This is a genomic window from Microbacterium sp. 22296, assembly GCF_052045385.1.
Lineage (GTDB): Bacteria > Actinomycetota > Actinomycetes > Actinomycetales > Microbacteriaceae > Microbacterium.
This window is the reverse complement of sequence record NZ_JBQEOS010000004.1, coordinates 339,361-438,073: the sequence shown is the minus strand read 5'-3', so window position 1 is coordinate 438,073 and position 98,713 is coordinate 339,361. Positions and strand designations below refer to the sequence as shown.

General features: G+C 70.1%; 102 protein-coding genes and 2 pseudogenes (1 of these 104 cut by a window edge). 67 read left to right on the top strand and 37 right to left on the bottom strand.

Going from position 1 to position 98,713, the window contains the following annotated elements:
- Positions 1-73 precede the first annotated feature (73 nt).
- Positions 74-481 carry an NUDIX hydrolase gene (locus ACTJJP_RS11240; protein WP_440775084.1) on the bottom strand — a complete coding sequence of 136 codons (408 nt, stop codon included), beginning with the start codon at positions 479-481 and terminating at the stop codon, positions 74-76.
- Between the two features lie 238 nt (positions 482-719).
- On the opposite strand from ACTJJP_RS11240, the gene ACTJJP_RS11235 reads away from it, so the two are divergent.
- The 3 genes from ACTJJP_RS11235 to ACTJJP_RS11225 all read left to right on the top strand — a co-directional run bounded on the left by ACTJJP_RS11235 (position 720) and on the right by ACTJJP_RS11225 (position 2,246).
- The gene (locus tag ACTJJP_RS11235; RefSeq protein WP_440775098.1) at positions 720-1,094 is read left to right on the top strand and encodes an LPXTG cell wall anchor domain-containing protein; all 375 of its coding nucleotides are present in this window, start codon (positions 720-722) and stop codon (positions 1,092-1,094) included.
- Positions 1,095-1,200: 106 nt separating this feature from the next.
- Complete coding sequence (locus ACTJJP_RS11230; protein ID WP_440775083.1) at positions 1,201-1,833, top strand: acyl-CoA synthetase; 633 nt, start codon at positions 1,201-1,203, stop codon at positions 1,831-1,833.
- Complete coding sequence (locus ACTJJP_RS11225) at positions 1,830-2,246, top strand: amino acid transporter (RefSeq protein WP_440775082.1); 417 nt, start codon at positions 1,830-1,832, stop codon at positions 2,244-2,246. Before ACTJJP_RS11230 ends, ACTJJP_RS11225 begins: the two co-directional genes overlap by 4 nt.
- A gap of 94 nt (positions 2,247-2,340) precedes the next feature.
- Here the strand turns inward: ACTJJP_RS11225 and ACTJJP_RS11220 are convergent, their stop codons facing one another.
- The 5 genes from ACTJJP_RS11220 to ACTJJP_RS11200 all read right to left on the bottom strand — a co-directional run bounded on the left by ACTJJP_RS11220 (position 2,341) and on the right by ACTJJP_RS11200 (position 9,427).
- Positions 2,341-3,381 carry a zinc-dependent alcohol dehydrogenase family protein gene (locus ACTJJP_RS11220; RefSeq protein WP_440775097.1) on the bottom strand — a complete coding sequence of 347 codons (1,041 nt, stop codon included), beginning with the start codon at positions 3,379-3,381 and terminating at the stop codon, positions 2,341-2,343.
- Positions 3,382-3,666: 285 nt separating this feature from the next.
- A complete protein-coding gene (locus ACTJJP_RS11215) occupies positions 3,667-6,516 on the bottom strand; it encodes a discoidin domain-containing protein (RefSeq protein WP_440775081.1) in 2,850 nt (949 codons plus the stop codon).
- 383 nt (positions 6,517-6,899) lie between these two features.
- Positions 6,900-8,279, bottom strand: a complete 1,380-nt coding sequence (purB, locus tag ACTJJP_RS11210; RefSeq protein WP_440775080.1) for an adenylosuccinate lyase — start codon at positions 8,277-8,279, stop codon at positions 6,900-6,902.
- Positions 8,280-8,306: 27 nt separating this feature from the next.
- A complete protein-coding gene (locus tag ACTJJP_RS11205) occupies positions 8,307-8,813 on the bottom strand; it encodes a low molecular weight protein-tyrosine-phosphatase (RefSeq protein ID WP_285136595.1) in 507 nt (168 codons plus the stop codon).
- Between the two features lie 209 nt (positions 8,814-9,022).
- On the bottom strand, positions 9,023-9,427 hold the full coding sequence (locus ACTJJP_RS11200) for a phage holin family protein (protein WP_440775079.1): 405 nt from the start codon (positions 9,425-9,427) through the stop codon (positions 9,023-9,025).
- A 108-nt stretch (positions 9,428-9,535) separates the two neighbouring features.
- Here ACTJJP_RS11200 and ACTJJP_RS11195 point away from each other — a divergent pair, with 108 nt between their 5' ends.
- The 4 genes from ACTJJP_RS11195 (at position 9,536) to ACTJJP_RS11180 (ending at position 14,358) form a co-directional block, all read left to right on the top strand.
- Positions 9,536-10,606 (top strand): histidinol-phosphate transaminase, encoded by a 1,071-nt coding sequence (locus ACTJJP_RS11195; RefSeq protein WP_440775078.1) that lies wholly within the window; start codon positions 9,536-9,538, stop codon positions 10,604-10,606.
- 215 nt (positions 10,607-10,821) lie between these two features.
- Positions 10,822-11,952, top strand: coding sequence for a thiamine pyrophosphate-dependent enzyme (locus tag ACTJJP_RS11190; RefSeq protein WP_440775077.1), 1,131 nt, complete (start codon positions 10,822-10,824; stop codon positions 11,950-11,952).
- On the top strand, positions 11,949-12,926 hold the full coding sequence (locus ACTJJP_RS11185; RefSeq protein ID WP_285136591.1) for an alpha-ketoacid dehydrogenase subunit beta: 978 nt from the start codon (positions 11,949-11,951) through the stop codon (positions 12,924-12,926). Before ACTJJP_RS11190 ends, ACTJJP_RS11185 begins: the two co-directional genes overlap by 4 nt.
- Positions 12,927-13,005: 79 nt before the next feature.
- Positions 13,006-14,358: a dihydrolipoamide acetyltransferase family protein gene (locus ACTJJP_RS11180; protein ID WP_440775076.1), complete on the top strand. Its 1,353-nt coding sequence runs from the start codon at positions 13,006-13,008 to the stop codon at positions 14,356-14,358.
- Positions 14,359-14,461: 103 nt separating this feature from the next.
- Here the strand turns inward: ACTJJP_RS11180 and ACTJJP_RS11175 are convergent, their stop codons facing one another.
- Together ACTJJP_RS11175 and ACTJJP_RS11170 are read right to left on the bottom strand one after the other, a co-directional pair.
- On the bottom strand, positions 14,462-15,163 hold the full coding sequence (locus tag ACTJJP_RS11175) for a gamma-glutamyl-gamma-aminobutyrate hydrolase family protein (RefSeq protein ID WP_440775075.1): 702 nt from the start codon (positions 15,161-15,163) through the stop codon (positions 14,462-14,464).
- A 167-nt stretch (positions 15,164-15,330) separates the two neighbouring features.
- Complete coding sequence (locus tag ACTJJP_RS11170) at positions 15,331-15,717, bottom strand: hypothetical protein (RefSeq protein WP_440775074.1); 387 nt, start codon at positions 15,715-15,717, stop codon at positions 15,331-15,333.
- A gap of 126 nt (positions 15,718-15,843) precedes the next feature.
- Here ACTJJP_RS11170 and ACTJJP_RS11165 point away from each other — a divergent pair, with 126 nt between their 5' ends.
- Together ACTJJP_RS11165 and ACTJJP_RS11160 are read left to right on the top strand one after the other, a co-directional pair.
- Positions 15,844-17,367 carry an ATP-binding protein gene (locus ACTJJP_RS11165; protein WP_440775073.1) on the top strand — a complete coding sequence of 508 codons (1,524 nt, stop codon included), beginning with the start codon at positions 15,844-15,846 and terminating at the stop codon, positions 17,365-17,367.
- 1 nt (position 17,368) lies between these two features.
- The gene (locus ACTJJP_RS11160; RefSeq protein ID WP_440775072.1) at positions 17,369-18,025 is read left to right on the top strand and encodes a response regulator transcription factor; all 657 of its coding nucleotides are present in this window, start codon (positions 17,369-17,371) and stop codon (positions 18,023-18,025) included.
- Between the two features lie 115 nt (positions 18,026-18,140).
- Here ACTJJP_RS11160 and ACTJJP_RS11155 read toward each other — a convergent pair whose 3' ends face one another.
- The 7 genes and pseudogenes from ACTJJP_RS11155 to ACTJJP_RS11125 all read right to left on the bottom strand — a co-directional run bounded on the left by ACTJJP_RS11155 (position 18,141) and on the right by ACTJJP_RS11125 (position 25,588).
- A complete protein-coding gene (locus ACTJJP_RS11155) occupies positions 18,141-19,160 on the bottom strand; it encodes a hypothetical protein (RefSeq protein ID WP_440775071.1) in 1,020 nt (339 codons plus the stop codon).
- The gene (locus ACTJJP_RS11150) at positions 19,160-20,245 is read right to left on the bottom strand and encodes a phosphotransferase (protein WP_440775070.1); all 1,086 of its coding nucleotides are present in this window, start codon (positions 20,243-20,245) and stop codon (positions 19,160-19,162) included. Before ACTJJP_RS11150 ends, ACTJJP_RS11155 begins: the two co-directional genes overlap by 1 nt.
- Positions 20,242-21,375 carry an ABC transporter ATP-binding protein gene (locus ACTJJP_RS11145; protein WP_440775069.1) on the bottom strand — a complete coding sequence of 378 codons (1,134 nt, stop codon included), beginning with the start codon at positions 21,373-21,375 and terminating at the stop codon, positions 20,242-20,244. Before ACTJJP_RS11145 ends, ACTJJP_RS11150 begins: the two co-directional genes overlap by 4 nt.
- A 110-nt stretch (positions 21,376-21,485) precedes the next feature.
- A pseudogene (locus ACTJJP_RS11140) lies at positions 21,486-21,962 on the bottom strand (ABC transporter transmembrane domain-containing protein); the annotation flags it as partial.
- Positions 21,963-22,057: 95 nt separating this feature from the next.
- The gene (locus ACTJJP_RS11135; protein ID WP_440775096.1) at positions 22,058-23,194 is read right to left on the bottom strand and encodes a glycosyltransferase family 4 protein; all 1,137 of its coding nucleotides are present in this window, start codon (positions 23,192-23,194) and stop codon (positions 22,058-22,060) included.
- Entirely contained in the window at positions 23,194-24,423 is a 1,230-nt protein-coding gene (locus ACTJJP_RS11130) for a glycosyltransferase (protein WP_440775068.1), read from the bottom strand. The genes ACTJJP_RS11135 and ACTJJP_RS11130 overlap by 1 nt, the downstream gene beginning before the upstream one ends.
- Positions 24,413-25,588 carry a glycosyltransferase family protein gene (locus tag ACTJJP_RS11125; protein WP_440775067.1) on the bottom strand — a complete coding sequence of 392 codons (1,176 nt, stop codon included), beginning with the start codon at positions 25,586-25,588 and terminating at the stop codon, positions 24,413-24,415. Before ACTJJP_RS11125 ends, ACTJJP_RS11130 begins: the two co-directional genes overlap by 11 nt.
- 466 nt (positions 25,589-26,054) lie before the next feature.
- On the opposite strand from ACTJJP_RS11125, the gene ACTJJP_RS11120 reads away from it, so the two are divergent.
- The 6 genes from ACTJJP_RS11120 (at position 26,055) to ACTJJP_RS11095 (ending at position 31,662) form a co-directional block, all read left to right on the top strand.
- Complete coding sequence (locus tag ACTJJP_RS11120) at positions 26,055-26,705, top strand: hypothetical protein (protein WP_440775066.1); 651 nt, start codon at positions 26,055-26,057, stop codon at positions 26,703-26,705.
- 19 nt (positions 26,706-26,724) lie between these two features.
- A complete protein-coding gene (locus ACTJJP_RS11115) occupies positions 26,725-28,425 on the top strand; it encodes a signal peptidase I (RefSeq protein WP_440775065.1) in 1,701 nt (566 codons plus the stop codon).
- 105 nt (positions 28,426-28,530) lie between these two features.
- Positions 28,531-29,430 carry a MetQ/NlpA family ABC transporter substrate-binding protein gene (locus ACTJJP_RS11110; RefSeq protein WP_440775064.1) on the top strand — a complete coding sequence of 300 codons (900 nt, stop codon included), beginning with the start codon at positions 28,531-28,533 and terminating at the stop codon, positions 29,428-29,430.
- Positions 29,427-30,452, top strand: coding sequence for a methionine ABC transporter ATP-binding protein (locus tag ACTJJP_RS11105; RefSeq protein ID WP_440775063.1), 1,026 nt, complete (start codon positions 29,427-29,429; stop codon positions 30,450-30,452). The genes ACTJJP_RS11110 and ACTJJP_RS11105 overlap by 4 nt, the downstream gene beginning before the upstream one ends.
- On the top strand, positions 30,449-31,108 hold the full coding sequence (locus ACTJJP_RS11100; protein WP_440775062.1) for a methionine ABC transporter permease: 660 nt from the start codon (positions 30,449-30,451) through the stop codon (positions 31,106-31,108). The genes ACTJJP_RS11105 and ACTJJP_RS11100 overlap by 4 nt, the downstream gene beginning before the upstream one ends.
- Before the next feature lie 134 nt (positions 31,109-31,242).
- A complete protein-coding gene (locus ACTJJP_RS11095; protein WP_440775061.1) occupies positions 31,243-31,662 on the top strand; it encodes a DoxX family protein in 420 nt (139 codons plus the stop codon).
- A 47-nt stretch (positions 31,663-31,709) separates the two neighbouring features.
- Here ACTJJP_RS11095 and ACTJJP_RS11090 read toward each other — a convergent pair whose 3' ends face one another.
- Positions 31,710-33,035: an aspartate aminotransferase family protein gene (locus tag ACTJJP_RS11090; RefSeq protein ID WP_440775060.1), complete on the bottom strand. Its 1,326-nt coding sequence runs from the start codon at positions 33,033-33,035 to the stop codon at positions 31,710-31,712.
- A gap of 85 nt (positions 33,036-33,120) precedes the next feature.
- Between ACTJJP_RS11090 and ACTJJP_RS11085 the strand changes: the two genes are divergently transcribed.
- The gene (locus tag ACTJJP_RS11085; RefSeq protein WP_440775059.1) at positions 33,121-34,635 is read left to right on the top strand and encodes a PucR family transcriptional regulator; all 1,515 of its coding nucleotides are present in this window, start codon (positions 33,121-33,123) and stop codon (positions 34,633-34,635) included.
- 210 nt (positions 34,636-34,845) lie between these two features.
- On the opposite strand, the gene ACTJJP_RS11080 is transcribed toward ACTJJP_RS11085, so the two are convergent.
- Together ACTJJP_RS11080 and ACTJJP_RS11075 are read right to left on the bottom strand one after the other, a co-directional pair.
- Positions 34,846-36,360 (bottom strand): CoA-acylating methylmalonate-semialdehyde dehydrogenase, encoded by a 1,515-nt coding sequence (locus tag ACTJJP_RS11080; protein ID WP_440775058.1) that lies wholly within the window; start codon positions 36,358-36,360, stop codon positions 34,846-34,848.
- A gap of 115 nt (positions 36,361-36,475) precedes the next feature.
- Positions 36,476-36,583: a LuxR C-terminal-related transcriptional regulator gene (locus tag ACTJJP_RS11075; protein WP_440775095.1), complete on the bottom strand. Its 108-nt coding sequence runs from the start codon at positions 36,581-36,583 to the stop codon at positions 36,476-36,478.
- 75 nt (positions 36,584-36,658) lie between these two features.
- Here ACTJJP_RS11075 and ACTJJP_RS11070 point away from each other — a divergent pair, with 75 nt between their 5' ends.
- On the top strand, positions 36,659-37,441 hold the full coding sequence (locus ACTJJP_RS11070; protein WP_440775057.1) for an alpha/beta fold hydrolase: 783 nt from the start codon (positions 36,659-36,661) through the stop codon (positions 37,439-37,441).
- A gap of 108 nt (positions 37,442-37,549) precedes the next feature.
- On the opposite strand, the gene ACTJJP_RS11065 is transcribed toward ACTJJP_RS11070, so the two are convergent.
- Positions 37,550-37,717 carry a substrate-binding domain-containing protein gene (locus ACTJJP_RS11065; protein WP_440775094.1) on the bottom strand — a complete coding sequence of 56 codons (168 nt, stop codon included), beginning with the start codon at positions 37,715-37,717 and terminating at the stop codon, positions 37,550-37,552.
- Positions 37,718-37,740: 23 nt separating this feature from the next.
- Between ACTJJP_RS11065 and ACTJJP_RS11060 the strand changes: the two genes are divergently transcribed.
- From ACTJJP_RS11060 to ACTJJP_RS11045, 4 genes are all read left to right on the top strand, one after another.
- Entirely contained in the window at positions 37,741-37,881 is a 141-nt protein-coding gene (locus ACTJJP_RS11060; protein ID WP_440775056.1) for a hypothetical protein, read from the top strand.
- 749 nt (positions 37,882-38,630) lie between these two features.
- Positions 38,631-38,762 carry a hypothetical protein gene (locus ACTJJP_RS11055; RefSeq protein ID WP_440775055.1) on the top strand — a complete coding sequence of 44 codons (132 nt, stop codon included), beginning with the start codon at positions 38,631-38,633 and terminating at the stop codon, positions 38,760-38,762.
- Between the two features lie 92 nt (positions 38,763-38,854).
- Positions 38,855-39,061: a type II toxin-antitoxin system HicA family toxin gene (locus tag ACTJJP_RS11050; RefSeq protein WP_349893886.1), complete on the top strand. Its 207-nt coding sequence runs from the start codon at positions 38,855-38,857 to the stop codon at positions 39,059-39,061.
- A complete protein-coding gene (locus tag ACTJJP_RS11045; protein WP_440775054.1) occupies positions 39,058-39,453 on the top strand; it encodes an antitoxin HicB in 396 nt (131 codons plus the stop codon). The genes ACTJJP_RS11050 and ACTJJP_RS11045 overlap by 4 nt, the downstream gene beginning before the upstream one ends.
- Before the next feature lie 100 nt (positions 39,454-39,553).
- Here ACTJJP_RS11045 and ACTJJP_RS11040 read toward each other — a convergent pair whose 3' ends face one another.
- A complete protein-coding gene (locus ACTJJP_RS11040) occupies positions 39,554-39,802 on the bottom strand; it encodes a hypothetical protein (RefSeq protein ID WP_440775053.1) in 249 nt (82 codons plus the stop codon).
- A gap of 293 nt (positions 39,803-40,095) precedes the next feature.
- Between ACTJJP_RS11040 and ACTJJP_RS11035 the strand changes: the two genes are divergently transcribed.
- The 8 genes from ACTJJP_RS11035 (at position 40,096) to ACTJJP_RS11000 (ending at position 46,953) form a co-directional block, all read left to right on the top strand.
- On the top strand, positions 40,096-42,213 hold the full coding sequence (locus tag ACTJJP_RS11035; protein WP_440775052.1) for a heavy metal translocating P-type ATPase: 2,118 nt from the start codon (positions 40,096-40,098) through the stop codon (positions 42,211-42,213).
- 49 nt (positions 42,214-42,262) lie between these two features.
- Positions 42,263-42,721: a DUF6153 family protein gene (locus ACTJJP_RS11030; RefSeq protein ID WP_440775051.1), complete on the top strand. Its 459-nt coding sequence runs from the start codon at positions 42,263-42,265 to the stop codon at positions 42,719-42,721.
- A gap of 88 nt (positions 42,722-42,809) precedes the next feature.
- On the top strand, positions 42,810-43,418 hold the full coding sequence (locus ACTJJP_RS11025; RefSeq protein ID WP_440775050.1) for a DUF305 domain-containing protein: 609 nt from the start codon (positions 42,810-42,812) through the stop codon (positions 43,416-43,418).
- A 36-nt stretch (positions 43,419-43,454) separates the two neighbouring features.
- Complete coding sequence (locus ACTJJP_RS11020; protein WP_440775049.1) at positions 43,455-44,336, top strand: F510_1955 family glycosylhydrolase; 882 nt, start codon at positions 43,455-43,457, stop codon at positions 44,334-44,336.
- A 590-nt stretch (positions 44,337-44,926) separates the two neighbouring features.
- The gene (locus tag ACTJJP_RS11015; RefSeq protein WP_440775048.1) at positions 44,927-45,103 is read left to right on the top strand and encodes a M23 family metallopeptidase; all 177 of its coding nucleotides are present in this window, start codon (positions 44,927-44,929) and stop codon (positions 45,101-45,103) included.
- A 181-nt stretch (positions 45,104-45,284) separates the two neighbouring features.
- A complete protein-coding gene (locus tag ACTJJP_RS11010; protein ID WP_026095589.1) occupies positions 45,285-45,629 on the top strand; it encodes an ArsR/SmtB family transcription factor in 345 nt (114 codons plus the stop codon).
- The gene (locus ACTJJP_RS11005; protein ID WP_022877617.1) at positions 45,626-46,306 is read left to right on the top strand and encodes a cation diffusion facilitator family transporter; all 681 of its coding nucleotides are present in this window, start codon (positions 45,626-45,628) and stop codon (positions 46,304-46,306) included. The genes ACTJJP_RS11010 and ACTJJP_RS11005 overlap by 4 nt, the downstream gene beginning before the upstream one ends.
- 2 nt (positions 46,307-46,308) lie before the next feature.
- Positions 46,309-46,953 carry a DsbA family protein gene (locus ACTJJP_RS11000; RefSeq protein WP_440775047.1) on the top strand — a complete coding sequence of 215 codons (645 nt, stop codon included), beginning with the start codon at positions 46,309-46,311 and terminating at the stop codon, positions 46,951-46,953.
- A 128-nt stretch (positions 46,954-47,081) separates the two neighbouring features.
- Here ACTJJP_RS11000 and ACTJJP_RS10995 read toward each other — a convergent pair whose 3' ends face one another.
- The 6 genes from ACTJJP_RS10995 to ACTJJP_RS10970 form a co-directional block, all read right to left on the bottom strand.
- The gene (locus tag ACTJJP_RS10995; protein WP_440775046.1) at positions 47,082-47,579 is read right to left on the bottom strand and encodes a DUF4411 family protein; all 498 of its coding nucleotides are present in this window, start codon (positions 47,577-47,579) and stop codon (positions 47,082-47,084) included.
- Positions 47,579-48,733 (bottom strand): ImmA/IrrE family metallo-endopeptidase, encoded by a 1,155-nt coding sequence (locus ACTJJP_RS10990; RefSeq protein WP_440775045.1) that lies wholly within the window; start codon positions 48,731-48,733, stop codon positions 47,579-47,581. Before ACTJJP_RS10990 ends, ACTJJP_RS10995 begins: the two co-directional genes overlap by 1 nt.
- A 229-nt stretch (positions 48,734-48,962) precedes the next feature.
- Positions 48,963-49,772, bottom strand: a complete 810-nt coding sequence (locus tag ACTJJP_RS10985; RefSeq protein WP_440775044.1) for an AAA family ATPase — start codon at positions 49,770-49,772, stop codon at positions 48,963-48,965.
- Positions 49,772-51,154 carry a Mu transposase C-terminal domain-containing protein gene (locus ACTJJP_RS10980; protein ID WP_440775043.1) on the bottom strand — a complete coding sequence of 461 codons (1,383 nt, stop codon included), beginning with the start codon at positions 51,152-51,154 and terminating at the stop codon, positions 49,772-49,774. The genes ACTJJP_RS10985 and ACTJJP_RS10980 overlap by 1 nt, the downstream gene beginning before the upstream one ends.
- A 6-nt stretch (positions 51,155-51,160) precedes the next feature.
- Complete coding sequence (locus ACTJJP_RS10975; protein ID WP_440775042.1) at positions 51,161-51,757, bottom strand: recombinase family protein; 597 nt, start codon at positions 51,755-51,757, stop codon at positions 51,161-51,163.
- 234 nt (positions 51,758-51,991) lie between these two features.
- On the bottom strand, positions 51,992-52,207 hold the full coding sequence (locus ACTJJP_RS10970; RefSeq protein ID WP_295791463.1) for a fluoride efflux transporter FluC: 216 nt from the start codon (positions 52,205-52,207) through the stop codon (positions 51,992-51,994).
- On the opposite strand from ACTJJP_RS10970, the gene ACTJJP_RS10965 reads away from it, so the two are divergent.
- From ACTJJP_RS10965 to ACTJJP_RS10950, 4 genes are all read left to right on the top strand, one after another.
- Positions 52,206-52,385: a hypothetical protein gene (locus tag ACTJJP_RS10965; RefSeq protein WP_295791448.1), complete on the top strand. Its 180-nt coding sequence runs from the start codon at positions 52,206-52,208 to the stop codon at positions 52,383-52,385. The two genes, ACTJJP_RS10970 and ACTJJP_RS10965, sit on opposite strands and share 2 nt — an antisense overlap.
- A 67-nt stretch (positions 52,386-52,452) precedes the next feature.
- Complete coding sequence (locus tag ACTJJP_RS10960; RefSeq protein WP_295791450.1) at positions 52,453-52,968, top strand: COG4315 family predicted lipoprotein; 516 nt, start codon at positions 52,453-52,455, stop codon at positions 52,966-52,968.
- A gap of 139 nt (positions 52,969-53,107) precedes the next feature.
- Positions 53,108-53,623, top strand: coding sequence for a sigma-70 family RNA polymerase sigma factor (locus ACTJJP_RS10955; RefSeq protein WP_295791452.1), 516 nt, complete (start codon positions 53,108-53,110; stop codon positions 53,621-53,623).
- Positions 53,620-54,336 carry an anti-sigma factor family protein gene (locus ACTJJP_RS10950; RefSeq protein ID WP_295791453.1) on the top strand — a complete coding sequence of 239 codons (717 nt, stop codon included), beginning with the start codon at positions 53,620-53,622 and terminating at the stop codon, positions 54,334-54,336. The genes ACTJJP_RS10955 and ACTJJP_RS10950 overlap by 4 nt, the downstream gene beginning before the upstream one ends.
- Positions 54,337-54,407: 71 nt before the next feature.
- Here the strand turns inward: ACTJJP_RS10950 and ACTJJP_RS10945 are convergent, their stop codons facing one another.
- Positions 54,408-55,304: a LysR family transcriptional regulator gene (locus ACTJJP_RS10945; protein ID WP_440775041.1), complete on the bottom strand. Its 897-nt coding sequence runs from the start codon at positions 55,302-55,304 to the stop codon at positions 54,408-54,410.
- Between the two features lie 99 nt (positions 55,305-55,403).
- Between ACTJJP_RS10945 and ACTJJP_RS10940 the strand changes: the two genes are divergently transcribed.
- From ACTJJP_RS10940 to rpsN, 13 genes are all read left to right on the top strand, one after another.
- Positions 55,404-56,567, top strand: coding sequence for a TDT family transporter (locus tag ACTJJP_RS10940; RefSeq protein ID WP_267626607.1), 1,164 nt, complete (start codon positions 55,404-55,406; stop codon positions 56,565-56,567).
- A gap of 11 nt (positions 56,568-56,578) precedes the next feature.
- Complete coding sequence (locus tag ACTJJP_RS10935) at positions 56,579-57,136, top strand: uracil-DNA glycosylase family protein (protein ID WP_267626608.1); 558 nt, start codon at positions 56,579-56,581, stop codon at positions 57,134-57,136.
- A 309-nt stretch (positions 57,137-57,445) separates the two neighbouring features.
- Positions 57,446-58,477: a metal ABC transporter solute-binding protein, Zn/Mn family gene (locus tag ACTJJP_RS10930; RefSeq protein ID WP_440775040.1), complete on the top strand. Its 1,032-nt coding sequence runs from the start codon at positions 57,446-57,448 to the stop codon at positions 58,475-58,477.
- Positions 58,474-59,289 (top strand): metal ABC transporter ATP-binding protein, encoded by an 816-nt coding sequence (locus tag ACTJJP_RS10925; protein WP_440775039.1) that lies wholly within the window; start codon positions 58,474-58,476, stop codon positions 59,287-59,289. The genes ACTJJP_RS10930 and ACTJJP_RS10925 overlap by 4 nt, the downstream gene beginning before the upstream one ends.
- Positions 59,286-60,146 (top strand): metal ABC transporter permease, encoded by an 861-nt coding sequence (locus tag ACTJJP_RS10920; protein ID WP_440775038.1) that lies wholly within the window; start codon positions 59,286-59,288, stop codon positions 60,144-60,146. The genes ACTJJP_RS10925 and ACTJJP_RS10920 overlap by 4 nt, the downstream gene beginning before the upstream one ends.
- A 96-nt stretch (positions 60,147-60,242) precedes the next feature.
- On the top strand, positions 60,243-60,656 hold the full coding sequence (locus ACTJJP_RS10915) for a Fur family transcriptional regulator (protein ID WP_440775037.1): 414 nt from the start codon (positions 60,243-60,245) through the stop codon (positions 60,654-60,656).
- Entirely contained in the window at positions 60,643-61,686 is a 1,044-nt protein-coding gene (locus ACTJJP_RS10910) for a permease (protein ID WP_440775036.1), read from the top strand. Before ACTJJP_RS10915 ends, ACTJJP_RS10910 begins: the two co-directional genes overlap by 14 nt.
- Positions 61,679-62,536, top strand: a complete 858-nt coding sequence (locus ACTJJP_RS10905; protein ID WP_440775035.1) for a TIGR03943 family putative permease subunit — start codon at positions 61,679-61,681, stop codon at positions 62,534-62,536. Before ACTJJP_RS10910 ends, ACTJJP_RS10905 begins: the two co-directional genes overlap by 8 nt.
- Entirely contained in the window at positions 62,526-63,932 is a 1,407-nt protein-coding gene (locus ACTJJP_RS10900) for a hypothetical protein (protein WP_440775034.1), read from the top strand. The genes ACTJJP_RS10905 and ACTJJP_RS10900 overlap by 11 nt, the downstream gene beginning before the upstream one ends.
- Positions 63,929-64,609 carry a DNA-3-methyladenine glycosylase gene (locus ACTJJP_RS10895; RefSeq protein WP_440775033.1) on the top strand — a complete coding sequence of 227 codons (681 nt, stop codon included), beginning with the start codon at positions 63,929-63,931 and terminating at the stop codon, positions 64,607-64,609. Before ACTJJP_RS10900 ends, ACTJJP_RS10895 begins: the two co-directional genes overlap by 4 nt.
- 380 nt (positions 64,610-64,989) lie before the next feature.
- A complete protein-coding gene (gene rpmB / locus ACTJJP_RS10890; RefSeq protein WP_055832508.1) occupies positions 64,990-65,226 on the top strand; it encodes a 50S ribosomal protein L28 in 237 nt (78 codons plus the stop codon).
- The gene (gene rpmG / locus ACTJJP_RS10885) at positions 65,226-65,396 is read left to right on the top strand and encodes a 50S ribosomal protein L33 (RefSeq protein WP_013584775.1); all 171 of its coding nucleotides are present in this window, start codon (positions 65,226-65,228) and stop codon (positions 65,394-65,396) included. Before rpmB ends, rpmG begins: the two co-directional genes overlap by 1 nt.
- 4 nt (positions 65,397-65,400) lie before the next feature.
- Positions 65,401-65,706: a 30S ribosomal protein S14 gene (gene rpsN / locus ACTJJP_RS10880; protein ID WP_022878196.1), complete on the top strand. Its 306-nt coding sequence runs from the start codon at positions 65,401-65,403 to the stop codon at positions 65,704-65,706.
- A gap of 71 nt (positions 65,707-65,777) precedes the next feature.
- Here the strand turns inward: rpsN and ACTJJP_RS10875 are convergent, their stop codons facing one another.
- Positions 65,778-67,229 (bottom strand): LuxR C-terminal-related transcriptional regulator, encoded by a 1,452-nt coding sequence (locus tag ACTJJP_RS10875; protein ID WP_440775032.1) that lies wholly within the window; start codon positions 67,227-67,229, stop codon positions 65,778-65,780.
- A gap of 426 nt (positions 67,230-67,655) precedes the next feature.
- Here ACTJJP_RS10875 and ACTJJP_RS10870 point away from each other — a divergent pair, with 426 nt between their 5' ends.
- Both ACTJJP_RS10870 and ACTJJP_RS10865 read left to right on the top strand, forming a co-directional pair.
- Positions 67,656-67,943: an HU family DNA-binding protein gene (locus ACTJJP_RS10870; RefSeq protein ID WP_013584778.1), complete on the top strand. Its 288-nt coding sequence runs from the start codon at positions 67,656-67,658 to the stop codon at positions 67,941-67,943.
- Positions 67,944-68,019: 76 nt separating this feature from the next.
- Complete coding sequence (locus ACTJJP_RS10865; RefSeq protein WP_440775031.1) at positions 68,020-70,005, top strand: cytochrome c oxidase assembly protein; 1,986 nt, start codon at positions 68,020-68,022, stop codon at positions 70,003-70,005.
- A gap of 218 nt (positions 70,006-70,223) precedes the next feature.
- Here the strand turns inward: ACTJJP_RS10865 and ACTJJP_RS10860 are convergent, their stop codons facing one another.
- Both ACTJJP_RS10860 and ACTJJP_RS10855 read right to left on the bottom strand, forming a co-directional pair.
- A complete protein-coding gene (locus ACTJJP_RS10860; protein ID WP_440775030.1) occupies positions 70,224-71,303 on the bottom strand; it encodes a hypothetical protein in 1,080 nt (359 codons plus the stop codon).
- A gap of 91 nt (positions 71,304-71,394) precedes the next feature.
- Positions 71,395-72,228 carry an NAD(P)/FAD-dependent oxidoreductase gene (locus tag ACTJJP_RS10855; protein WP_440775029.1) on the bottom strand — a complete coding sequence of 278 codons (834 nt, stop codon included), beginning with the start codon at positions 72,226-72,228 and terminating at the stop codon, positions 71,395-71,397.
- 51 nt (positions 72,229-72,279) lie between these two features.
- On the opposite strand from ACTJJP_RS10855, the gene ACTJJP_RS10850 reads away from it, so the two are divergent.
- Positions 72,280-72,753, top strand: a complete 474-nt coding sequence (locus ACTJJP_RS10850; protein WP_440775028.1) for a MerR family transcriptional regulator — start codon at positions 72,280-72,282, stop codon at positions 72,751-72,753.
- Positions 72,754-72,762: 9 nt separating this feature from the next.
- Positions 72,763-74,145 (top strand): ATP-dependent DNA helicase, encoded by a 1,383-nt coding sequence (locus tag ACTJJP_RS10845; RefSeq protein WP_440775027.1) that lies wholly within the window; start codon positions 72,763-72,765, stop codon positions 74,143-74,145.
- A 179-nt stretch (positions 74,146-74,324) separates the two neighbouring features.
- Here the strand turns inward: ACTJJP_RS10845 and ACTJJP_RS10840 are convergent, their stop codons facing one another.
- Positions 74,325-74,978 (bottom strand): heme oxygenase (biliverdin-producing), encoded by a 654-nt coding sequence (locus ACTJJP_RS10840; RefSeq protein ID WP_440775026.1) that lies wholly within the window; start codon positions 74,976-74,978, stop codon positions 74,325-74,327.
- A gap of 183 nt (positions 74,979-75,161) precedes the next feature.
- Between ACTJJP_RS10840 and ACTJJP_RS10835 the strand changes: the two genes are divergently transcribed.
- The 5 genes from ACTJJP_RS10835 (at position 75,162) to ACTJJP_RS10815 (ending at position 80,368) form a co-directional block, all read left to right on the top strand.
- Positions 75,162-76,433 (top strand): serine hydrolase domain-containing protein, encoded by a 1,272-nt coding sequence (locus ACTJJP_RS10835; protein WP_440775025.1) that lies wholly within the window; start codon positions 75,162-75,164, stop codon positions 76,431-76,433.
- On the top strand, positions 76,430-77,338 hold the full coding sequence (locus ACTJJP_RS10830; RefSeq protein ID WP_440775024.1) for an EamA family transporter: 909 nt from the start codon (positions 76,430-76,432) through the stop codon (positions 77,336-77,338). Before ACTJJP_RS10835 ends, ACTJJP_RS10830 begins: the two co-directional genes overlap by 4 nt.
- A gap of 70 nt (positions 77,339-77,408) precedes the next feature.
- Positions 77,409-77,741 (top strand): DUF3140 domain-containing protein, encoded by a 333-nt coding sequence (locus ACTJJP_RS10825; protein ID WP_440775023.1) that lies wholly within the window; start codon positions 77,409-77,411, stop codon positions 77,739-77,741.
- A 46-nt stretch (positions 77,742-77,787) separates the two neighbouring features.
- Complete coding sequence (corA, locus tag ACTJJP_RS10820) at positions 77,788-78,786, top strand: magnesium/cobalt transporter CorA (RefSeq protein ID WP_440775022.1); 999 nt, start codon at positions 77,788-77,790, stop codon at positions 78,784-78,786.
- A 73-nt stretch (positions 78,787-78,859) separates the two neighbouring features.
- Positions 78,860-80,368, top strand: a complete 1,509-nt coding sequence (locus tag ACTJJP_RS10815; protein ID WP_440775021.1) for an amino acid permease — start codon at positions 78,860-78,862, stop codon at positions 80,366-80,368.
- A 132-nt stretch (positions 80,369-80,500) separates the two neighbouring features.
- Here the strand turns inward: ACTJJP_RS10815 and ACTJJP_RS10810 are convergent, their stop codons facing one another.
- Together ACTJJP_RS10810 and ACTJJP_RS10805 are read right to left on the bottom strand one after the other, a co-directional pair.
- Positions 80,501-81,676: a 4-hydroxybenzoate 3-monooxygenase gene (locus ACTJJP_RS10810; RefSeq protein ID WP_440775020.1), complete on the bottom strand. Its 1,176-nt coding sequence runs from the start codon at positions 81,674-81,676 to the stop codon at positions 80,501-80,503.
- Between the two features lie 202 nt (positions 81,677-81,878).
- Positions 81,879-82,631, bottom strand: coding sequence for an IclR family transcriptional regulator (locus tag ACTJJP_RS10805; RefSeq protein ID WP_440775019.1), 753 nt, complete (start codon positions 82,629-82,631; stop codon positions 81,879-81,881).
- Between the two features lie 90 nt (positions 82,632-82,721).
- Here ACTJJP_RS10805 and pcaH point away from each other — a divergent pair, with 90 nt between their 5' ends.
- The 6 genes and pseudogenes from pcaH (at position 82,722) to ACTJJP_RS10775 (ending at position 87,580) form a co-directional block, all read left to right on the top strand.
- On the top strand, positions 82,722-83,528 hold the full coding sequence (gene pcaH, locus ACTJJP_RS10800; protein ID WP_440775018.1) for a protocatechuate 3,4-dioxygenase subunit beta: 807 nt from the start codon (positions 82,722-82,724) through the stop codon (positions 83,526-83,528).
- Between the two features lies 1 nt (position 83,529).
- Positions 83,530-84,138: a protocatechuate 3,4-dioxygenase subunit alpha gene (gene pcaG, locus ACTJJP_RS10795; protein WP_440775017.1), complete on the top strand. Its 609-nt coding sequence runs from the start codon at positions 83,530-83,532 to the stop codon at positions 84,136-84,138.
- A 52-nt stretch (positions 84,139-84,190) separates the two neighbouring features.
- A complete protein-coding gene (locus ACTJJP_RS10790) occupies positions 84,191-85,528 on the top strand; it encodes a lyase family protein (RefSeq protein ID WP_440775016.1) in 1,338 nt (445 codons plus the stop codon).
- Positions 85,525-86,307 (top strand): alpha/beta fold hydrolase, encoded by a 783-nt coding sequence (locus tag ACTJJP_RS10785; protein WP_440775015.1) that lies wholly within the window; start codon positions 85,525-85,527, stop codon positions 86,305-86,307. The genes ACTJJP_RS10790 and ACTJJP_RS10785 overlap by 4 nt, the downstream gene beginning before the upstream one ends.
- Positions 86,307-86,681: pseudogene (pcaC, locus tag ACTJJP_RS10780) on the top strand (4-carboxymuconolactone decarboxylase); the annotation flags it as partial. The gene ACTJJP_RS10785 and the pseudogene pcaC, both read left to right, overlap by 1 nt.
- A 131-nt stretch (positions 86,682-86,812) precedes the next feature.
- Positions 86,813-87,580 (top strand): IclR family transcriptional regulator domain-containing protein, encoded by a 768-nt coding sequence (locus tag ACTJJP_RS10775; protein WP_440775014.1) that lies wholly within the window; start codon positions 86,813-86,815, stop codon positions 87,578-87,580.
- An 8-nt stretch (positions 87,581-87,588) separates the two neighbouring features.
- On the opposite strand, the gene ACTJJP_RS10770 is transcribed toward ACTJJP_RS10775, so the two are convergent.
- Positions 87,589-88,116, bottom strand: a complete 528-nt coding sequence (locus ACTJJP_RS10770) for a MarR family winged helix-turn-helix transcriptional regulator (protein ID WP_440775013.1) — start codon at positions 88,114-88,116, stop codon at positions 87,589-87,591.
- A 60-nt stretch (positions 88,117-88,176) separates the two neighbouring features.
- On the opposite strand from ACTJJP_RS10770, the gene ACTJJP_RS10765 reads away from it, so the two are divergent.
- The 6 genes from ACTJJP_RS10765 (at position 88,177) to ACTJJP_RS10740 (ending at position 95,545) form a co-directional block, all read left to right on the top strand.
- On the top strand, positions 88,177-89,385 hold the full coding sequence (locus ACTJJP_RS10765; RefSeq protein WP_440775012.1) for an FAD-dependent monooxygenase: 1,209 nt from the start codon (positions 88,177-88,179) through the stop codon (positions 89,383-89,385).
- A gap of 85 nt (positions 89,386-89,470) precedes the next feature.
- Positions 89,471-90,214, top strand: coding sequence for a 3-oxoacid CoA-transferase subunit A (locus tag ACTJJP_RS10760; protein WP_440775011.1), 744 nt, complete (start codon positions 89,471-89,473; stop codon positions 90,212-90,214).
- A gap of 76 nt (positions 90,215-90,290) precedes the next feature.
- On the top strand, positions 90,291-90,929 hold the full coding sequence (locus tag ACTJJP_RS10755; protein WP_440775010.1) for a 3-oxoacid CoA-transferase subunit B: 639 nt from the start codon (positions 90,291-90,293) through the stop codon (positions 90,927-90,929).
- 3 nt (positions 90,930-90,932) lie between these two features.
- The gene (locus ACTJJP_RS10750; RefSeq protein ID WP_440775009.1) at positions 90,933-92,099 is read left to right on the top strand and encodes a thiolase family protein; all 1,167 of its coding nucleotides are present in this window, start codon (positions 90,933-90,935) and stop codon (positions 92,097-92,099) included.
- A gap of 659 nt (positions 92,100-92,758) precedes the next feature.
- The gene (locus ACTJJP_RS10745) at positions 92,759-94,060 is read left to right on the top strand and encodes a C-glycoside deglycosidase beta subunit domain-containing protein (protein WP_440775008.1); all 1,302 of its coding nucleotides are present in this window, start codon (positions 92,759-92,761) and stop codon (positions 94,058-94,060) included.
- 9 nt (positions 94,061-94,069) lie between these two features.
- Positions 94,070-95,545, top strand: a complete 1,476-nt coding sequence (locus ACTJJP_RS10740) for a C-glycoside deglycosidase beta subunit domain-containing protein (RefSeq protein ID WP_440775007.1) — start codon at positions 94,070-94,072, stop codon at positions 95,543-95,545.
- A 75-nt stretch (positions 95,546-95,620) separates the two neighbouring features.
- Here ACTJJP_RS10740 and ACTJJP_RS10735 read toward each other — a convergent pair whose 3' ends face one another.
- The 3 genes in view from ACTJJP_RS10735 to ACTJJP_RS10725 are tightly spaced (at most 49 nt apart) and all read right to left on the bottom strand, a layout consistent with a single transcriptional unit that may run on beyond the window.
- The gene (locus ACTJJP_RS10735) at positions 95,621-96,253 is read right to left on the bottom strand and encodes a TetR/AcrR family transcriptional regulator (protein ID WP_440775006.1); all 633 of its coding nucleotides are present in this window, start codon (positions 96,251-96,253) and stop codon (positions 95,621-95,623) included.
- Positions 96,254-96,302: 49 nt separating this feature from the next.
- A complete protein-coding gene (locus ACTJJP_RS10730; protein WP_440775005.1) occupies positions 96,303-97,742 on the bottom strand; it encodes a GH39 family glycosyl hydrolase in 1,440 nt (479 codons plus the stop codon).
- 17 nt (positions 97,743-97,759) lie between these two features.
- On the bottom strand, positions 97,760-98,713 hold the 3' portion of the coding sequence (locus tag ACTJJP_RS10725; protein WP_440775004.1) for an FAD-dependent monooxygenase. 210 nt of this gene lie beyond the right edge of the window; only the last 954 of its 1,164 coding nucleotides appear in the window; its start codon lies beyond the right edge, outside the window; it ends in the stop codon at positions 97,760-97,762.

Genomic DNA, 98,713 nt, shown 5'->3' with positions numbered 1-98,713 from the left:
CCCTGGGGCGTGAGGTCCCTGAGCTCGTCGAAGGGGCCGGGGGCGAATCCCTGCGGCGTCGCGGCGAGCCGCGTCAGGCCGGCAGGAAGTACTCCCGCGCCAGCGGGGCGATCTCGATCGCGGATGCCGTCGCGGCGGTGACCCAGCGGAGCTCCGCGATCTCGGCATCCGGGATCGGCTGCTGCTCGCCGATGTCGACGCGGAACACGTCGGCGACCACCTCGAAGCCGGGCTCGTTCGCGGCGTTCGCGGTGAAGCGTCCGAGCGGCTCGAGGTGCTCGGGTGCGACGCGCAGGCCGACCTCCTCGGCGAGTTCGCGCGCGAGGGTCTCGGCGGGCGTCTCGTCGGGCTCGGGTTTGCCGCCGGGCTGCATGAACGCCGTCGTCCCGGCCTTCCGGACCACCAGCAGCCTGCCCTCGGCGTCCATGATCACCGCGGCCGAGACGTGGATGCGGCGCGGGGGGATGGCATCCGGGGTCACACCCGCACGGTAGCACTCGCGCCCGCCGCGCCGAGGAGGGACAGGACTGCCGCGTCGACGGTCAGCACGCACTCGGGACGTTCGTCGATCTCGCCTCACGGCGGGTGGCGTGACCCCCGGCGGGGCGAGAAATGCCGCGAAAGAGGTGCTGCCGTGCGCAATTCATCGTGCATCGTCGTCGTTTCCTTGCGTTTCACGGGCGTTTCACGGCATCCTCGACAAGGAGGTTGATCGCGTGATGACGAAGACGTTGGCGGCGGTAGCGGTGGTACTCGCCCTGGGGGCGCCCCTGGCCGCGCAGGGTGCGCCGGCGGGGGAGTCGACGGGTGACTCGCTGCTCATCACGGTGGACATCCCCGCCCGCACGGGCGCCCCGACGCCCCCGCCGACCGCGACCCCGTCACCCACGGTGGTCCCCACGCCCTCGACGTCGCCCGCTCCGACGTCGACCGGGAGCCCCGCGCCGGCAGCCCCGGGATCGGATGCCGCGAACCCCCGACCGGGCGCACTTCCGGCCACGGGCGGCGAGATCGCCGTGGGAGGTGCCGCGCTCGCACTCCTGGCGCTCGCCGCCGGACTCGCGATCCGCGCCCGTCGTCGCCGAAGCGTCTGACTCGGGCGCGGCGAACCCACTGATTCGCCGTCGAGGTTCCGCGGGGGCCGCACAGGTGCCGAGGAATACACTGGGTCCCATCCATTCCGCTCTTCCGGGACCCTCCGTGACCTCTTCCTCCGCACCGCGCGCCTTCGACGTTCGCCACCTTCAGCTGGCGCGCGCCGCCTTCGCGGCGCTCGCGGCCATCATGGTCACCTTCTCGTCCGACCACTCCGCCCCTCTCGGGCTCGGGGTGTTCAGCGGATTCGCCCTGGCCACGGGGCTCGTGTTCGCGCTCGCCGCGTGGTTGGTGTTCCGCCGCGAAGAGCGCATGGTCCCGGTACTCCTGGCATCCGTCTCGATCCTCGCCGGCCTCGTGTCCAGCGTCGGGGCGTGGCGCACGACGGGCGTCTTCTTCGGCGTCGTCATCGCGTGGGCGCTCGTATCGGGCCTCATCGAACTGCTGGGAGCCCTCCGCGACCGCAAGGCGGGGCGCACCGCGGGCGTGCGCGACGGCGTGCTCATCGGCATCCTGAGCATCGTGCTAGCGGTTGTGCTGCTGCTCACCCCGATGCAGTACGCGCTCGACTACGACATCACCGGCGCGGGATCGTTCACGCTGACCGGCATCACCATCGCCGTGGGACTCTTCGGCGGATACGCGGCGGTCGTCGCCGTGTTCCTCGCGATCGCCGGCTTCTCGCCGCGCCGCCCCGAGCCCGTTGCGGCCGTATCCCCTGAGGAGGCCGCGTCATGACCGACAAGCCCACCACGCGCAAAGACCTGATGAAGCCCGTCCAGCTGCTGGGGCTGGCGTTCGTCGCCGCCCTGTTCGCCGGCTTCGTCACCCTGATGTCGATGGGGTTCTTCCAGTCGCGCCCCGCCGACCAGATCCAGAACGCCCTGATCGTGGCGCTCGTCGCCGCTGGGGCGACCTTCATCGTGGTCCTCGTCAGCGTCGCGCTCATGCTGCTCGCCGTCGACCCCGCCAAGGTCACCGCGACCGTCGATCGTCCGCTGCTCCTGCCCAAGGACGCTCCGGATGCCACGACCCCCGGCGCTTCCGCGGCCGGCCCCGCTGCAGGGGCTGCGGCCACCGCGGCGTCGGAGCGGCCCGTGCGGCCGTCGGCCGAGGCGCCGGACGACGACGCGGCCACTCCGAAGGCCTGACGCGCGCTGCTCGCCGCTTGCCGCGCTCGCGCTGCTTGCCGCGCTCGCGCCGCTTGCCGCGCTCGCGCCGCACCTCGCCCCGCGGGTTCCGCGCTCAGTCCTGCCGCGGGTCGATCATGGTCATGCCGGCGGGTGAGGCGGTATCCATCGTCGGCAGCAGCCGGGCCGCTTCGCCGAGGCCCACGACCCGCTCGATGAGCTCCTGCGGGCGCAGGGCGCCGCTCTCGATGAGCGAGAGCATCTCGGGGTAGTCCACTGCAGCCATGCCGTGGCTGCCGAGGAGGTCGAGCTCCCACGCGATCACCCGGGCCATGGGCATCGCGCTCATGCCGTCGGGCGTGGGCAGCAGCCCGATCTGCACGTGCCGTCCCCGCCGACGCAGGCTCAGCACGGCGTCGCGCGCCGTCTGCGCGCTACCCACCGCGTCGACCGACACGTGGCTCCCGCCGCCGGTGATGTCGCTCACCCCGGCGGGGATGTCGGTGCCGTCGGCGATGAGCGTGTGCTCCGCGCCCAGCCGGCGCGCCGCGTCGAGGGCGGCGGGGGTGCGATCGACCGCGATGACCCGCGCGCCGAGGGCCGCGCCGATCATCACGGCGCTGAGACCCACGCCCCCGGCCCCCACCACCGTGACCCACTCGCCGGCCTGCACGCGCGCACGGCCGGTGAGAGCGCGATATGCCGTGGCGAAGCGGCATCCGAGGGCCGCGGCCGCCTCGAACGAGACGCCGTCGGGAATTCGGACCACGTTGGTGTCGGCGGCGCGCAGCACCACCCGCTCGGCGAACGACCCCCACTGCGTGAACCCGGGCTGCTGCTGGTCGGGGCACACCTGCGCGTTGCCGTCGCGGCACCACTCGCACACGCCGCAGCCCATCACGAACGGCACCGTGACGCGGTCGCCGGCCCGCCAGCGCTGCACTCCCGCGCCGACCTCGACGATGACGCCGGCCAACTCGTGGCCCGGCACGTGGGGGAGGGCGACGTCGTCATGCCCGACCCAGGCGTGCCAGTCGCTCTTGCACAGGCCAGTCGCGTGCACTTCGACGACGACGCCGCCGGCCGGCGCGCTCGGAACCTCGACGTCGCGCACCTCGAGGGGTTTCGCCAGGGTGTCCATGATCATCGCGCGCATGGCATCCATTGTCCCGCTCCGAGCATGACTCACCGTCGCCGCCCTCACGCGAGGAACCCGGATGCCGCCTGTGGAGGAGCCTGCGCGATCGGTCTTCGTGCCGCAGTCGTTTCGGGCAGCGGCTCGGTCGCATCGTGCTCACCGGCACCGGCACCGGCACCGGCACCGGCACCGGCACCGGCACCGGCACCCTTCGCCGCACGGCAACCCGCCCCGACCGTCGAGGGACGGCCGGGGCGGGTTGAGAGGGCGGGAACGAGGCGTTCGGGTCGCCTCGCCCGCCGGTCAGCTGCAGCTACGCGCCGTGAACGGCACGCTCTGCTCTCCCTGGGCACCGTCGGCCGACGTCGTCACCGTGACCGTGCCGGCCGTGATGGACGCCGCCCGCGTCGACTGCGCGACGGAAGCGGTCGCGCCGGGAGCCATCGCCGTCAGCGTCTTCCGACCCCACGGCGAGGCGAGCTCGACGGTCGCGGCCGTCTTCTCGTCGTTGCGCACCGTGGTGAACAGCGTCACCTTCCCGGCGACGCAGCGGGAAGTCACCGTGGTGGTGGCCTTCGGCAGGGCGATGCCCTCGGGAACGACGATCTCGGGGATCTTCAGGTACGAACCCGGAGTGGCGAACGTCAGTCGCAGGCCGGTCGCCATCACCTGCGTGAACGACAGGGTCGTCTCACGGCCGTTCGTCACCGTCGGCGCGGCGCCGGTGAGGGTGACCGGCTTCCACTCGTTGGCGCTCGTGCGGTACTCGGCCGACACACCCGTGACCGAACCCTCGATGTTGGTGAACTTCACCGTGTCGAGACGGTGGGTCCCGGTCGTCTCGAGGGTGAAGGTGGAGGAGTCCTTGAATCCGGCGTCGGTCCACGTCGACCACTGCGTGTTCTGTCGGCCGTCGCAGGCGTTGCCCGCGGGCATGGTCGCCCACTTCGTCTGCGAGAAGGATGCCGACACGGTGGCGTCGGTGCCGCGGCACACGTTGGGTGCCAGGGCATTGCCCCAGATCTCCACCTCGGAGATCGACTGCCACGTGTTGGCGTCGCTCGTGAGGCGCAGGCGGAGGGCGCTGGACGTCGGGAGCCCCTTCCCGTCGAGCATGGCGACGGGGGCTGCCGCGGCGGCATCCTGAGCCAGGGTCACCGCGACCGTGGAGTCCTGCCAGGTGCCGGCCGCGTCGCGGTACTGCACCTGGATACGCGACGGCCAGGTCGCGGTGGCCCCGTCCTTGTACGTGTAGACGGCGAGCGAGTCGAACGTGCGGTTCGTCCCCCAGTCGAACTGGAGCCAGCTGTTGCGCGGGTAACCGTTGCCGGTCCAGTCGTCCCAGCCCTTGCCGGTGCGGTTGCCGTCGGTGATCGTGCCGACGAGGTCGGTGCGGCTCGAGGCCGTGACCGTCGCCTCGGGGGCGATGTTCGCGATGCCCGGCGTCGTCACGGTGATCGTGCGCTGGAAGGAGCGCCCGACCGTGAAGTTCGCGTCGGCGGCGAGGGTGCCGGTCAGCTGCTGCGGTCCCAGCACGCTGGTGTCGATGGCGCTCCAGGTCACCGCGACGGCGGAGGCGGTGCCGTCGACGTCGACCGACACGGTGCTGGGCAGCTGCGGCGCCTGACCGCGGAGGACCGTCGTCGGCAGTGCCGTGGTGACCTTCCACGTGCCGTGGCCGAAGCCCTTGTCATCCCAGTACGACGCGTCCCACCCGGTGCCGTAGCGCGCGGGGTTCTCGGCCGCCGGGTTGTGCATCTCGAGGCGACCGTTCTCGCCCACCGTCAGCGGCAGCCAGACGTAGGTCGAGTCGGACTTGCCCTCGTTCCAGCGGTCGCCCATGTAGACGAACTTGCCGGGTTCGAGTTCGAAGACGTTCGTGGTCTGGGAACCGAAGGTGGAGCGGCGGACGTCGCCGATCGACAGCAGGCCGTCGCCACCGTCGGGGATGCTGCTGTAGTACGTGTTCTCATGCGCGTCGCCGGCCTGGACGCCGCGGATCCACGTGCCCATCAGGTTCTTCGTCGTGTAGTACGTCTGCGGGTTGGGGGCCCATCCGGTGGCGCCGGAGGTGACGACACTGTAGGTGCCGTCGCGCTCGAAGATCGCGGGGGCCTCGAGGTGGCCGCACTCCTTCACGATCTGGAAGTCCTCACCCCGCACGGGCGCCTCCGGGGTGCCGTCGGCGAAGATGTAGGGGTACCGACCGTCCTCGGAGTACTGGTTCACGTCGAGAGTGTCCGTGCCGGTGGTGTGGGTGACGTTCGTGTACGAGTCGTCGAGCTCGGCGACGTAGAGGCTGTAGTTCTCCTCCGACGAGTAAGAGATGTACGCCTTGCCGTCGTCGTCCTTGAACACGGTCATGTCGCGCGCCTGGCCGGGCACCGCGTACTGCGTGCACGCCTGGTAGTTCGTGCGGTTCGGCATGCGGAAGGCGCCCGTCATGCGGAAAGGTCCGACGGGGGAGTCCGACACGGCCACGGCGGCCATGGAGCGCGCGTAGGTGCTGCCGCCGGGCTCGATGCGCCCATCGGCGTGCCACCACATGACCCACTGGCCGGTCTTCTCGTTCTGCAGCACCTTGGGCCGCTCGAAGATCGCGGTGTAGTCGGAGTTGCGCGTGGAGTTCAGGTGGTAGGCGAGGGCGTCGATCTTCTCGGTACGCGGCTGGCCGTTCTCGTCGACCGTGTCGTACAGCTCCTCGAAGTAGGGGGTGAGCAGGTCGTCGCGCGTCGAGATGCTGCGCAGCGCGTCGCCCATGTTGGTCCAGTTCATGGCATCCGTCGACCGGTACACGGCGACGCCGGGGCTGTCCCAGTAGCCCTTCGTGCGGTCTTCGCCGTACCAGTAGTAGACGGTCTGGCCGTCCTCCTCGGTCGTGACGACCTGACCGCCGTGCGCCTGGATGTGACGTCCGTCGGTGTCGTACCACTTCGGCTGGAAGTAGTCGGGAGCGCTCGAGCCGGGGTCGGCGAGGGGCTGGAACGCGTCGTAGGTCACCGGTGGATCGATCCGCGTCACACCGTCGTTGGGGTCCGTCGGCACGCCCGTGGCGGCCGAAGCCGCGAGCGGGGATGCCAGGGCGGCGGCCAGGACGGCAGCCGTCGTGGCCGCGAGGATGCGGCGTGCGGTCAGGGGGCGTCGATGCGTCATCGCGTCTTTTCCGATCTGCGCCGCGACGATGCGGCACACGGGTGACCCGGAGGTCGGGAGATGTTGACGTCAACACACTACGACGCAGATCGCTCCGGCGTCCAGGCTTTTCTGCTGCGCGCTCGGCGGCGGCGGCTCGTGCGGGTCCGGGATGGGGGCGGCCGAAGAGCGGGTCCGGGGTGGTTCGGGGTGGGGGTGCCTGCCCGGTGTGGGCGCCCGCCCGGTGGGGTGTGCACAGTGGCGGATGCCGTGGGCGACACGCCGTGTCAGCCTCCGGCGTGCGGCGTGTCCAGGGAGCGGCCCGCCGTTGGGCACCCCGGCACCCTCGGACGCCCGCACCCCCGCGGCCCGGGCCCCCGGCCCCCGCCCTCTTCGGTCGGGCGCTACAGCGCGTCGACCACCCGCGACGCCAACCCGGCGTACGCCGCGGGGGTGAGCGCGAGCAGGCGCTCCTTCGCGGCGTCGCCGATGTCGAGGCCGCGGACGAACTCGGCCAGCTCGGGAGCGCCCACGCGGCGACCGCGCGTGAGGTCTTTCAGCAGCGCGTAAGGGTCGGTGATCTGCGAGCGACCGGCGGCGATCTCGGCGCGCACCACGGTCTGGATGGCCTCGGCGAGCACCTCCCAGTTCACGTCGAGGTCGGCCAGCAGCACGTCTTCGGCGAGCGAGATCTCGGTGAGACCGCGCTGCAGGTTGTCGAGGGCGAGCAGCGAGTGTCCGAACGCGACGCCGATGTTGCGCTGCGTCGTGGAGTCGGTGAGGTCGCGCTGCAGGCGGCTGGTGACGAGGGTGGAGGCCAGCGTGCTGAACAGCCCGCCGGCGATCTCGAGGTTCGCCTCGGCGTTCTCGAAGCGGATCGGGTTGATCTTGTGGGGCATCGTCGACGAGCCGGTCGCACCCTCGACGGGGATCTGCGTGAAGTACCCGAGCGAGATGTAGGTCCAGATGTCGGTGGCGAGGTTGTGCAGGATGCCGCCCGCGTGGCGCGCGCGGTCGTACAGCTCGACCTGCCAGTCGTGCGACTCGATCTGCGTCGTGACCGGGTTGAAGCCCAGCCCGAGCGACTCGATGAACGCCCGCGTCAGCTCGGGCCAGTCGACGTCGGGCTCGGCGGCGACGTGCGCCGACCAGGTACCCGTCGCGCCGGAGAACTTCGCGAGGTACTCCCCGGCATCCAGTTGACGGATGACGCGGTCGAGGCGCCACGCGAAGACGCCGATCTCTTTGCCCATCGTGGTGGGCGTGGCGGGCTGGCCGTGCGTGCGGGAGAGCATCGCGGCGTCGCGGTGCTGCACCGCCAGCTCGGACAGGGCGGCGGTGACCGCGCGGAGCTTGGGCAGCCAGACGCGCTCGACGGCGCGCTGCACCGTGAGGGCGTAGGCGGTGGAGTTGATGTCTTCGCTCGTGCACGCGAAGTGCGTCAGTTCGGCGAGGCCGGTCAGACCGAGGGTGTCGAGACGGTCGCGCACGAGGTACTCGACGGCCTTCACGTCGTGACGGGTCACGGCCTCTTTGGCGGAGAGCCAGGCGATCTCGTCGGCGCCGAAGTCCTCGTACAGGGCGCGCAGCTTCGCGCGGTCGGCCTCGGACACCGGCGAGGTGCCGAAGAGCGAGCGGTCGGTCAGAGCGAGCAACCATTCGACCTCGACCTCGACGCGGGCGCGGTTCAGGCCCGCCTCCGACAGGTAGTCGCCGATCGCGGACACGGTGGCGAAGTACCGACCGTCGAGCGGACTGAGGGGCTGCGGAGGCAGAGAGGACACGGGTCTCCCGAAGGTCGCGCGGAAAGGTCAGCCCGCGGAGCGGATGGCGGGCTCGAGCTGCCGGAACAGAGCGCGGCTGGCCCGTTCGATCATACCGAGCACCTCATCGAACATCGGGGCCCCCGCGTAGTAGGGGTCGGGCACGTCGAGGGTCTCGGCGTCGGGCAGGAACGACTGCAGCAGGGCGATCTTGTCGGCGTCGTCGTCGCTCTGCGCCCACCCGCGCAGCACGCGTTCGTGGCTGCGATCGAGAGCGACGACGAGGTCGTTGCGGGTGAAGTCGACGTACTGGAACTGCCGCGCGCGGTGCGCCGCCCCGTCGTAGCCCAGGCGGTCGAGGGCGGCGATCGTGCGGTGGTCGGCGCGCTCGCCGACGTGCCAGTCACCCGTCCCGGCGGACGTCGATGAGACGTGGGCGCCGAGGCCCGCGGTCTCGGCGAGACGTCGGAACACCACCTCGGCCATGGGGGACCGGCAGATGTTGCCGCTGCACACGAACACGACGCGGAAGGGCGCGTCGGCACTCGCGGTCATCCCTCCATCATGGCGGGGACGCGTCGCGTCCGCACCCGTCGATTCCGGGCGGGGCGGGCGGAGCTGGTCCGGAGCCTCGGGGCTTCTACGGGCTCCTCCCCTCCGACGGACTCAGCGACCTGGCTCGGGCTGGAGCTCGGCGGTCACTTCGCTACGCTCGGCGACAGGAGCGACCCGCCAGGCACCGGGGCTGCGACGCGATGGCGGGCTCAGCGCCGCTCGCGCTCCTCGCGTCGCGGGCGCAGGATGCCGCCGAGCACCGCGTTGATCACGCCGATGAGGAGTGCGGCGACCACCGTCAGCCAGAACTCGCCGGTGCGCAGCCCCCAGTCCCCGTTCTCGGTGATCACCGCCGTGAGCCACAGCAGGAACCCGTTGATGATCAGCGAGATCAACCCGAGGGTGAGGATGTAGAGCGGTATCGCCACGATCTTCACCACCGTGCCCACGATGGTGTTCACGAGCGCGAAGACCAGGCCCACCAGCAGCAGGGTGAGGAGCACCTGCAGCCACTCACCGGGCGGGAAGGGGATGAGGCGCACCTGCAGCGCGGGTAGCAGCGTGACGATCCAGATGGCGAAGGCGTTGACGGCAACGCGGACGACGAAGCGCATGACCACCACCCTGGCACGCGCGGCGAACCGTCATCAGGGTGTTGCGATCGCACCGGGGCTGTGGAGGAGGTCTGACGAAACCGGCAGGCCCGCGATTAGGCTCGCGGTGTGAGCGAACAGCCGGTCCTGCCCCGTATCCGCCCCGAGATCGCCGCTCTGCCGGCGTATCGACAGGGTCGTCAGGCCAGCCCCGACGCCTTCAAGCTCTCGAGCAACGAGAACCCCTTCGAGCCCCTCCCCGGCGTGCTCGAGGCGGTGGCCGCCGCGGGCGCCTTCAACAGGTACCCGGATGCCACGGCCGCGCGCCTGCGCGAGCGACTCGCGGCGCGCTACGGCGTCTCGCCCGACGAGGTGCACGTCGGCGCCGGCAGCGTCTCGTTGCTCGCTCAGCTGCTGCTGGCGACCTCGGGCCCGGGTGACGAGGTCGTGTACGCCTGGCGTTCGTTCGAGGCCTACCCGTCGCTGGTCGCGGTGACGGGGGCGGCGAGCGTGCAGGTGCCCCTCACCGCCGAGGCGCGGCACGACCTGCCGGCCATGGCCGCCGCCGTCACCGAGCGCACGCGCATGGTGATCGTCTGCAGCCCCAACAACCCCACGGGGACGACCGTCGGCTACGACGAGTTCGCGGCATTCATCGACGAGGTGCCGCGCGACGTGCTCGTCGTGCTCGACGAGGCTTACGCCGAGTTCGTCACCGACCCGGCCTCGGTCGAGGGCGGTCGCGTGCGCGCGGTGCTGGACCGCCCGAACATCGTCGTGCTCCGCACGTTCTCGAAGGCCTACGGCCTGGCGGGCCTGCGCATCGGGTACGCCATCGGCAACGAGTCCGTTCTCGACGCCGCCCGGAGCACCGCGATCCCGCTGTCGGTCACCGCTGCCGGCGAAGCGGCGGCCCTGTCGAGCCTGGATGCCGAGAGCGAGCTCCTGCACCGCGTGAAAGTCATCGCCGAGCGGCGCGACCGCCTGGTCGACCGACTCCGCGAGACCGGGTGGGACGTCCCCGACGCGCAGGGGAACTTCGTCTGGCTCGCAGCGGGGGAGCGCACGCTCGAGGTCGCGGCGGCGTTCGAGGAGGCGGGTCTCATCGTGCGCCCGTTCGCGGGCGACGGCATCCGCATCTCCATCGGCGAAGAGGAGTCGCTGGACCGCGTCGTCGAGGTCGCCGCGGCACAACGCTGACGCGCGGTCGTTGCCGGTGCGGCGCCCCGGTGGCTTCGACACGCTCAGCCACCTCGGGTGCGACGAGGGAGAGGTCCCGGAGCTCGTCGAAGGGACCGGGCACCGATTCGGCGCCGCGAGCGCGGCATCCGTTTGTCCGACGTCAACCGCGGATTCCGTCATCCGTTGTGCACCTCATGCGGTCGTGAGCATGGGTCGGGCGTTAGCGTGGGGGAATGACCCCGCTCGACGATCCCGCTCTCGTGCGCGTTCTGGCAGCCGACGGCACGCTGGCGCCCACGCCTGCGGCCGAGCGCTACCTGCCGCTCATCGACGCCCTGACCGACGCCGAACTCGAGACGTTCTATCGCGACATGGTCTCGATCCGCGCGTTCGATGTGCAGGCGACCAATCTGCAGCGGCAGGGCCAGCTCGCCCTGTGGCCGCCGTCGTTCGGGCAGGAGGCCGCCCAGGTGGGCTCCGCGCGCGCCGCCCGCGCGCAGGACCACATCTTCCCGTCGTACCGCGAGCACGTGGTCACCCGCATCCGCGGCGTCGACCCGATCGACATCATCCGGCTCATGCGCGGGCTCACCCACGGCGGGTGGGACCCGACCGACCCGAAGAACGGCAACACGCACATCTACACTCTCGTGCTCGGCGCGCAGACGCTTCACGCCACGGGCCTCGGCATGGGTCTGGTGTTCGACGGCAAGGCGGGATCGGGCGACCCCGAGCGCGACGAGGCCGTGATGGTCTACTACGGCGACGGGGCGTCCAGCCAGGGAGACGTCCACGAGGCGATGGTCTTCGCCGCGAGTTTCCAGACCCCCCAGGTGTTCTTCCTGCAGAACAACCAGTGGGCCATCTCCGTGCCGGTCGCGACGCAGTCGCGCTCGCCGCTGTACAAGCGCGGTGAGGGCTACGGCATCCCGAGCCTCCAGGTCGACGGCAACGACGTTCTCGCCAGCTACGCCGTGACGAAGACCGCCCTCGACGAGGCACGTGCCGGAGGCGGCCCCCGTGCGATCGAGGCGATGACGTACCGCATGGGTGCGCACACCACGAGCGACGACCCTACGAAGTACCGCACCTCCGATGAAGAGACGGCGTGGGCCGGGCGCGATCCCATCGCCCGCATGCGCACCTACCTCGAGGGGCGTGGCGCGCCGCAGCAGTTCTTCGACGACGCGGATGCCGAGGGTGCCGCCCTCGCCGACGACGTGCGCGTCCGCACGAACGCGCTCGGCACCATCCCGCGCGGCCTCATGTTCGAGAGCGTCTACTCCGAGGCGCACGCTCTCATCCAGGAGGAGCAGCGCTGGCTCGACGACTACGAGACGTCGATGGACGGAGGCGCCCAGTGACCGAGAACCTTCCGATCAGTCGCGCGCTGAACGCCGGCCTCCGCCGCGCGCTCGAGACGAACGACCGCGTCCTGCTCATGGGCGAGGACATCGGCCCGCTCGGCGGTGTGTTCCGTGTCACCGAGGGTCTGCAGAAGGACTTCGGGCCGCGCCGTGTCATCGACTCCCCGCTGGCGGAGTCGGGCATCGTCGGCACCGCGATCGGTCTCGCGATGGGCGGATTCCGTCCCGTGCTCGAGATCCAGTTCGACGGGTTCGTCTTCCCCGCGTTCGATCAGATCACTTCGCAGTTGGCGAAACTCACGAACCGCCATGAGGGCGCTCTGCAGATGCCCGTCGTCATCCGCATCCCTTACGGGGGGCACATCGGCGCGGTCGAGCACCACCAGGAGAGCCCCGAGGCGTACTTCACGCACACCCCGGGCCTGCGAGTGGTCAGCCCCTCGAACGCGAACGACGCGTACTGGATGATCCAGCAGGCGATCGACTCGCCCGACCCGGTCGTCTTCTTCGAGCCCAAGGCGAAGTACTGGCAGAAGGGTGAGGTCGACACCGAGGCCCCCGCGCTGCCGCTGCACGCCAGCCGCATCGTGCGCCGCGGTACCGACGTGACGCTCGTCGGGCACGGGGCCATGGTGACGACGCTGCTGCAGGCGGCCGCGCTCGCCGAGAGCGAGGGCACGAGCTGCGAGGTCATCGACCTGCGGTCGTTGTCCCCGGTCGACTACGGCCCGCTGCTCGACTCGGTGCGCCGCACCGGCCGCATGGTCTACGCGCAGGAGGCGCCGGGCTTCACCTCGCTCGGCTCCGAGATCGCCGCGACCGTCATGGAGAAGGCCTTCTTCGCGCTCGAGGCGCCCGTGCTGCGCGTCTCGGGTTTCGACGTGCCCTTCCCGCCCGCGAAGCTCGAAGGCACCTACCTGCCCGACGCCGACCGCATCCTCGAGGCCGTCGACCGGTCTCTGGCCTACTGACCCGCTGCCCTCCCGCCCACCGGAGCATTCCGTTGCGGCGACGCCGGTGCAATGCTGGCTCCCGAGCAAAGGACACACCGTGACCGATCAGACCTTCGTTCTCCCCGATGTCGGAGAAGGCCTCACCGAGGCCGAGATCGTGCAGTGGCGCGTCGCGCCGGGTGACACCGTCGCCGTCAACGACGTGATCGTCGAGATCGAGACCGCCAAGTCGCTCGTCGAGCTGCCCTCGCCCTACTCGGGCACGGTCGGCGAGCTGCTGGCGACCGAGGGGGCCACCGTCGAGGTCGGCGCCCCGATCATCACGATCGGCTCCGCGGATGCCGCATCCCCGGCGCCCTCGGCTCCGACCACGGTCCCCGAGCCCAGTGACCCGGGCGGTGCCGTGCTCGTCGGTTACGGCACGGGAGGCGCGGTGTCGTCGCGGCGCCGCACCCTTCGACAGGCTCAGGGACCGTCCATCGAGCGTCCGGTCGCGGCATCCGTCGGCGTCGTCGCCAAGCCCCCGATCCGCAAGCTCGCGCGCGACCTCGGCGTCGACCTGTCGGCGGTGACACCGAGTGGCACGGCCGGCGAGGTCACCCGCGACGACGTCGTCAAGCACGCCGAGCAGGCCAGTGTCTTCCGCAACATCGAGACGCCCGCGTGGGGCGACGTGCGCGAGGAGACGATCTCCGTTCCCGCCGCTGCTGCGCCGGCTCCCGTCGCGACGGCCGCACCCGTCGCCGACGCGCGCGAGGAGTCGATCCCGGTGCGCGGTGTGCGCAAGGCCACCGCCAACGCGATGACCTCGAGCGCGTATTCGGCCCCGCACGTGTCGGTGTGGGTCGACGTCGACGCGTCGCGCACCATGGAGCTCGTCAAGCGGCTCAAGGCCTCGGCCGACTTCGCCGACGTGAAGATCTCGCCGCTGCTGATCATGGCCCGCGCCGTGATCTGGGCCCTGCGCCGCACGCCCATGATCAACGCCGCCTGGGTCGACACCGAAGACGGAGCGCAGATCAGCGTGCGTCACTACGTCAACCTCGGCATCGCCGCCGCGACCCCGCGGGGTCTGCTCGTGCCGAACATCAAGGACGCGCAGGGCATGAACACGCGCGAGCTGGCCAAGGCGCTCGAGCACCTCACGCTCACCGCCCGCGAGGGCAAGACGAGCCTCGCCGACCAGTCCGGCGGCACGTTCACGATCACCAACATCGGCGTGTTCGGAGTGGATGCCGGTACCCCCATCATCAACCCCGGCGAGGCCGGCATCATCGCCCTCGGTGCGATCCGTCAGAAGCCCTGGGTCGTCGACGGCGAGGTGCGCCCCCGCTGGGTGACCACGGTGTCGGGTTCGTTCGATCACCGCGTGGTCGACGGCGACGGGATCTCGCGGTTCATCGCCGATGTGGCATCCGTGCTGGAGGAGCCGGCGCTGCTGCTCGACTGAGGCGAGGCGCCACGCGATTGCGTGGCCGGACTCGCGGGCGGGGGCCGGACGGGCCCCTTCGACGGCCATCATGACGCTGTGACGGGCTGTCTGTCGTGATGCTTCAGGCCGTGCGTGCCGCTCCGCTCGCGGCGAGAAGCGCCGCCATCACCGGCGCGAGCTGACGGCTCGCAGACCGCGGGTGCTCGAGGTGCCACTGGTACGCCCAGATCGGCAGCGAGCGGTGGCGCACGGCCTCGACGGTGCCGTCGACGGCGCGAGCCGTGGCATCCAGGCCCTCTCCCAGGCGATCCAGCGACTGGTGGTGGCTGCACAGGAGGTCGCCGGCCGCGGAGATCGGGTCGGGGCGGTCGAAGCGGACGGTGGTGGCGACGAACGGATCGCCCGTGCTGCTGCGGTGGCCCGGGATGTCCTGGTGCAGGGTGCCGCCGAGGGCGACGTTGACCAGCTGCATCCCGCGGCAGATGCCGAGCAGGGGGCGCCGGGCGGCGACGGTGTCGCGAATGACGGCCAGCTGGGCCTCGTCGGCGGCGACGTGGTAGGGCGTCTCGTGCGGACGCTGATCGGTCGACCCGTACGCCCGCGGATCGATGTCCTCCCCGCCGAGGATGACGACGACATCGGCGCGGCGGGCGGCGTCGAGCAGCGTGTCGAGGGGCTGCTCGGCCGCGGGGCGGAGATCGACGTCCCATCCGGCCGCGCGCAGGGCCGTCACGGCTCCGCCGTTCAGGGCGTCGAGGAGGTCCTGGTACTGCGGGGCGTGGGGACGCGAGTCGCGGATGTGGACGAGAGCGGCTGACGGCATCGGGTTCCTCGAGGAGAGCGGGATCGAGCTCCAGGATGCCAGGACGCGCCGGCCGACGACGCCCGTCCCGGTTGACGCGCTGCGGGGGGCGTATTCGCGCGACGGACTCGACGAGCGGACGGACCGGCGTTCTCGGTCGTGTTCTGCGGCGCCAGCGACGAGGAGTGTCAGTCGTCGTCGCCGTCGTCCCCGTCATCGTCGAAGTCGTCATCCGGGCCGTCGTCGTCATCGTCGTCATCGGTGGGCGAGACCGGCACTGGAGCCGGGGGGTCGACCGGCTGCGGGGCCGCCGGGGCTGCAGGTTGCTCAGGGGCTGCAGGTTGCTCGGGAGCTGCGGGCGCCTGCTCGGTGGGGACCACCGACGGGTCGACGACGGGCGTCGGCGACGGCGATGGCGTCGCCGGAGCGGGACCGCCGGTGAGGGTGCCTCCGGGGAGGACACGCTCGGTCACGGTGCGCGGCTCGAACGCGGCGGCGACGGCGGCGGTCGCACCGATCGCCCCGAGAGCGGAGACGGCGATGAGGGCGGTGCCGATCCACGCGCGACGAGACATTCGAGGACTCCATCCGTAGTGAGGTGATTCGAGCCTGTCGCTCGCCGGTAAGGGCGAGGGAAGCTGATCGTGAGAGCCTTCTTATTTCGGCGGGTCGGGCGGCATCCCCCCGGCATACTGAAGCGCATGGGAACGGCGCCCGCCTCTGCACCAGGTGGCGGGTGGACCGTTCGGACGCGCATCGTCGTGGTCATCACCGTCGTCGCCGCGATCGGCCTGATGTCGGTGGGCGCCGCCGTCTACCTGGTCGAGCGCACGCGGATCCTGGCGGCCGTGGACACGCGCCTGGAGGCGGCCCTGGAGTCGGCCCGAGCGCTGGTCGCCGCCGGGAACGGAGAAGCGGCCTGGCCGTCGTCGACCGAGGCGCTCGAGGCCACGGTCACGCGCATCAGCCCCGACGACAACACCGGTGCCCTCGGCGTCATCGACGGCGTCGCTGCCTTGATCCCGGGGGTGCCGCTCGACGTCGACCTGCAATCCGCGCCCGGCTTCGTACCCCACGTGACCTCGGTAACCCAGGGCGACCCCGTCATCGGCACGTACGCCGAGGAGGGGGTCGCGTGGCGCTACCTCGCCGCTCCGATCGCCGTCGAGGGATCACCGCCGCCCTCTGCGGTGATGTTCATCACGGCCTACGACCTCGAGGGCGAACTCGCCGAGATCGACGATGCCGCCCGCGTGTACCTCTTGGCCGCCGCGATCGCCCTCATCGTCATCGCGGCGAGCGCCGGGCTCGTCGCCGCGCGGTTGCTCCAGCCCCTGCGGCGTATGCGCGAGACGGCTGCCCGGGTGTCGGCGCGCTCGCTCGCCGAACGGCTGCCGGTCGAGGGAAACGACGACGTGAGCGCGCTCGCCGCCACGATGAACGACATGCTCGATCGCCTCGACAGCGCGCTCGGCGCGCAACGCACGCTCCTCAGCGACGTCGGGCACGAGCTGAAGACCCCGGTGACCATCGTCAGCGGCCACCTCGACGTGATGGACGTGGAAGACCCTTCCGACGTGCGATCCACCCGCGACCTCGCTCTGGACGAGCTGGCGCGGATGGGGCGTCTCGTCCAGGACCTCACCCAGGAAGCGGCCCTGCGCGGACCCAGCCCGCTCCGCCTGGAGTCGACCGACATGGCGGCCCTCGTCGAGCAGGTCGCCGTGAAGGTGCGCGGCATCGAGGGAGCGACGGTGCGGCTGGGACCGGTCGCCCCGGTTCACGCGCTGATCGACCGGGCGCGCATCACGCAGGCCCTGCTGCAACTGGCACAGAACGGCGTGAACCACGGCGGCGGCGATCTCGTCCTGGGTGTGCGGCGGCGGGGCGAGATGCTCGAACTCTTCGTCCGGGACCACGGGCCGGGCGTTCCCGTCGATCAACGCGAACGCGTCTTCGAACGCTTCCACCGGGGAGCGGCCGACGAGGGACGCGGCGGGACCGGTCTCGGTCTGAACATCGTGGCGGCCATCGCCGACAATCACGGCGGGACCGCCACCGTGGGAAGCCCGGCGAACGGCCCGGGGGCTGAGTTCGTCCTGACCGTGCCGCTCGTCTCCGACACCTCGCCCGTCACCGCGAGCGCCCCGACCGCATCGATCCCGATCCCCCCGCGCCCGCCGCTGCCCCGGCGCACCCCCGCACACGATCGCCCGGAGGACTGACGTGGCATCCATCCTCATCGTCGACGACGAAACCCGCATCTCGTCCTTCATCGACAAGGGCCTGCGATCGGCGGGCTACGCGACCCGCGTGACCGGCGACGGCCGCGAGGCGCTCGCGCTCGCCCTGTCGGGGGAGTTCGACCTCATCGTGCTCGACGTCAACCTGCCCGGGATGACGGGATTCGAGGTGCTGGAGGAGCTTCGCGGTTCGGGCTCCGCCGTCCCCGTCATCATGCTGACCGCCCGGGTCGAACTCGAGGACACCGTGGCGGGCCTGGAGGGGGGAGCCGACGACTACCTCGGGAAGCCGTTCCGGTTCGATGAGCTGGTGGCCCGCATCCGGCTGCGCATCCGACGGGAACCGGCGGCGAAGGGGATGGAACTGCAGCACCGCGACATCGTGCTGGACGTGCGCCAACGCACCGCCTCCGTCGCGGGTCGGGAGGTCGTGCTGTCTGCGCGCGAATTCGCGCTCGCGGAGGAACTCGTGCGTCACCCGGGGCAGGTGCTCAGCCGGGAGCAGCTTCTCAGCCGGGTCTGGGGCTTCGATTTCGACCCCGGATCCAACGTCGCCGACGTCTACATCGGCTACCTGCGCCAGAAGCTGGGTGCGGATCGGATCGAGACCGTGCGCGGGGCCGGCTACCGGCTGGTGTGAGCGCGGGGCGCGACCGCCGCGCAGCGGGGCCGGCTTCCGGCTGATGTGAGCAGCGCGGGGCGCGACCGCCGCGCGGCGGGGCCGGCGGCTCGCACGGGTGACGCGGTCGGCGCGCCTACCGGCTCGTCTGGGCGGCGCAGCGGGTCAGCCACCGTGCGGCGCGATCGTGCCACGCGGGCCGGAAGAGGTAGACCGCTCCCAGACGCAGTCGCGTGGATGCCTCGTAGGCGGCGATCCGCTCGGAGTCGACGTGCGCGCGGGTGGCGACCCCGTCGATCGCGCTCAGCGCCGCGAGCGCGCGCGGGGCGGACAGGCGCCCCTGCCCCTGCCGCCAGGCGACGTGGGCGCGCAGGTTCGCGAGGTCGAGGGCGGGCTCGGCGCAAGCGGCGGTGTCGAGGTCGATCAGGCCGGCCCGGCGCCCGTCCCACAGCACCTGTTTGTCGTGCAGGTCGCGGTGGGCGGGAGTCGACGCGTCGCCGACACCGGTGACGAGCGCGTCGGCCGCACGATCGAACGCCACCGCGACCGCCGACGCGACTCCGGCGCGGAGGGCGTGATCGCGCCACCGGAGCAGGACCTCCGCCTCGTCGGCCGCCGTATGGGGGGCGGCGTCGGCCGCGACCGGAGCGGCCAGCACGCGTTCCCAGCCCCGGGCCCAGCCGGCCCAGGCCGCGTGCACCACGGCATTCGGAGTACCGGGGTCGGCGCCCAGGTCGTGCAGGGTCCTGCCCGCCACGCGGGAGAGGTGCACGCAGCCGGCCGGATCCGCGAGGGTGACGTCGGGGGTCACGAACCCTCCGCGGAAGGCCTCCGCGCGGACGTGCGCCCGGGAGATCGCGGCGATCGACTCGCTGCGGACGACTTTCAGGTAGCCCGAGCCATCGTGGGCGCGCAGCACGACCCGGCGTCCGCGACGCCACGAGACGGTCGTCCCGCTCGCCCAGGCACGCGAGAGCGCGGGGAGGTGCTTGTCGCGCCCGCCGGGGAGCAGCTCCACCTCCCCGTTCCGCAGACGCCCGGCGCGCAGGCGCCCGTCGGCGTGCACGACCTCGAGGTCGCAGCCGCTCGACGACGGCCATGCCCGCCGAACCCTCCAGGGGCCGTGCTCATCGCGCACCTCGCGCGGAGGGAGCATCACCGCAGGTCCTCCGCCCGCTCCAGGCGTGCCGCCACGGCCGCGGGCCAGTCGGGTTCGCACCGACGGAAGGGTTCGATCGCCCGCTCCAGCGCGCACAGGGGGGTCCAGGCGCGCCAGTCGCCCTCGGTCGCGACGCCTCCCTCCGCCCGGTACGCGGCGAAGAGCGCGGTCGTCGTCGCGAGGTCGCCCGTGCGGAAGAACTCCTCGACGGCGAACCCGGCCAGATCCCGCGCCGGGTCGCCCGACCCGAGACGGTCGAGGTCGATCAGGCGGATCCGCCCACCGGGGCCGAGCAGCACCTGATCGGCACTGAAGTCGCCGTGCACGATCGCCCGGCGACGTGTGAAGGGGAGGCGTCGCACGAGGTCGTCGGCGCGTCGGGCGGTCGAAGGAAGCGCCGTGCGCAGGGCACGGGCGGCGTCGTGACCGCGGGCGGCGGGCGTGTCGACGACCCCGGCGTCGTCGAGGGTCACCGCGTGCAGGCGGGCCAACGCCGCACCCGCGGCCGCGGCGTGCGCCGACGACGGCGACGAGGCGAGATCTCCGTCGCCCCAGGATGCCGTCGCCCAAGCGTGCTCGGTCACGAGACGAGGCACGAGGGTGGGTACGCCCGCCCGCCCGAGCAGCTCGGCGGCGTGCAGGGCGCTCGACGCCCGTCCGGGGGCCGTCTTGGCGTACTCCGAACCGGTGCGGACGACGAGTCGACGCCCGGGGTTGTGGCGCACGATCTCGGCGCGTCGCCAAGACGGCTCATGCTTCTCGGCATCCCTCACGGCCCGGGCGAGGACGCGATCGCTGCGCGCGGGTCCCCCGACCGACCAGGGGATGCCCGGAAGGGCACGCACTGCGGCGTCGCGCCGCTCGGCCGAAGCCGGTTTGTCCGGCCCCGCCCAGGCACCCGCCCAGTGCGCACCCGCGGGCGTGGAGTAGGCGACGAGCACGCTCGTCCCCGGCTTGTACCGCAGATGACGCACGTGCACGGTCGTCCCGACGACGTCGGACAGGGATGCGGGATCCAGCAGCGTCCTCAGCCCGGGAAGGCTCGGGTCGCGGTCGGCGAGCTCGCGGACAGCCGTGTTCATGGTCGTCCCCCCGTCGTCGCGACGGCGCCCTCGTCGGAGGCTTGCCGTATCCAGGCGTGCACCCGTGAGTCGGCGCGATCGACGAGCTCGGCCGGGGTCCCGTCCTCGACGATGCGGCCGTCCTCCAGCCACAGCACGCGATCGGCCGACAGGGCCTGCGTCACGTCGTGCGTGATCGACAGGGTGGTGCGCTCCTTCGTCAGCGCGCGCAACGACTCGCCGACCTGGGCGCGCGCCTGCGGGTCGAGCCCGGTCGTCGCTTCGTCGAGCACGATGATCGGGCTGTCGCGCAGCAGCGCGCGGGCGATCGCGATCCGCTGGCGCTGGCCGCCGGACAGCGTGCCGCCCCGCGCCCCGAGCACGGTGTCGTAACCGTCGGGGAGGGCGGCGACGAAGTCGTGCGCGAAGGCGCGGCGCGCCGCATCCTCCACCTCGGCATCGGTCGCGTCCAGGCGGCCGTACCGGATGTTCTCTCGGACGGACGTCGCGAACAGCACCGACTCCTGCAGCAGCAGCGATACCGAAGCGCGGACGCTCGCGATCGTGGCGCGGGAGAGGTCGATACCGTCCAGGCGCACCCGCCCGGAGCGGGGGTCGGCCGCGCGCACGAGCAGCCCGGCGAGGGTCGATTTGCCCGCTCCGGACGGACCGAGGAGACACACGTGCTGGCCCGCGGGGATGCGGAGGGTCAGGTCCCGGAAGACGGCGCTGCCGCGACCGTCGTCGACCGAGACGGCCTCGAAGGCGACATCGCCGCGGAGCGCGGGAAGGGGGGCCGCGTCGGGGCCGTCGGCGATCTCGACGGGTTCCGCGAGCAGGTCGGCGACGCGCTCGCCGGATGCCGCGGCGCGGGCGATGCGGCCGGTGTACTTCGCGAGATCCTTCAGCGGGCGCATGGCGAGCTTGAGGTAGGCGACGAAGACGACGAGGTCGCCGGGGGTCATGCTGCCCGACAGCACCTGCCACCCCCCACCGAGGAGCACGGCCGCGGTGGCGAAACCGACGATGACGTCGGTGCGTCGCTCCAACCCGGCCGCGAGGCGGCGCGCGCGCACGCCCTGCGTGAGGGCCCGGTCGTTCCCGTCGGCGAAGGCGCCGGCCAGGCGCCGCTCCAGGCCGTAGGCCTGCACGACGCGGATGGCACCGAGGGCCTCGGACGCCGTGTCGGNTCGCCCTTTCGCGTCGTGCGCGACGCGTCGGTGATGCGGGTGGAGCTGCGCCTCGACGACACCGCGTACAGCGCCGCGGCGATCACCACGACGAGGGTGAGGAGGGGATCCATGAACGACATGACGACGACGAGGACGACGAGGGTGAGGACGTTGCCCACTAGGGGCAGCCCGGCGGTGACGGCGACCTCTTGCAGGCGGCCGATGTCGCTCACCAGTCGTTGCACGACATCGCCCGACGATGCGGTCGAGTGGTACCGGGCCGAGAGCGACTGCACGTGAGCGAACGCGCGGGCACGCAGCTCGGTGGCGACCCGCGAGCCGACCAGGGCGAAGGCGACCGTGCTCGCGTACGCGGCCACCGCCCGCAGGGCGATGAGTCCCAGCAGCAGCGTCGCGCAGGCGACGAGCAGTCCGAGGCTCGCCTGCGGGATCCCCGCCGCCGCCCCGGTCGAGGCGCCCAGGCTCACCGACACCGAGTCGACGACGAACTTCAGCGGCCACGGCTCGAGGACGCGGAAGACGACATCCGCCAGCAGGGCGACCATGCCCAGCACGATCAGCGACGCCTTGCCGCGGAGGTGCGGCCTCACGATCGCCAGGCTGCGCCGGAGGGCGCGGGGGGAGGCGGTCTTCTGACGCTTCACGACGCCACCGCCGTTCGCGCGCCGTCCACGATGCGCGCGAGGACCCCACCCCACCCGTGCTCGGCCACCGCCTGCTGGCGGGCCTGATCGGCCATCCGCCGACAGAGCGCGGTGTCGTCCACGAGCAGCTGCAGGGCGTCGGCCAGAGCGCGGGGGTCGCCGGGCGCGGTCAGCAGCCCCGAGCGCCCGTGCCGGACGAGCAAGGGCACCTGACCCACTTGGCTGCCCACGACGGGCAGGCCCGCGGCGAGGTACTCCGAGACCTTCAACGGTGAGAAGTAGTCGTCGGCGGCGCGGTACGGCGCGACGCCGACGTCGAGGCGTTGCAGCACCGCCGGTACGTCCTCCGGGGCCACGGCGCCGGTGAACTCGGCATCCACTCCGAGGCGTCGGGCGTGCGCCTCCAGCTCGGCGCGTTGGGGACCGTCTCCGACGACGAGCAGTCGCGCTCGGCGACCCCGCCGCGCGAGCTCGGCCATGGCATCCACGAGCACGTCCACTCCGTGCCACGGCTTGAGCGTGCCGACGAACCCGATGGTCGGTGGCACGTCGTCGCCCCGCCGCACGAGAGGCGGACGCACGCGGTCTGTGTTGACGCCGTTCGGGGCCACCAGCGGGCGCGAGGCTCCGTGCTCCCGCGCCCAGGCGGCCACCGGCTCGGAGACGCACGCCGCGACGTCCGCCCGCTGCAGCGCACGCCGGGCGATGGCGACCGCCGCCTCCTCGTCGATCAGCTCGCGGTGGCGGCGCTGCTCCTCCACCAGTGGTGCGTTGACCTCGACGACGACCGGAACGCCGAGGGCGTCGGCGACGTCGGCCCCACCCGCCGAGAAGAGCGAGAACCGTTCGTAGACGAGGTCGCACCCCTCGGCCACGATGGCGGTGGTCAGGGCGTCGACGGCGTCGCGGATGCCCTGCTCCCGCTGCTCTGCTCCCACCCCGCGCACGCGCTGCACGACGACCCGTAGGTCGGCGAGGTCGGAGGGGACGTGATCGCCCCGGCGGGTGGCGTACACCGTCACCTTGTCGCCGCGGGCGCGGAACGCCCGCACGATCTCCTGCACGTGGACGCTCGCGCCCTTCGTTCCGAAGACGGGGACGCCGGGGTCGGCGACGAGATAGGCCACGCGCATCACGCCGCCTCCTTCCGGTCGGTCGCGGCGTCGGCCGCGGTGAGCTCGGCGAGCCGCTCAGCCTGCGCCGCGGCGTCGAAGTGCTGCTCGACGAGCCGCCGCGCGCGGCGCGTGGTCGCCGCGACGGGGTAGTCGGGTCGGCTGACGCGGCGCAACCCCTCGGCCAGCGCGTCCACGTCGCCGGGGGCGCACAGCACGCCGGTGCGGCCGTCGTGGATGATCTCCGGGATGCCGGTGACCGCCGTCGACACGCACGGGATGCCGCTCGCCATCGCCTCCAGGAGCACCGTGGGCAGTCCGTCGGCGTTGCCGTCGTCGCCGACGAGGCACGGGGCGACGAACACGTCGGCCTCGCGGAGGCGAGCCGAGACCTCCCCCTGCGGCAGCGGACCCAGGAAGCGGATCGCCGGCGCGGCGGCCGCCTGCCGCCGCAGCGACGCGGAGAGCTCGCCGTCGCCGACGATGTCGAGCGTGGCATCCAGTCCCTCGACGCGCAGGCGCCCGACGGCCTCGATCAGCACGCCGAACCCCTTCTTCTCCACGAGCCGCCCCACGGCGAGCAGTCGGAGCGGTCCCCGTCGCGGCCCGCGCTCGACGAACGGGAAGCGCTCGAGATCGAGCCCGTTGTAGACGCGCACGAGGCGCTCCGCCGCGGGGAAGGATTCGCGGAGGTGGCGGAGGTTGAAGTCGCTCACGGTCACCGTGAACGCGGCATCCGACAGCTTCCGCCCGAGGTCGACCGGGTCGACGGAGGCGTGGAAGATGTCCTTCGCGTGGGCGGTGAAGGAGTACGGGATGCCGGCGAGCAACGCCGCCAATCGGGTCACGGTCGTCGCTGTCGACGCGAAATGCGCGTGGAGGTGGGTGATGCGTCGATCGAGGGCCTGACGTGCGACCTCGACGGCCTGCAGCGCGTCGTCAGCCTCCACGGCCAGCAGTTCCGGCAGATGCCGGGCGACGGCCGCGCCGAGGCGGGGGTCGGCCTGGGCGCGGCGCAGGCCGTCCCAGGCGGCCGAGAGGCGGCGCGGCACGGGGACGGCGCGGACGGGCGCCTGCACGCGGGCGAGTTCGGCGTGGTAGCGGGTGTCGTCGCTCGGGCGCAGCGCGAAGATCTCGAGGCGCTCGCCGCGCGCTTCGCGGGCGATGATCTCGGTGACGACGAAGGTCTCGGAGAAGCGCGGGTACACCTTCACGACGTAGCCGACCAGGGGAGAGGTGTCAGATGGCATGAGCGGTGAGTCCTTCCGTCGGTGCGAGGAGGTGGGCCGAGAGGTGGGCGGCCGCGGAGAGGCCGTCGAGCTGGATACCGCTACGGGGGCAGCGGGTTCGATGGGTCCGGCGGAAGAACGCGGCGATGGCCTCGCTGTCGAGGGGGTCGTCGCCGACCGTCTCGAATGCCCCGACGCGCTCCAGAGCGCGAGCACGGATGCGCTGCTCGTCGCGTCGGCCCGAACGGGGCACCACGAGAGCGGGAGTGGAGGTGCTCATGACCTCGCAGACCGTGTTGTACCCGCCCATCGTCACCGCCGCGGCGGCGCGCGCGAGCAGGTCGGGCAGGTCGGGCACGCTGTCGACGACCTCCGCGCCCGTCCACGTCGCCGCCGCCCGCACCCGATCGCGATCGGGCGCCGACATCTGGGGACCGGTGACGATGATGTGGCGGTGCCCGGCGGGCAGGTCGGCGCCGGCCGCGGCGACGGCAGTGTGCACGCCGTCGGACCCGCCGCCGACCGTGGTCAGCACGAAGGGACCGTCGATGGCGGGCGACGGACGGGTCGGACGCCCGTGCGCAAGGTATCCGGTGTAGCTGATGAGCGGCGCGAGTCCGGGGGGTGTCTCGCCGCTGAGCCGCAGATCGTGAACGGCTGGATCGCCGTACACCCAGATCGCGTCGAAGTGCTCCCGCACGGCGCGGGCTCCCCCCAACGCGCGGAACTCCGCCCGGGCGACCGCGGGGCGGTCGAGCACGTCGCGAAGACCGAGGACCGTCGTGCATGAGGGGTGGGTGGCGCGCAGGTCGCGCAGCGCGTTGCCCAACTCGCCGTGCACCCCGAACGGATGACGGTCCACCACGAACAGATCGGGTGCGAATGCCCGCAGCACCCCGGCGATGACGCCCGCCCGCATCGCGGTGACCCGCTGGATGTCGGTCGCGAGGTGCCGGGAGCGGTAGCCCGCCTCATCCACGGAGACACTGGGCACGACCACCCAGTCCCACCCGGGCGGGGCGGGGAACGCCGTCGCCGACGCCTGACCGGTGATGAGGATACCCGTGACCTCCTCCCCGATGACCCCCGGGACCGTCCGCGTGAGGGCGTGGGCGAGGGCGAGGTTGCGCCGCACGTGTCCGAGCCCGACGGAATCATGCGACGACAGGGCGATCCGGTGAACCACAGCAGCCTCCTGGGGTGGTGGGGCGCCGGTTGCGCCTCATCCGCGGGGTGTCCCGCGCCTTCCATGCTGGCCACGGCCCGTAAACCGCGATTAAGCCCCCCACGAGAGGGTTCTTAGAAAGGCGAATCGCCGCGGGTGAGGAGTGCCGCCGTCCGGGAGCCGTGCGGCCGCGTCCGCCACGAGGGAAGCGGCGCCCCCGCAGTGCGCGATCGTGCCGTGCATTCACGCCACGCGAATGGGCGGAGAAGCGACCGTGCGGCATCCGACGAATGCACGATAAGAGAACCCTGCGATTGCTGTTTCTTGTGCTTTTCTCGAGGAACAGCCGAACGGGGGAATGCGCCGAGAAAAAACTGTGGATTGGCTCAGCGTGCGTTGGCTTCCCCCTCACCCGACGTCGCGAGGGGATCCCTAACGTCAGAAATGCGGGCGGAAGAGCCGTCCACTTGACCTAGGAGAACCTCTCGTGTCCAGCAAGCAGTCCTCGGCCGCCCGTCGTCGCCGCCTCGTCCTCCCCGTCGTCCTCGCCGGGAGCGTCGCCTCGCTCATCCTGGCCCTCGGCCTCTCGCCGACCGTCGCCGCGTTCACCGCCTCGATCCAGAACACCGTCAACACGGCCGCCACCGGCGTGCTGAGCATGCAGGAGTCGAACAGCGACGGCACGGTGCGCTGCAACAGCACCGACGGCGGCTCGATCTCGACCAACTCCGCCACCTGCTCGACCATCAACAAGTACGGCGGCAGCACCACGATGGTGCCCGGCCAGACGATCACCACCAACATCTCCATCAGCAACACCGGCACGGTCGCCGCCAAGACCTTCAGCCTCACCCCGGGCGCCTGCTCGCAGGCGGCGAACGGCACCGTCAACGGTCTCGCCACCGACCTGTGCACCAAGATGACCCTCGTCATCACCTCCGGCGCGTCGACGATCTACTCCGGTCCGCTTTCGGGCTTCACCGCTCCGGTCGACGTGCTCGCCAAGACCACCACCACGTCGCTCGCGGCCGGTGCGACCCTGCCGTTCACCTTCGCGGTGACCCTGCCCGCCAGCGCCGACAACACCTACCAGGGGCTCAAGGCCTCGCAGGTGCTCACCTGGACGTTCAACTCCTGATCCGCGAGAGCCGCCCCTCATGACCAGCACCGTGGTGACCACGCCCCGAGGAGACCGCCGAGCCCCGCTCGCGGCCGCGATCATCATCGCGCTCCTCGCGGCCGTGGTCGCCACGGTGCTGTCGGTGACGGGGGCCCGACTGTTCGTGATCGAAACGGCGAGCATGGCCGAGACCGCGCCCGTCGGAACGCTGGTCGTCGCTCACCCGCAAGACGGCTACGCCGTCGGTGACGTCGTGACATTCGTCGTCGACGGGCGCACCGTCACGCACCGGATCGTCGGCGAGCAGGACGGCCGTTTCATCACGCAGGGCGACCTGAACGGATCGCCCGACGCGTGGCAGCTGCAACCCGAGCAGATCGTCGGCGCCGTGGTCGCGATCGTCCCCGGCCTCGGATTCCTCCTGAAGGCCGCGCCCGTGCTGTTCCTGGCCGGCATCGTCATCGAGGCCTCCGCCCGCCTCATCGGCGGAAAGCGCCGCGGATGGCGTGTCGGACTGAGGATGACGGGGTGGTCCCTCGCCGTCACGGGGATGTCGCTGTGGCTGCGCCCGTGGTTCAACGTGCAGATGATGGATTTCCGCGCCGCCGACGACGGTTCCGGGGCCCTGATGCACATCGTCAACACCGGCCTCTTCCCGGTACTCGCGGGAGCGACCCGTCTGGTCAGCGGCGAGGACGGCGTCATCCTGTCCACCGACCAGCTGCCGTCGGGCGCGTTCGCTCTCTCGCCGACGCCCGACCCCGACTGGCCGGTCCGGGTGATGCTCATCCTGTTCTGCCTCGTCCCCTTCCTCGCCTCCCTGCTGCTGCGCGCCGACGAACCGCTCCCCGTCGCGGGCGGGTTGCGCGCTCGCCCCGACCGCCGCGCGCGCGGGTGGGTGCTGATGCCCATCGCCATCGCCACGATCGTCGCCGTCGTCGTGCTGACCTCGGTCTCGGCCTCGCACGCGGCCTTCACCGCCGCGGTGAAGAACGACACGAACACGACCGCGACGAATCCGTACTTCACCTGTCGCGGTGCCATGCAGAGCGTGGGGCGCAGCAATACGTACGCCGCCTACTCGGTCGAAGGCACGGGGGTGCTGGGCCTGAACCTGCTGCCCACCGAGACCGACATCTCCGGCAACGCGCGCACCGGGGGTTACCGCAAGCTGCTGGCGACGACGACCACAAGCGTCGGCTGCTCGCGCGACCAGCCGAAGAAGGCCGTCGTCTTCGACGGGTCCCAGTGCCTGTACATCCCGGGTCAGCAGACCAACCCGAACGTGTTCACGGTCGAGGCCTGGTTCTCCACGACCTCGAAGACCTCGGGGAAGATCCTGGGCTTCGGGGACGGGGCGAACAGCGACAACGTCACCTGGGATCGACACATCTGGATCGACACGTCGGGTCGGCTGAACTTCGGGCTCTACCCCTACCAGTTGATCGTCATGTCGACGCCGGAGGGACGTTCCTACGCCGACGGCGCGTGGCATCACGTGGCCGGCACGCTCTCGAGCGCCGGCGCCGCCTTCTACGTCGACGGTGCCCTGGTGGCCACTTCGACCACCACCACCGGTCAGCCCTACTCCGGATACTGGCGCGTCGGCTGCGGCAACCTCACCAACTGGACGTCCAGTCCCTCGGGCTTCTTCACCGGCAGCATCCAGTACGCCGCCGTCTACAACCGAGCCCTCACGGCCGCTGAGATCGCGACGCACGCCGCAGCGGGGCGATGAGCATCGATCGTCGATCCCGTCGAATCGATTACCCCGCATGACAGCCCGTTACCGGTCGTAACGACTCGGTTTGGGTCACTCGCGAGCGCATGTTTGCGTGAAGGCATGACTTCTCGCACCTCACGCCTGGCCACGATCCTCGGCGCCTCCACCGCAGCCCTCCTCCTCGCCCTCACCGGGTGCGCCGGGGGAGCGGCATCCTCCGACGACTCCTCGCGCATCGTCCTCGGCGCCGACGACGGCAACGAGGCGCACTGGACGGTGCTGAAGCAGAAGCTGGCCGACGAAGGCATCGACCTCGAGGTGCGCACGATCAACGACGGCGTGCAGCTCAACCAGGGCGTGCAGGACGGCGAGCTGGACGTGAACCTCTTCCAGCACCTGATCTACCTGTCGCAGTTCAACGTCGAGAACAACGGCTCGCTCGTGCCGGTCGGCGCGACCGCCGTGTACCCGCTCGCTCTCTACTCCGAGCAGTACACCGACGTGAAGGACCTGCCCGAGGGCGCGAAGATCGCGATCCCCAACAACCCGACCAACCTCGCGCGCGGCCTGCTCAACCTCCAGAAGGCGGGCCTGCTCACGCTCAAGGACGGCGGGACCGCCCTGTCGACCCCCGCCGACATCGAGACCTCGAAGGTCGAGCTGCTCCCGGTCGACACCAATCAGACGGTCACCGCACTCAAGGACGGCAGTGCCCAGGCCGCGATCGTCAACAACACGCAGGCGCAGAAGGGCGGGCTCGGCGACGAGCTCATCATCTTCAAGGAAGACCTCGACAACCCGCAGCTCGCGCCTTACATCAACGCCTTCGTCACGCGCGACGACAAGAAGGACGACCCCCGCTGGGAGAAGCTCATCGCGGCCTACCACTCGCCCGAGGTCGAGGCGGCGGTCACCGAGCTGAACCAGGGCAACCTGCAGTTCAAGACCGAGTGGACCGGCGCGCAGCTGACCGAGGAGCTCACGAGCCTCGAGGATGCCGTCAAGGCGCAGAACGGATGACCGCGGTCATCGAGCTGCGGGGCGTCACCAAGGACTTCCGCACCGATCGCCGCTCCTCCACGACCGCCGTCGACGACGTCTCGGTGAGCGTGGAGGAGGGGTCGATCGTCGGCGTCATCGGCTACTCCGGCGCCGGAAAGTCCACCCTCGTGCGGCTGCTCAACGGCCTCGAGAAGCCCACGTCCGGCACCGTCGAGGTGCTCGGCGTGAACGTGGGGGATGCCACCGAAGCGACACTGCGTGACCTGCGGCGCCGCGTCGGCATGATCTTCCAGCAGTTCAACCTCTTCACCTCGCGCACGGTCGCGGCCAACGTCGCCTATCCGCTCAAAGTGGCGGGGTGGAAGAAGGCCGACCGCGACAAGCGCGTCGCCGAACTGCTCGAGTTCGTCGGCATCGGCGACAAGGCCACGCAGTACCCACGGCGCCTGTCGGGCGGGCAGAAGCAGCGCGTCGGCATCGCCCGCGCGATCGCGACGGACCCGCAGATCCTCCTGGCCGACGAGGCGACGAGCGCCCTCGATCCGCAGACCACGGCCGAAGTGCTCGACCTGCTGCGCGAGATCAACCGGCGCCTGGGCATCACGATCGTCGTCATCACGCACCAGATCTCGATCGTGCACGAGCTGTGCGACCAGGTCATCGTGATGGACGGCGGCCGCGTGGTCGACAGCGGCGACACGTACCGCGTGTTCGCTCACCCGCGCGCCGAGCTCACCAAGCGCTTCGTCGCCGCGGTGACGCAGGGCGTGCCCTCGGGCGAGGCGCTCTCGGCGCTCGCCGCGGGCGGTGGCGACCTCGTCAGCGTCGAGGTCAACGAATTCTCGAGCGAAGACGTCTCGGCGGTGTTCCACCGTCACGGGACACGGCACTCCGTGGTCTACGGCGGGGTGACCGACGTGCTCGGCAAGCAGCTCGGCACCCTCACCTACCGTGTGCACGCCGAGGATCTGGCCCCGATCGTCGCCGAGCTGCGCGCGCGCACCGACGTCGTCGTTCCCACGGCGGAGGGGCGCTCGTGAACAAGTGGGACACCCTCACCCCCGTGCTGCTGCAGTCCATCGGCGAGACCGTCTACATGGTGGCGGTGTCGCTGCTCATCGCGGGCGTCGCGGGACTCGCCATCGGCGCGCTGCTGTACGCCACCCGGCCCGGCAACCTCTTCGAGAACCGCGTCGTCTTCTTCGTCGCGAACCTCGTGATCAACGTCATCCGCCCCATCCCGTTCATCATCTTCCTCACCGCCGTCGCCCCGGTCACCCGAGCCGTGACGGGGACGACCCTGGGGACGGATGCCGCGATCGTGCCGATCACGATCATGGCCACGGTCGTGATCGCCCGCGTCGTCGAGCAGAACCTCGTCGCCGTCGACCCCGGTACCGTCGAGGCGGCGCGCGCGGTCGGTGCGCGGCGGGTCGGGGTGCTGTTCGGTGTCGTGATTCCCGAGGCGCTGGCGCCGCTGATCCTCGGCTACACGTTCATGTTCATCGCGGTCGTCGACATGTCGGCGATGGCGGGATACATCGGCGGCGGCGGCCTGGGCAACTTCGCCATCATCTACGGCTACCAGCAGTTCAACGCCCAGGCGACGTGGGTGACGGTGGCGATCATCGTCGTGATCGTGCAGGCCGGTCAGCTGCTCGGCAACGCTCTCGCGCACCGCATCCTGCGGCGCTGACGCGCGGCGCCACCTTCACCGAGTGTCCAGAACACCCGGACGATTCTCGGATCCGTCCGGGTGTTTTGGGCACTCGAGCTCGAGCTCGAGCTGGAGGCGGGCAGGACCGCGCTGGCCCCGCCTATCCTCGGAGGATGAGCCTCACCCGCACCCTCGCCCGCTGGCTGCTCGGTGCGGCGCTCGTCTTCACCGGTACCGCGCACCTCACGTTCGCGCGCGACGACTTCGTCGCTCAAGTGCCGTCGTGGCTCCCGCTCCCGGTCGACGTCACGGTCGTGGCATCCGGGGTCGTCGAGATCGCGCTCGGCCTCGCCCTCCTCGTCCTCCGCCGCTATCGCGTGGCCGTCGGGTGGATCGTCGCGGCCTTCTTCGTCGCGATCTTCCCCGGGAACATCGAGCAGTTCGTCCGGGGCACGGATGCCTTCGGCCTCGACACCGACCTCGCCCGCGGCATCCGTCTGCTCTTCCAGCCTCTGCTGGTGATCTGGGCGCTGTGGTCGACCGGCGCGTGGAAGGCCTGGCGAACGCGGCGACGGGCCTCGGCCGGGGGCTGAGCCCCGTTCGGCAGTCTGTCGAGGAGTGGATGCCGCACGCGTCGGTGTCAGCCGCGCGCTGGCTCCTCGCGCAGCACGTCGACCAGCACGTCGAGGCCGCGGTGCGCGTCGGCGTCGCCGATGACGGCGGGCGGCACGATGTGGATGCGGTTCTCGGCGACGAAGCCCAGCACGCCCCGCTCGAGCATCGCGGCCTTGATCGCGCCGACGCGGGCGGTGGCCACCGGCTCGCGGGTCGCCGGGTCGGCGACGAGCTCGACGGCCCAGAACACGCCGCGGCCGCGCACCTCGCCCACCAGCGGCGACTCCTCGGCCAGGGTGCGCAGCCGCGGTCCGATGACCTCGTCGCCGATGCGCCGGGCGTTCTCGATCACGCCCTCGTCGGCCATCGCCTCCTGCGCAGCCACGATCGACGCCGCGGCGAGCGGGTGGCCGGAGTACGTCAGGCCCCCCGGGAAGACCTGGTCGTCGAACACCTGGGCGACGGCATCCGAGATCACCACTCCGCCGACGGGGACGTAGCCGGAGTTGACGCCCTTGGCGAAGGTGATGAGGTCGGGGCGCACGTCGAAGGCGTCGAACGCGAACCACTCGCCGGCGCGCGCGAAGCCGGCCATGACCTCGTCGAGGATGAGGAGGATGCCGTAGCGGTCGGCGATCTCGCGCACGCCCGCCAGGTATCCGGGCGGGGGCACCAGGATGCCGGCGGTGCCCGGGATCGTCTCGAACAGGAACGCCGCGATGGTGTCGGGCCCCTCGGCTTGCACGGTGCGTTCGAGGTGGCGGAGCGCCCGCTCGCACTCCTGCTCGGGGGTCTCGGCCCAGAACTCGGAGCGATACAGGTACGGACCGAAGACGTGAACGTGGCCGCGCGAGTACTCGTTCGGCATCCGTCGCCAGTCGCCCGTGGCGACGATGGCCGCCCCCGTGTTGCCGTGGTACGAGCGGTAGTGCGACACGATCTTGTCACGACCGGTGGTCAGGCGCGCCATACGGATGGCGTTCTCGTTGGCATCCGCGCCGCCGTTGGTGAAGAAGACCTTCGAGAAGCCGTGGGGTGCCCGTTTCAGCACGAGCTCGGCGGCGTGCGCGCGCATCTCGTGCGCGTGGGCCGGGGCGACGGTGGTCAGCTGCGCCGCTTGCTCCTGGATCGCGGCGACCACGCGGGGGTGCTGGTGGCCGATGTTGACGTTGACCAGCATGCTCGAGAAGTCGAGGTAGCGGCGGCCGTCGGCATCCCACACCTCGACACCTGAACCCCCGGCGAAGGGGAGCGGGGCCAGCGCCCCCTGCGCCGACCACGAGTGGAAGACGCTGGCGCGGTCGCGCTCGCTGATCTCGGCGTTACGGGTGGTCGTGAGGGGAGTCGACATGTCACCAGTGTGCGTCGGGCTCCGGGCGAGCGGGGAGCGCGGATCTGTCGGTAATCTCGGGTGACGATCGACAGTTTGGCCAGTCATGCCCGCCTCCCTTCGCGTTCTCCTCGACGACGGTTCGTTCCCCCTGCGTGCGCTCACAGCTCTCGACGATGACGCGCTCGACCGTCCCGTCTCGTGGGTGCACAGCTCCGACCTGATCGATCCGACGCCTTGGCTGGAGTCCGGCAATCTTCTGCTTACCAACGGGGCGCAGTTCTCGGCGGAACCGGATGCCGACGAGGTCACCGCCTACTGCCGGCGTCTGCGCGAGCACGGCGTCGTCGGCCTCGGCTTCGCGACCGGCATCCTCCACGATCGTGTCCCCGACGCCGTCGTGCGGGCGGGGGATGCCGCGGAACTGCCCGTGGTCGAGATCGGGGAGCGGGCGCCGTTCATCGGCATCATCCGCTTCGTCGCCGACATCATCGCGGCCGACCGCGCGACCCGGTTCTCGTGGCTGCTCGACGCTCAGCGGGCGGTGGCGCGCGCGGCGGTGCGCGACGACGGTCTGCGCGAGATCCTGCACACCCTGTCGCGGTTGCTCGGCGCCTGGGTCGACCTGTACGACGCGGTGGGCGGACGCCTGTCACTGCCGGGTCTGCGCTCGGCGCCCGACGGCGTCGAGGCGGACATCGGCCGAGAGGTGCGCAGGCTGCTGGAACGCCGGACGGCGGCGAGCCTCACCGTGCCGTCGGCGGGAGGGGCACTGCTTCAGACCATCGGGCAGAGCTCTCGGCTGCGCGGTGTGCTGGCGGTCGGAGCGGCCGAACCGCTCGACCCCGCGGGTCGCGACCTCGTCGGCACGGTCGTGGCGCTGGCGAGCGTCGCCCTGGAGCAGCAGCGCCAGGTGCAGACCTCGCTCAGGGGCGTCCGCGCGGGGGTGCTCGACGTGCTCCTCGCGGGCGACGACGCCACCGCGCGGCGGGTGGCCGCGGTGGCGCTGGGCGGGCTCCCGGCCGAGCCGTACGTCCTCGGCGTCGTGCGTCACGCCGCCGCCACTCCCGGCGTGCTCGACGAGCTCGACCTCGTCTCGAGCGACCCCCGCCGGCTGTTCCCCGCGGGACGCGGTGACGACGTCGTCGTGCTGTTCGCGGACGGGGCGGTCGCAGCACTCCGCGCCCTGGTCGAACGACGCGGACTCGCCTTCGGCACAGCGCGCCACGAGCGAGGCACCGAGGTCGCCGACACCCTTCGTCGTGCCGCTCAGGCCGCCCGGGAGGCCGTTCCGGGCACGACACGCGCGTACGACGAACTCGCCGGGCGCGGGCTGGTGGGCGCGCTGCGCGAGCGCGGCGGCGATGTGCTCGCCCGCTCGCTCCTGCACCCGCTCGACGCGCTCCCCGCCGCCGAGCGTCGACGGCTGCGGGAGTCGGCGCGCGCGTGGCTCGACGCCAACGGCGCCTGGGATCCGGCCGCGCGGGGGCTCGGCATCCACCGGCACACCCTCCGGGCGCGGATGACGCAGCTCGAGCAGCTGCTGCGGCGCGACCTGTCGACGTTCGCCGCGCGCGCCGAGTTGTGGGCCGCTCTGGAGCTCGACGACGATCGCGGGTGATCTGGCGCGTCACCGGTCGGATCGGCGCGTTCGGCGGGCTCGCACTCGGCGGGCGCTCACACCCCACGCGCCCGCACGGCGTGATTCCGCGCGGCGAGGGGCGGATCGCGCAACCATCCATCGGACCCGCACGCGCGACGACGAACGACGGATGCCACGCCCTCGGCGCCGTTGAAGCGCCGGGTCGCGGCATCCGGTGTGCGACCGCGGTCAGGTGTTCTGGGGAAAGCCGAGGTTGATGCCGCCGTGGGTGGCGGGGTCGAGCCAGCGGCTGGTGACGGCCTTCTCGCGGGTGAAGAAGTCGAAGCCGTGGACGCCGTAGGCCTTCGCATCGCCGAACAGGCTCTTCTTCCACCCGCCGAACGAGTGGTAGGCGACCGGGACGGGAATCGGCACGTTGATGCCGATCATGCCGACCTGCACCTCGTTCTGGAAGCGGCGGGCGGCGCCTCCGTCGTTGGTGAAGATGGCGGTGCCGTTGCCGAACTCTCCGCTGTTGATCAGCTCCAGGCCCTCTTCGTAGGTCTTCACGCGGACGACGGAGAGGACGGGTCCGAAGATCTCCTCGGTGTAGGCGCGGGAGGTCGTGGGGACGGCGTCCAGGAGGGTGGGGCCGAAGAAGAAGCCGTCCTCGTGGCCGTCGACGGCGTGTCCGCGGCCGTCGACGACGACGGTCGCCCCGTCGGCTTCGGCGATATCGACGTAGGACGAGACCTTGTCGCGATGCTGTCCACTGATGAGCGGACCCATGTCCGGCTCGTTCTCGTCGGCGCCGTTGCCGATGCGGAGCTTGTGGATGCGATCGGTGACCTTCGCGACCAGTTCGTCGGCGACGGGTTCGACCGCGAGCACGACCGAGATCGCCATGCACCGCTCCCCGGCGGCGCCGAAGCCGGCGTTGACGGCGGAGTCGGCGACGAGGTCGAGGTCGGCATCCGGGAGCACCAGCATGTGGTTCTTCGCTCCGCCGAGGGCCTGCACGCGCTTGCCGTTCTTCGCGGCGGTCTCGTAGATGTACTGGGCGATGGGGGTCGACCCGACGAACGAGATCGACTGCACGACGGGGCTGTTGAGCAGACCGTCGACGGCGACCTTGTCGCCCTGCAGCACCGTGAACGCGCCCTCGGGAAGGCCCGCCTCCTTCCACAGCTGAGCGAGCCAGAGGGATGCCGAGGGGTCCTTCTCGCTGGGTTTGAGGATGACGGCGTTGCCCGCCGCGAGGGCGATGGGGAAGAACCACATCGGCACCATCGCCGGGAAGTTGAACGGGCTGATCACACCGACGACACCGAGCGGCTGCTTCAGCGAGTACACGTCGACGCCGTTCGAGGCGTTCTCGCTGAACGCGCCCTTGAGGAGATGGGGGAACCCGGTGGCGAGCTCGACGACCTCCTGGCCGCGGGCGATCTCGCCCATGGCATCCGATCGCACTTTTCCGTGCTCGGAGGTGAGGATCTCGGCCAGCTCGCCCTTGCGGGCGTTCAGCAGCTCGCGGAACGCGAACAACACGCCCTGCCGCTTCGCGATCGAGAACCCCGACCACACCGCGAAGCCGCGCTCGGCTGAGGCGATGGCGGCGTCGACCTCCGCCTCGTCGGCCAACGCCACGTGCGCCTGGACGGCGCCGGTGGCGGGGTTGTAGACGGGGGCGGTGCGCCCGGATGCCGACGGGGCGGCGGCGCCGTCGAACCAGTGCGCGATGACAGGGAGGTCGGTGTCGGTCATGGGTCCAGTAAACGGCGCGGATGCCGCGACCGCTCCCGACAGAATGGCCAGGTAGATGGCGGCGGGGGGCCAGATCGGCAGGCGGGCGTGTGCGGCCGCGCTTCATGCTGTCGGGTCATGGGCGCAGTACGCGGGTGATCTCGCGTCGGTGCCCGAGGCCAAGACGGCGGACGATGTTGCCCACGTGGAAGTCGACCGTTCTGCGTGACGCCGCCTTGCGAATCGCGACTCAACGGTTACGGCGACGCTTTCGTCCGAGCCGGCCCTCACGAGAGCAGCGCGGGTTAGCGTTGCGGATATGACCCTGAATCATGTTCGACGCGGGAACGGCTCGCCATTGCTGCTGGTGCACGGACTGGGCGCCGGCTGGCGATCCTGGACTCCGATCCTCGACGACCTGGCGCGGCAACGTGAGGTCATCGCCGTCGACCTGCCCGGGTTCGGTGACACCCCGCCACTGTCGGGCGACGTCTCGATCGCCACGCTGACCGACTCCGTCGTGGACTTCATCCGCGACCAGGGCCTAGACGGTGTCTCGACCGTCGGACAGTCGATGGGCGGCCGGATCGTGCTCGAGCTCGCGCGGAGGGGAGTCGGCGGGGACGCCGTCGCTCTGGACCCCGGCGGGTTCTGGAGTTCGCGCGAGCTCGCCGTTTTCGCCGCCACGCTGCGGCCGTCGATCGTACTGGTCCGAGCGCTGCGCGGCATGCTGCCAGCCCTGCTCGGCACCCCCGTCGGACGGACGTTGCTCCTGGCGCAACTGTCGGCGCGACCCTGGGCCCTCTCGCAGAAAACCGTGTTGCCGGACGTGCGTGGACTGGCGGATTCCCCGGCGACCGGAGCCGCCATGGACGCCCTCACCAAAGGCCCCCCGCAGCAGGGCGCCCCAGCGGGCACGGTACCCGGCCGGGTCACCATCGGGTGGGGGCGGCGCGACCTGGTGACCGTGCCCAAACAAGCAATGCGCGCCACACAGCGGTTCCCCGACGCCTCGCTGCACTGGTTCGACAAATGCGGCCATTTTCCGCAATGGGACGTTCCCCGCGAAGCGACGAAACTCATCCTCGACAACACGAACTGACGCCTTCGAACTCCTTTTCGTCCTCGTCATCGGGAACTGAGCGCGCGCCGCCGAGCGATCACAGAACACCGCCATGAAGCTCGCGACTTCACAACGAGGTCTGCGTGGTTAGCGCGTCCCGTGGCCGCTCTCCCGGACGATGAGGATCGGCGCGAGGGTACGCGAAGCGGTGTCCTTGCCGAGAATGCGGTCGAGGAGCAGGTGAAGAGCTTCGGCGCCCATCTTCTTATGAGGTGATCGAACGGACGTCAGTGGGAGCGGGAGCTCGCGAGCAATGGAAGGGCATCGAGTGCACCGTCGTGGACCTCACCACCAACCCCGCAGCTCTCGAATACGTCATGGACGAGCTGGGCTACTCCGCCGCCCCCGTCGTCGTGGCAAGCGATCGAGACCACTGGTCAGGGTTTCGTCCCGACCTCATCGACAAGCACGCCGCATGAGCGAGCGACACCACCAGCGACGACTACCGGGCCGGATATCTCGCCGGATACACCGGCCGACAGGGGGAAGTGGACCGGCTGGAGAACGACGCCGACCGGTTCTACCGCGCCGCTTACGGCAAGGAACGCCGCATCCCCGGGCACTACGTCACACGCGCCGAGCTCGAGCAGCGGCGATCGCTGTCTGAGCCGCCGGTGGAAATCACCCGCCGCGACGCGCTCGCATCATGGGGCATCGACGTTCCTGAGGATGACGCCGCACCACCCCCCGAAGCCGTTCCAAGGACCGGCATCCCGTCGACGTCGACGGGGAGAACGAACCGCACGAGCAGGAGACGACAGATGAGCACCAGGATCATCACCGGCAACCTCACCGTCGAACCCGAAGCCGTGCAGGCGGGCCGCGTGCAGATCGTGAAGCTGCGCGTGTTCGAGAACACCGGCGAGTACCGCGCGGGGGAGTGGACCCCCCACGAGGCCCCGACAACGCACTTCGTGGAAGCAAAACACCGCGGCGCTGCGCGAGGCGGAAGCCGCTGTCGACGCGGCCACGGCATCCGGCGACGTCGAGCAGGTCGCCGCGTCCGCGCACGCGCTTATCGTTGCCGCGACCGCGCACGGCTGGCCCACCGCGACCGCCCTGGTGTTCAAGTACGAAAGGACCGGCCCCGTCGCTCACGTGTGGGGGCTGTGGCGCGTGGTCGACGTCGACGGGCGCGTGCTGCGAGTGGGAGGACGAACCCGGCGATATGACCGACGAGTCAGAAGAAGAACTTGTCGCGCTCGACCTCATCACCAACCGCGCCGCGACGCTGCACGCCACGGACTACGGCACGCCCACCGGCACCGCGGCGACCGTGCGGCACACCCTCACGCTCTGAGCGTGAGTCGTTACGCCTTCACGAGTGCCCGCCCTCCTATAAGTATCTAGCCCCCCTTGACATTGTGTGTCTAGGGGGGCTAAACTATAGTCATGGTCAAGCCGATGAAGTACCGCGAGCTGGTGAAGCTGCTCCGGGACGCCGGATTCAGTTCGGAGCAAGGAAAGGGCGATCACGAGAAGTGGTCGGCCCCCGGACTGTCGCGGCCCGTCATCATCACGCAGACGCGGGAAGTGTCGCCGGGGCTGACGCGCAAGGCGCTGGCGGCGATCGAAGAAGTGAAGGAGCAGGACAAATGACCACGATCGATGTCACCGCTACTCGGTGGGATGGCGGCTGGGAACTCGCGATCGACGGAGACCCCGTGACCCAGGTCCGCACTCTCGACCGCGCCGAACAACAGGTGCGCGACTACCTCGACACCCTCGACCCCGCCGTCGACCACAGAGACGTTAGCGTGAACCTCGTCCCCAATCTGGGCGACGGCGTTTCTGTCCACGTCAAGGAGGCCCGGGAGGCCACCGCAGCCGCCCAGGAGCACCAACTTGCCGCCGCGCGCCAGGCTCGCACGGTCGTGCGAGAGCTTCGCGCGCACGGGGTGAGCGTGACCGACACCGCCGCCCTTCTCGGCGTCAGCCGTGGTCGCATCAGTCAACTCGACAGCGAAAGCCGCGCAGCTGCCGCCTCCTAGCTCGTGACGGCGGGCCGACCCTGACCGGGCCGGCCCGCACGAGGGGACACCCCCTCGACCCCCCTCCAACGCGGGTCGAGGGTTCCCCGCTCGAGCGCGGTCAGCTGCGCGGTCGCGGCTTGTACTTCTTGCCCGCCCGAATGTTGACGTTCTCAATGACACCGACCACGGCCAGGCCGGCGGCCACGAGAAGGATGATCGCCCACCCGAGCACGTTCAGCCACGTGCCGGCGAACACCGCCGCCGTCTGCTCCGCCGCGATCGCGAAGAGCATGAACGACGCCCCGAACCACACCATGCCCTTGGACACCAACGCCGCTTGAGCGAGCTTCGACCGATGCTTAGACATGCGCACACCATCCCACCGGGGGTCGGTGCTGTCCACCGGTTGCGCGAGCGGGGGATGACGCCGAAACGGGAGACGCCCCCGGATGCCTTGAGGGGCCGTCCGCATCGGGATTATCGACTTCGCCAGAGTCCCCACCTCGAACTCCCCGATGAGTTCTTGCGTTGACGTCGTGAACAGGATCCGCCGCTGGGAACATACCCCCTGGGGGTATTGTTCTGCTGAGGGAATCGAACTGCCCTCGTGCGATGACTACGTGCGCCTGCGGGGAATCAGTAAATGGCAGGAGGCCTCTGATGAACAACCACGACCACCACCACCACAGCGGCGACGGACATGCATCTGTGACGGATCGATCGTCGACCGGTGCCCGTGATGCGGTCGACGTCACGCCCGCAGAGGGGGTGTCCGCTCATGAACACGCGGACCACGGCGGTCATGCGGGTCATGGCGATCACGTCGGCTCGTTCCGGCGTCTGTTTTGGATCATGCTGATCCTGGCCGTCCCGGTCGTCGGTTTCTCAATGATGTTCTCGATGCTGGTGGGGTATTCGCTCCCGGACGCGGCATGGGTGGGTTGGGTTTCCCCGGTTCTGGGAACCGTAATGTACGCATGGGGTGGAGCGCCGTTCCTCACTGGAGCCCTGAGTGAGATCCGTGCCCGCAAGCCAGGGATGATGTTGCTGATCGCTCTCGCCATCACTGTGGCGTTTCTTGCGTCGTGGCACGCGAGCCTGGGTCTCGTCGATCACCAGCTCGACTTCTGGTGGGAGCTGGCGCTGCTGATCGTCATCATGCTGCTCGGGCACTGGATCGAGATGCGTTCCCTCGCTCAAACCACCTCCGCACTGGACTCCCTGGCCGCGCTGTTGCCCGATGAGGCCGAGAAGATCGACGGGAGCGATACCGTCACCGTAGCCCCCGCCGACCTACGCGTGGGGGACACCGTCATCGTCCGCCCTGGTGGTCGTGTGCCCGCAGATGGTCGAATCGTGCAGGGCTCAGCGAGCATGGACGAGTCGATGATTACCGGGGAATCTCGCCCTGTCCGTCGAGGGGACGGCGACCAGGTGGTCGCCGGGACGGTAGCCACCGACTCCGGCGTTCGCGTCCAGGTCACCGCCGTGGGGGAGGACACCGCTCTCGCCGGCATCCAGAAGCTTGTCACCGACGCTCAGAATTCGTCGTCCCGCGCGCAGCGGCTTGCTGACCGTGCGGCTGCGTGGTTGTTCTGGTTCGCGTTGGGTGCCGCGGTGATCACGGCGGTGGTGTGGGCTTTGGTGGGCTCACCCGATGACGCGGTGATCCGCACGATCACCGTTCTCGTGATTGCTTGTCCTCACGCCCTAGGGTTGGCGATCCCGCTGGTGGTGTCGATCGCGACCGAGCGAGCTGCGCGCGCAGGTGTTCTGGTGAAGGATCGTCTCGCGTTGGAGAGCATGCGAACGGTCAACACGGTGCTGTTCGATAAGACCGGCACCCTCACCATGGGCGCGCCCGCCGTCACCGCGATCGAGTCGACCGGCGCCTTCCAGGCGGACGAACTGTTGGCGTTGGCTGCCGCCGCCGAGACGGACTCGGAGCACCCGCTGGCCCGCGCAATCGTCACCGCTGCAAGGGCCAAGAACCTCACAGTCCCGGCCGCGGCCGACTTCGAATCCTCTCCCGCTGTGGGGGTGCGCGCCGAGGTGAACGGACGAGTCGTGCAGGTGGGCGGGCCCTCCCTGCTCGAGCGTGAGAATGGTCGCGAGCTCCCCGTCGCAGACGACTGGCGAGGCGAAGGCGCGATCATCCTGCATGTGCTCATTGACGGGTCTGTCGCCGGCGCGCTCCGCCTCGCAGACGAAATTCGTCCCGAGTCCCGCGCCACGGTGACCGCGCTGCATGAGCGGGGCGTGCAGGTGGTGATGATCACCGGCGACGCCGAGGCGGTGGCTGCGTCGGTGGCGGCCGACCTGGGAATTGATCGGTTCTTCGCCGGGGTGCGCCCCGAGGACAAGGCCTCCAAGGTGAAAGAGCTGCAAAGCGAAGGCCGCCGGGTGGCGATGGTCGGTGACGGCGTGAACGATGCCCCCGCTCTCGCGCAAGCCGACGTCGGTATCGCCATCGGCGCCGGAACCGATGTAGCGATCGCCTCCGCAGGCGTCATCCTTGCCAGCGACGACCCCCGGTCGGTGCTCTCGGTCATCGAGCTCTCCAAAGCGAGCTACCGGAAGATGAGGCAGAACCTCTGGTGGGCCGCCGGGTACAACCTCCTCTCCGTGCCGCTGGCCGCCGGAGTGCTCGCCCCCATCGGCTTCGTGCTGCCGATGTCCATAGGGGCGCTGCTGATGTCCCTGTCGACCATCGTCGTTGCCCTGAATGCGCAGCTGCTACGCCGGCTGAATCTCAGCCCCGAGTCCATCGTCAAGTGATCACGCCCCCGCCAGGGGGTCGATAACCTGATTCGAACAGGAGGTGAGCATGTCTCTGATTGCGGTCGCGCAGCAGGTCCGTGGACCGCGCACGCTCACCCGCACCCTCCTGCTGCTGGTCGCCGTGACCGCGGCGATCATCGTCGGCCTCCTGGCGATGCACTCCCTCAACACGCACGCCACCACCACCGGGCACGCCGGCACGGCCCCCGCGACCAGCGTCACAACCGATACCGCCGGCCACCACGACGTGCCCGCCGCGGTAAACCCCGCGGGGGCCGCCGCGGACACGTCCGGGTGTGCGGACTGCGGCGACGACCACGCGATGGCGTGGATGGCCTGTGTCCTGGCGCTCCTGGTCAGCGTGATCCTGCTCGCCCGCGTGCGCATCGGGTGGCGCACCCCCGCTCGCGACGATGAACTCCGCGTGGTGCGAGCCCGATGGCCCGCGTCCGCCCACACCGTCCTACCGCCCTCTCTTACTGTTCTCTGCATCAGTCGCACGTGATGACGCGTCCGCCCGCCTCGCACACGGGCAACGCACCTTCCGGCTCGACAATCGTCGCGCCGCATCACCGACTTTGGAGAACATCACCATGAAGACCCGCACCGCGGCGACCGCCGCGCTTACCCTCGCTACCGCGCTCATCCTCGCCGGCTGCGCCGTTGGCACCACCTCCGGCGGCGGCAGCATGCCGGGGATGGACCACGGCAGCAGCAGTAGCAGCGCTACCCCTGCGCAGTCCGCCGACGCCAACGAGGCCGACGTCATGTTCGCCAGCATGATGATCGAGCACCACACACAAGCGATCGAGATGTCCGACACCCTCCTGTCGAAAGACGGCATCGACGAGCGTGTGACCGCCCTGGCGGAGCAGATCAAAGCCGCGCAGGAACCCGAAATCGCTCAGATGGAAGGCTGGCTGGAGGACTGGGGCGCCAGCTCTTCCGGCATGGGCAGCATGGACCACGGCAGCGGCATGATGAGCGAAGACGACATGCAATCGCTCGAGCAGGCCACCGGAACCGACGCCGCCCGGCTGTTCCTCCAGCAGATGATCGAGCACCACCGCGGCGCCATCGACATGGCCCAGGAAGAGGCAACCAACGGCCAGAACAGCGACGCCGTTGCCCTTGCCAACACCATCATCGAGTCGCAGACCTCCGAAATCGCCACCATGGAGGAGCTTCTGGCCACTCTCTGACCACGCCCGGGGTGGGGNCCCCACCCCCCTGGTCAGATGAAACGCACACCCATGCACCACCACCCGACTTTCATCGCGCCCTCCTACCGCACCCGGGCGCTCTCCCTCCTCGCACTGATCGGCGCTGCGGCGCTCGCTTTCGCAGGCTGTACCGCCACCTCGCCACTGACGGGGGAGGGCCACCCCGAACTGCCGCTGACGCACGTGCACGGCATCGTCCAGGACCCCGCCAGCGACGGGTTTCTCCTGGGAACCCACGAGGGGATCTTCACCGTCACCCGCAACGGGGAGCTTGGCGCCCGTCTCGCGGACACGGATTTCGACGCCATGGGTCTTACCACCGTTGACGACACCCTCGTCGTTTCCGGACACCCCGGGCGAACCACCCCACCCGAACTCGGCTCACCCCACCTCGGCATCATCCGCAGCTCCGACAACGGCCAAACCTGGCAACCCACCGCCTACACCGGCGAGAAAGACTTCCACGCCCTCGCCGCGGGCGCAGATGGAACGCTCTACGGTGTCGCCACAGACGCCAATGAAGTGCTCGCCAGCACCGATCGCGGCGTCACGTGGCAGCCCACCGGGGCACCCGTCTACGCCATGTCACTGGCGGTTGATGCCGCAGGTCGAGTGATCGCCTCCACCCCAGACGGACTCCTCGTCAGTACTGACCGTGCCGCCACATTCGGCGCGTGGCCAGATTCGCCCCGCTTAGCCGGTCTCAGCGCCTCCCCCGACCGCTCCCGCGTGGTCGGCGTCGGCGCCAAAGGAAGGCTCTGGACAATCACCTCAGGGGCTCAGAACTGGGTCGAAGTGGGAGCCATCCACGGTGTCGCCCAAGGCGTCACCATCACCAACAGCGGCGACATCCTCGTCGTTGACGACAGCGGCCTCACCCTCATCCCCAGCGAGTAGCCAACGGTTAACGGGAGGCGAGCGTGCCTGCGGACGCCGCTGTCAACCCGCGCCTTCTGGCCGTGTTCGCGTACGCGACCTGCTGCTCTCACGCTGAACCCGACAACAGAAACCCTTTCTATGACGTTCTCAACTGATACCCGCTCTACGGCGGTCCTCACCCGAAAACAAGCCCGCCGTGCACGGCTTCATCCCGACAGCCAAAGCGCACACCCCGCGCTCGTTCTTCCGCCCAAACCCCCGCAACGACTGCGCTCGCGCACCAGACCTGTCGCCGCGCCGGTCCCAGCCGATGAATTCGCGGCAGCTCTTTCGATGTTTCCCCTGCTTCTAGTCAGCCCCAACGCTTCGCACGCACCCGCAGAACCAAGACGAACCCCGCCAGCTCGGCGGGACACCCCGAAACGCATGCGCGCAGCTGCATGGTCCGCCGGGGTTGTTGGGATCGTTGGTCTCTTGTCGGTGGCGATGACCACACCCGCTGAGGCGCTGCCACATACCCACGAAGACCCAGTCACAGCCCCGGCAAACGGTTCGACTTTGCCGCCGAACAATGTCCAGGCCTTCTCGTCTCCACCCGCTACGCGCACATGGAATACAACTCACGTCAGGTCGAGGTGGGCGACACCGTGCAGGTTGGCCAGTACATAGGCCGTACCGGAAACACGGGACGGTCCTTCGGCGACCATCTGCATTTTGAGATTCTGCAGAATGGGTCCCAGGCTGTCGACCCATTGCCCTGGCTACGCATGCACGCCACTTGCTGACCGTCGTACAGGAGGCGCGCGTTTGCGCATGCCTCTCCAGCCGGACGGACGGAGAACGAGCCAATGACGTGTATCGACGGACACGCTGTAGTCACTCGAGGTGGTGCAAAATCGATTGGTTTCGCATCATCAAAAAAAGTACACCGCATGCTTAATTCAGCAAAACGTGTACTATCTCTGCATGCCCCCCGCGACCCTCACGGCTTCGGTGACGCACACCGCAGCGCTGTCCCGCCTCGGTCACGCGCTCTCCGACCCGACCCGAGCCGGCGTGCTGCTCGCGCTGCGAGAGGCCCCGGCGTACCCGTCCGACCTGGCCGACGCGCTCGGCGTCTCGCGGCAGGTCATGTCGAACCAGCTCGCGTGCCTTCGAGGGTGCGGACTGGTGGTAGCCGTGCCGGATGGTCGACGCACCTGGTACCGCCTCGCTGACTCCCACCTCGCACCCGCCCTCGATGAGCTGCTGCGCGTCGTCCTCTACGTCGAACCGGGCTGCTGCGCCGGAGAAAGCTGCACCTGCGCATGACCACCACCACCCCTCGCCCCACAGACGACCGCCGACACACTCTCCAGCGACGCATCAAGTGGATCGTCACCGCGACGATCGCCTACAACCTCATCGAGGCCATCGTCGCGATCACCGCCGGAACCGTCGCCTCCTCCGCGGCGCTGATCGGCTTCGGGCTGGACTCCACCATCGAGGTTCTTTCTGCGGCCGCTGTCGCCTGGCAGTTCACCCGCCGCGACCCCGAGCGGTGGGAAAAGGGCACGCTCCGCGTCATCGCCGTGGCGTTCTTCGCCCTCGCCGCGTACGTCACGGCAACGTCGGTGCTCGCGCTCGTGGGCCAGGTCGACGTGCAGCACTCCACGGTCGGAATTGTGCTCACCGCGCTCAGCGTCGTCATCATGCCGTTCCTCTCGCTGGCGGAGCGCCGCGCGGGCCGCGAGCTGGGATCAGCTACCGCTGTGGCCGACTCCAAGCAGACCCTCATCTGCACGTACCTGTCCGCCGCGGTTCTCATCGGCCTCATCGTCAACAGCCTGTTCGGCTGGTGGTGGGCCGACGCGATCGCCGGCCTCGTCATCGCCGGCTTCGCAATCCGAGAGGGCATCGAGGCGTGGCGCGGTGACGCCTGCGCCACCTCCGTGGGGATGCTCCTCGAGGAGGAGCACGACGACGACCATCACGACCACCAGCACTGACAGTGAAAGCTAAGACCAAACCCCTGCTCGTCACGGCCGCCACCCTCGTCGTCGTCGTTGTCGTCGGGCTGGTCGCGTTCCTCGTCAACCGGGCACAAGCGCCTGATCCTGCGGCCGCCGCAGTTGTGCGCGCCGACTCGCACGTACTCGATAACGCCGGGGCCGACGCGGTGACCGTTGTGGAGTTCCTGGACTTCGAGTGCGAAGCGTGCGGCGCCTACTACCCGGTCGTGGAGGAACTGCGACAGAAGTACGCCGGTCAGATCACCTATGTCGTCCGCTACTTCCCCCTGCCGGGTCACCTCAACTCCACCCACTCCGCGGTTGCCGCCGAAGCCGCTGCGCAACAGGGCCGGTTCGAGGAGATGTATCAACGGCTCTTCGAGACACAGGCTGAGTGGGGCGAGGCACAGGACTCCAAAGCAGACGTGTTCCGCAGCTATGCCGTCGAGCTTGAGCTCGACATGACCGCCTACGACGACAGCGTGGCCGACCCCGACACCGAACGGCGCGTGCGCGCGGACTTCAATGAAGGACGCGCACTTGGAGTCGGCAGTACCCCCACGTTCTTCGTGAACGGGCAACCACTCGTCATCGAACGATGGAACGACCTCGAAACGGCTATTCAATCCGCCCTCAGCCTCTAAGCGAATGTGGTGCAGAACCGATCGGTTTCGCACGCTGGGTCAACAGACGCGCTGGCTGATTGTGCCGCAGGGATGCGCCTGGCGGTCGGCTCGTTGACGAACCGGCCCGTCGACGGGGGAGAGCGGGACTAGGACGCAGGGGTGAGGCGCAGATCGAGCTGGACGCTGTGCGATCTGAGCATCGTGAAGGTGTTGCAGAAGTCGACGCCGAGGGCGAGGCACACATTCGGAATGAGGACACGTCGCTTGGCGCCGGCCTGAGGCTGTTCATGAGTGACGACGGTGTGGCCGTGCGCCGCCGCATGCGCGATCAGCTGATAGTCCGCGACGCTAAAGAACTCGCTCACGGCAGCGGAAGTGAAATCCTGCGCATTAGCCCATGCCGCGACGTCTGCTAGCTTCGTGGCCACCGCCGCGTCTGGCTCGAAGAATGCCTCGGGATGCGCTCGTGCCCAGTGGGTGAGCTCATCCGATCCACGGATCAGCTCGTCCCCAACAGCTCGGACACTCCCAATGGCTCCCATCTCCGCGGCGGCGTCCAGCCAGTCCCAAAACCCTGGAGCCAGGTCGAAGCCGTAGTAGCGGTTCTTGGCCTCGATGAACACGTTCGCGTCCAGTAGATACATCAGGCCACCCCCAACTCTTCGGCCAGCCGGTTGAATGTTTCCGGCTTCGCCGTTCCGAGCAGACGATATGCCTCGCTGTACGCGGTGCCGCCCTCGTGAGCGTCTTTGATCACGGCTTGGGCGAAGCGGCGGCCTAGCCGAATTGGCTGGGTGTAGTAGTAGCTGCCCCCGCCGTTTTCCTGCCGACGCTGAGACAGCTCCCGCACACGCTCACTTTCCGCGGTGTACAGGTCCCAGAACTCGTCAGCGGGAACCGCGTCAACTTCATGCAGACGCAGCAACACCACGAGTGTGCTCACGCGGTACACGCGCGCCAAACGCTCGAGTTCCTCGACCGTCACGCTGCCGCGGAAGTCGCTGAGCAGTTGTGCACGTGGCACGAGCACTTCCGCGGCGACCTGGTTGCACCAGCGTTCGTGCGTGTTCTGGGACGCGCGAGCCACGCCGGCGTCGGAGATGGCGGATTCGCCCAGCCAAACATGCGCCAACTCATGAATGATCGTGAAAATTTGAGCGGCCTTCGTGTCGGCAGCATTGACAAAGATCAGCGGCGCATAAGCGTCCACGAGCGTGAAGCCCCCGAACTCTTCGGGATCTAGAACGCGCCGGTTGTCGCCGCCAACTACTCCGTTCACGGATACCAGAACGCCTGCGGCCTCGATGAGGTCAATGAGACGACGGAAGGCGTCCTCCCAGGATGTGAAAGTTCGACGTTTCTCCATCGTGAAGCTGATGGTCTGTCGGATCTGACCAGCCACGCTGTGCGGAGCATCCTCGACTGTGGCGGACCCAACGAACCGGATTTTTTGAAAACCGTGGGATATGGCGAAGTCTCTGAACCAGTCCTGCCGACGTTGACACAGATAGATCGTGTCTCGTAGATCGACGGAGAGGTCGTCGACGGGCCTGTTTCTCCGGGTGCGGAAGTCGGGGATTGGTGTCTCCTCCGCAGGGGGCTCGGGGAGGAAGAGGTACCCCAGAGGAACATGCATCGCCGTCGCAAAAGACTGGAGCTGCTTCATCGTGGGAAGAACGTCACCTGCTACCCACTCGTCATAGCGCGGGAACCGATGTTTAAGGCCGCCCTCGGTCCACCGCGCTCTCCGCGCCGCCCACTTGAGCAAGCTCGGGCGAACGGGCACGCGAATCGTCACGGCGCTCACCTTCCCCCTATTTGCCTGCGCTCATCGTAGGCGGAACCAACGACACTCGCCCGATTTCGTCCCGACGGCTGCTTACATACTGCGCCCGGCATCGTGCAAAACCGATCGGTTTCGCACCACGGCAAGGCCCGTGGGCCACGCGCCGGAATCCTGCGGCTCCTCGCGATGTGTGGAGTTGCTCGCATGGTGACGGCGTTCTGTCATCGCTTGGTGTCGCTGGTCAGCTCCCAATGATGAGGACGCTGGCGGCAGCCTCGACAACGTCGTCGGTGATCGTTTCCAGCTCGTTGATTTTGAGGACGCGGCCGATCTGAGGGAAAAGTCGTTCGAGGAGGCGGAAGTTCCCGCGGGTGATGCGTTCGATGGCAGCGACGGCTTGGGCGTCGGTGAAGTCGTCGGGGTTGAGGGTGCGTCCGAGGCGTTTCCAGTGTCGGTCGAGGACGAAGAGGAGTTCGTCGCGGCCGAGGGCGCGGTAGCGGTGGGAGAAGCCGAGGCGGCTGTAGAGCTGGGGGTAGTGGCGAAAGCGTTGGTCGATACCGGGCATGCCGATCAGGATGATAGCGAGGTGGGTGCGGTCGTGTTTGTCGCGGAGCAGCTCGAGGGCGGTGGGGGTGAGTCGTTCGGCTTCGTCGACGATGAGTAGTTCGACCCATCGGCTGGTGTCGCCGTTGTTCGCGCCGGTGACTTTCCCCAGTGTGCGGAGGTGTTCATCGATGCAGATGCCGGCCTTGGCCTGCCATCTGCTGATCTCCTCCATGAGAACTTTGGGTCGCGGGAGGACTTCGGGTGTGTAGAAGACGGTGCGGGAGCGGTGCGCGAGCGCATAGTGTTTCGCGTCGTCCTCGCCCCTCGGGCCCCACGCGGTGATGTAAGGCTCGAGGGCGTCCCAGTTGGCGTAGCGACGCGCGGAGTTGGTCTTTCCCACTCCGGCGTCACCGTGGCAGATGCCGATCGTGCGCTCCTTCCTCACCGCGTTCGCGAACTCGGTGAAGCGACGGTGTTCCTTGGTGACGATGAAGTTTTGGCTCATCACTCCTCCTCGTAGGTACGGAGTCGTTTCCTGCGCGGGGCGGGGTCCGCAAGGCGAGGTTCTTCGCGGTGGGCGACGGTGGGGATGCGATCGTTGATGATGCGCCGGAGTTCGTGGCGGCGAGCACGGCGGGCGGCTTCGATGTCGCGGAGGCTGAGGCGGATGTTGGGGTGGGCTTCGTCGACGGCGACGCAGACGAAGGTGTCGTGGTCGTAGACGCGGATCTCGGAGACGTCGCGGGGGTCGTAGCGGATGGTGACGGCGTGTCCGACGAACGGGGCGAGAGTGGGCGCGAGGTAGCGCTGACCCTGAAAGTGGATGCCGTCTCGATGCACGGTCCGATGCGTGGGGACGGTGAGTAGCAGGCCGTCGAGCTGGTCGAGGGTGTCGGGCATGCGGGGCATCCAGCCGTCCGCGACCCATGCGTCTCGCGGGGAAACACCGAGCTCCCGGTGGGTGCGCTGGTTGTAGGTGGCGATGAAGGCGCCGATCGCCCGGTCCGCACCGGGGAGGTCGAGCACTGGCTGAGGGCTGCGGTTGCGGGGGCCGAGGTGGCCGGGGAGGGTCTGGAGGACTTCGGTATTGATGGTGCCGAAGAACCGCTCGATCTTGCCGCGCCCCTGGGGCCGTCCGACGGTCGAGAAGATGAGCCGCAGGTGCAGCTCGACGGCGGTGCGTTCGAGGTGGTGGCTGGTGAAGTCGGAGCCGTGATCGACGTGCAGCACGTCGGGGATCCCGCACATCGCCCATGCCGGGTCGGTCTTTCGCCAAATCGCCTGCCGCAACGCGAGAGCGGTGTTCAGTGACGAAGGCGCGCCGGTAAAGACCATGTAGCCGCAGATTGAGCGGGAGTAATCATCCATCACCGTCGTCAGCCAGGGGCGCTCGGGCTTCCCGTTCGCGCCGATGATGAGGATGTCGAGTTCAGTGTGGTCGGCCTGCCAGATCTGGTTCGGCCGTTCCGCGCGGCGGCGGAACACCAGCTCGTGGCGGTCGCGGTAGGAAGCGGGACCCTCTAACGCGAGGGTGACGAGCGCGGGGTCGAGGGCCTGCACGATCTGCCGGACGGTCGCGTAGCTCGGCGCCGGCCTGCTGTCGCGCAGGCACTCTTCGACGGTGAGGCGATGCAATGTCGCAATTGAGGGACGAGGCCGCGTCAGAGCGAGCCGCTCGATGGTGGTGACAGTTGCCGGGTGAGTGCGCCGCCTGCCCTTGTCTCTTCGTGCCGAGTCGTCGAGTCCCGCGAGCCCGTGTTTCTTGTAGAGCTGATGCCAGCGTTGCAGCGTCCGCGTGCTTATGCCGCTCTCGCGGGCGAGGGCCGCGAGGGGGACCTGATCTTCGACGTGAAGTCGGAGGATCCGCCACCGCTCCAGGCCGTCCATGAGTCGCTACATCACTGCGCTCTCGCGGGCCGCGTGGGCCTGCTGGTGGCGGTAAAGCGTTGCGCGACTCCACCCGACAAGTCGAGCGGCATCCTCGGCGGTGCGACCACGCGCTCGCGCGTCAGCGGCAATCGCGAGCTTGTCCGCGATCACAATCGGGTCCGACAGGGGCCGACCGAACCGGGTCCCGTTCGCGCGGGCAGCCGCGATGCCGGCGTTGACCCGTTCGACGATGAGCTCCCGCTCGTACTCCGCGAGCGTGGCCAGCATATTCAACATCAGCCGGCCCGTCGACGTCGACGGATCGATGCCATCCGAAATAGACCGCACCTGTACGCCGCGCTCGCGCAGCAGATTCACGGTGTTCAGCACGTCAATCAGGGACCGTCCGAGACGATCGACTCGCCACACGACCACGGTGTCGCCGTCCTCGGCGTACTCGAGGAGCTTCTTCATCCCGGTCCGCTCGATCGCGGCCTTGCTCCCCGAGGTGACATCCGCGAAGACGTCACGCTTCTGCACCCCGGCGGTAACGAGCGCGTCGAGCTGCAGCTGCGCGTCCTGACTCGACGTACTCACACGCGTGTAACCCAGAAGCCTCACGAGGTCATTCTGACTCGAAAACACCCTCCACGTCCCCTCCTGAGACAAAACACGGCAAGACGTGTTTTCGAGACAATCAACGTTCTGAGAATCGGCATTCGCTGAGGGTGAAACGACGACCGGTCGGTGCGTCTCAGAAAGCTACAGCTATCTGAGACGCTCCCTTTCAAGTCGAGCCAGCTTCACGGCAGCTCCGGCGCCGCAAGAGTCGTAAACGGTGAAAGGTGACGACGGTCATAGTGCGCCGCCGAGAAGGATGCCGACGGTCGCTGCGGAGACGGAGACGACGAGCATCCCGAGTCCGTTCACGGCGGTAGCCGTCAGCCGGCCGCTTCGGGCGAGTCTGACGGTTTCGAAGCTGGCCGTGCTGAAGGTGGTGTAGCCGCCCATCACCCCAGTGCCGAGCACCGCGACCGAAACCGCACCGAGATGGCTCGCCGCTGCGACGATGACGCCGAGCAGCAGGGACCCGGTGATGTTGATCGTCAGGGTTCCGTCGGGGGAGGCGGAATCGCTGGACGGTGTTGATCAAGCCGTCAAGGAGAAACCGGGCGGCAGCGCGGACACCACCGCCGACAGCGATGAAAAAGACGGCAACGCACCCTGCACTGATTCGCGCACGAATTGAACGATGTCGAGCAGTGTGCCGTTTCACGGGTAGGGCCACCTTCGGCCCGCACCAGAGGAGGAATACTGTGCTCAAGCGAATCGCGACCATCACAACGACCGTGGCGGTCGCCGCCATCTTCCTTGCAGGATGCTCGACGGCTGCAAACCCGGCGAACTCGTCCGCGACGCCGACCGACAGCCCATCCGCGACGACGTCCGCGGACGCGGCTGCTCTCACCACGGCGTCGTCGCCGCTGGGGGAAATCATCACTGACGAGGCCGGGTACACCGTTTACACGTTCACCAGGGACACACCGAACTCGGGCATCAGCAACTGCTACGACGATTGCGCAATGACCTGGCCGGCTGTGTCAGCGTCCAGCACGTCTGCCGCAGACGGCGTGACGGGAGAGGTTGGCTCAATCACTCGCACCGACGGAACGACCCAGCTGACCATCAACGGGTGGCCCATCTATCGCTTCGCAAAGGACGCTGCACCGGGCCAGGTCAACGGGCAGGGAGTGAAGGACGCTTGGTACGTCCTCCTTCCCGACGGCACCACGAACATGGAAGCCGCGAGCACCTCCGCCCCGACACCGTGACGCGACGGCGGCCCATCCCGGCCCCCGCCGGGAACACGGCTGGGACGGATCGCCGGTTCCCGGTAATCATGAACGGAAGGTACGACCAGCACGTGCACAGCGACTGGACTGAGCCATCACGCGGAAGCACGTCGAGACAATGAGTGCAGCGCCCCGCCCTGCTGATGAGCTTCTCGCAGCGTTGTACGCAAGTCATGGCACGACGTTGCGGCGCTACGTGCAGAGCCTCACTCGCAATACCGCACTGACCGAGGACGTCGTGCAGGAGACGATGGTCCGTGCTTGGCAACGCCCGAATATCCTCGAACGCGACCACAACGCTGCTCGCGCGTGGCTTTTCACCGTCGCTCGCAATCTCGTTGTCGACGATGCCCGCTCCGCCCGGAGTCGGCATGAGGTGCCAGCGAAGGACGATGATGGCGGTACCATCCCCGATCGCACAGATGCGGTCCTGGACAGCATCCTGGTGGCGGACGCGCTGGCATCCTTGTCGATCGAGCATCGTCAGATCGTGGTGGATGCGTACTTCTTGGGACATCCGATCACGGAGATCGCGCGCCGCCGTTCGATTCCTGAGGGAACAGCGAAATCCCGATTGCACTACGGACTGCGCGGACTGCGACTGGCTCTACAGGAAAGGGGCGTCACGAGATGAACAGTGACCGCCACAACAGTTCGGCGCGGAAGGACGAATACGAAGATTGGGATGCGTCGTACGTACTCGGTGCACTCCCCACGGATCAGCGTCTCCAGTACGAGCAGCACCTCAGTGAGTGCTCGGCCTGCCGGGCGGCTGTGGCGGAGCTCGCGGGGATGCCCGGCATCGTCGGTCGTCTTTCTCTCGAAGAAGCGCTTGCGATCAGCGCATCGGACGAGGCCAAGGTCACACAGCCGCCGTCGGTTACGCTGCGCGCCGCTGCTCACCGTGTCCGAGCACGTCGACGTGTACGCCGACTTCTGGCGTCTTTCGCGGTTGCGACCACCGTAGCTGCCTCCATCTTCGGAGGTTTCGCTCTCGGCGCTGGCGTGACGGACACACCCGTAGCGGAAGCCAAGGTAGTTTTCGAGCCGATGAGCCCTACGAGCGAGCACCCCGCACTCACCGCGGGCATCCATGTCGAAGGGAAGCCTTGGGGTACACGGTTGGAGTGGAACTGCACCTACAGTGCAGACGCTCCTGCCGACGCTGAATACGAGCTCGTCGTCACCCAGACGGATGGCAGCACGACAACGGTGGCCACCTGGGCCGCTACGGGGTACCGTGCCGTCGATCTGGCAGCGTCGACGGGCATTGCCCGCGCGGAAATCAGGGGCGTCGACATCAGAGTTCGAGGGGCGGATTCGCCCCTCGTTCACGCTAATACCTGACGGAGGACCCGCTCACCCACGCCGTGGCGCGGCAGCTCCCTTCCGAGGTCACCGCAACGCCTCGGGCAGCTTTATGGACTGAGGTGACCGAAGGCGCCGGGCCCGCGGACGATGCGCAAGAACGTTGTCGCGGCAGGCCCGGGCCGGCCAGACCACATTGCGCGCAGCGGGCGAGTCAGAGGGGGTGCGAGCAGGGGAACGCGGACGAGGGTCCCGCCGGCGAGGTCACCATCAACCGTGCGCAGGCTCATCACCGCCGGTGCGATACCGGCGCGCGCGTTCGCTCGGATGATGCCCGTTGTGTCCAGCACCGCCGCCGGCGGAGAAAGGTGCAGCCCCGCATCAGCGAGCCAGGTTTCCAATGTGGCGCGTGTTCCAGAGCCTTCCTCGCGCAACAGCAGGGGGGTGTCGGCCAGTTCTCTCGCGGTGACGCCGGGAAGATATGCCCACGGATGGTGCGGCGCGACGACGGCTGCGAGCTCATCCACAGCGACCACCACCGAGGAGACGTCCGGCGCGTCGATGGGGGTCTCGACGAAGCCGAGATCTGCCGCACCGGAGCGGACCAGGTCCGTCACGGCGGCGGAGTTACCGGCGAGCAACCGCACGCTCACATCGGGTGCAGCGTCCCGGTGCACCAGCAGCCAACCGGGCATCAGCATCTCCGCGATCGTCTGTGACGCGGCCACGACGAGGGCACCACCAGGCTCCCTGAGCGCAACGATCCCCGCCTCCAACCGTCGGGACGCCTCCAGCACCGGAACAGCCAGCCCGAGAACCACCCGGCCCACATCGGTGAGCTGCGAACCGGATGCCGTCCGGTGCACGAGAGGCTGCCCGGTCGCCCGCTCCGCAACGCGCAAGCGCGCAGACACTGCCTGCTGCGTCACCCCCAGCGCCTCGGCGGCGCGGGTCAACGAACCGGTCTCCGCGATGCCCGCGAGAACCTCGAGAGTGTCCAGGTCCAAGGTCCGGTCCGTCAACCGCCGCGTCTTCACAAACACTCATTGTGCCCTGCCAAAACGATCGCCGTTCCGAAAGAAGCCGATGCCGCTCAGGCTGGAACCATGCCTTCCCTGCTTGCTGAGTCCGCACCCGCCCGCACGCGTGTCACGACGGATACCCGCAAGCGCTTCTTCCGCGAGTTGGAGGGACCGGCGCAGATCGTGTCGAACCTGACACCGAACTGGTTCGCATCCATCATGGGAACAGGGATCGTCGCCGTCGCCGCAGCCTCGCTCCCGCTGCAGTTCCCCGGCCTTCGCACCGCAGCGACCGTCGTGTGGGCGATCGCCGCTGTTCTGCTAGTTGCGCTCACAGTAGCCACGGGTCTGCACTGGACCCGGTACCGGCACGTCGCCAAGAACCACCACCTGCACCCGGTCATCTCGCACTTCTACGGCGCTCCGCCGATGGCGTTTCTCACTGTCGGTGCGGGCACCCTTCTCCTCGGAAAAGACTGGATCGGGTTACCCGCCGCGGTCGCCGTCGACTGGGTGCTCTGGGTCATCGGTACCGTCGGCGGGCTCCTCACCGCGGCGCTGGTGCCGTATCTGGCATTCACTCGACACGAGAACAAGCCCGACTCCGCGTTCGGCGGGTGGTTGATGCCGGTCGTCCCCCCCATGGTGTCCGCCTCCACCGGCGCACTGTTGCTGCCCTACACCCCCGCCGGACAAGCGCGAGAAACGCTGCTGTGGGCGTGCTACGGGTTCTTCGGGCTCAGCCTGATCGCCTCGCTGGTGGTCATCACCCTGATCTGGAACCGCCTCGCGCAGCACAAAATCGGTACCGCCGCGATGGTCCCGACCCTTTGGATCGTTCTCGGCCCCGTGGGGCAGTCGATCACCGCCGTGAACCTCCTCGCAACGAACGCCTCCACCGCCGTCGACGCGAGCACGACCCACGCGCTACTCATCGTCGCTCTCGTATACGGTTTCGCGATGCTCGGCTTCGCGCTGCTGTGGACCGTTATCGCCCTTGCCATCACCATCCGCACCGCCCGCGAGCACCTCCCGTTCAGCCTGACCTGGTGGTCTTTCACCTTCCCCGTCGGCACCTGCGTCACCGGGCTGAACGGCCTCGCCCTGCACTCCGGGCTCACCGCTGTTGGGGCCCTCGCCGTGATCTACTACGTCGGCCTGGTCGCGGCATGGATTACCGTCGCCGTTCGCACCTTCCACGGCTCCGTCATCCGCGGAACCCTCCTCGCACCGCCGCGTCCAGCATGAAAACTCTCGACGTGCCCGCAGACGTCCACACGCTCAACGCTCTCGCCGAAACCTGGCGGACAGCACCCGATGGCACACGGCGGTTCGTGCCCAACTTCGATCCACTCTCCGGCGGCACCACCAGCCGGGTTCTGGTTCTCATGCAATCCCCCGGCCCGCAGACGATCGCCGCCGGAGAAAACGCGGTCTGCAGTGAGGACAACCCCGGCCCAACCGCGCGCGCGTTTCGAGCAGCCCGCATCACCTCCGGGCTCGCTCGAAGCGACTACCTCCGGTGGAACCTCATCCCCTGGGCGACACGCAGCCCGGTCCGCGCATCGGAGATCGAGCTGGGCCGCCGTGCGCTGGGCGAACTACTCCCACTCCTCCCCGCGCTTGAGACAGTGGTCACCTACGGCGCCGTCGCCCTCAACGGGATCATGCGCCACCTCACACTCGATGACAACGCACGCCTCGTTCACGTCATAGCCGCTCCGCACCCCTCGCCCGCAAACGGCCATCACCGCTCCGAACAAGCAGAACGCTCCGTACGAGCACTCCGACTCGCTACGCGCCCACGAACCCCCTGAACGGCATCGCGAGATGCGCGAATCGCACCACGCCCAAGCAATCCAGCGCTCGCCTCACCGTCTTCGTCATCGGAAGCTGACCGGCGCCATCGAGCGATCAGAGAACGCCGCCATCAGGCGAGCAACCCCACACCTCGCGATGCGAAACCCCCGTGCAAAATCTAGCTCGGTGCGAAAGTGACGCGCACCTTTATGCACCACGGTCGGCCCGGCGTGGCCAGGTCCGTCCCCACCCCACGACCCACGCGAAGATGGCCGAGGCCGAAACCTCAGTTTGAGAACGATTATCAGCACCGTTAGTCTGGAGACATGACCCGTCGCCTGCTCACCCCCGTCGTCCTCGGTGCCGCCTCCGTCTTCGCGCTCGCCGGTTGCGCCGGCGGTGCCCCCGCCTCCACCGGCTCCGGCGGAGCAACCGGTGACAAGGTCGCGGTCGTGGCATCCACCGACGTCTACGGCTCGATCGCCGAGGCGATCGGCGGCGACTTCGTCGACGTCACCTCGGTCATCACGTCGTCGTCGCAGGATCCGCACGAGTACGAGGCGAGCGCGCAAGACCAGCTCACGCTGAAGAACGCCGGCCTCGTCATCGAGAACGGCGGCGGCTACGACTCGTTCATGGAGTCGCTCATCGACGCCAGCGGAACGACCGCCCCCGTCATCACGGCCGTGGAGTTCAACCACGACTACCCGGGCGCCGAATCGCACGACGAGGCCCACGCCGACGAGGCGAGCCCCGCGCCCGACGAGAGCGCCGACGCGCACGCCGAGGGCGACGGACACGACCACACCGAGGGCGACGGGCACGACCACATCGAGGGCTTCAACGAGCACGTCTGGTACGACCCGCACACCGTCGAAGACCTCGCGAAAGACCTCGCCGAGCACCTGGGCGAACTCGCCCCCGACCACGCGGCCGACTTCACGGCCAACGCCGATGCGTTCGTCGAGCGGATCGCGGGTCTCGAGGACTCCCTCGGCCAGATCGAGGCGACGGATGCCGGAGCGAAGGTCTTCGTGACGGAGCCGGTCCCCGTGTACCTGATCGACGCCGCCGGACTCGACAACGCGACCCCGAACGAGTTCAGCGAGTCGGTCGAGGAGGGCCAGGACGTGCCGCCCGCCACCCTGCTCGAGTCGCTGCAGCTGCTCGACTCGGGTGAGATCCGCGTCATGATCGTCAACCCGCAGACCGGCGGCGCCGAGACCACGCAGGTCGAAGACGAGGCGAAGGCGAAGAACATCCCGGTGATCGAGTTCACCGAAACGCTCCCCGAGGGTCAGACTTACATCTCGTGGATGCAGAGCAACATCACGGCGCTGGCCGACGCGCTGGCGTGAGCGCGGCCTCACCGCTGCGCGTGCGCGGCGCCGCCCTCGAGCGGGGCGGCCGTGAGCTGTGGGCCGGGCTCGACCTCGAGGTCGCGCCCGGTGAGCTCGTCGCGGTGCTCGGGCCCAGCGGGTCGGGCAAGACCACCCTGCTGCGGGCCATCCTCGGCCTCGAGCGCCTCAGCGCCGGGTCGATCGAGGCGCTCGGCACGCCCGTGCGTCGTGCCGGCAATCGCCGCATCGGCTACATCCCCCAACAGCGACCGCTCCCGCGGGAGACGCCGCTGCGCGGACGCGACATCGTCGGCCTGGGCGTCGACGGGCACCGCCTCGGCCCTCCGTTGTCGCGAAAGAAGGACCGCGCCCGCATCGACGAGCTCCTCGAGGCCGTGGGCGCGACCGAGTTCGGCGATCGGCCGGTCGGACTGCTCTCGGGCGGGGAGCAGCAGCGTCTCCGCGTGGGTCAGGCCCTCGCCGACGACCCCGCCCTGCTGCTGTGCGATGAGCCGCTGACCAGCCTGGATCTCGCCAATCAGCAGGCCGTGGTGCGCCTGATCGACCGGCACCGCCGCGAGCGGGCCGCCGCGGTGCTGCTGGTGACGCACGACGTCAACCCGGTGCTCTCCCGCGTGGACCGCATCCTCTACATCGCTCACGGTCGCTTCACGCTGGGCACCCCCGACGAGGTCCTGACCACCGAGACGCTCAGCGCCCTCTACGGCGCCCCCGTCTACGTCGTGCGCGCGGGCGGCCAGCTGATCGTCGTCGGAGCGCCGGATGCCGACGAGGCCCACCACCACCACCACGACGAGGATCACGCATGAACTGGTCCGACGTCGGCGACGCGCTCTTCGGCGGGGTGAGCCAGTACGGCGCCATCCTCGAGCTGGTGCAGAACTCCGTCTACGCGGGGGCCGTGCTGGGTCTCGTCGGCGGTCTGATCGGCGTCTTCGTGATGCAGCGCGACATGGCCTTCGCCGTGCACGGCATCAGCGAACTGTCGTTCGCGGGCGCCGCGGTGGCCCTGCTCATCGGCGTCGACGTCGTGTCGGGGTCGATCGTCGGTTCGCTCATCGCGGCAGCGCTCATCGGCGTGCTCGGCGCCCGCGCGCGCGACCGCAACTCGATCATCGGCGTGCTCATGCCGTTCGGTCTGGGTGTCGGCATCCTGTGCCTGTCGCTCTACAACGGGCGCAGCGCCACCCGTTTCAGCCTGCTGACCGGGCAGATCGTGTCGGTGCAGAGCGAGCAGCTCGGTTGGCTCGTCGTGATCGGCGTCGCGGTGCTCGCGGCCCTCCTGCTCATCTGGCGTCCGCTGCGCTTCGACTCGCTCGACCCGCAGTCCGCCGCCGCCCGCGGCGTTCCCACGACCGCGGTGTCGCTGGCGTTCATGCTGCTGCTCGGGCTGATCGTCGCGGTGGCCGTGCACATCATCGGGGCCCTGCTCGTGATGGCGCTGCTCGTCACCCCCGCGGCGGCCGCGATGCGCGTGGCATCCGGACCCCTGTCGGTTCCGATGCTGGCCGCGCTGTTCGGCTTCGTCTCAGCGGTGGGCGGTGTGCTGCTCGCCGTGGCCGGGACGCTGCCGGTGAGCCCGTACATCACGACCATCTCGTTCACGATCTACCTGGTCTGCCGGGTGGTCGGCGCGCGCCGCGAGCGCACCACCCGCGCGCTCTGACGGGGCGCGCTGCCGTGCGGGATCGCAGCGAGCCGTCGCGCCCGCGGTGGCGTAACGCCCAGCCGATTCACCGAACCCCTCGGTAGACTCCCCGGCATGGTTCAGCGCAACACGTGGCAGCGCGAGCGCGTGCGCGAAGCCCTGTCGGGAGCCGGCGGCTTCGTCAGCGCCCAGTCGCTGCACGCGACCCTGCGCGACGAGAACACCGGCATCGGACTGGCCACCGTGTACCGCACGCTCGCCGGTCTCGCGGCCAAGGGCGACGCCGACAGCCTGCAGAGTCCCGAGGGCGAGAACCTCTTCCGCGCGTGCGAGACCCGCGGTCATCACCATCACTTGATCTGCCGCTCGTGCGGCAAGGCCGTCGAGATCGCGGCGACCGACGTCGAGGACTGGGCGCAGCGCACCGCCGCCCAGCACGGCTTCAGCGAGGCCGAGCACGTCGTCGACATCTTCGGCATCTGCACCGATTGCGCCCGCGCCCGGGCTCGCGAGCGTGGCGACGAGTAGTCGCACCGCGCCGCCCACGCGCCGGCGTCCCGACGTCCCTCGCTCGGGCGCCTCCCGCACCCTCGTCGCGCTCGGCCTGGGTGTCGTCGTGGTCACCGCGCTGTTCCTCGTCGACGCGTTCGCCCCCACGTTCTTCGCGCAGCCGCTGCCCACCCGCGCGCAGGACGGCCTGACCCTCGCCCTCAGCGTGCTCATCGAGTCGCTGCCGTTCGTGGTGCTGGGCGTCGTGCTGTCGATCATCGTGCAGGTCTGGGTGCCGCCGGGGGCGATCGAAAGATGGATGCCGCGCGCGCCGTGGGCGCGCCGGGCGGTGCTGTCGCTGCTGGGCATGTTCATCCCCGTCTGCGAGTGCGGGAACGTGCCCTTCGCACGCGGACTGCTCATGCGCGGGTTCGGCGTGAGCGACACCCTCACCTTCCTCGTCGCGGCTCCGATCGTGAACCCGATCGTCATCATCTCCACGCACGCGGCGTTCGGCTTCAGCGACGGCATCCTCGTCGCGCGCCTGATCGGCGGCTACCTCGTCGCCAACCTCATCGGGTGGTTGTACAGCCGGCATCCCGATCCCGACAAGCTCCTCACGGAGCGCTTCCTCGCCACCTGCGAGATCGTCGTTCAGGAGCGCGGCAACCGCGGCCGGCGCACCCTCGCCCAGTTCGTCGTGGAACTGCGCTCGGTGATGCCGGCGCTCATCATCGGCTCCCTGCTGGCCGGGGCGGTGCAGGTCCTCGTGCCGCGGAGCGCCCTGCTGGCGATCGGATCCGACCCGGCGCTGTCGATCGCGGCGATGATGCTGCTGGCGATCGTGGTGTCGCTCTGCTCGAACGTCGACGCCTTCTTCGCCCTGTCGTTCGCCTCGACCTTCACGCCCGGGTCGATCGTGGCCTTCCTCGTGGTCGGCCCCATCATCGACCTCAAGATGATGGCGCTGCTGCGCACGACCTTCACCACGCGGGTGCTCGCCGGGATGACGGTGGTCGTCGTGCTCTTCGCCTTCGCGCTCGGAACGGTGGTGAACCTCCTTGTCTAGGACGCAAGCCCTCGCCACGCGCTGGCTCGGCGTGGGACTGGCCGCGTGCCTGTCGATCACGACCATCACGCTCTGGATCACGGGTCGCATGTCGCTGTACATCAACCCCGACTCGGCGTGGTTCGCCGTCGGCATGTCGGTCGTCCTGCTCGTCGGGGCGATCGCCTCGTTCGTCCTGCCTCTCGGGGCCGAGGCCGACCACGGTCACGATCATGAGCACGGCCACGCTCCCGCCGCGGCATCCGCCCGCCGCGAGGCCTTCGCGCACGCCGATCACGAGCACGCCGACCCGCTCGACGACCACGATCACGCAGCCCACGACCATCTCGCCGCGCGTCCGCGCCCGACCCCCGGCGGCATCGCGGCCTTCACCGGCGGGGTGCTCGCCTCGGGCGCGGTGATCGCCGTGCTGCTGACGCCGGCGGCGTCGCTGTCGACCGAGCTCGCCGTCTCGCGCGACGTGGGGGCGCCGCCGTTGTTCGCGGGCTCCGACGTGGTCACCCTGGCCGCCTCGGGCGACACCTCGCAGTTCGGCGTCGGCGACTGGTCGGCGGTGTTCGCCCACGCCACCAACCCCGAGACGTTCGACGGCAAGCCGGTCACCCTGACCGGGTTCATCACTCCGGGCGGCGACGGCGCGAGCTTCGATCTCACGCGCCTCGTCATCACGCACTGCGTCATCGACGCGCAGACGGCGCGCCTGCCGATAAGCGCGTCGGTCGACGCCCCCGCGACGGGGCAGTGGGTGACCGTCACCGGCACGGTGCGCTCCAGCGGCGACGGCGCGCTCGAGGTGCAGGCGGAGCAGGTGGCATCCATCGACGAACCGGCGGACCCGTATGAGTACTGAGTCCCGCCGTTCGCGCTCCCGCGCGCGGCGCGGTCGCGGGTTCGCGGTCGCCTTCGCCGCCGTCCTCGTCGGCCTCGTGGTCGTCGGCGGGATCGGCGGGGTCGTCGCCGTGGCGCAGGGCCCCCGCGTCACCGACGTGCAGGTCGACCCCGCGGCCGCGGTCGCGGCATCCGGATCCCGCGTGATCCTGACGACCACGCAGTCGCTCGAGACGGTGGACGCCTCGCAGGTGTCGGTGGAGCCGGCGACCCCGTTCACCGTCGACACCGCCGGGCGGAGCGTCGGCGTGCGCTTCACGCTGCCGCTGCGCGACGACACCGACTACCGCATCACGGTCGACGGCGTGAGCGGCCTGGGCGCGGGGCCGTCGTCGACACTGACCGAGACATTCCGCACGCCGCCCTTGCAGGCGTACCTGATGCAACGAGGGACCCCCGAGGGCGACACGATCTTCCGCACCGACCTGCAGGGCGAGGCCGGACTGCCGGTGTTCGTGCACCCCCACATCGAGGACTTCCGCGCCACCGCGAACCACCTCGTCATCTCGGTGCGCGACGGCGATACCGCCCGGGTGATCGTCACCGATTCCGACGGGCAGAACGCCCGCGACGTCGCCCTGCCCGGACCCGGTTTCGTCAGCAACCTGCAGTCGGCCGACCGCGGAGAGCGCGTGGGCTTCACCTTCTCGGATGCCGACCTGAGCGCCGCCGGAGGACGCGAGAGTCGACTGTTCACGATGTCGGCCGCAGACGACGCGCCCCCCACCGACGTGGGCCTGAACGGCGGCGACGCGCGCATCGCCGACTACCGTTTCGTGCCCGACACCGACAGCATGCTCGTGCTCACGTTCGACTCGCGCCTGCTGCTCACCGACGCCGAGGGCGGCAACGCCGCGCCGCTCGGCAGCGCGGTGTCGATCGACGGCATCGCCCGCGGCTCGTCGGTCGCGATCGTCGAACGTCTCGAGGGTCTCCGCGAGATCGACCTGACCGACGGGTCGGAACGCACGCTCGTGCAACCCGTCGATCCGCCGGGCCTCGCCGGGCGCGCCACCCCGGTGCCCGGAACGGATGCCGGCACGATCCGCTCGTTCGCCGACATCAGCGCCGACGGAGTCTCGCGCTCGACCACCGTGGCGCACGTCGACATCGACGGCGCGGTGCGGCCGCTGCTCGAGGTCCCGGGCGCCGACACGGTGCTGCAGACGTGCGTCTCGCCCAGCGGCCGGTACGCGGCGGTGCTCGTCGCCCCGCGGGCGGTCGACAACCCCTTCGACCGTTACCAGCTGCCCCTGCCCGAGCGGCTGCTGACCCACCTGGTGGAGGTCGACAGCGGTCAGGAGGTCGTCGCCCTGCAGGGCTTCGACCTGTCGTGGTGTCAGGTGCCCCCGCAGTGACGCGTCCGGCGACGCGCGACGATCTGTCGGCGCTGCCCGTCGAGGTCGCGCCGCGACTGCTGGGGGCGTTCCTGGAGACCATCGTCGGCGGCGAACGCGTGGTGGCACGACTCACCGAGGTCGAGGCCTATCACGGGCTCGGCACGGGCGACCGCCCCGATCCCGGCTCGCACGCGCGGATGGGGCCGACCGCGCGCAACGCCACCATGTGGGGCGAGCCGGGTCACCTCTACGTGTATTTGAGCCACGGCATCCACTCCTGCGTCAACGTCGTGTGCGGGCCCGCGGGGGTCGCCGGCGGTGTGCTCCTGCGCGGCGGCGAGATCGTCGACGGGGCCGACATCGCCGAGCGGCGACGACGCGAACGGCGCGGTGCCGTGCGGTCGGAGCGCGACCTGGCGCGCGGTCCGGGGCGTCTCGGCGACGCGGTGGGGCTGCGGCATCCCGCGCACGACGGGATCGACGCGGTCACGGGGGAGGTGCGGGCGGGGGCGAGGGCGCGGCTGCTGCTGCCGTCCGAGCCGCCGGCCTCGATCGCCACGGGCCCGCGCGTCGGCGTCGCAGGGGTGGCGGGAACGGACGCGTTCCCGTGGCGGTTCTGGATCGAGGGGGATGCCACGGTCTCGGCGTTCCGCTGGGGTCGCGGCGCGGCCGACGCAGCCGCGGGAGGTGGCTGAGCCTGTCGAAGCCGCCGGTGGTCGTGGGGTCCGGTCCCTTCGACGGGCTCAGGGACCTGCGTGAGGGGCTCAGACCTCGCCCTTCGACGGGCTCAGGGACCTGCGCGACGGGCTCAGACCCCGCCCTTTCGACGGGCTCAGGGACCTGCGTGAGGGGCTCAGACCTCGCCCTTCGACGGGCTCGGGGGACCTCGGTCGACTCGGTGGCGGCAGGGTCAAGGTCACACGCCGTGCTAGACTGACCCCTTGTCTGCGCGCACTCCAGCACGCAGTTCGCATCCCACCTCTTGATCGCGGCCTTTCGCCGCGCTCGGACGGGGTGCAGACAAGGGATCTTGGGTGGCACCGTCCGGTGTCACGGTACAGAAGGAGACATCACCATGGCAGCAGTGTGCCAGGTGACTGGAGCGGTTCCCGGCTTCGGTCACAACATCTCGCACTCGCACCGCCGGACGAAGCGCCGCTTCGACCCGAACGTGCAGAAGAAGACCTACTTCGTTCCGTCGCTGGGTCGCAACATCAAGCTCAACGTTTCGGCGAAGGGCATCAAGGTCATCGACGCTCGCGGCATCGAGTCCGTCGTCCGTGACCTGCAGGCGAAGGGCGTGAAGCTGTAATGGCGAAGAAGGCTCAGGACGTACGTCCGATCATCAAGCTGCGTTCCACGGCGGGCACGGGGTACACCTACGTGACGCGCAAGAACCGCCGCAACAACCCCGACCGCATCGTGCTGAAGAAGTACGACCCCGTGGTCCGCAAGCACGTCGACTTCCGAGAGGAGCGCTAAGCACATGGCTAAGAAGAGCAAGATCGCGCGCAACGAGCAGCGCAAGGTCGTCGTGGAGCGCTACGCCGCGAAGCGCGCCGAGCTGAAGAAGACCCTGGTCGACCCCAACGCGACCGACGAGGCCCGCGAGGCCGCCCGCGTGGGGCTGCAGAAGCTCCCCCGCAACGCGTCGCCCGCCCGCGTGCGCAGCCGCGACGTCATCGACGGCCGCCCCCGTGGCGTCCTCACGAAGTTCGGCGTCTCGCGCGTCCGCTTCCGCGACATGGCCCACCGTGGCGAACTGCCCGGTGTGACCAAGTCGAGCTGGTAAGCACCAGACACCCGCACGAAGGGCGGAGATTCCAAAAGGGGTCTCCGCCCTTCGGCGTTCCGGCCTGCGTATCAGGCGTCGACGGAACCGAGCATCTCCACGGCCTCGGCGCGACCGCTGACCCCGAGCTTCTGGTAGATCGAACGCACCTGGGTTTTGACGGTGTTGAGCGAGACGCCGCGCTCGCGGGCGATATCCGACAGGCTCAGCGATCGCAACAGCAGTTCGGCGGTGGCGTTCTCGGTCGGAGTCAGACGTGCCGCCGAGACGGGGGAGCGCGCCTCGGCATCCGGGGTCGCCACGCGCGCGAGCGCGGCGTGCAGATAGGGAAGGACGTCGGTGAGCTCGGGATCCGCCGCGGCCACGGCGTCGACGAGAGTCCGGGTCTCTCCGTGCGGGAGCATGAGGAACGGCGTCGCCGACGACCCGGTACGCGCGATGAGGTGGAGCGCGGCCTGCATGCTCTGGTGCGCGCGGCGGGTGAAACCGAGCCGGTTCAGGGCCAGCGCTCGGCGTATGAGCAGGGGGGTGAGGGTCCGCAGGCAGTGGTCCGTCTCGGAGGCCACGCACGCATCGGTCTCGAGCAGCAGCTCGCGCTCGCGGCCGAGGCGCAGCAACGCCGCGCTGCGCTGCATCGGAAAGCAGATGCCGTGCCCCTCGGGCGTGCCGAAGGGCTCGAGCGCGGTGATCGCCTCGCGGTACTCTCCCTGGGCGACGAGGATGTCGGAGAGCACGCTGACCAGGAAGAACCGCATCATGCGATGACTGCTGCGGCGTCGACTGCTGTGCAGAAGGTGTACAGCCTCGGCGCGGCTCGCTCCGATCTCGCCTCGGAACATCTTCGCCATCACCTCGAGCGACCGTGCGGAGTACTCCGCATAGAGATCCTCGGGCTGGGTGCGGCGCATCGTCGCGGCCGCCTCCCGCAGGCGGTCGGCGTCCAGCCGGGCCGCGGCGTTCAGCGCCTCGGCGAGCAGGAGGAGATAGGAGCGCTCCTGGTCGTCCCACCCCCGCGCCTCGAACAGGGTCTCCGCCTCTGCGTGCGTCTTCTGGGCGCTGTTGTACTCGCCGTTGAGGGCGTGGCCGAGAGCGCGAACCGACAGCGCGCGGTAGCGAGTCGCGTCGGTGTCGGCGAACAGCAGCGCCTCTGCACCGAACCGCGCCCCCATCTGGGGCCAGCCGACCGCACTGCAGTACTCGCCGACGGCGGCGTACAACTGCGCACGCGCACTCGACGAGAGCGATGCGGGGCGGGTCAGCCTCATCTCGTCGAAGTAACGAGAGATCGGGGCGGCGCCATCGGCCAGGGCATCACGCCGGGCGCGGGCGGCGAGAAGCGCCGCGAGTGACAGCGCCGTGGCGTCGGTCCAAAGGGCCGGCGCCTCGGGCAACTCCGTCTCGGCGAGCAGAGCGAGGTGGCGCGCGCACGGAACACCGTACCCGGGCGAGAGACGGAGGGCCGTCGTCGTCGCGGCGGCGCGAAGGGCCGCGCGAGCCTCGATCGAGGTGCGCGTTCCGGGCATCGTCCCTCCCACGTCGTGTCAGGGGTGATTTCGTCGAGGGCTTCGGGGCGCTCCAAACTGGTGCGCACATCATACGGTTGGTTCGTTTCACCAAAGTCCGGCGATGTCCGAGGCGTGTGGAACGTCGCGGAGTCGCTCCCGGAGATCGCCCGAAGATCCCGTCGTTTTCACCCCATCGGGCCCGAGCGCACGTTCGTGATCGCTGCTCGACCGGGTGATGCGACCACGACTCCGCGGGGCGCCGTGACCCGGGTCCGGCGATCCCACCCCACGACACGCCGCGCGGAAAGGGTCGAAATCCCGCAGAATCCGCGTGATTCCGCGGTTCGGTTGATACTGTCGAGGCGGTCTCCCGACCACCGAGGAGGATCCCTCCTCGTCCGAGCAATGAGAGACGGCTTTCGCCGCCGTCTGGAGGACAACCACATGGCCGACAAGTCCATCACCAAGACCGAGCTCGTCGCGAGCATCGCCAGCGCGACCGGGCAGAGCCAGTCCGCCGTGTCGGGCGTGCTCGACTCCCTCTTCTCCACCGTCTCCGAGGCGGTCGCCAAGGGCAGCAAGGTCTCGATCCCCGGCTGGATCGCCTTCGAGCAGGTCGCCACGTCCGCTCGCACGGGCCGCAACCCGCAGACGGGCGAGGAGATCTCGATCCCCGCCGGCAAGCGAGTCAAGGTCACCGCGGGCTCCAAGCTCAAGGCCGCCGTCAAGTAAGGCGACGTCGAACCATCGAAGGGGGATGCCCAGCGGCATCCCCCTTCGTCGTGCTCGCGCGACGTAGGCTGGACGGGTGAATCCCCGACTTCTGCGCGTCGCGGGGCCCGTCATCCTGATCGCGGTCTCGATCGTCGCCGTCGTCGCCGGTCTCGCCTTCGGCGGCGGAGCGGCCCCCGGGCGTCTGGCGGACGCCGGTCCCGTGGTGCGCTGGGGTCTGCCGATCGCCACGGTCGTGGTCAACCTCGCCGCGGCCACCATGGTCGGATCGCTCGTGCTCGCGCTGTTCGCCCTCCCCGCGGGGGAGCGACCGTTCGAGGTCGCGCTCGACACCGCCTCGATCGGCGCCGCCGTCTTCACGGTCGCCGCAGCGGTCACGGGGTACATGACGTTCCTCAACGTCCTCAACGCCACCCCCACCCTCGACGCCGTCTTCGGCCAGCAGCTCGGACGCTTCCTCGTCGAGAGTCCGCCCGGGCAGGCCTGGCTGATCACCACGATCGCCGGCGCGGTGCTCACGGTGCTCACCTTCGCCGTGCGCTCGTGGATCCCGACGCTCGTCGTGGCCGTCCTCGCCCTCGCCTCCCTCATCCCGATGGGCACGCAGGGTCACGCCGGCACCGAAGCCAGCCACGACGCGGCGGTCACCGCACTCGTCCTGCACATCATCGCCGCGGGCGTCTGGCTCGGCGGCCTCATCCTGCTCGTCGTCGTCAGGCCGGCGATGTCGCGTGGGCAGCTACAGACCACCCTGCTGCGGTACTCCTCGATCGCGCTCGTCGCCTTCCTCGTCGTCGCCGTCTCCGGCACGGTGCGCGCCTCGATCAGCCTCCTCGACGTGCAGAACCTGTGGTCGGCGTACGGCGCGCTCGTGCTCGTGAAGGTCGTCGCCCTCGTCGCGATGGGGGTGCTCGGCGCCTGGTACCGACGCCGTCTCATCGCGCGCATGGCCGACGAGACGGGGTCCGCGCGATTCTGGGGCGTCATCACCCTCGAACTCGTCTTCATGGGGATCGCGAGCGGTGTCGCCGCGGCACTCGCGCGCACGCCACCGCCCACCGAGGCGGCTTTGATCGGCACATCGCCGGCCGAAGTGCTCACGGGCGCACCGCTGCCGCCCGAGCTGACCCTCGAGCGCTGGTTCACGGCATGGAACATCGACCTGCTGTGGGCGTTGGTCGTCGCCTTCGGCCTGTTCTTCTACCTGGCCGGCGTCTGGCGCCTGCTCCGCCGCGGCGACTCGTGGCCGATCCACCGCACGGTGCTGTGGTGCCTCGGCATGTTCGGGGTGTTCTGGGTCACGTCGGGGCCGATCAACGTGTACCAGGACTACCTGTTCAGCATGCACATGATCGGGCACATGCTGCTGTCGATGGCGATCCCGCTGCTGCTGGTGTCGGGGGCGCCGGTGTCGCTCGCGGCCCGGGCGATCCGCAAGCGCGACGACGGCACGCGCGGCGGCCGCGAGTGGATCCTGTGGGCGGTGCACAACCCGGTCGCGAAGGTGTTGACGAACCCGTACGTCGCCGCGGGCCTGTTCATCGGCTCGCTCTGGGCCTTCTACTACACCGACCTCTTCCGCTGGTCCCTCTATGACCACGTGGGCCACATCTGGATGGTCGCGCACTTCCTCGTGACCGGATACCTGTTCGTGCTCAGCCTCATCGGGATCGACCCGGTGCCCTTCCGCCTGCCCTATCCGATGCGTCTGCTGGTGCTCATCGCGATCATGGCGATGCACGCGTTCTTCGGCATCGCGATCATGATGAACTCCGGTCTGATGGTGGCGGAGTGGTTCGGCGCGATGGGTCGCACCTGGGGCGCGACGCCCCTCGAGGATCAGTACGTGGGCGGCGGCGTGGCGTGGTCGGTCGGCGAGATCCCGACGCTGATCCTCGCGATCACGGTGGCGATCCAGTGGAGTCGCAGCGACGAGCGTCAGCAGAAGCGCCGCGACCGTCACGTGGACCGGGTCGGCGACGTCGAGCTCGACGCCTACAACGAGGAACTGGCGCGACTGGCCGACCGCGATGCGCGCGTCTCCGCGCGCGGCCGCAGCTGAGCGGACCGTCCTCGGGCGGTGCCGGGTGTGTTGCCCGCCGGCGCCGGGCGGTGCCGGGGCGCGTCGGGCGGTGCCGGGGGGTGCCGGGCGGCGTGTCGGGGGAGGGGTCCGCGGCTGTGCGTCGTGGCATCCGTCGGGGCGGCGGGTGGATGCGGGCGCGTGGAGGAGTCGCCGGTCGTGTGCCGCGGGCGGGGCGCCCGTGGCATCCATTCGATCGGTCAGTCGGATGAGCCGCCGACGAGAATGGATGCCGAGCCGTCGGGCTGCACGGTGATCTGACCGTCGACGGTGAAGTCGACGTCGTCCTCGACCGTGCGCACACTGCCGTCGAAGATCGAGCGGATGTCGACCTCGATGTGGGCGACCGCCTTGGCCGACGGGATGCGCCACCCCGCGCCGTCGGGCTCGACGGTGACCGTCGGCTGCTGGACGATCGACCACGAGGGCGCCTCGTCGATGCGGTTGCGCACGGTGAACCCGAACGGGCAGCCGGTCGGCTGCAGCACCTTCTGCTCGGCGCAGGCCGAGAGGAAGTCCTCGACCCGCTGCTGCACGATTCCGATGAACTCCTCGGTCGGCTGCGCTTGCACATCGACGGGGATGCCGGCCAGCGGTGCGTCGGCGAGCACGGCGACGCCGGGGGTCGAGGAGATCGCTGTGTCGACCGCGACCGAGTAGAGCCCCGGCGAGAAGACCAGGAGGGGCAGGGCGGCGGTGGGATCGACGTCGGTGCCGTCGATGGAGACCTGTCGCTTGTCGACCTCGAACCCGTTGACGGCGAAACGCATCGACCCCTGGACCGACAGGTCGATCACCGACAACGGGCTGCGGGCGAAGCGCCAGCGGGGGAGGAGGGCGCCGCCGGTGTCGCGCTGCACGTCGAACGTCGTGGTCCCGGCGTAGCCCCCGACGGAGTAGCTCGCGGTGACGCGCGTGCGGTCGCCGTCGACGCTCTCGCCGGTGATGACGGCATCCGTCACCGACTGGAGCGATTCGGGACGCAGGAGCGCCTCGGACGACGTCGCGGGCAGGCCGGCGGCCTCGAGCTCGGCGGAGTCGACGGCGACACCGGGGATGGCGAGGGCGTCGGCGGCTCGTCGCTCCTGCAGCAGCTCGAGATAGTGCAGCACGAAGGCGCGCGGGCTGTAGAACTCGCGATAGAGCGAGGCGGCGCCCGCGCCGAGCGCGGCGACGAACAGGACGCCGATGAGGACCATCGCGGGGATCTCGAATCGACGGCGCCCGCGCGCGCCGCGGACACCCTCGGGCGTCGCGGGGCCCCCGCCGGCGTTGCTCACGTACCCAGTCTAGGAAGCTCACCTGCGCAGACGCCGCGCGGCGCCCCGCGGCGTCGATGTCCCCCGGAATCCCGCGGATCGCCAGACGGCGTCACGCGGCGACGAGCGCCTGCACGACGGCGACGGCGGCGAGTTGCCCGCCGGCGATCGCCGCGGCGAGCGAGAACATCGGGCCGGGAGCATGGTCGGGCTGGGCGAGGTCGCCCACCGCGTAGACGCCCTCGACGCTCGTGCGGCCGAACGGGTCGACGCGCACGGCGCCCGATTCTTGGCGCTCCAGGCCGAGCGCGTCGACGATGTGTCCGCGTACGGTCCACGTGGGTGCGACGAAGGCACCCGCCACCTCGCGCGAGGAGCCGTCGATGAGGTGCAGGCGCAGTCCGTCCGTCGTGCCGGTGACCTCTCGCACGTCGGTGGGCGCGACGATGAAGACCCGGGATGCCACCGGCTCGAGCATGCGGGCGAGAGCGGCCGCGTGAGGCGTGGCGTTCACGACGGCGACGGGTCGGCCCGCGAACTCGTGCCCGTGGCAGAACGGACAGCTGGCGACGGTGTCCCCCCAGTGCTCCGCGAGTCCCGGGATCGGGGGGAGTTCGTCGACCACGCCCGTCGCGAGGATGACGGCGTTCGTGCGGAACTCACGGTCGTCCACGGTGACCGTCAGACCGTCGTCGTCGCGGATGACCTCGGCGACGGCGGCATCCCGGACCTCGACGCTGTCGTAGGCAGCGACCTCGGCTCGCCCGATTCTGCGCAGCTCGGCGGGGTCGCGGCCGTCGTTGGTGAGCAGGTTGTGCGCGTGACGGACCGTGCCGTTTCGGTACGAACCCGAGTCGAGCAACAGGGTGCGCCGGTGCATGCGCCCGAGGGTCAGCGCCGCCTGCAGGCCCGCGGCGCCGCCTCCGATGATGATCGCGTCGTACACGATGGACTCCTTCCGCTTGTGTTCCTCTCCATCGTGTGAGTTCATGTCGACATGAAGTCAAGGGACGAATCGATCGGCGAGGCGGCGGCGCGGTTCGGCCTCGACACCCACGTGCTGCGCTACTGGGAGGACGAGGGGCTGTTGCGTCCCGACCGCGACGGCGCGGGGCGGCGCCGGTACGGCGAAGACGACGCGGTGCGCATCGCGGTGATCCTGCGCAACAAGGCCGCGGGGCTCTCGCTCGAGCAGATCCGCGTGCTGCTCGACGACGACGCCCCCGACCGGCACCGGGTGCTGGAGGAGCACGTCGCCGAACTCGACCGCCGTGCGGCCGACATCGCGCAGGCGCGCGCGATGACCGAGCACGCGCTGCGCTGCCGGTCGCACGACATCACCCAGTGCCCGCGGTTCCGCAGCCACGTCGCCGACGTGCTGTCGGGCGAGGCGCGCTGGCTGCTCCTGCACACCGAGCCGACCGGCGGGACGGTCGGCACTTCGCCGCCCGCGCGCGACGGTGCGAACTAGCATGGGCCGGTGACCACGCCAGACCTCTCGTCCGAGCAGCAGGCGCTGTTCCGGTTGATCGAGGACACGCGCGAGCACGTCTTCGTCACGGGTCGTGCCGGAACGGGCAAGTCGACGCTGCTGCAGCACCTGGCCTACAACACCAAGAAGCAGATCGCCGTGTGCGCGCCGACGGGGGTGGCCGCGCTCAACGTCGAGGGGCAGACGATCCACTCGCTCTTCCGTCTGCCCATCGGGCTCATCGCGAACGGCGACATCGACCAGAACGACGCCACCCGCAAGATCCTCAACGCGATCGACACCCTCGTGATCGATGAGATCTCGATGGTCAACGCCGACCTGATGGATGCCATCGACCGCTCGCTCCGTCAGGCTCGCGGCCGGCGTTCCGAGCCGTTCGGCGGCACGCAGATCGTGATGTTCGGCGATCCGTACCAGCTGGCGCCCGTGCCGCCGCGCGGCGACGAGGCGCGGTACATCGCCGACCACTATCGCTCCTTCTGGTTCTTCGACGCGAAGGTCTGGTCGGGCGAGGCCGCCAGCGACGGGTTGATCGACATCGGCCGTCACGGCGCCGACCTGCACGTCAACGAGCTCGTCGAGATCCACCGGCAGTCCGACCCCGGCTTCAAGTCGCTGCTCAACGCGGTGCGGTACGGACGCGTCACGGCCGAGATGGCCGGCATCCTGAACACCGCGGGAGCGCGCACGCCCCCGCACCCGGCCGACGGCGAGCATCCCATCATCACCCTCGCCACGCGGAACGACCGCGTCAACACCATCAACCGCCGCCACCTCGAGGAACTCATCGGACGCACCCAGACCGCCAACGCCGAGATCTCGGGCGACTTCGGCCGCGGGGAGGCGAACTACCCCGCCGAGATGGAGCTCACGCTCAAAGTCGGTGCCCAGGTGATGTTCCTGCGCAACGACGGCGCCCAGTTCGGCGAAGCGCCCCGGTGGGTCAACGGCACGATCGGCACCGTGACACGCATCGCCGGCGACAGCGTGCGGGTCGAGGTCGACGGCATCCAGCACGACGTGGAACCGGCCGTGTGGGAGAGATACCGCTACGCGTACGACCCGGGCACGAAGAACCTCTCGCGCGAGATCGTCGCCGAGTTCACGCAGTTCCCCCTGCGCCTGGCCTGGGCCGTGACGATCCACAAGTCGCAGGGCAAGACGTACGACCGGGCGGTGGTCGACCTCGGCTCGGGAGCGTTCGCGCCGGGGCAGACCTACGTCGCCCTCAGTCGTCTGACCTCGCTCGACGGGCTGTACCTGACGCGCCCGCTTCGCCCCGGTGACATCCGGGTCGACGAAGACGTGCGCCGCTTCATGAAGCAGGCGTGGCTCGGCCGGCAGGACGCGGCGGCGGCGCGACAGGCGTGACGCCGGGCGGCTCGCCAGGCAGGACGCTGTGGGGATCCCGTGGGTCGTAGCCCCGGTGGTCTCGGCCGGCGGGACGCGGCAGCACGGTCAGCCGCAGCTCCGGGCGCCCCGGCGGGACGCGACAGCTCAGTCAGCCGCAGCTCCGGGCGCGTGGCGCGGCGCACGGCTCTCGTGAGCGGTCAGGCGATCCGGTGGGCCTTGGCGCGAGTGAGATCGGCGAACAGCTCGGTCGTGAAGCGGTACGCGACGAGCACCTCGGCGATCACCCGTTCCTTCTCGGCGTCATCCCAGGGGGCCGCGTCGAGCTGTTCGCGGTAGACGCTCTTGAACGCCTTGGGGTCGGCGATGTCGCCGAACAGCAGGAAGCCGATGCCGTTGGTCTCGAAGCCGAAGCGACGCTGCATGAGCCGACCGATCGACGGCCCGCCCGAGAGGTCGCCGAGCAAGCGCGTGTAGTGGTGTGCGACGAACCCTCCGGGCCACGTCGCGGCCACCCGGCGGATGCGCGACACATACGCCTGAGTGGTGGGCAACGGCCGGATCTCGTCCCGCCAGTGCGGACCGATCAGAAAGGCGAGGTCGGCCTCGAGGGCAGGCAGTCGCGAGAGCTTGTCGCCGAGGAAGACGGATGCCACCGGGTCGGTGCGCATGCGCGCCGACGCCTCTTCGAGGGCGGCGTAGAGGAACCAGTGCTGGGCGATGAGCGCGATGTAGTCGTCGCGGGTTCCGGCGCCCGTGAGCAGGTCGGTCATGAAGCCGTCGCACTCGTGGGGCGAGTGCGCGCTGCTGGAGCGCTCGCGCAGAGCCGCGGAGAACGGGAGGACGGCGTTCATGCGGCCATCATACGCAAACGGTTAGGTTTACCTAACCCCCTTTATTCCCGTGAGGCCGTGGCGCGGGCAGTCGTGATGCAGACGTGACGGGCCGCGCCCGCAAGCGGCGGGTTCGCGCAGGCACCGTGTGTTTGAATGCATCGGGAGCGCGCTTCGCCGCGCTCGGAAACGCTGGGGGTTCACATGGGGAGATGGCCTCGTTCCGCTGCCATCGCGACTGCGGGCGCGGGAGTGCTCGCCATCCTGTTGAGCGGCTGCACGGGCCCGAGCCCGGTGGCGATCGACGTCCCCGCACAGGTCGACGCCCCCCTCCCCGATGCCACGGTGACCGAGATGCGCGACGCCGTCACCGCGGCGATCACCGCCACCGGCGCGACCGGGGCCGTCGTCGGCGTCTGGGCGCCGTGGAGCGGCACGTGGGTGTCGGGCGTGGGCACCCAGAGTCCCGGTGGAGCGGAGGTGACCGCCGACCTGGAGTTCCGTGCGGCCGACGTCACCGGCGCCATGACCTGCGACGCCCTCTACCGGCTCGCGGCCGACGGCCGGTTCTCGCTGGACGATCCGGTGACCCAGTGGGTCAGCAACGTACCCGGTTACGAAGACATCTCCCTCAGGCAGCTCTGCGACGGAACCTCGGGACTCGCCTCGTACACGTCGAGTCTCGACGGTCTGGTGCTGAGCAACCCCGATCGTGTCTGGAACGCTCGAGAACTGATGGCCTACGGCATCTCGAAGCCGCGTCTGAACGACCCCGGGGTGGCGTTCGCCGCCTCGCCCACGAACTTCCTGCTCGCCGGCCTCGTGATCGAGCGCGTCACCGGCCAGTCGCTCAGCGAGGTCATCGCCGAGCGCGTGACGATGCCCCTCGACCTCTCGGCGACCTCCCTGCCGGCACCGGCGGCCGCTCCTCCCGGTGCGTCGTCGCTGACGGGGCACTGGTCCCAGCCCAACGCCGAGGGCGCGTTCGATTGCGCTGCGCCGCTGGAGTTCACCACGATGTCGTCGAGCTACGGCGCCGCAGCCTCGGGTGCCGTCACCGACATCCGCGACCTCGGGCGCTACGCGCAGGCGCTGGCCACCGGCGCTCTCCTGCCCGACGGCAGCGACCGTTTCGCCACTCCCGTGCCGGTCGCCTCCGACCAGCCCACCTGGTTCACCGCGGCGGGCGGCGCCTACCAAGCGGGGTCGCTCATCGGACAGTTCGGCTCGACGCCCGGCTACATCGTCGGGGCCTTCGCCGACCCCGCGACAGGAATGTCGGTCGCGGTCGCACTGAACAACTCCGCGGGCAACGAGAACACGGGAGCCTGGCTCGCGTGGCAGCTCGCGGCGATCGCCTCCAAGGCGCCGGCCGCACAGGGCCAGACCATGCCCGAAGCGGGGCTGCCCTGGACCGCCGACCAGATGCGCGACAACATCGCCGCCAACGCGATCTGCTCGGCCCCCGCCGGATGACCCCACGCGGCGGACAAGGGTCGGCCGCGGCTCTCGTCCTCGTGGGACTGGCCTGCCAGGAGGTCGGCGCGTCGTTCGCCGTGATGCTGTTTCCGCAGACGGGGCCCCTCGGCATCGTGATGTTGAGACTGGTGTTCTCGGCGCTGCTGCTGCTTCTGATCGCCCGCCCGGCTCTGCGCGGCCACACGGGGTACGCGTGGCGTTCCGTCGTCGGGTTCGGTGTGGTGCTGGCATCCATGAACGGACTGTTCTACCTCGCGCTGGCGCGACTGCCGCTCGGGGTGACCGTGACGATCGAGGTGCTGGGACCCCTGACCCTGTCCATCCTCACCGCCGCGGGCATCGCCCGCTGGCTCTGGGCGGGGCTGGCTCTGGCCGGCGTCATCGCTCTCGGCGCGGGCGGATGGGATCGGCTCGACCTGCTCGGCGTCGTGTTCGCGCTGGGGGCGGCCGTGAGCTGGGCGCTGTACATCCTCGCGTCGGCGCGTGTGGGGCGGGAGTTCCCCCGCCTCGACGGGCTCGCCCTGGCGATGGCCGTGGGCGCCGTCATCGCGCTGCCCGTCGGGATCTGGCAGGCGGGACCGGCGCTGCTGCGCGTCGACCTGCTCGCCCTGGGAGCGGCGGTGGCGCTGCTGTCGTCGACCATCCCCTACGCGCTGGAGCTCGTGGCGCTGCGGCGCCTGCCCGCCTCGGCGTTCGCGATCCTCATGAGCCTGGGACCCGCGACGGCGTCGATCGCGGGTTTCCTGCTGCTCGGTCAGCACCTGTCATGGCTCGAGGTCGCGGGCATCGCGCTGGTCATCGCGGCCAGCATCGGCGCGGTGCTGGCCGCCGCCCGCCGCGGCGCGGGGGCGCGGCATCCGGGACCTGACGCCGACGAACCGCTGAGCGAGCCGGTCGGATGAACGGATGCCACCGCGCCGCGATCGGCGCAAGGGGGCGTCGTCGCCGCACGACCGTGGCGAGGATGACGGCATGAGCGATGACGACGATCAGACCCGCAAGGACTTCGACGACGCGGTCAACATGACCGCGAGCGAACTGAAGAAGTGGCTCGACACCGACGAGTCGAGGGCGGTGGGGCAGAAGAAGGACGGCGGCGGGGAATCCACCGGTCACGAGAGCGGGCGGCACATCGTGCGCATCCTCGAGAAGAAGAAGGCCGACCTGACCGACGACGACCTGAAGCACATGCGCAAGGTGGTCGGCTACGTCAAGCGACACAGCGCGCAGAAGCCGAAGGGCGACACCACCGACACCGACTGGCGCTATTCGCTCATGAATTGGGGCCACGACCCCGAGAAGTAACCCGCGCGTCGGCCCCGGGCATAGGCGGCGGGAGTACAACGGAGTAATGCCCATCATCGACAGCGCGGTGTACGTCAGCGGTCGCCGCATCGAGAACCCCTCGAGTCTCGACCAGACCTTCGAGTACATGGAGGCCCACGGCGGGATGGCGTGGATCGGTCTGCTGCGCCCGTCGCCCGACGAGCTCGAGCGTGTCGCGGCCGAGTTCTCGCTGCATCCGCTCGCGGTCGAGGATGCGCTCACGGGGCATCAACGCGCGAAGCTCGAACGCTACGGCGACAACCTCTTCGCCGTGCTCCGTCCGGCGCGCTACATCGACGAGACCGAGACGGTCGAGTTCGGCGAGCTGCACGTGTTCATCGGCGCCGACTACGTCGTCACCGTGCGCCACGCCGAAGTGCCCGACCTCTCTCGCGTGCGCCGCCGGCTCGAGAAACAGCCCGACCTGCTCGCCCGCGGGCCCGAGGCCGTGCTCTACGCGATCCTCGACGAGGTCGTCGACCAGTACGACCCCGTCGCGCGGGGGATCCAGAACGACGTCGACGAGATCGAGGACGGCCTGTTCAGCTCGGGTGGGGCCGACCTCACGCAGCGGATCTACCAGCTCGCGCGCGAGGTCATCCACTTCCAGCGAGCGGTCGAGCCCCTGCGCGACATGCTCGAGTCGCTCCTCCGCGGCGCCGAGAAGTACGGCGTCGAGATCGAGCTGCAGCGGTCGCTCCGCGACGTGCTCGACCACGTGCTCCGCCAGTGCGAGAAGCTGACGGCGCTGCGCGCGATCCTCGACAACGCGCTCACCGTCAACGCCACCCTGGTCACGCGGCGGCAGACCGAGACCTCGCTCGAGCAGAACGAGCAGGTGAAGAAGATCTCGGGCTGGGCGGCCATCCTCTTCGGACCGTCCCTCGTCGGCGCGATCTACGGCATGAACTTCGAGAACATGCCCGAACTCGGATGGCAGTTCGGCTATCCGATGGCGATCGCGCTCATGGTGGCCGTGTCGGCCGGCCTGTGGCTGACCTTCAAGTGGAAGAAGTGGCTCTGAGTCGTGGCATCCGGATGCCGCCGATCTCGGCGCGCTTGCTGGACAGTCGATGCGCGAATCGAATGATGGGAAGGTGAACGACTCCACACCGCGCTCGGGCGACGCCGCCGAGCCGACCCACACCTCGACCGTCGAGCTCGAGGACAGCGGCTACCACAAGGGACTGTCGTCCCGTCAGGTGCAGATGATCGCGATCGGCGGTGCGATCGGAACAGGGCTGTTCCTCGGCGCCGGCGGCCGACTCGCCCAGGCCGGACCCGCGATCGTCATCTCGTACGCCGTGTGCGGCGTCTTCGCGTTCTTCATCCTGCGAGCGCTCGGCGAGCTGGTGCTGCACCGACCGAGCTCGGGATCGTTCGTGTCGTACGCGCGGGAGTTCTTCGGCGAGAAGGCGGCCTTTGTCTCGGGGTGGTTCTACTGGATCAACTGGGCGATGACGACGATCGTCGACATCACCGCCGCAGCGGTGTACATGAACTTCTTCGGCAAATACGTACCGTGGATCGGCGCGGTGCCCCAGTGGGCGTGGGCGCTCATCGCACTCATCGTGGTGCTCGCGGTCAACCTGGTCTCGGTCAAGGTGTTCGGCGAGCTGGAGTTCTGGTTCGCGCTCATCAAGGTCGCCGCCCTCGTGGCGTTCCTGCTCGTCGGCATCTACTTCGTCGTGTTCGGCACGCCGAACGGGTCGCCCGTCGGGTTCGCGCTCATCGCCGACAACGGCGGGTTCCTGCCGAACGGCATCCTCCCCGCCATCCTGCTCATGCAGGGCGTGGTCTTCGCGTACGCGTCGATCGAGCTGATCGGCACCGCCGCCGGTGAGACGAAGAACCCCGAGAAGGTCATGCCCCGGGCGATCAACTCGGTCGTGATCCGCGTGGCCGTGTTCTACGTCGGCTCGGTGCTGCTGCTCTCCCTGCTGCTGCCCTTCACCGCCTACTCGGCCGGAGAGAGCCCGTTCGTGACGTTCTTCGCGTCCATCGGCGTCCCGGGCGTCGACATCATCATGAACATGGTCGTGCTGACCGCGGCGCTGTCGTCGCTGAACGCGGGACTGTACTCGACGGGGCGCATCCTGCGGTCGATGGCCATCGCGGGGTCGGCGCCGCAGTTCGCGGCCCGCATGAACAAGGCGGGCGTGCCGTACGGCGGCATCGCGATCACCGCGACCGTGGCGCTGCTCGGGGTGGTGCTGAACTTCTTCGTTCCTGCCGAGGCGTTCGAGACGGTGCTCAGCGTGGCGTCGGTCGGCATTATCTCGACGTGGGCGACGATCATCATCTGCCAGATGCGTCTCAAGCAGCTCGCCGACCGGGGGGAGCTCGTCCGCCCGTCGTTCCGGCTGTTCGGGGCGCCGTACACGAACTGGATCACGTTGGTGTTCCTCGCCGGCGTCCTCGTGCTGGTCTTCGTCGATTCGCCCGCGACGCTGGTCGCCACCGTCATCGCGGTGATCGGCATCGTGATCGGCTGGTATGCCTGCCGCGGGCGCATCGCCGCGCTCGCCGCGGAGCGCGAGGGGTTCACCGGGACGCACCCGGTGGTGCCGAGTCCGTTCCCGAAGGCGTCCGACGCGAAGGACTGAGTCCTCGGCGCCGTGTGCGCCGACTCGCGGGGACCGAGTGTCCACGACACCCGGACGAGTTCCGATCACGTCCGGGCGTCGTGGACACTCAGCGGCTGGGGCGAGGCCGGAGCGGAAGGGGAGGAGCGCGGGTCAGGAGTCGAGTGGCCAGCCGCAGTACGCCTCCGCGAGATACGCGCGGCCGTGCTCGGACTCCACGACGGTGCGCAGCTCGCCGAGCTGGCGGCGGCGGTCGAAGTCGGTGGCATCCGGGGCCACGTGGAGCAGGCTCGTCATCCACCACGAGAAGTGCTGGGCCTTCCAGATCCGGCGGCTCGCCGTCTCGGGGTAGGCGTCGAGCAGGCGCTCGTCGCCCGCGAGGAGCAGGGCCTCCAGGGCGGCGGCGAGCAGGCGCACGTCGGCGATCGCGAGGTTCATGCCCTTCGCGCCGGTGGGTGGCACGGTGTGCGCGGCATCGCCGACGAGGGCGACCCGGCCGTGGCGCAGCTCGTGCGCGACGAAGCTGCGGAAGCGCAGCACGTCGCGCTGGAAGATCGGACCCTGCTTCAAGGTGGTACCGGGTACGCGCTTCTGCAGTTCATCCCACAGCTGCGCCTCGCTGAACGCGGCGGTGTCGGTGTCGGGATCGCACTGGAAGTACATCCGCTGCACCGTGTCGGAGCGCTGGCTGACCAGGGCGAAGCCGTCGGCGGAGTTGCTGTAGATCAGCTCCTCGCTGCTCGGCGGCGCCTCGCAGAGGATGCCGAACCAGGCGACGAAGGGGTACTCGCGGAAGGAGCCGTTGCGCGAGCCGCCCACGGCCGAGCGCACGACGCTGCGCGAGCCGTCGGAGCCGACGACGAACTCCGCCTCGATCTCGAACGCGGCGCCGTCGGCGTCGCGCGCCCGCACTCGCGGACGGTCGCCGGCGTCGACGCCCTCGGCGGTGACCCCGAAGCGCAGGTCCTGCCCCGCGGCAAGACGCGCGGCGATCAGGTCTTTCAGCACCTCGTGCTGCGGGTAGAGCCACACCGCGCGCCCGACGGTGGCAGCGAAGTCGATGCGGTGCCCCTCGCCCTCGAAGCGCAGCTCGATGCCGTCGTGGCGGCGCCCGACCGTGCGCGCGCGCGAGGCGTCGCCGATCGTGTCGAGGAGTTCGACGGTGCCCTGCTCGAGGATGCCCGCGCGGATGGTGCTCTCGATCTCGTCGCGGGAGCGCTGGTCGATGACCACGGATTCGATCCCGGCCCGGGCCAGTAGATGCGAGAGCATCAGCCCCGCGGGGCCGGCGCCGACGATGGCGACGCGGGTGCGGACGGTGGGGGTCATGGGCGTCTCCTTCGACGGCGGCTGCGGTCGATGCTGCCCGCCAGCCCTCCTCTGCGAGGCATAACTCCCGTTGAACGGGATACCGCGGCATCCCGTCTCGGCCGGACCCCGGGGCGTGAGGGGTCGAGATCTGTCGCCGCTCGGGCACTCGAAGCGACAAACCTTGACCCCTTACGCGAGACGCGCGGGGAGCCGGGGGAGCTCAGCGGCGGTAGCCCAGGGCGCGCTCCGTGTCGCGGGCCGAGCGGTGCAGCTCGACGAGGGCGAACTGGGTCTCGGCGTCGCGCGGCAGCACCACCGACAGGGCGGCGATGACGGCCCCGGTCTCGTCGCGCACGGGCACGGCGACGCCCGTCGACACCTCGTCGACATAGCCGGGGGCGACGACGCGGCCGAGGGTGCGGATCTCGGCGAGGGTGCGTCGCAGCTCCGCGGGGTCGACGATCGTCTCGGGTGTCACGGCGGCGAGCGGACCCGAGAGCACCCGTTCCTGCAGGTCGTGCGCGGCGAAGGCGAGCAGGACCAGCCCCGACGACGAGGCGTGCACGGGCAGGCGACCGGCGACCCGCGTGATGTTCGCTCCGGAGTCCGGAGCGCTGAGGCGCTCGAGGAAGAGCGCCTCGTCGTGTTCGAGGATCGCGAGCTGGGTGTGCTCGCGCACGCGCTGCTGCACGCGTTCCATGTACGGCAGAGCGGCCTGACGCAGGCGCAGGGCGTGGGACGAGCGCGTGGCCAGCTCCCACAGCCGCATCCCCACGCGCACGCGTCGCTCGTCATCGCGCTCGAGGAGCCCCGCATCCACGAGTTCGTTCACGATCCGGTGCGCCGACGAGCTCGGCAGGCCCGCCCGTCGGCCGATGTCGGCCGTCGTCTGGGCGGTGCGCGTGGGGGTGTAGGTCTCGAGGATGCGCACCAGCCGGTCGGTGACCGAGTCGCCCGAGGAGGAGTTCGCCATGGGGTCAGGATGCCATGACTCCCATTCAGCGGGAACACGCTGGCGTCCTCGCGGTGGGTGCCGGACGATGGAGGCGTCGAAGGAGACCCCATGCCACATCCCGCCGCCGCACCCGAGACTCTGCTCGCCGCCCCCGACCAGGCGACGCAGGGCCAGATCGTCGACGAGATCCGCGCCCGCCACGACGAGCTCGACGCCCGGGAGGCCGCCGGCGAGGACGTCGCCGCCACCGCTCACGACTTCCCCGCGTACCGCTCGAGCGTGCTGCGGCATCCGACGAAGAACCCGAAGCTCGTCGACCCCGAGACGATCGAGCTGTTCTCGCCCGCGTTCGGGCAGCGCGACGTCGCCGCGATCGAGTCCGACCTCACCCTCCAGCACGCGGGCGAACCGCTGGGCGAGCGCATGAGCGTGCAGGGCCGCCTGCTCGACTCCTGGGGGCGACCGGTGGCGAACCAGCTCATCGAGATCTGGCAGGCCAACGCCGCCGGGCGCTACATCCACCAGCGCGACCAGCATCCCGCCCCGCTGGATCCGAACTTCACCGGCGCCGGTCGCGCGGTCACGAACGAGAACGGCGAGTACCGCTTCACCACGATCAAGCCCGGCCCCTACCCCTGGAAGAACCACCGCAACGCGTGGCGTCCGGCGCACATCCACTTCTCGGTGTTCGGCTCGTCGTTCACACAGCGACTGGTGACGCAGATGTACTTCCCGGGCGACCCGCTGTTCGCGCTCGACCCGATCTACAACACCATCCACCGGCAGAAGGACCGCGACGCCCTCGTCGGCGTCTACGACCACGATCTGACCTCGCCCGAGTGGGCGACGGGCTACCGCTTCGACATCGTCGTCGACGGGCCGGATGCCACCTACTTCGAGGCGGAGGACGAGTGAGATGACGACGACATCCGACACGGCCGGCGAGGCCGCCGAGGCGCACGCGCGCGCGGTCCCGGCCAAGACCCATCGTGCGACCCCCGGCCAGACGGTCGGGCCGTTCTTCGCGTACGGCCTCGAGTACCCGAAGCAGCACCAGGTCGCCTTCCCCTACTCGCCGGGAGCGATGGTGCTCGGCGGCACCGTCTACGACGGCGCGGGAGCCCCGGTGCCCGACGCGCTGGTCGAGATCTTCGGGGCGGATGCCGACGGCTCAATGCCGCGGGCGCGGGGCGCGTTCCGCCGCGACGACCACACCTTCACCGGCTTCGGTCGCGCGTTCACCGACGACGAGGGGCACTTCGAATTCTGGACGCGCGAGCCCCGCGGCATCCGGGGGCGGGCGGGGTTCTACGCGGCGGTCGTATTCGCGCGGGGGCTGCCCGACAAGCTGCACACGCGCATCTACGTGCCGGGGGATGACGCGGCGCTCGCCGCCGACCCGCTGCTGTCGACACTGACGTCCGAGGAGCGCGCTACCCTCGTCGCGACGCGTGCCGCCGACGGCGGGCTGCGGCACGACATCCGGCTGCAGGGCGCGGGAGAGACGGTGTTCCTTGCCTTCTGAGCCCCTCGACCGAGGACTCCTCACGCCGGTCGCGGTCGGCCACGATGCCCTCGTGTCCGACACCTCTGTGCTCGACGCCCTCGTGCGGGCGGAGTGCGCGCTCGTCGCGGCCTACGTCGAGCGGGGCGTCGCACCGCGTGAGGCGGGCGCGGCGATCGACCACGCCTTCGGCCTCGACGCGAGGGGCGGGTCACCGTCGGCGACGCTCGACGTCGACGCGCTCGTCGCCGCGTCGGTCGCGGGCGGAAACCCCGTCATCCCGCTCGTGGAGATGATGAAGCAGCGGGTGCCGGTCGAGCACCGCGCGTGGGTGCACCGCGGGGCGACGAGCCAGGACATGCTGGACACGGCACTCATGGCGATCGCGCAGCGCGCGGTGGGAGAGGCGCGTTCGTGGCTGACGCGGACGGCGGAGACGTTGCGGCGGCTCGCCGCTCAACACGCCGACGACGTCGCGGCGGCGCGCACGCTCACGCAGCACGCGGTTCCCACGACGGTCGGCGCACGGGCCGCGGCGTGGGCGCGCGGGATCGAGCGGGCCGTGACGCGGATCGACGCGCTGGGGTACCCCGCACAGCTCGGCGGCGCGGGCGGCACGCTCGCCTCGTTCCTGGAGATCACCGGATCCGCGGATGCCGCGGCGGCCCTGCCCGCCGCTTTCGCCCGGGCGATGTCGCTCGACGCGCCCGACGCGCCGTGGCACGTCACCCGCTGGCCGGTGACCGAGCTGGGCGACGCGCTCGTGCAGGCGCTCGACGCGCTCGGCAAGTTTGCCGCCGACGTGGCGACGCTGAGCCGCACCGAGATCGCCGAGCTGTCGGAGGGCGTGGGCGGCGGGTCGTCGGCCATGCCGCAGAAGCAGAACCCCGCCGAGGCGGTGCTCATTCGCTCCGCCGCTCTGCGCGCGCCGCAGCTGGCGGCGACGCTGCACCTGGCGGCATCCCTCGCCGTCGACGAACGCCCCGACGGCGCCTGGCACGCCGAATGGCCGACCCTGCGCGAACTCCTGCGGCTGGCGCTGGGCGCGTCGGGGCACGCGGCCTCGCTCGCGTCGCACGTGCGGGTGGATGCCGCGGCCGCGGCCCGCAACGCCGGGCTGACCGGCGGGCGCCTCGTGAGCGAGCGCCTGCGGGGCGTGCTCGTGCCACTCATCGGGGCCGAGCGTTTCGCCGGACTGCTCGCGGGCGACGACGACCTCGCCGGAGCGCTGCGCGCGCTGCCCGAGGCCGAGGGTCTCGACGTCGACGCGCTGCTCGACCCCGCCGCTTACGTCGGGCTCGCGCCGCGGCTGGCACGGGGCGGCGCCGCGGGCGCGGGCGGTGCCGAGAACGCACACGATGGCCGCGGCCGCGCGGCATCCGACGGGAGCGGACACGGGGTGGACGAATGAGCGCGGTTCCGCTGATCTCGCTGACGGCGCCGGTCGGGCCGGAGGACGCGCCCCTCGTCGTGCTCGGCCCCTCTCTCGGAACCTCGACCATCCTGTGGGACGACGTGGTGCCGTTGCTCGCCGACGACTACCGCGTCTCGGCCTGGGACCTGCCCGGCCACGGCGCGGGCCCGCTCGCGCGGGAGGCGTTCACCGTCGCCGACCTCGCGGATGCCGTGGCCGCGGCCGTGCCCGACGACACGTTCCTCTACGCCGGCGTCTCGCTCGGCGGAGCCACCGGACTGGAACTCGCGCTGCGCCACGGCGACCGCGTGCGGGCGGCGGCCATCGTGGCATCCGGGGCCCAGCTCGGCGACCCCTCCGCGTGGGCCGAACGCGCCGCGCAGGCGCGGGCGCAGAGCACGTCGAGCCTCATCATCGCCTCGGCGCAGCGCTGGTTCGCCCCCGACTCGATCGCGCGACGCCCCGACCTCACCGGACGCCTGCTGCACGCGCTGCAGGATGCCGACGACGACAGCTACGCCCGCTGCTGCGAGGCGCTCGCCGCGTACGACGTGCGGTCAGATCTCGGTCGCATCGACGTGCCGGTGCTCGCCGCCTGGGGGGCCTTCGACGCGGTCGCGCCCGAGGCCAAGGCCGTCGAGATCGCCGAGGGCGTGCGCGACGGCCGCACCGCGCGCATCGACGACGCGGGCCACCTGCCGCCCGCCGAGCAGCCCGAGATCGTGGCCTCACTGCTGCGGTCGTTCTTCGCATCCGCTTCTCGAGAGGACGCCTGATGCCCACCGATCAGGAACGCCACGACCGGGGCATGGCCGTGCGCCGCGCCGTTCTGTCGGACGCCCACGTCGACCGCGCCCTCGCGTCGACCACCGACCTGACCGCCGACTGGCAGGACTTCATCACCCGCGTGGCCTGGGGCGACATCTGGTCGCGCCCCGGTCTCGACCGCCGATCGCGCTCGGTCGCGGTGCTCAGCTCGCTCATCGCGCACGGGCACCACGAGGAGCTCGCGATGCACTTGCGGGCGGCCCTGCGCAACGGTCTGAGCGTCGAGGAGATCCGCGAGGTGATCCTGCAGTCCGCGATCTACTCGGGCGTGCCGGCGGCGAATACGGCGTTCCGGATCGCCTCCGAGGTGTTCGGGCAGGACGGTCCCGTGCGGGGAGGGGAGTCCGGCGACGTGCGGGGCGGCGGGTCCGGCGACGTGCGGGACGCTGCCGCGCGGGGCGCGGAGTCCGGCGGCGGACCGGGCGGCGGGTGACCGGCGGATAGGGTGAGCCGGTGAGCGAGAGCGCGGGGTCGGAGTTCGTCCAGTCGCTCGCGCGCGGTCTCGCAGTGATCCGGGCGTTCGACGCCGACCACGCGACCCTGACGCTGAGCGACGTCGCCCGGCGGGCCGACCTTCCGCGGGCGGCGGCGCGACGGTTCCTCCAGACCCTGCACACGCTCGGCTACGTGCGCAGCGACGGGCGCGACTTCGCCCTCACGCCGCGGGTGCTCGAGCTGGGCTTCAGCTACCTGTCGGCGCTGTCGCTGCCGGCCATCGCGCAGCCGCACCTCGAGCGGCTGTCGAGGGACATCGACGAGAGCGTCTCGGCGGCGGTGCGCGACGGCCACGACATCGTCTACGTCGCCCGCGTCCCCACGCGACGCATCATGAGCGTGGGCATCACGATCGGCACGCGCTTCCCGGCGTACGCCACCAGCATGGGTCGCGTGCTGCTGGCCGCGGAGCCCGCTGACCGCGTCGCGGAGCTCATCGGAGCCGCGCGGCCCGAGGCGCTGACCCCGCGCACCCGGACCGACGTCGACGAGCTGACCGCTGAGCTCGTGCGCATCCGAGAGCAGGGCTGGGCCCTCGTCGACGAGGAGCTCGAGCAGGGGCTGCGTTCGCTCGCGGTGCCCGTCCACGGGCGCGATGGGAGCGTTGTGGCCGCCGTCAACGTGTCGGCGAGCGCGCGCGGCGACGTCGACGAGTGGCGCGATCGGTGTCTCGCTCCGCTGAAAGCCGCGGCGGCGGCGATCGACGCGGAGCTCCGCCTGGTCTGAGCGCGACGTCAGCGCGGGGCCGGGCTCGTGGGATCGAGGGCGTCGTCGTACACGCCGATCAGCTGATCCAGGAAGCGCTGCACGGTGGCGCGCTCCGCGGCATCCATGTCGTGCACCACGCGCTCGATGCCGTCGATCAGCGGCGTGACGAGGTCGCGGGCGCGGTCGCGGGAGTGATCGACGGCCGTGACGACGAGCTTGCGGCCGTCGTGGGGGTGGCGCTCACGGCGGATGTGCCCGGCGTTCTCGAGGCGGTGCAGCACGAGTGTCATCGCGGCGGTCGAGATGCCCAGGCGCCGGGCCAGTTCGGTGGGGGTGGCGGCGCCGGTGGAGATGAGATGGTCCATCGCCTCGAGTCCGGGGGCGTCGACGGCGAGGGCCTCGGCGACGTGTCGCTCGAACTGCTGCTGGCGCAGGGTGACGCGTTGCACGCGCGCGCGGATGTCGTCGTCGCCCATCGGGGCCTCGCTGCGGCGCACGCGTTCGCGGTCGCGGCGGTCGTCGCGTGCGGCGGAGGAGTCTTCGAGCGCGGGCACTCCTCCACGATAGTCGTGGAGATTGCTAATCTCATTGATAATCAACGAAGCGGGGAAGATATGTCGATGTTCCGAGGGCGGGTGCTCATCTGCGGGGCGAGCATCGCGGGTCCGGCGCTGGCGTATTGGCTGAACCGGTACGGCTACGAGACGGTCATCGTCGAGCGTGCCCGAGGCCTCCGCGCGGGCGGACAGAACGTCGACGTGCGCGGCGCCGGCCGCGAGGTGCTGCGGCGGATGGACCTCGAGTCCGCGGTGCGCGCGGCGACCACGGGCGAGGTGGGCACGCGGTTCGTCGGACGCGACGGGCGGACCGTGGCGGAGTTCCCCGCGGGCCGCGGCGACTCCGACGGCGCCACCGCCGAGCTCGAGATCCTGCGCGGCGATCTCGCCGAGATGCTCGTCGCGCGCACCGACGGGCGCACCGAGTACCGCTTCGGCGACCGGGTCACCGGGGTGGAACAGGATGCCGACGGCGTCGTCGTGCGCTTCGAGCGGGCGCCCGAAGAGCGATTCGCACTCGTCGTCGCCGCCGACGGCATCGGCTCGCGAACCCGCGGGCTCGTCTTCGGCGACGAGCCGCAGATCCGTTCGTTGGGGCTCGAGACGACGTACGGGACGATCCCCCGTACGGACGCGGACGATGACTGGTGGCGCTGGTACTCCGCGCCGGGGGGTCGGTCGATCACCCTGCGCCCGGATCCGCACGGCACGATCCGCGCGACGATGTCGGTGGTCGCCGACCGCGGGCGCGCCCGGGTGGACCGCGGCGATGTCGACGCGCAGCGCCGCAGACTGCGCGAGACGTTCGCCGACGCGGGCTGGGAGGCAGCGCGCGTGCTCGACGGCTTCGATCGCGCGGAGGAGCTGTACACCGACGCGATCGGTCAGGTGCGGGCTCCGCGTTGGTCGAGCGGCCGGGTCGCGTTGGTGGGGGACGCCGCGTACTGCGCCTCGCCGGTCAGCGGCATGGGGACGAGCCTCGCCCTCGCGGGGGCCTACGTGCTGGCGGGGGAGCTCGCAGCCCACGTCGACCACCACGACGCGTTCCGCGGGTACGAGCGCGTGATGCGGCCCTATGTCGCGCAGGCGCAGAAGCTGCCCCCGGGCACCCCGCGGCTGGCGAACCCCACCTCGCGTCTCGGTGTGGGGGTGTTCCGCGGGGTGCTGCGGGTGGCATCCACCCCTGTCGTGGCGCGTCTCGCGGGCGGTCTGTTCACCCCTCCGGCCGATGCCATCGACCTGCCGGATTACGCGCACCTGGGGTGATCGCGGGTCTTGCCCTCGCCGGTGGTCGGAGATAAGGTGTGCGTTGAGCGAACGTGCGTTCGCAGAGCGAACACAGGAAGCTTCCATGATCGACAAGACCGTTCCCGACCTCGCGGCCGCCGTCGCGGGCATCCCCGATGGGGCCACCGTGATGATCGGGGGCTTCGGCCGCGCCGGTCAGCCCGTCGAACTCATCGACGCGCTCATCGCGCACGGCGCCCGCGACCTGACCGTCGTGAACAACAACGCCGGCAACGGTGACACGGGTCTGGCCGCTCTGCTCGCCGCCGGCCAGGTGCGCAAGATGATCTGCTCGTTCCCGCGCCAGAGCGACTCGTGGGTGTTCGACCGGCTGTACCGCGAGGGCGAGGTCGAGCTCGAGCTCGTGCCCCAGGGCAACCTCGCCGAGCGCATCCGTGCCGCGGGCGCGGGCATCGGCGGGTTCTTCACCCCCACCGGGTTCGGCACCCAGCTGGCCGAGGGCAAGGAGACGCGGCGCATCGACGGGCGCGACTACGTGCTCGAATACCCGATCCGCGCCGACGTCGCCCTCATCAGCGCCCGAGCCGCCGACCGTTGGGGCAACCTCGTCTACCGGGAGACGGCCCGCAACTTCGGGCCGATCATGGCCGCCGCGGCATCCACCACCGTCGTGCAGGTCGACGAGATCGTTCCCCTCGGCCGGCTCGACCCCGAGGCCGTCGTCACCCCGGGGCTGTACGTCGACCGTGTCGTCGCGGTCGGTGAGCGCCCCTGGCTGCGCGACGGGGAGTTCGTCGGCGGCGTCGACATCGAGGGCCGGCCCCTCGCGGACGGGGAAGCGTCATGACCGCCCTCGCCCAGACGGCCCGCGCCACCGGCTCGGCGCCCGACACCGACGCACGCACCGACGAAGGGGCACCGCAGTGACCACCCGTATCTCCCGCGCGCAGCTCGCCGCGCGCGTGGCATCCGACATCCCCGAGGGCGCCGTGGTCAACCTCGGCATCGGGGCGCCCACCCTCGTCGCCGATTACCTGCCCGCCGGGCTCGAGATCGTGCTGCACACCGAGAACGGCATGCTCGGCATGGGTCCCGCGCCCGAGCGTGGACGCGTCGACCCCGACCTCATCAACGCCGGCAAGCAGCCCGTCACCGCGCTCGCCGGAGCCGCGTACTTCCACCACGCCGACTCGTTCGCGATGATGCGCGGCGGTCACCTCGACGTGTGCGTGCTGGGGGCGTTCCAGGTGTCGGCGGGCGGTGACCTGGCCAACTGGTCCACGGGAGAGCCCGGGGCGATCCCCGCGGTCGGCGGCGCGATGGACCTCGCTATCGGCGCGAAGGACGTCTACGTCATGACCGATCTGCTGACCAAGGGCGGCGAGCCCAAGCTCGTCGCGGCCTGCAGCTACCCGCTGACGGGCGTCGGCTGCGTCTCGCGCGTCTACACCGACCACGGCGTCTTCGACGTCACCGCCTCCGGCTTCCGCGTCCGCGAGCTGTTCGGCGACAACACCCACGAGGAGATCGAGTCCCTGCTCGGTCTGAGCCTGGAGGCCTGAGACATGCCCGCATCCTTCGTCTACGACGCCGTCCGCACCCCGTTCGCCCGGCACGGCAAAGCCTTCGCGGAAGTGCGCCCCGACGACCTCGCCGCGACCGTCATGGCATCTCTCGTCGAACGCACCGGCATCGACCCCGCGCGCATCGAGGACGTCATCTTCGGCGACGCCAATCAGGCCGGCGAGGACAACCGCAACGTGGCGCGCTTCGGCGCCCTGCTCGCGGGCTTCCCCTCGTCGGTGCCCGGGACGACCATCAACCGCCTGTGCGGATCGTCTCTGGATGCCGTGATCCAGGGCTCGCGCGCGATCGAGGCCGGAGACGCCGAGGTGATCCTCGCGGGCGGCGTCGAGTCGATGACCCGCGCACCCTTCGTCGTGGAGAAGAGCCCGCGGCCCTTCCCCGCGGCGAACCAGACGATGTGGAACACCTCGCTCGGCTGGCGCATGACCAACCCTCGCCTGAGGTCGGAGTGGACGATCTCGAACGGCGAGAGCGCCGAGAAGCTCGCCGAGATCTACGACATCTCGCGCTCCGAGCAGGACCAGTTCGCGGCGCGCAGCCATCGTCTCGCGGCCGCCGCGTGGGCCGAGGGGCGCTTCGACGACGAGATCGTGCAGGTCGAGGGGCACGCGCTCGCTCGCGACGAGGGCATCCGCGACGACTCCACCGCCGAGGTGCTCGCGGGGCTGCGGCCCGCGTTCCGCGCCGGGGGGTCGGTCACGGCGGGCAACTCCTCGCCGATCAACGACGGCGCGTCGGCGGTGCTGCTGGGGGCGGAAGGCATCCTGGATGCCGAACCCCTCGCCCGCATCGCCGGCCGCGCCGCATTCGGCAACGACCCCGACGTGTTCGGCGTCGCCCCCGTCGAGGCCGCCAACCGCGCGCTCGCCCGCGCCGGCCGGACGTGGGCCGACGTGTCGTTCGTCGAGCTGAACGAGGCGTTCGCCTCGCAGACCCTCGCGTGCGCGAAGCTGTGGACCGAGCTCGACCCCGCGCTGCTCAACGAGAACGGCGGGGCGATCGCGATCGGTCACCCGCTCGGCGCCTCCGGCGGGCGCATCATCGCGCGCGCGGCGCACGAGCTGAGGCGTCGCGGCGGCGGGGTCGCGGTCGCGGCGATCTGCATCGGCGTGGGGCAGGGGCTCGCGGTGGTGCTGGAGCGCTGACGCGGCGGCATGAGGCGGCGGTGGGGCCGTGGCGGTGGGGTCGCCTCGGTGGGGTCGCGGTGGTGGGTTCGCGGTGGTGGGTTCGCGGCGGTGGGGCGGTGGCGGTGGGGCGGTGGCCGCGAGGGGGCGTGGCGGTGGGGCGGTGGCCGCGAGGGGGCGTGGCGGTGGGGCTGCGGCGGTGAGGCCGTGTCCCAGTTTTGGCTGTGTGGGAGCGCTCCACGCCGCCACTTGTGGGACACGCACCGTGCAAAGTGGGACGAAGGGGCAGCCGGTGGACGCCGCGACGTTTTCGCCGCCGCTGCGTCCGGCCGCTGCGTCCGGCCATGACCATGTCCCACTTTTGGCTGTGTGGGAGCGCTCCACGCCGCCACTTGTGGGACGCGCGCCATTCAAAGTGGGACGAAGGGGCAGCCGGTGGACGCCGCGACGCTTTCGCCGCCGCGGCGTCCGGCCGTGACCATGTCCCGAATATGGCTGTATGGGAGCGCTCCACGCCGCCACTTGTGGGACACGCACCGTTCAAAGTGGGACGAGGGGGGCACCGACCGACGCCGGGGCACGCGTCGCGGCGGACTGATGCGCGGCATCACAACCTCTTATGTCCGAAAGAGGCATAAGAGGGTAGCGTCGTAGCGAACCCCCACAGAGAGTGAGCGACGATGCTTCTCGAGAGAGATCTCATCCAGTCCGTCGGATTCCGCAACGTCCGCGAGGGCGGCGAGATCACCGGCTTCCAGTTCCGCGTCCGGATGCCGTCGTACCGCGGTATGGCCGCTTCTCTCATCGACGGCATCGCCGTGAGCATCCCGGGCCTGGTCGAGGTCGGCCCCGACGTGCCGCTGTGGACGCTGCAGGGAACGCAGTACTCGCTCGCCGAGCTGTGGGACGGCGACGGCGTGCGCTGGCCGCTCGAGGACGCCGCGATCGTCACGGTCCCGCTGGCCGGGGGCCTCCCTGACGGCGTGCATGAGCTGACGATCGAGCTGCGCCTGCGCATGTCGTACATCCCGCAGGAGCACCAGCCCAGCACCTACCGCGTCACCAAGAGCGTCACGCTCGCGCCCGAGGCATCCGGAGCCCCCTTCCGCTACGGCGTCTCGCTCTACAGCTACATGACCGACTTCGGCACGGTCATGGACCTCGAGACCGCCATGGCCTCGATCGCCGACCTCGGCGCGACGGGGATCGAGATCCTCGGCGAAGCGCACGTGCCGAACTACCCGAACCCCTCCGATGAGTGGGTCGCGCAGTGGTTCGCCCTGCTCCAGGAGTACGGCCTCGAGCCGACGAACATGGGCTCGTGGATCGACACGCGCCTGCACTCGAGCGGCCCGAACGGCCGCGACATGACGGTCGAGGAGGGTGTCGCGGCTCTCCAGCGCGACCTGCGCCTCGCGAAGCGCCTCGGGTTCCGCTTCGTCCGGCCCAAGATCGGCGTCGTCTCCGGCGACCTCATCCCCCACCCCATCTGGACCGAGGTCGTCGAGGCCTCGCTACCACTGGCCGAAGAGCTCGACGTGGTCATCTGCCCCGAGATCCACTCGCCGACCCCCATCAAGCACGAGGTCGTCGACGACTACATCGCCCTCATCCACCGCACCGGCACGAAGCACTTCGGCCTGCTGCTGGACACCGGGATCTTCCAGGACCGACCCATCCCGCTCAAGCCGGGCGAGCTGCCCGGCCGGCGTCCGGCCTTCCTCGACGGCATCCACGTCGACCCGAACGACGTCTTCGACGTGATCGAGAACGTCGTGTTCATCCAGGCGAAGTTCCACGACATCGACGAGAACCTCCACGATCAGCAGATCCCCTGGGAGCCCGTGCTCACGGCTCTGAAAGACGCGGGCTACACCGGCTACCTCTCGAGCGAGTACGAGGGCGAACGTGAACCCTGGCGCTCGATCGAGCAGGTACGCCGCCAGCATTCGCTCATGCGCCAGATCGCCGACCGGCTCTGAGGAGACGACATGCCCAACGGACTCATCCACGACGACAGCCTCCGCGCGCACCCCGACGGTCTCGCGCTCCGGTTGACGATCCCCTGGTACCGCAGCCTGTGGCTGTCGTCGGTGACCTCGCTCTCGCTCACCGTCGACGGCGAACAGGTGGATGCCGGCGACCTCCGCGTCGCGTTCGGCGACGCCTCGTACCGGCTCGACGAACTGCCGGAACAGAGCGAACGGCTCTGGTTCCTGCAGGAGCACCCGCTGCTCGTCGCGCGCCGCGACGAGCCGGTCGCCCTCGGGGAGACCCACAACGTCGTGCTGCACGGCGAGCTGCGCCTGCCCTACATGCAGATCGCGCCCGGCAAGGACGGCGGACCCGGCATGTACGTGCCGAACGTCGTGCACGACGTGAAGACCCTCACCGTCGTCGACGCGGATGCCGAGATCCCGGCGCTCGTGTCGGACGTCACGCCTCCGCCGCCCGCAACCGACGACGACCCGTTCCAGCTCGGCCTCACGCTGTACTCGGCCAGCGCCGAGTTCCGTGCAGGGCACTTCGACTTCGACGGCCTGCTCGACCGTGTCGCGGAGCTGGGGATCGGCCCGGGCATCGAGATCGTGGCATCCCAGATGGTGCCGACCTACCCGGTCGTCGGCGACGACTTCGTGCGCACGTGGCGCGCGGCGTTCGACCGGCATGGATTCGTGGAGAGTTCGTTCGGCGCGAACCTCGACATGGGGCGCCGCCGCGACCGCGACATGACCCCCGACGAGGAGTTCGCCTTCTCGGCCCTCATGTTCGAGGGGGCGAAGAAGCTCGGCTTCCCGCTCGTGCGCATACAGAGCGCCAAGCCCGAGCTGCTGCGCCGGCTCCTGCCGATCGCCGAAGACCTCGAGCTGAAGCTCGCGTACGAGATCCACGCGCCCATGGGCCCGAACTCCGACGCGATCCTGCGCGTGCGCGAGACCTACGCCGAGCTCGACTCGCCGCTGCTGGGCTTCGTCGCCGACTTCTCCTCGACGATGCACGCGATGTCGCCGACGTTGCTGCGGGCCGTGCGCCGCGCGGGCCTCGACGACGAGGCGGTCGCGACGCTGCAGAAGATCTGGGCGACGGATGCCACGATGCAGGCGCGTCAGCAGGAGTTCCTCGGCTACCTCCGCGGGCGGGACTTCGACCCCGGTCGGCTGGGCTCGTTCGCTCACCTCGCCTTCAACATGCACGGCCACGTCGACCCGCGCGAGTGGGCGGACATCATGCCGCAGATCCTCCATGTGCACGCGAAGTTCTACGACATCGACGAAGCAGGCCGAGAGCCCGCGATCGACTACCCCGAGCTCGTGCGCGTGTTCGTCGAGGGCGGCTACCGCGGGTTCTGGTCGAGCGAGTGGGAGGGGCACGCCTTCGCCGAGCTCGGCGAGGTCGACCCGCTGCTGCTGGTGCGGCGTCAGCACGACCTCATCCGCGCGTCGATGCGGGCGGTCCCGGTGTCCTGACCGGCATGCGGCGTCACCGCGGGGCTCCCGTGTCCGGGACCGATCGGATGCGGTGCGCACCCTCGCGCGTGGATGTCAGTCCGACGAGATGGCGAGGTGCAGCGTGCGCGCAAGGCGCTGAAGGAGGTCGGGCCACGCGTAAACCTCGTGGGGGTTTGCGGTCGCGATAACACCCAGGCCGAGATAGCGCACGCACACGCTGTAGAAGACCTCGAAGGCCCAGTGGGCGTCCTCCGTCGACAGCTCGACGTGGTGTTCGTCGGCGGCCGCGAGCAGCGCGCGGAGGAAGACCGCCTGACCTGCGTCACCGGAGCGCCGTCCGCGCTCGAGGATGCGGGCATCCTCCACGCCCAAGAGGAAGAACGGCGACAGCAGGTCACGGTTCTCGCGCAGGATCGCCGCGTACGCGGTGACGATCTCTCCCGTGGCGTGCCCGAAGCTCGCGGCCCCGACGCCGGCGGCGCCGACGCGCTCCTCGGTTTCGAGGTCGAGGCGATCGAACTCCTGACTCTGGATCACCGCCAGCAGCTCCGCCTTGCTGGAAACCCGGCCGTAGATCGACCCGATGGACACCGCGGCCCTCGAGCTCACCTCCGCGAGCGAGAACTGGCCGGTTCCGCGCTCGTGCAGGAGCTCGAGCACCGCGGCGCACACCTTCGCGAAGGAGTCGCGGCTGCGCTGCTGCTTGGGCTCGGAGAGGCCGCTCACGCCCGGTCGCGCACCCATCGCTCTCCCACCCGTCGATCCCCGTCGCCCCTCACGCCGTCAGCTCCACGAGGAAGACGGACTGCGGCACCAGGGCGAGGTCCATCTGGAGGGTACCCTCCGCCGACACGGCAACCGGGCGCGGCCCCTCGACCTCGCCGGTCAGCGAGGTGATCGTGGCCTGCACGGTGGCATCCGTCCAGGGGAGGTTCTGCAGCTCGATGCGCGCCGATTCGACTCCCGCGGATGCCAGCTCCGCGCGCTGCGGCGGCAGGGTGAGCCCCAGCTCGATGCGCTGCTCGCCGATCGGGATGCGGAAGGTGAAACGGTCCTGGTCGCGCGGAGCGAGGGCGCTGTCGGGGGCGACGTAGTTCGCCAGCAGGACGCGCACGGTGTCGCCGTCGCGGCCGGCGGCGCAGGCGAGGCCCGATTCGTCGCCGCCCGACACGGCTAGGCGCCGCCCCGTGAGCGCGCGTCCGGCCAGGGCGAGCGCGCGGGAGCGCTCATCGCGTCGCCCGTCGACGTCGCCGACGCCGCCCGGGTCGACGAAGCCGTAGTGCGGGTCGCGGCCGCTGTCGGCGCGGAAGAAGAAGGCGTGGTCGATCAGGGTGTCCTGCAGGGCGATGGACGTGGCGGCCTGGAACGCGCCCTTCTCGGCGGCGGGGGCGGTGCTGCTCGGGACCGCGAGGTAGTTCCAATAGCTGAGGGTCAGCGCGGTCTCGGTGAACCCGTTGTCGTCGAGCAGCGTCCGCAGCTCGCGGGCCACGTAGCGGTAGTCGAGCGGATCGCGGCTGCCGTCGGTGAACCAGAGGAACGAGAAGAAGTCCAGGGGAAGGTCGTTCTCGCGGACGAAGGCGAGGAAGCCCTCGCGGTACGGGGCGTCTTCTTCGAGGGGGAAGGCCGTCGCGGGTCCGCCGACCGTCAGGGACGGGTCCACGCGCTGCACGGCCTCGCAGAACGCGCGGTACATTGCGAAGAACTCCTCGGGTCGCCCCGCGAAGTGGAGCGGCCCGAAGTCGGGCTGGTCGCCGAACTCGTAGAGGCGGACCGGTTTCACGGGTCCGCCCGCCCACCCCTGGGAGTAGTGGCGCACGATGCGTTCGACGACCCGGCCGTACAGCTCGACGTCCTCGGCGGGGAGCTTGTTCTTCGGGATCGAGCTGGCCACCGTGAGCATGACCTCGGCGCCGATGGCGTGCACCGCCTCGATCCACTCATCTGTGGCCGCGAAGTTGTAGCTCGCGGGGTCGTCGACGTCGGCGCTCCAGTCGGGGAACAGGCTCGTGGGGTTGTCCCGCGTGTCGAGGCGCGAGACCCAGTCGAACGAGCGGACGACCGTCACCCCCGCCTCGCGCCAGAGCGGCGTCATGTCGGGGAAGTCGGGGTGGCCGTCCACGGGTCCGGGAACCCCGCCGACGCCGTTCAGGGGACGGAAGGCGCTCTCCGCCGCGGCGTCGACGATGAGGGTTCGGGTGCGGGAAGGGTGCGACACGGTCGTCTCCTCGGGTCTCAGTAGGGCATCCGCAGGAGGCGGTTCGCGTACTCGTTCGCGATCGGCTCGTCGTGGCGGAGGTGATCGATGCGCGCGCGATAGGTCTCGTCGGTGATGGAGTCGAACTCCTCGAGCATCGACTCGATCGAGCGCTCGTGCACGGCGCGTACGCGCGGGAGGCGGCGCTTCATGAACTCGAGCTGGGCGTCGAGCAGGGACTGGTCCTTCGCGAGCTCCTGGGCCAGCACGACGCCGTCCTCGATGCTCATCGCCGCTCCCGATCCGAGGTACGGGGTCATGGTGTGCGCCGCGTCGCCCAGGATCATCACGCGTCCGCGGAACCAGGGATAGGGCACCCAGACGGTCGAATACGGCGTGTAGGCGACGTTCTCGGCGTGACGGAGGTCGTCGAGCGCGTCGGAGAGAAACGTCGACCCGCGGGTGAGGTCGACCGCGCGATCGTGCATGATCTCCGCCATCTTGCTGGCGTCGTAGCGCGGGCGGCCCTCCTCGGCCACGGTGAGCACCATGTACATGAGGTCTTCCGACAGCGGCGTGAGCATGATCTTGCCGCCGTAGCCCTGGCAGATGATGGGCTGCATGATCTTGCGGCGGTTGGGAAGGCCCGCGCGCCACGCCACCCCGCCGACCGGCCGGGGAGCGAACTTCTCCCCGAAGTAGTCGCGGCGGATCTGCGAGTGCAGGCCGTCGAAGCCGAGCACGAGGTCGTACTCGGCCTGGTCGCCGCCATCGAAGGTGACCGTCGCGGTGTCGTCGTCCTGCGAGATGTCGGTGACGGTCGTACTCATCCGGAAGGTACAGCCGTTGTCGCGCGCGTGGCGTGCGGCGAGCTCGAGGAAGGCGATGCGCGACATCGTCACGCAGCCCGGAAGCCCCTCGTCGCGCGTGCCGTAGCTCATGGTGCTGAGGAGGGTGCCGTCGGCGTCGTAGTTGTCGATCCCCGGCGCGGG

What these genes read in the sequence shown, in the direction of transcription:
- ACTJJP_RS11155 (WP_440775071.1), bottom strand. Translation starts at nt 19,160, where the DNA reads ATGCTCCCTCCGCGCGAGGTGCGCGATGAGCACGGCCCCTGGAGGGTT.
- ACTJJP_RS11085 (WP_440775059.1), top strand. Translation starts at nt 33,121, where the DNA reads ATGCCCGCCTCCCTTCGCGTTCTCCTCGACGACGGTTCGTTCCCCCTG.
- ACTJJP_RS11070 (WP_440775057.1), top strand. Translation starts at nt 36,659, where the DNA reads ATGACCCTGAATCATGTTCGACGCGGGAACGGCTCGCCATTGCTGCTG.
- ACTJJP_RS10835 (WP_440775025.1), top strand. Translation starts at nt 75,162, where the DNA reads ATGGGGAGATGGCCTCGTTCCGCTGCCATCGCGACTGCGGGCGCGGGA.
- ACTJJP_RS11035 (WP_440775052.1), top strand. Translation starts at nt 40,096, where the DNA reads ATGAACAACCACGACCACCACCACCACAGCGGCGACGGACATGCATCT.
- ACTJJP_RS11105 (WP_440775063.1), top strand. Translation starts at nt 29,427, where the DNA reads ATGACCGCGGTCATCGAGCTGCGGGGCGTCACCAAGGACTTCCGCACC.
- ACTJJP_RS11010 (WP_026095589.1), top strand. Translation starts at nt 45,285, where the DNA reads ATGCCCCCCGCGACCCTCACGGCTTCGGTGACGCACACCGCAGCGCTG.
- ACTJJP_RS10980 (WP_440775043.1), bottom strand. Translation starts at nt 51,154, where the DNA reads ATGGACGGCCTGGAGCGGTGGCGGATCCTCCGACTTCACGTCGAAGAT.
- ACTJJP_RS11190 (WP_440775077.1), top strand. Translation starts at nt 10,822, where the DNA reads ATGACCCCGCTCGACGATCCCGCTCTCGTGCGCGTTCTGGCAGCCGAC.
- ACTJJP_RS11055 (WP_440775055.1), top strand. Translation starts at nt 38,631, where the DNA reads ATGACCGACGAGTCAGAAGAAGAACTTGTCGCGCTCGACCTCATCACC.
- ACTJJP_RS10760 (WP_440775011.1), top strand. Translation starts at nt 89,471, where the DNA reads ATGATCGACAAGACCGTTCCCGACCTCGCGGCCGCCGTCGCGGGCATC.
- ACTJJP_RS11050 (WP_349893886.1), top strand. Translation starts at nt 38,855, where the DNA reads ATGGTCAAGCCGATGAAGTACCGCGAGCTGGTGAAGCTGCTCCGGGAC.
- ACTJJP_RS11135 (WP_440775096.1), bottom strand. Translation starts at nt 23,194, where the DNA reads ATGCGCGTGGCCTATCTCGTCGCCGACCCCGGCGTCCCCGTCTTCGGA.
- ACTJJP_RS11175 (WP_440775075.1), bottom strand. Translation starts at nt 15,163, where the DNA reads ATGCCGTCAGCCGCTCTCGTCCACATCCGCGACTCGCGTCCCCACGCC.
- ACTJJP_RS11235 (WP_440775098.1), top strand. Translation starts at nt 720, where the DNA reads ATGACGAAGACGTTGGCGGCGGTAGCGGTGGTACTCGCCCTGGGGGCG.
- ACTJJP_RS11025 (WP_440775050.1), top strand. Translation starts at nt 42,810, where the DNA reads ATGAAGACCCGCACCGCGGCGACCGCCGCGCTTACCCTCGCTACCGCG.
- ACTJJP_RS10995 (WP_440775046.1), bottom strand. Translation starts at nt 47,579, where the DNA reads ATGTATCTACTGGACGCGAACGTGTTCATCGAGGCCAAGAACCGCTAC.
- ACTJJP_RS11150 (WP_440775070.1), bottom strand. Translation starts at nt 20,245, where the DNA reads ATGAACACGGCTGTCCGCGAGCTCGCCGACCGCGACCCGAGCCTTCCC.
- ACTJJP_RS10965 (WP_295791448.1), top strand. Translation starts at nt 52,206, where the DNA reads ATGACGCCGAGCAGCAGGGACCCGGTGATGTTGATCGTCAGGGTTCCG.
- ACTJJP_RS10745 (WP_440775008.1), top strand. Translation starts at nt 92,759, where the DNA reads ATGCTTCTCGAGAGAGATCTCATCCAGTCCGTCGGATTCCGCAACGTC.
- ACTJJP_RS10940 (WP_267626607.1), top strand. Translation starts at nt 55,404, where the DNA reads ATGCCTTCCCTGCTTGCTGAGTCCGCACCCGCCCGCACGCGTGTCACG.
- ACTJJP_RS11200 (WP_440775079.1), bottom strand. Translation starts at nt 9,427, where the DNA reads ATGCGCTTCGTCGTCCGCGTTGCCGTCAACGCCTTCGCCATCTGGATC.
- ACTJJP_RS10825 (WP_440775023.1), top strand. Translation starts at nt 77,409, where the DNA reads ATGAGCGATGACGACGATCAGACCCGCAAGGACTTCGACGACGCGGTC.
- ACTJJP_RS10810 (WP_440775020.1), bottom strand. Translation starts at nt 81,676, where the DNA reads ATGACCCCCACCGTCCGCACCCGCGTCGCCATCGTCGGCGCCGGCCCC.
- ACTJJP_RS11030 (WP_440775051.1), top strand. Translation starts at nt 42,263, where the DNA reads ATGTCTCTGATTGCGGTCGCGCAGCAGGTCCGTGGACCGCGCACGCTC.
- ACTJJP_RS10930 (WP_440775040.1), top strand. Translation starts at nt 57,446, where the DNA reads ATGACCCGTCGCCTGCTCACCCCCGTCGTCCTCGGTGCCGCCTCCGTC.
- ACTJJP_RS11205 (WP_285136595.1), bottom strand. Translation starts at nt 8,813, where the DNA reads ATGACCGCGAGTGCCGACGCGCCCTTCCGCGTCGTGTTCGTGTGCAGC.
- ACTJJP_RS11080 (WP_440775058.1), bottom strand. Translation starts at nt 36,360, where the DNA reads ATGACCGACACCGACCTCCCTGTCATCGCGCACTGGTTCGACGGCGCC.
- ACTJJP_RS10830 (WP_440775024.1), top strand. Translation starts at nt 76,430, where the DNA reads ATGACCCCACGCGGCGGACAAGGGTCGGCCGCGGCTCTCGTCCTCGTG.
- ACTJJP_RS11225 (WP_440775082.1), top strand. Translation starts at nt 1,830, where the DNA reads ATGACCGACAAGCCCACCACGCGCAAAGACCTGATGAAGCCCGTCCAG.
- ACTJJP_RS11020 (WP_440775049.1), top strand. Translation starts at nt 43,455, where the DNA reads ATGAAACGCACACCCATGCACCACCACCCGACTTTCATCGCGCCCTCC.
- ACTJJP_RS10920 (WP_440775038.1), top strand. Translation starts at nt 59,286, where the DNA reads ATGAACTGGTCCGACGTCGGCGACGCGCTCTTCGGCGGGGTGAGCCAG.
- ACTJJP_RS10870 (WP_013584778.1), top strand. Translation starts at nt 67,656, where the DNA reads ATGGCCGACAAGTCCATCACCAAGACCGAGCTCGTCGCGAGCATCGCC.
- ACTJJP_RS10740 (WP_440775007.1), top strand. Translation starts at nt 94,070, where the DNA reads ATGCCCAACGGACTCATCCACGACGACAGCCTCCGCGCGCACCCCGAC.
- rpmB (WP_055832508.1), top strand. Translation starts at nt 64,990, where the DNA reads ATGGCAGCAGTGTGCCAGGTGACTGGAGCGGTTCCCGGCTTCGGTCAC.
- ACTJJP_RS10750 (WP_440775009.1), top strand. Translation starts at nt 90,933, where the DNA reads ATGCCCGCATCCTTCGTCTACGACGCCGTCCGCACCCCGTTCGCCCGG.
- ACTJJP_RS11115 (WP_440775065.1), top strand. Translation starts at nt 26,725, where the DNA reads ATGACCAGCACCGTGGTGACCACGCCCCGAGGAGACCGCCGAGCCCCG.
- ACTJJP_RS11220 (WP_440775097.1), bottom strand. Translation starts at nt 3,381, where the DNA reads ATGCGCGCGATGATCATGGACACCCTGGCGAAACCCCTCGAGGTGCGC.
- pcaH (WP_440775018.1), top strand. Translation starts at nt 82,722, where the DNA reads ATGCCACATCCCGCCGCCGCACCCGAGACTCTGCTCGCCGCCCCCGAC.
- ACTJJP_RS10840 (WP_440775026.1), bottom strand. Translation starts at nt 74,978, where the DNA reads ATGAACGCCGTCCTCCCGTTCTCCGCGGCTCTGCGCGAGCGCTCCAGC.
- ACTJJP_RS10985 (WP_440775044.1), bottom strand. Translation starts at nt 49,772, where the DNA reads ATGAGCCAAAACTTCATCGTCACCAAGGAACACCGTCGCTTCACCGAG.
- ACTJJP_RS10850 (WP_440775028.1), top strand. Translation starts at nt 72,280, where the DNA reads ATGAAGTCAAGGGACGAATCGATCGGCGAGGCGGCGGCGCGGTTCGGC.
- rpmG (WP_013584775.1), top strand. Translation starts at nt 65,226, where the DNA reads ATGGCGAAGAAGGCTCAGGACGTACGTCCGATCATCAAGCTGCGTTCC.
- ACTJJP_RS11110 (WP_440775064.1), top strand. Translation starts at nt 28,531, where the DNA reads ATGACTTCTCGCACCTCACGCCTGGCCACGATCCTCGGCGCCTCCACC.
- ACTJJP_RS10875 (WP_440775032.1), bottom strand. Translation starts at nt 67,229, where the DNA reads ATGCCCGGAACGCGCACCTCGATCGAGGCTCGCGCGGCCCTTCGCGCC.
- ACTJJP_RS10805 (WP_440775019.1), bottom strand. Translation starts at nt 82,631, where the DNA reads ATGGCGAACTCCTCCTCGGGCGACTCGGTCACCGACCGGCTGGTGCGC.
- ACTJJP_RS11005 (WP_022877617.1), top strand. Translation starts at nt 45,626, where the DNA reads ATGACCACCACCACCCCTCGCCCCACAGACGACCGCCGACACACTCTC.
- ACTJJP_RS11170 (WP_440775074.1), bottom strand. Translation starts at nt 15,717, where the DNA reads ATGTCTCGTCGCGCGTGGATCGGCACCGCCCTCATCGCCGTCTCCGCT.
- ACTJJP_RS11130 (WP_440775068.1), bottom strand. Translation starts at nt 24,423, where the DNA reads ATGCCATCTGACACCTCTCCCCTGGTCGGCTACGTCGTGAAGGTGTAC.
- ACTJJP_RS10950 (WP_295791453.1), top strand. Translation starts at nt 53,620, where the DNA reads ATGAACAGTGACCGCCACAACAGTTCGGCGCGGAAGGACGAATACGAA.
- ACTJJP_RS11090 (WP_440775060.1), bottom strand. Translation starts at nt 33,035, where the DNA reads ATGTCGACTCCCCTCACGACCACCCGTAACGCCGAGATCAGCGAGCGC.
- ACTJJP_RS11165 (WP_440775073.1), top strand. Translation starts at nt 15,844, where the DNA reads ATGGGAACGGCGCCCGCCTCTGCACCAGGTGGCGGGTGGACCGTTCGG.
- ACTJJP_RS11015 (WP_440775048.1), top strand. Translation starts at nt 44,927, where the DNA reads ATGGAATACAACTCACGTCAGGTCGAGGTGGGCGACACCGTGCAGGTT.
- ACTJJP_RS10900 (WP_440775034.1), top strand. Translation starts at nt 62,526, where the DNA reads ATGAGTACTGAGTCCCGCCGTTCGCGCTCCCGCGCGCGGCGCGGTCGC.
- ACTJJP_RS10765 (WP_440775012.1), top strand. Translation starts at nt 88,177, where the DNA reads ATGTCGATGTTCCGAGGGCGGGTGCTCATCTGCGGGGCGAGCATCGCG.
- ACTJJP_RS11095 (WP_440775061.1), top strand. Translation starts at nt 31,243, where the DNA reads ATGAGCCTCACCCGCACCCTCGCCCGCTGGCTGCTCGGTGCGGCGCTC.
- corA (WP_440775022.1), top strand. Translation starts at nt 77,788, where the DNA reads ATGCCCATCATCGACAGCGCGGTGTACGTCAGCGGTCGCCGCATCGAG.
- pcaG (WP_440775017.1), top strand. Translation starts at nt 83,530, where the DNA reads ATGACGACGACATCCGACACGGCCGGCGAGGCCGCCGAGGCGCACGCG.
- ACTJJP_RS10785 (WP_440775015.1), top strand. Translation starts at nt 85,525, where the DNA reads ATGAGCGCGGTTCCGCTGATCTCGCTGACGGCGCCGGTCGGGCCGGAG.
- ACTJJP_RS10955 (WP_295791452.1), top strand. Translation starts at nt 53,108, where the DNA reads ATGAGTGCAGCGCCCCGCCCTGCTGATGAGCTTCTCGCAGCGTTGTAC.
- ACTJJP_RS10915 (WP_440775037.1), top strand. Translation starts at nt 60,243, where the DNA reads ATGGTTCAGCGCAACACGTGGCAGCGCGAGCGCGTGCGCGAAGCCCTG.
- ACTJJP_RS11215 (WP_440775081.1), bottom strand. Translation starts at nt 6,516, where the DNA reads ATGACGCATCGACGCCCCCTGACCGCACGCCGCATCCTCGCGGCCACG.
- ACTJJP_RS11045 (WP_440775054.1), top strand. Translation starts at nt 39,058, where the DNA reads ATGACCACGATCGATGTCACCGCTACTCGGTGGGATGGCGGCTGGGAA.
- ACTJJP_RS11040 (WP_440775053.1), bottom strand. Translation starts at nt 39,802, where the DNA reads ATGTCTAAGCATCGGTCGAAGCTCGCTCAAGCGGCGTTGGTGTCCAAG.
- rpsN (WP_022878196.1), top strand. Translation starts at nt 65,401, where the DNA reads ATGGCTAAGAAGAGCAAGATCGCGCGCAACGAGCAGCGCAAGGTCGTC.